Source organism: Amycolatopsis sp. NPDC021455 (assembly GCF_040640995.1).
Taxonomy (GTDB): Bacteria; Actinomycetota; Actinomycetes; order Mycobacteriales; family Pseudonocardiaceae; genus Amycolatopsis.
Window position 1 is genome coordinate 1 of sequence record NZ_JBFACT010000023.1, and the last position, 114,513, is coordinate 114,513.

Annotated in this window: 97 protein-coding genes, 2 tRNA genes and 1 pseudogene (1 of these 100 only partly in view); 51 read left to right on the top strand and 49 right to left on the bottom strand. The window is 72.1% G+C overall.

The genetic code is table 11. The features are described from left to right. The first annotated feature begins 71 nt into the window (after positions 1-71). A complete protein-coding gene (locus AB0G28_RS24600; RefSeq protein WP_361093205.1) occupies positions 72-1,172 on the top strand; it encodes an aromatic acid exporter family protein in 1,101 nt (366 codons plus the stop codon). A 2-nt stretch (positions 1,173-1,174) separates the two neighbouring features. Here the strand turns inward: AB0G28_RS24600 and AB0G28_RS24605 are convergent, their stop codons facing one another. The 9 genes from AB0G28_RS24605 to AB0G28_RS24645 form a co-directional block, all read right to left on the bottom strand. Next, positions 1,175-1,354: a hypothetical protein gene (locus AB0G28_RS24605; protein ID WP_361093208.1), complete on the bottom strand. Its 180-nt coding sequence runs from the start codon at positions 1,352-1,354 to the stop codon at positions 1,175-1,177. Positions 1,355-1,452: 98 nt separating this feature from the next. Beyond that, positions 1,453-2,058, bottom strand: a complete 606-nt coding sequence (locus tag AB0G28_RS24610) for an NAD(P)H-dependent oxidoreductase (protein ID WP_361093211.1) — start codon at positions 2,056-2,058, stop codon at positions 1,453-1,455. Further along, the gene (locus tag AB0G28_RS24615; RefSeq protein ID WP_361093214.1) at positions 2,055-3,365 is read right to left on the bottom strand and encodes a UDP-glucose/GDP-mannose dehydrogenase family protein; all 1,311 of its coding nucleotides are present in this window, start codon (positions 3,363-3,365) and stop codon (positions 2,055-2,057) included. The genes AB0G28_RS24610 and AB0G28_RS24615 overlap by 4 nt, the downstream gene beginning before the upstream one ends. Then, complete coding sequence (locus AB0G28_RS24620; RefSeq protein WP_361093217.1) at positions 3,358-4,308, bottom strand: glycosyltransferase family 9 protein; 951 nt, start codon at positions 4,306-4,308, stop codon at positions 3,358-3,360. Before AB0G28_RS24620 ends, AB0G28_RS24615 begins: the two co-directional genes overlap by 8 nt. Continuing rightward, positions 4,299-4,985, bottom strand: a complete 687-nt coding sequence (locus AB0G28_RS24625) for an SDR family oxidoreductase (RefSeq protein WP_361093220.1) — start codon at positions 4,983-4,985, stop codon at positions 4,299-4,301. Before AB0G28_RS24625 ends, AB0G28_RS24620 begins: the two co-directional genes overlap by 10 nt. A 24-nt stretch (positions 4,986-5,009) precedes the next feature. After that, positions 5,010-6,377, bottom strand: coding sequence for a PfkB family carbohydrate kinase (locus AB0G28_RS24630; RefSeq protein ID WP_361093223.1), 1,368 nt, complete (start codon positions 6,375-6,377; stop codon positions 5,010-5,012). Further along, positions 6,374-6,934 (bottom strand): SIS domain-containing protein, encoded by a 561-nt coding sequence (locus tag AB0G28_RS24635; protein ID WP_361093521.1) that lies wholly within the window; start codon positions 6,932-6,934, stop codon positions 6,374-6,376. The genes AB0G28_RS24630 and AB0G28_RS24635 overlap by 4 nt, the downstream gene beginning before the upstream one ends. Then, positions 6,934-8,601 carry a carbamoyltransferase C-terminal domain-containing protein gene (locus AB0G28_RS24640; protein ID WP_361093226.1) on the bottom strand — a complete coding sequence of 556 codons (1,668 nt, stop codon included), beginning with the start codon at positions 8,599-8,601 and terminating at the stop codon, positions 6,934-6,936. The genes AB0G28_RS24635 and AB0G28_RS24640 overlap by 1 nt, the downstream gene beginning before the upstream one ends. A 112-nt stretch (positions 8,602-8,713) precedes the next feature. Further along, a complete protein-coding gene (locus AB0G28_RS24645) occupies positions 8,714-9,664 on the bottom strand; it encodes an NAD-dependent epimerase/dehydratase family protein (protein ID WP_361093229.1) in 951 nt (316 codons plus the stop codon). An 87-nt stretch (positions 9,665-9,751) separates the two neighbouring features. On the opposite strand from AB0G28_RS24645, the gene AB0G28_RS24650 reads away from it, so the two are divergent. Genes AB0G28_RS24650 through AB0G28_RS24660 form a run of 3 tightly spaced genes read left to right on the top strand, consistent with a single transcriptional unit; the run spans position 9,752 to position 12,341 of the window. Further along, positions 9,752-10,609, top strand: coding sequence for a polysaccharide pyruvyl transferase family protein (locus AB0G28_RS24650; RefSeq protein ID WP_361093232.1), 858 nt, complete (start codon positions 9,752-9,754; stop codon positions 10,607-10,609). Next, positions 10,606-11,472 carry a glycosyltransferase gene (locus tag AB0G28_RS24655; RefSeq protein WP_361093235.1) on the top strand — a complete coding sequence of 289 codons (867 nt, stop codon included), beginning with the start codon at positions 10,606-10,608 and terminating at the stop codon, positions 11,470-11,472. The genes AB0G28_RS24650 and AB0G28_RS24655 overlap by 4 nt, the downstream gene beginning before the upstream one ends. Next, entirely contained in the window at positions 11,451-12,341 is an 891-nt protein-coding gene (locus AB0G28_RS24660) for a glycosyltransferase (RefSeq protein WP_361093238.1), read from the top strand. The genes AB0G28_RS24655 and AB0G28_RS24660 overlap by 22 nt, the downstream gene beginning before the upstream one ends. Before the next feature lie 62 nt (positions 12,342-12,403). Here AB0G28_RS24660 and AB0G28_RS24665 read toward each other — a convergent pair whose 3' ends face one another. Together AB0G28_RS24665 and AB0G28_RS24670 are read right to left on the bottom strand one after the other, a co-directional pair. Then, complete coding sequence (locus tag AB0G28_RS24665; RefSeq protein ID WP_361093241.1) at positions 12,404-13,612, bottom strand: glycosyltransferase family 1 protein; 1,209 nt, start codon at positions 13,610-13,612, stop codon at positions 12,404-12,406. 23 nt (positions 13,613-13,635) lie between these two features. Then, complete coding sequence (locus tag AB0G28_RS24670; RefSeq protein ID WP_361093244.1) at positions 13,636-14,577, bottom strand: glycosyltransferase; 942 nt, start codon at positions 14,575-14,577, stop codon at positions 13,636-13,638. A gap of 91 nt (positions 14,578-14,668) precedes the next feature. Here AB0G28_RS24670 and AB0G28_RS24675 point away from each other — a divergent pair, with 91 nt between their 5' ends. From AB0G28_RS24675 to AB0G28_RS24705, 7 genes are all read left to right on the top strand, one after another. Then, positions 14,669-15,283 (top strand): DUF47 family protein, encoded by a 615-nt coding sequence (locus tag AB0G28_RS24675; RefSeq protein ID WP_361093247.1) that lies wholly within the window; start codon positions 14,669-14,671, stop codon positions 15,281-15,283. After that, positions 15,283-16,278: an inorganic phosphate transporter gene (locus AB0G28_RS24680; protein ID WP_361093250.1), complete on the top strand. Its 996-nt coding sequence runs from the start codon at positions 15,283-15,285 to the stop codon at positions 16,276-16,278. The genes AB0G28_RS24675 and AB0G28_RS24680 overlap by 1 nt, the downstream gene beginning before the upstream one ends. A gap of 260 nt (positions 16,279-16,538) precedes the next feature. Then, entirely contained in the window at positions 16,539-17,612 is a 1,074-nt protein-coding gene (locus AB0G28_RS24685) for an IS110 family transposase (protein WP_361093253.1), read from the top strand. 131 nt (positions 17,613-17,743) lie between these two features. Beyond that, positions 17,744-18,928, top strand: coding sequence for a zinc-dependent alcohol dehydrogenase (locus AB0G28_RS24690; RefSeq protein ID WP_361093255.1), 1,185 nt, complete (start codon positions 17,744-17,746; stop codon positions 18,926-18,928). A 20-nt stretch (positions 18,929-18,948) separates the two neighbouring features. Beyond that, positions 18,949-20,973 carry a CocE/NonD family hydrolase gene (locus AB0G28_RS24695; RefSeq protein ID WP_361093258.1) on the top strand — a complete coding sequence of 675 codons (2,025 nt, stop codon included), beginning with the start codon at positions 18,949-18,951 and terminating at the stop codon, positions 20,971-20,973. Between the two features lie 33 nt (positions 20,974-21,006). Next, positions 21,007-22,080 carry an NAD-dependent epimerase/dehydratase family protein gene (locus AB0G28_RS24700; protein WP_361093261.1) on the top strand — a complete coding sequence of 358 codons (1,074 nt, stop codon included), beginning with the start codon at positions 21,007-21,009 and terminating at the stop codon, positions 22,078-22,080. Positions 22,081-22,097: 17 nt separating this feature from the next. Further along, positions 22,098-23,690, top strand: coding sequence for an NAD(P)/FAD-dependent oxidoreductase (locus AB0G28_RS24705; RefSeq protein ID WP_361093264.1), 1,593 nt, complete (start codon positions 22,098-22,100; stop codon positions 23,688-23,690). Positions 23,691-23,779: 89 nt separating this feature from the next. Here the strand turns inward: AB0G28_RS24705 and AB0G28_RS24710 are convergent, their stop codons facing one another. Next, on the bottom strand, positions 23,780-24,247 hold the full coding sequence (locus AB0G28_RS24710) for an SRPBCC family protein (protein WP_361093267.1): 468 nt from the start codon (positions 24,245-24,247) through the stop codon (positions 23,780-23,782). A gap of 53 nt (positions 24,248-24,300) precedes the next feature. Here AB0G28_RS24710 and AB0G28_RS24715 point away from each other — a divergent pair, with 53 nt between their 5' ends. Both AB0G28_RS24715 and AB0G28_RS24720 read left to right on the top strand, forming a co-directional pair. Continuing rightward, positions 24,301-25,308, top strand: coding sequence for a YihY/virulence factor BrkB family protein (locus AB0G28_RS24715; protein WP_361093270.1), 1,008 nt, complete (start codon positions 24,301-24,303; stop codon positions 25,306-25,308). 4 nt (positions 25,309-25,312) lie between these two features. After that, a complete protein-coding gene (locus AB0G28_RS24720; RefSeq protein WP_361093273.1) occupies positions 25,313-25,684 on the top strand; it encodes a VOC family protein in 372 nt (123 codons plus the stop codon). A 4-nt stretch (positions 25,685-25,688) separates the two neighbouring features. Here the strand turns inward: AB0G28_RS24720 and fadD8 are convergent, their stop codons facing one another. Further along, the gene (gene fadD8, locus AB0G28_RS24725; RefSeq protein ID WP_361093276.1) at positions 25,689-27,275 is read right to left on the bottom strand and encodes a fatty-acid--CoA ligase FadD8; all 1,587 of its coding nucleotides are present in this window, start codon (positions 27,273-27,275) and stop codon (positions 25,689-25,691) included. Positions 27,276-27,507: 232 nt separating this feature from the next. Further along, positions 27,508-28,896, bottom strand: a complete 1,389-nt coding sequence (locus AB0G28_RS24730; protein WP_361093279.1) for an alpha/beta hydrolase domain-containing protein — start codon at positions 28,894-28,896, stop codon at positions 27,508-27,510. A gap of 328 nt (positions 28,897-29,224) precedes the next feature. On the opposite strand from AB0G28_RS24730, the gene AB0G28_RS24735 reads away from it, so the two are divergent. Then, on the top strand, positions 29,225-30,550 hold the full coding sequence (locus AB0G28_RS24735) for a sigma-70 family RNA polymerase sigma factor (RefSeq protein ID WP_361093282.1): 1,326 nt from the start codon (positions 29,225-29,227) through the stop codon (positions 30,548-30,550). 34 nt (positions 30,551-30,584) lie between these two features. On the opposite strand, the gene AB0G28_RS24740 is transcribed toward AB0G28_RS24735, so the two are convergent. Next, positions 30,585-32,888: a PQQ-dependent sugar dehydrogenase gene (locus AB0G28_RS24740; RefSeq protein WP_361093284.1), complete on the bottom strand. Its 2,304-nt coding sequence runs from the start codon at positions 32,886-32,888 to the stop codon at positions 30,585-30,587. Between the two features lie 200 nt (positions 32,889-33,088). On the opposite strand from AB0G28_RS24740, the gene AB0G28_RS24745 reads away from it, so the two are divergent. The 3 genes from AB0G28_RS24745 (at position 33,089) to AB0G28_RS24755 (ending at position 36,201) form a co-directional block, all read left to right on the top strand. Then, a complete protein-coding gene (locus tag AB0G28_RS24745; protein WP_361093287.1) occupies positions 33,089-33,949 on the top strand; it encodes an NAD(P)H-binding protein in 861 nt (286 codons plus the stop codon). A gap of 88 nt (positions 33,950-34,037) precedes the next feature. After that, the gene (locus AB0G28_RS24750) at positions 34,038-34,862 is read left to right on the top strand and encodes a hypothetical protein (RefSeq protein WP_361093290.1); all 825 of its coding nucleotides are present in this window, start codon (positions 34,038-34,040) and stop codon (positions 34,860-34,862) included. Between the two features lie 88 nt (positions 34,863-34,950). Next, positions 34,951-36,201, top strand: coding sequence for a hypothetical protein (locus tag AB0G28_RS24755; protein ID WP_361093293.1), 1,251 nt, complete (start codon positions 34,951-34,953; stop codon positions 36,199-36,201). A gap of 11 nt (positions 36,202-36,212) precedes the next feature. Here AB0G28_RS24755 and AB0G28_RS24760 read toward each other — a convergent pair whose 3' ends face one another. Then, the gene (locus AB0G28_RS24760; RefSeq protein WP_361093296.1) at positions 36,213-37,241 is read right to left on the bottom strand and encodes a DUF5937 family protein; all 1,029 of its coding nucleotides are present in this window, start codon (positions 37,239-37,241) and stop codon (positions 36,213-36,215) included. A 65-nt stretch (positions 37,242-37,306) separates the two neighbouring features. On the opposite strand from AB0G28_RS24760, the gene AB0G28_RS24765 reads away from it, so the two are divergent. Then, positions 37,307-38,515: an MFS transporter gene (locus AB0G28_RS24765; RefSeq protein ID WP_361093299.1), complete on the top strand. Its 1,209-nt coding sequence runs from the start codon at positions 37,307-37,309 to the stop codon at positions 38,513-38,515. Here AB0G28_RS24765 and AB0G28_RS24770 read toward each other — a convergent pair. From AB0G28_RS24770 to AB0G28_RS24780, 3 genes are all read right to left on the bottom strand, one after another. Beyond that, on the bottom strand, positions 38,508-40,004 hold the full coding sequence (locus AB0G28_RS24770; RefSeq protein WP_361093302.1) for a hypothetical protein: 1,497 nt from the start codon (positions 40,002-40,004) through the stop codon (positions 38,508-38,510). The two genes, AB0G28_RS24765 and AB0G28_RS24770, sit on opposite strands and share 8 nt — an antisense overlap. Positions 40,005-40,074: 70 nt before the next feature. After that, entirely contained in the window at positions 40,075-40,275 is a 201-nt protein-coding gene (locus AB0G28_RS24775; RefSeq protein WP_361093305.1) for a hypothetical protein, read from the bottom strand. Between the two features lies 1 nt (position 40,276). After that, positions 40,277-40,690, bottom strand: coding sequence for a DUF6010 family protein (locus tag AB0G28_RS24780; protein ID WP_361093308.1), 414 nt, complete (start codon positions 40,688-40,690; stop codon positions 40,277-40,279). A gap of 115 nt (positions 40,691-40,805) precedes the next feature. Here AB0G28_RS24780 and AB0G28_RS24785 point away from each other — a divergent pair, with 115 nt between their 5' ends. From AB0G28_RS24785 to AB0G28_RS24795, 3 genes are read left to right on the top strand one after another with little or no spacing between them, the layout of a single operon-like run. Continuing rightward, on the top strand, positions 40,806-41,822 hold the full coding sequence (locus AB0G28_RS24785; RefSeq protein WP_361093311.1) for an SDR family NAD(P)-dependent oxidoreductase: 1,017 nt from the start codon (positions 40,806-40,808) through the stop codon (positions 41,820-41,822). After that, positions 41,819-42,703 carry an alpha/beta hydrolase gene (locus AB0G28_RS24790; RefSeq protein WP_361093314.1) on the top strand — a complete coding sequence of 295 codons (885 nt, stop codon included), beginning with the start codon at positions 41,819-41,821 and terminating at the stop codon, positions 42,701-42,703. Before AB0G28_RS24785 ends, AB0G28_RS24790 begins: the two co-directional genes overlap by 4 nt. A 53-nt stretch (positions 42,704-42,756) precedes the next feature. Beyond that, positions 42,757-43,398 (top strand): helix-turn-helix domain-containing protein, encoded by a 642-nt coding sequence (locus AB0G28_RS24795; protein ID WP_361093317.1) that lies wholly within the window; start codon positions 42,757-42,759, stop codon positions 43,396-43,398. Between the two features lie 180 nt (positions 43,399-43,578). Here AB0G28_RS24795 and AB0G28_RS24800 read toward each other — a convergent pair whose 3' ends face one another. After that, the gene (locus AB0G28_RS24800; RefSeq protein ID WP_361093321.1) at positions 43,579-45,024 is read right to left on the bottom strand and encodes a DHA2 family efflux MFS transporter permease subunit; all 1,446 of its coding nucleotides are present in this window, start codon (positions 45,022-45,024) and stop codon (positions 43,579-43,581) included. 198 nt (positions 45,025-45,222) lie between these two features. On the opposite strand from AB0G28_RS24800, the gene AB0G28_RS24805 reads away from it, so the two are divergent. Together AB0G28_RS24805 and AB0G28_RS24810 are read left to right on the top strand one after the other, a co-directional pair. Further along, positions 45,223-45,297: transfer RNA gene (locus AB0G28_RS24805), tRNA-Val, on the top strand. Positions 45,298-45,338: 41 nt separating this feature from the next. Then, positions 45,339-45,410, top strand: a tRNA-Val gene (locus AB0G28_RS24810). Positions 45,411-45,572: 162 nt separating this feature from the next. Here AB0G28_RS24810 and AB0G28_RS24815 read toward each other — a convergent pair. Then, positions 45,573-46,172 (bottom strand): TetR family transcriptional regulator, encoded by a 600-nt coding sequence (locus tag AB0G28_RS24815; RefSeq protein ID WP_361093324.1) that lies wholly within the window; start codon positions 46,170-46,172, stop codon positions 45,573-45,575. Positions 46,173-46,279: 107 nt separating this feature from the next. Here AB0G28_RS24815 and AB0G28_RS24820 point away from each other — a divergent pair, with 107 nt between their 5' ends. Then, positions 46,280-47,032: a class I SAM-dependent methyltransferase gene (locus tag AB0G28_RS24820; RefSeq protein WP_361093524.1), complete on the top strand. Its 753-nt coding sequence runs from the start codon at positions 46,280-46,282 to the stop codon at positions 47,030-47,032. A gap of 121 nt (positions 47,033-47,153) precedes the next feature. On the opposite strand, the pseudogene AB0G28_RS24825 reads toward AB0G28_RS24820, so the two are convergent. Together AB0G28_RS24825 and AB0G28_RS24830 are read right to left on the bottom strand one after the other, a co-directional pair. Next, a pseudogene (locus AB0G28_RS24825) lies at positions 47,154-47,910 on the bottom strand (SDR family oxidoreductase). Positions 47,911-48,021: 111 nt separating this feature from the next. Then, complete coding sequence (locus tag AB0G28_RS24830; RefSeq protein WP_361093327.1) at positions 48,022-49,470, bottom strand: MFS transporter; 1,449 nt, start codon at positions 49,468-49,470, stop codon at positions 48,022-48,024. Between the two features lie 100 nt (positions 49,471-49,570). Here AB0G28_RS24830 and AB0G28_RS24835 point away from each other — a divergent pair, with 100 nt between their 5' ends. Beyond that, entirely contained in the window at positions 49,571-50,776 is a 1,206-nt protein-coding gene (locus AB0G28_RS24835) for a cytochrome P450 (protein ID WP_361093330.1), read from the top strand. Between the two features lie 9 nt (positions 50,777-50,785). Here AB0G28_RS24835 and lexA read toward each other — a convergent pair whose 3' ends face one another. Both lexA and AB0G28_RS24845 read right to left on the bottom strand, forming a co-directional pair. Then, a complete protein-coding gene (gene lexA / locus AB0G28_RS24840) occupies positions 50,786-51,439 on the bottom strand; it encodes a transcriptional repressor LexA (protein WP_361093333.1) in 654 nt (217 codons plus the stop codon). Between the two features lie 93 nt (positions 51,440-51,532). Further along, a complete protein-coding gene (locus tag AB0G28_RS24845) occupies positions 51,533-51,658 on the bottom strand; it encodes a hypothetical protein (RefSeq protein ID WP_361093336.1) in 126 nt (41 codons plus the stop codon). Between the two features lie 122 nt (positions 51,659-51,780). Here AB0G28_RS24845 and AB0G28_RS24850 point away from each other — a divergent pair, with 122 nt between their 5' ends. The 3 genes from AB0G28_RS24850 to AB0G28_RS24860 are packed head-to-tail and all read left to right on the top strand — an operon-like array spanning position 51,781 to position 56,219. Next, positions 51,781-54,609: a tetratricopeptide repeat protein gene (locus AB0G28_RS24850; RefSeq protein WP_361093339.1), complete on the top strand. Its 2,829-nt coding sequence runs from the start codon at positions 51,781-51,783 to the stop codon at positions 54,607-54,609. Next, positions 54,606-55,112 (top strand): hypothetical protein, encoded by a 507-nt coding sequence (locus AB0G28_RS24855; protein WP_361093342.1) that lies wholly within the window; start codon positions 54,606-54,608, stop codon positions 55,110-55,112. Before AB0G28_RS24850 ends, AB0G28_RS24855 begins: the two co-directional genes overlap by 4 nt. A 33-nt stretch (positions 55,113-55,145) precedes the next feature. After that, positions 55,146-56,219, top strand: a complete 1,074-nt coding sequence (locus AB0G28_RS24860) for a substrate-binding domain-containing protein (protein ID WP_361093345.1) — start codon at positions 55,146-55,148, stop codon at positions 56,217-56,219. Between the two features lie 9 nt (positions 56,220-56,228). On the opposite strand, the gene AB0G28_RS24865 is transcribed toward AB0G28_RS24860, so the two are convergent. Genes AB0G28_RS24865 through AB0G28_RS24880 form a run of 4 tightly spaced genes read right to left on the bottom strand, consistent with a single transcriptional unit; the run spans position 56,229 to position 59,978 of the window. Then, entirely contained in the window at positions 56,229-57,866 is a 1,638-nt protein-coding gene (locus AB0G28_RS24865) for an AMP-binding protein (RefSeq protein WP_361093348.1), read from the bottom strand. A gap of 6 nt (positions 57,867-57,872) precedes the next feature. Then, positions 57,873-58,739, bottom strand: coding sequence for a crotonase/enoyl-CoA hydratase family protein (locus tag AB0G28_RS24870; protein ID WP_361093351.1), 867 nt, complete (start codon positions 58,737-58,739; stop codon positions 57,873-57,875). Beyond that, positions 58,736-59,344, bottom strand: coding sequence for a TetR/AcrR family transcriptional regulator (locus AB0G28_RS24875; RefSeq protein WP_361093354.1), 609 nt, complete (start codon positions 59,342-59,344; stop codon positions 58,736-58,738). Before AB0G28_RS24875 ends, AB0G28_RS24870 begins: the two co-directional genes overlap by 4 nt. Before the next feature lie 31 nt (positions 59,345-59,375). After that, entirely contained in the window at positions 59,376-59,978 is a 603-nt protein-coding gene (locus AB0G28_RS24880) for a TetR/AcrR family transcriptional regulator (protein ID WP_361093357.1), read from the bottom strand. A 67-nt stretch (positions 59,979-60,045) separates the two neighbouring features. Between AB0G28_RS24880 and AB0G28_RS24885 the strand changes: the two genes are divergently transcribed. Then, positions 60,046-60,858 carry an alpha/beta hydrolase gene (locus AB0G28_RS24885; RefSeq protein ID WP_361093360.1) on the top strand — a complete coding sequence of 271 codons (813 nt, stop codon included), beginning with the start codon at positions 60,046-60,048 and terminating at the stop codon, positions 60,856-60,858. 13 nt (positions 60,859-60,871) lie between these two features. Here AB0G28_RS24885 and AB0G28_RS24890 read toward each other — a convergent pair whose 3' ends face one another. From AB0G28_RS24890 to AB0G28_RS24950, 13 genes are all read right to left on the bottom strand, one after another. Further along, on the bottom strand, positions 60,872-62,233 hold the full coding sequence (locus tag AB0G28_RS24890) for a glycoside hydrolase family 43 protein (protein WP_361093363.1): 1,362 nt from the start codon (positions 62,231-62,233) through the stop codon (positions 60,872-60,874). Between the two features lie 32 nt (positions 62,234-62,265). Continuing rightward, on the bottom strand, positions 62,266-63,657 hold the full coding sequence (locus AB0G28_RS24895; RefSeq protein WP_361093366.1) for an endo-1,4-beta-xylanase: 1,392 nt from the start codon (positions 63,655-63,657) through the stop codon (positions 62,266-62,268). A 34-nt stretch (positions 63,658-63,691) separates the two neighbouring features. After that, positions 63,692-64,702, bottom strand: a complete 1,011-nt coding sequence (locus AB0G28_RS24900; protein WP_361093369.1) for a cellulose binding domain-containing protein — start codon at positions 64,700-64,702, stop codon at positions 63,692-63,694. A gap of 155 nt (positions 64,703-64,857) precedes the next feature. Then, positions 64,858-66,483 carry a ricin-type beta-trefoil lectin domain protein gene (locus AB0G28_RS24905; protein WP_361093372.1) on the bottom strand — a complete coding sequence of 542 codons (1,626 nt, stop codon included), beginning with the start codon at positions 66,481-66,483 and terminating at the stop codon, positions 64,858-64,860. Between the two features lie 76 nt (positions 66,484-66,559). Further along, positions 66,560-67,309 (bottom strand): glycoside hydrolase, encoded by a 750-nt coding sequence (locus AB0G28_RS24910; RefSeq protein WP_361093375.1) that lies wholly within the window; start codon positions 67,307-67,309, stop codon positions 66,560-66,562. Positions 67,310-67,462: 153 nt separating this feature from the next. Beyond that, the gene (locus tag AB0G28_RS24915) at positions 67,463-68,548 is read right to left on the bottom strand and encodes a ricin-type beta-trefoil lectin domain protein (protein ID WP_361093378.1); all 1,086 of its coding nucleotides are present in this window, start codon (positions 68,546-68,548) and stop codon (positions 67,463-67,465) included. 68 nt (positions 68,549-68,616) lie between these two features. Beyond that, positions 68,617-70,590: an alpha-L-fucosidase gene (locus AB0G28_RS24920; RefSeq protein ID WP_361093381.1), complete on the bottom strand. Its 1,974-nt coding sequence runs from the start codon at positions 70,588-70,590 to the stop codon at positions 68,617-68,619. Between the two features lie 11 nt (positions 70,591-70,601). Beyond that, a complete protein-coding gene (locus AB0G28_RS24925) occupies positions 70,602-72,062 on the bottom strand; it encodes an arabinofuranosidase catalytic domain-containing protein (protein WP_361093384.1) in 1,461 nt (486 codons plus the stop codon). A gap of 29 nt (positions 72,063-72,091) precedes the next feature. Beyond that, positions 72,092-74,449, bottom strand: a complete 2,358-nt coding sequence (locus tag AB0G28_RS24930) for an RICIN domain-containing protein (protein WP_361093387.1) — start codon at positions 74,447-74,449, stop codon at positions 72,092-72,094. A gap of 23 nt (positions 74,450-74,472) precedes the next feature. Then, positions 74,473-76,386, bottom strand: coding sequence for a hypothetical protein (locus tag AB0G28_RS24935; RefSeq protein WP_361093390.1), 1,914 nt, complete (start codon positions 76,384-76,386; stop codon positions 74,473-74,475). Positions 76,387-76,417: 31 nt separating this feature from the next. Further along, a complete protein-coding gene (locus AB0G28_RS24940) occupies positions 76,418-77,344 on the bottom strand; it encodes a carbohydrate ABC transporter permease (protein WP_361093393.1) in 927 nt (308 codons plus the stop codon). Then, the gene (locus AB0G28_RS24945) at positions 77,334-78,248 is read right to left on the bottom strand and encodes a sugar ABC transporter permease (RefSeq protein ID WP_361093396.1); all 915 of its coding nucleotides are present in this window, start codon (positions 78,246-78,248) and stop codon (positions 77,334-77,336) included. The genes AB0G28_RS24940 and AB0G28_RS24945 overlap by 11 nt, the downstream gene beginning before the upstream one ends. Then, positions 78,245-79,570, bottom strand: coding sequence for an ABC transporter substrate-binding protein (locus tag AB0G28_RS24950; protein ID WP_361093399.1), 1,326 nt, complete (start codon positions 79,568-79,570; stop codon positions 78,245-78,247). Before AB0G28_RS24950 ends, AB0G28_RS24945 begins: the two co-directional genes overlap by 4 nt. A gap of 326 nt (positions 79,571-79,896) precedes the next feature. Between AB0G28_RS24950 and AB0G28_RS24955 the strand changes: the two genes are divergently transcribed. The 14 genes from AB0G28_RS24955 (at position 79,897) to AB0G28_RS25020 (ending at position 97,665) form a co-directional block, all read left to right on the top strand. Continuing rightward, on the top strand, positions 79,897-80,640 hold the full coding sequence (locus AB0G28_RS24955) for an FCD domain-containing protein (RefSeq protein WP_361093402.1): 744 nt from the start codon (positions 79,897-79,899) through the stop codon (positions 80,638-80,640). A gap of 99 nt (positions 80,641-80,739) precedes the next feature. Then, positions 80,740-82,110, top strand: coding sequence for an RICIN domain-containing protein (locus tag AB0G28_RS24960; protein WP_361093405.1), 1,371 nt, complete (start codon positions 80,740-80,742; stop codon positions 82,108-82,110). Positions 82,111-82,114: 4 nt separating this feature from the next. Beyond that, the gene (locus AB0G28_RS24965; protein ID WP_361093408.1) at positions 82,115-83,146 is read left to right on the top strand and encodes a LacI family DNA-binding transcriptional regulator; all 1,032 of its coding nucleotides are present in this window, start codon (positions 82,115-82,117) and stop codon (positions 83,144-83,146) included. Positions 83,147-83,182: 36 nt separating this feature from the next. Then, on the top strand, positions 83,183-84,631 hold the full coding sequence (locus AB0G28_RS24970; RefSeq protein ID WP_361093411.1) for an arabinofuranosidase catalytic domain-containing protein: 1,449 nt from the start codon (positions 83,183-83,185) through the stop codon (positions 84,629-84,631). 210 nt (positions 84,632-84,841) lie between these two features. Beyond that, a complete protein-coding gene (locus AB0G28_RS24975; protein WP_361093414.1) occupies positions 84,842-86,689 on the top strand; it encodes an RICIN domain-containing protein in 1,848 nt (615 codons plus the stop codon). 185 nt (positions 86,690-86,874) lie between these two features. After that, complete coding sequence (locus tag AB0G28_RS24980; protein ID WP_361093417.1) at positions 86,875-87,033, top strand: hypothetical protein; 159 nt, start codon at positions 86,875-86,877, stop codon at positions 87,031-87,033. A gap of 744 nt (positions 87,034-87,777) precedes the next feature. Beyond that, positions 87,778-88,110 carry a helix-turn-helix domain-containing protein gene (locus AB0G28_RS24985; protein WP_361093420.1) on the top strand — a complete coding sequence of 111 codons (333 nt, stop codon included), beginning with the start codon at positions 87,778-87,780 and terminating at the stop codon, positions 88,108-88,110. 296 nt (positions 88,111-88,406) lie between these two features. Then, positions 88,407-88,757: a UBP-type zinc finger domain-containing protein gene (locus AB0G28_RS24990; RefSeq protein WP_361093423.1), complete on the top strand. Its 351-nt coding sequence runs from the start codon at positions 88,407-88,409 to the stop codon at positions 88,755-88,757. Between the two features lie 90 nt (positions 88,758-88,847). Beyond that, positions 88,848-91,994, top strand: a complete 3,147-nt coding sequence (locus AB0G28_RS24995; RefSeq protein ID WP_361093426.1) for a family 78 glycoside hydrolase catalytic domain — start codon at positions 88,848-88,850, stop codon at positions 91,992-91,994. 16 nt (positions 91,995-92,010) lie between these two features. Beyond that, positions 92,011-93,750, top strand: a complete 1,740-nt coding sequence (locus AB0G28_RS25000; RefSeq protein ID WP_361093430.1) for a GDSL-type esterase/lipase family protein — start codon at positions 92,011-92,013, stop codon at positions 93,748-93,750. A gap of 152 nt (positions 93,751-93,902) precedes the next feature. Then, complete coding sequence (locus tag AB0G28_RS25005) at positions 93,903-94,844, top strand: ATP-binding cassette domain-containing protein (RefSeq protein WP_361093433.1); 942 nt, start codon at positions 93,903-93,905, stop codon at positions 94,842-94,844. Next, the gene (locus AB0G28_RS25010) at positions 94,841-95,680 is read left to right on the top strand and encodes an ABC transporter permease (protein WP_361093436.1); all 840 of its coding nucleotides are present in this window, start codon (positions 94,841-94,843) and stop codon (positions 95,678-95,680) included. Before AB0G28_RS25005 ends, AB0G28_RS25010 begins: the two co-directional genes overlap by 4 nt. A 42-nt stretch (positions 95,681-95,722) precedes the next feature. Beyond that, positions 95,723-96,997 carry a sensor histidine kinase gene (locus AB0G28_RS25015; protein WP_361093439.1) on the top strand — a complete coding sequence of 425 codons (1,275 nt, stop codon included), beginning with the start codon at positions 95,723-95,725 and terminating at the stop codon, positions 96,995-96,997. Continuing rightward, a complete protein-coding gene (locus AB0G28_RS25020; protein WP_361093442.1) occupies positions 96,994-97,665 on the top strand; it encodes a response regulator transcription factor in 672 nt (223 codons plus the stop codon). Before AB0G28_RS25015 ends, AB0G28_RS25020 begins: the two co-directional genes overlap by 4 nt. On the opposite strand, the gene AB0G28_RS25025 is transcribed toward AB0G28_RS25020, so the two are convergent. The 7 genes from AB0G28_RS25025 to AB0G28_RS25055 are packed head-to-tail and all read right to left on the bottom strand — an operon-like array spanning position 97,644 to position 103,691. Next, a complete protein-coding gene (locus AB0G28_RS25025) occupies positions 97,644-98,072 on the bottom strand; it encodes an RbsD/FucU family protein (RefSeq protein WP_361093445.1) in 429 nt (142 codons plus the stop codon). The genes AB0G28_RS25020 and AB0G28_RS25025 overlap by 22 nt on opposite strands. Before the next feature lie 35 nt (positions 98,073-98,107). Next, positions 98,108-98,911, bottom strand: a complete 804-nt coding sequence (gene larE, locus AB0G28_RS25030; RefSeq protein ID WP_361093448.1) for an ATP-dependent sacrificial sulfur transferase LarE — start codon at positions 98,909-98,911, stop codon at positions 98,108-98,110. Then, positions 98,911-100,059, bottom strand: a complete 1,149-nt coding sequence (gene larC, locus AB0G28_RS25035) for a nickel pincer cofactor biosynthesis protein LarC (protein WP_361093451.1) — start codon at positions 100,057-100,059, stop codon at positions 98,911-98,913. The genes larE and larC overlap by 1 nt, the downstream gene beginning before the upstream one ends. Beyond that, positions 100,056-100,727, bottom strand: coding sequence for a nickel pincer cofactor biosynthesis protein LarB (gene larB / locus AB0G28_RS25040; protein ID WP_361093454.1), 672 nt, complete (start codon positions 100,725-100,727; stop codon positions 100,056-100,058). The genes larC and larB overlap by 4 nt, the downstream gene beginning before the upstream one ends. Further along, a complete protein-coding gene (larA, locus tag AB0G28_RS25045; RefSeq protein WP_361093457.1) occupies positions 100,724-102,004 on the bottom strand; it encodes a nickel-dependent lactate racemase in 1,281 nt (426 codons plus the stop codon). Before larA ends, larB begins: the two co-directional genes overlap by 4 nt. Beyond that, positions 102,001-102,843: an amidohydrolase family protein gene (locus AB0G28_RS25050; RefSeq protein ID WP_361093460.1), complete on the bottom strand. Its 843-nt coding sequence runs from the start codon at positions 102,841-102,843 to the stop codon at positions 102,001-102,003. The genes larA and AB0G28_RS25050 overlap by 4 nt, the downstream gene beginning before the upstream one ends. Continuing rightward, positions 102,840-103,691: a fumarylacetoacetate hydrolase family protein gene (locus AB0G28_RS25055; protein ID WP_361093463.1), complete on the bottom strand. Its 852-nt coding sequence runs from the start codon at positions 103,689-103,691 to the stop codon at positions 102,840-102,842. The genes AB0G28_RS25050 and AB0G28_RS25055 overlap by 4 nt, the downstream gene beginning before the upstream one ends. Positions 103,692-103,884: 193 nt before the next feature. On the opposite strand from AB0G28_RS25055, the gene AB0G28_RS25060 reads away from it, so the two are divergent. From AB0G28_RS25060 to AB0G28_RS25095, 8 genes are all read left to right on the top strand, one after another. Further along, positions 103,885-105,198 (top strand): enolase C-terminal domain-like protein, encoded by a 1,314-nt coding sequence (locus AB0G28_RS25060; RefSeq protein ID WP_361093466.1) that lies wholly within the window; start codon positions 103,885-103,887, stop codon positions 105,196-105,198. After that, positions 105,195-105,968, top strand: coding sequence for an SDR family oxidoreductase (locus AB0G28_RS25065; protein ID WP_361093470.1), 774 nt, complete (start codon positions 105,195-105,197; stop codon positions 105,966-105,968). Before AB0G28_RS25060 ends, AB0G28_RS25065 begins: the two co-directional genes overlap by 4 nt. After that, positions 105,965-107,032, top strand: coding sequence for a sugar ABC transporter substrate-binding protein (locus AB0G28_RS25070; protein WP_361093473.1), 1,068 nt, complete (start codon positions 105,965-105,967; stop codon positions 107,030-107,032). The genes AB0G28_RS25065 and AB0G28_RS25070 overlap by 4 nt, the downstream gene beginning before the upstream one ends. Before the next feature lie 37 nt (positions 107,033-107,069). Next, a complete protein-coding gene (locus AB0G28_RS25075) occupies positions 107,070-108,569 on the top strand; it encodes a sugar ABC transporter ATP-binding protein (RefSeq protein ID WP_361093476.1) in 1,500 nt (499 codons plus the stop codon). Next, positions 108,562-109,587: an ABC transporter permease gene (locus AB0G28_RS25080; protein WP_361093479.1), complete on the top strand. Its 1,026-nt coding sequence runs from the start codon at positions 108,562-108,564 to the stop codon at positions 109,585-109,587. Before AB0G28_RS25075 ends, AB0G28_RS25080 begins: the two co-directional genes overlap by 8 nt. Then, positions 109,587-110,444, top strand: a complete 858-nt coding sequence (locus AB0G28_RS25085) for an aldo/keto reductase (protein ID WP_361093482.1) — start codon at positions 109,587-109,589, stop codon at positions 110,442-110,444. The genes AB0G28_RS25080 and AB0G28_RS25085 overlap by 1 nt, the downstream gene beginning before the upstream one ends. 26 nt (positions 110,445-110,470) lie before the next feature. Further along, positions 110,471-112,717: an alpha-L-fucosidase gene (locus AB0G28_RS25090; protein ID WP_361093485.1), complete on the top strand. Its 2,247-nt coding sequence runs from the start codon at positions 110,471-110,473 to the stop codon at positions 112,715-112,717. Between the two features lie 279 nt (positions 112,718-112,996). Next, positions 112,997-114,513 carry the 5' portion of an AMP-binding protein gene (locus AB0G28_RS25095; RefSeq protein ID WP_361093527.1) on the top strand. Its footprint extends 508 nt past the window's final position, so only the first 1,517 of its 2,025 coding nucleotides appear in the window; it begins with the start codon at positions 112,997-112,999; its stop codon lies beyond the right edge, outside the window.

A 114,513-nucleotide genomic window follows, 5' to 3' on the forward strand; every position in this document is an offset into this window, starting at 1 on the left:
GGGTGCGTTCAGCGCACCCAACGCCACATTGGGGCGCATCTCGGACGCGCGACACTGGGAGGCTCGGTGCCGTGTTCGGCAACCCGCCCGACGCCGAGCGGCACGACCGGACCCCGCTCGGCTGGTTCGCCCGCGCCATCCGCGTCCCCGGCCGCGAACGGCGGATCCTCGTCCAGAGCGCCAAAGCCACCCTGGCCGCGACCGCCGCGTGGCTGCTCGCCACCCTCGTCCTCCGGCTGCCCCAGCCCTTCCTCGCGCCCTACGCCGCCGTCTTCCTCGTCGAAGCCACCGTCTACCGGTCGCTGCGAGGCTGGCTGCAGCAGGTCGGCTCGGTGGCCACCGGTGTCCTCCTCGCCGCCGTCGCCGGGCAGCTCATTCCCTGGCAGGCCGTCGCTTTGGGGGGTGTCGTCTTCGTCGGGCTGCTCGCCGGCAGCTGGCGGCGCTTCGGCGACTCCGGCGTCTGGGTCGGCGTCACCGGCATGCTGCTGATCTCCTACGGCACCGCCCGCGAGCCCGTCCTGCTCGGCGACCGCCTCCTCGAGACCGCGCTCGGTGCCGCGATCGGCGTGGCCGTCAACACGCTCATTTTCCCGCCGCTGTACGGCGAACGCGTCGCCGCGGCCGCCGACCGGCTCGCGGCCGCGCTCGCCGCCCTGCTCGAGTCGCTGTCCGATCTCGTCCGCCGTGACGATCCTCCGGAGGACCTCGACGATCTGCTCTCCCAGGCGCAGGACACGCGCAGCCTGGTACTGGCGGCCGAAGAAGCCGTTGGCCTGACGCGGGAGGGGCGGATGCTGAACCTCCGCCGCGGGCGCCCGGCCGACGGGACCCACCACGAACGTCCGCTGCGGACGCTCCTCGGGTTGTGGCCCGCGGTGTCCCAGCTGGTCACCGCCGTGCGCACGACCGCGGGCCGCCGGGATCACCCGTTCGAGTATCCCTGGCCGGACGCGCGGGACGCGCTGGCCGACCTCCTGCACCGGCTGGCCGGTGCCGTTCAAGCGGTCGCGGAGGTGGGGAAGCCGGTCGAACTGGACGAATGCCGCGCCCTGCTCGAAAAGCTGGAACGGCGGCTGGTGACCGCGGAAGAAGACGGCGTCCCGGCCCGGCTCGGCCTGGGCACGATGATCCTCCCCGCCCGGCAGCTGGTGGAAATGCTGCGGAACCGCTGAAGCTACTCGGCCGCGACCGGCTCGGTTTCCGAGCGGTGCCGCCGGCAGGCGGTGCACACCATGGTCTGGCCCAGCAGGGTGCCGTCGCCGGACACCAGGCGGGCGACGTGGAGGGTGGGCAGGCCGCATTCCTCGCACGGGATGGGCTTGCTGTCGCGGCTGATCATGACTCGGTTCGGCACGGTGAAGCCCCCTGACGGGAATCGAAGGTTCCGAACCAGTTACCCACGTGGTCTGCGCCACACTCGTCCGGCTCAGTGATGTCACTCGGATGGACTAATTACGACGCCGGGTACTGCTGCGAGCGGAGCAGGTTCGCGAGGTGGACGGCGTTGCGGACCAGCGTCGCGTTCGTCGACGCCACGGCCTTCGGCGTCTCGTCGAGGTCCTGGTAGTCGCCGCCCTGCATCGCTTCGCCGTTCCAGTACGTGGCGCCCTGCGCGGGCACCGTGAAGCCGACGTCGTTCAACGCCTGGAACAGGTCCGCGATGATCTTGTGGGCGCCGTCCTCGTTCCCGACCACGGCGGCCACCCCCACCTTGCCGAACATCGCCGGGCGGCCCTCGTCGTCGGTTTCGGACAGTTCCGCGTCGAGGCGTTCGAGGACCCGCTGCGCGACGCTCGACATGTGGCCGACCCACGTCGGGGTGGCGACCAGCAGGATGTCCGCGCCGGCGATCTTGCGCCGGATGGCCGGCCACGCGTCACCTTCCCCCATGTCGGCTTCGACGCCCGGGCGGACGTCGTGGTCGACCACGCGGACCGCCTCGCCGGTGACGCCGCGTTCCGCGAACAGCTCGAGCAGCTGCCGTGCGATGAGATCACTGCTCGACTTCGCGGGCGACGGCTTGAGGGTGCAGGTCAGCGCGAGGACGCGCAGGGTCATGACTGCCTCCGTGAGTGGGTGCCGACGCCGAGGTGGGTGAACCCCGCCTCGGCCAGCCGTTCGGGATCGAGCAGGTTGCGGGTGTCGACGACGACCGCCCGGTCGGCCGAGGAGGCCAGCCGGGCCCAGTCGAGGTCGCGGAACTCCGGCCATTCGGTGAGCACGACGAGCGCCGCGGCGTCCTTGGCCACCAGGTACGGGTCGTCGACGACCTGCACCGCGCCCATCCCCGGCACGCACCCGACGGCCGGGTCGTGCGCGGTCAGCTCCGCGCCCGCGCGGGCCAGGTCCGCGGCCACCGCGAGGGCCGGGGAGTCGCGCAGGTCGCCGGTGCCCGCCTTGAAGGCCAAGCCCAGCAACCCGATGCGGGCGTGCGCGAGGGACCCGTCCGTCGAGCCCGTGACGGCCTGCCGGACGGCCCGCACCACCCGCGCGCGCTGCCGGGCGTTGACGCGGACCGCGTCGCGCAGGATGCCGAAGTCGACACCGGCGGAATCGGCCGCGTGCAGCAGGGCCGAGGTGTCCTTCGGCAGGCACGAACCGCCCCAGCCGGGGCCGGGGGCGAGGAACTCGGGGCCGATCCGCGCGTCGAGGCCCATCGTGCGCGAGACCTCGCGGACGTCGGCGCCAAACCGTTCGCACAGCTCGGCGAGGACGTTCACATAGGACAGCTTCACCGCGAGGAACGCGTTGCTCGCGTACTTCGCGAGTTCGGCGCTGGCCGAGTCGGTCGCCACGACCGGGGCACCGGTCGGCTCGTACAGCCGCGCGACCCGCCGCGCCGCGGGCGAATCCGGCGGGTCCGTGCCGACGACCACCCGGTCCGGGTGCAGGAAGTCCTCGACGGCGTGCCCTTCCCGCAGGAACTCGGGATTGCCGACGACCGGCAGGTCGTCGCGGCCCAGCAGGTGCGGCAGCCGCGCCGCGGTGCCGACCGGCACCGTCGACTTGGTGACCACCACGCAGCCGGGCCGCAGCAGCCGCCCGAGCTGGGGCACGACCTTTTCGAGGACGCCGAGGTCGGGCCGGCCGTCTTCGCCGGGCGGGGTGGGCAGGCAGAGCAGGACGATATCGGCGCCGTACAACTCGGCCTGGGCGGTGGTGAAGGTGAGCGTCCCGTCCGCGAGGCCCTGGGTGACCAGCTCGGCCAGGCCGGGCTCGGCGATCGACACGGCGCCGCGGCGCAGGTCGTCCACTTTGGACTCGTCGGCGTCCACGCAGGTCACGCGGTGGCCGAGCCGGGCGAAGCAGGCGGCACTGGTCAGGCCGACGTAGCCCGCGCCGACGATCCCGATGTGCTCAGCCATGCGCCACCCTCGCTTCCAGCGCCGAGCGCGTCGCGGCCAGGACGCGTTCCTCGCCCAGCAGCAGCAATCCGCCGTCGGGTTCCTCGCCGTGCGGGTCGCCGACGTTCCCGGCCCAGAGCACGACGTGCTGCCGCGCGGACGGCGGCGGTCCCCACAGCCGCGGCGGGGTCGGGCCGAACAGCAGCACCGACGGCGTCCCGAACGCGGTCGCGAGGTGCCCGACGCCGGTGTCGCCGCAGACGACGAGCGCGGCCCCGGCCACCAGCGCGGCCAGCTCGGCCAGGCCGGTCCGCCCGGCGAGCACGGCTTCTTCGCCGAGCCCGGCGCGGTCCGCGATGGAACGGCACAGGTCGCGTTCGCCGGGACTGCCGGTGAGCACCACGCGGTGCCCGGCCGCCGCCAGCGCGGCGACGACCGAAGCGAACCGCTCCGGCGGCCAGCGCCGCGCGGGGAAGGCCGCGCCGGGGTGCACCACGACGGCGTCCGGGGCCGGGCTCGGGCCCGGCGGCACCGGCAGCCGCAGCGCCGACCGGTCCGCCTCTAGGTGGGCGTACTCGACGAGCCGGCACCAGCGGTCGACCTCGTGCAGGTCGTCGCGCCAGCCGAGGCCGGGCACGTCGGGGAAGTCGGGGTGCTGGTGGGTCAGCAGCTCGGCGGGGTCGGTGGCGAGCAGGTCGTGCAGGCTCTCCGGGCCGCTGCCGTGCAGGTTGACCGCCAGCTTCGGCGGCGGTCCCGGCCACGCCAGGTCGCCGAGGCCCGCGGCCGGCAGCAGCTCGTCGACCGCGTCGATCAGCTCCACCAGGTCGCGCAGCCCTTCCGGTGCGGCCAGCACCAGCCGGTCGTCCGGGTACGCCGCGCGCAGGGCGCGCACCGCCGGGACGGCGGTCAGCAGATCGCCGATCCCGAGCGCGCGCAGCACGAGCACGGCGGAGCTCACGGCCACGACCCCTCCTCCGAGGCGCACACGACCAGCTCGCGGACCTCGGCGCCCGGCGGCTGCTGCAAGGCGAAGACCACGGTGTCCGCGACGTGCTCCGGCTGGTTGAGCTTGGCGTCCGGCGGCGGCTTGTACTGGTCGGTGCGGCCTTCGAAGAAGTGCGTCCACATCCCGCCGGGGATCAGCAGGGTGACGCCGACCCGGCCGGCCAGCTCCGCGGCCAGCGCACGGGTGAAGCCGACGACGCCGAACTTCGAGGCGCAGTAGGCGGTCGCGTCGCTGACGGCCTTGATGCCCAAAGTGGACGCGACGGTGACCACCGTGCCGTGCGAACGCTCCAGGTGGGGCAGCGCGGCGCGGATCACCGCGACCGTGCCGAGCAGGTTCACCTTGACGACCCGCTCCCAGTCCTCTGTGGACACTTCGCCGAGTGGCCCGCAGGCGTCGGTGCCGGCCGCGGTGAAGACGCCGTCGAGGCCGCCCGCGCGCTCGGCGATCTCCCGCACCGCGGCCTCGGTGGCCGCGGTGTCGGTCAGGTCGGCTTCGACGTACTCGGCCGGGTCGTCGGGGCGGACGCGGTCGAGGATGTACGGGGTGCCGCCCGCCTTGCGGACGGCGGCGGCGGTCGCGGCGCCGAGGCCGGACGCGCCACCGGTGATCAGGACGTTGCCGAGGGGTCGCATCGCTCTCCTTCGGGAGTCGGGGATTCAGGCACTGGCCGCGGCGGCGACCAGCCGGGACGTCGAATAGCCGGGCACGGTCGGGACGAGCACGACCTCCCCGCCGTGCCGTTCGACGACTTCGCGTTCGGGCAGGTCGGCGTCCGCGTAGTCACCGCCCTTGACCCACACGTCGGGCCGCAGCTTCTCCAGCACGGCGGCGGGGGAGGGTTCGTCGAAGACGGCCACGGCGTCCACAAAGGACAAAGCGGTCAGCAGCCGGGCCCGGTCGCGGTCCCGCACGAGCGGCCGGCCGGGGCCCTTGAGGCCGCGGACCGAGGCGTCGGAGTTGAGGCAGACGACGAGCGCGTCGCCGAGCGCGCGGGCCTGCCGCAGCAGGCTGACGTGCCCGGGGTGCAGCAGGTCGAAGCACCCGCCGGTGGCGATGAGCCGGCCGCCGTTCTCGCGCACCCGGGCGGCGAGGCCGAAGGCGTCGGTCGAGGGTTGCGGGTCGGGGACGGGACCGTCGTTCGTGGACAGCGCGGTCGCGCCGCCGGCGGCGACGAACCGGGCGGCCGCTTCGACCGCCGTCACGACGGCTTCGGCCGGGTCGGCGCCGCCGAGCAGGGCCGCGGTGGCCGCGGCGGCGAACCGGTCGCCCGCGCCGCACGTGTCGGGCGCGGTGTGGCCCGGCATCCGCGCCGCGGCGGGGATCGGGACGTTCGTTTCGCCCAGGCCGTCGGCGAGCACGGCGCCGCGGGACCCGGCGGTCACCGCGACCGCGTCGGCGTGCCAGTGGCCGCGCAGCAGCTTGGCGAGCTCGGCCGGTTCCTCGTGCCCGGCGAGCACCGCGCGCGCCTCGGCGAGGTTCGGCGTGACCAGCGTGGTGCCCGGCACCGGCTGCGCGCCGCGCGGGTGCGGGTCCCAGACCACGGGGACTCGCTCGGCCAGCTCCCGCAGGAGCCGCCGGACGTCCGGGTTGCGCGTCAGGCCGCGGCCGTAGTCGGCCACGAGGACCGCGCCGGCGTCCTCCAGGACTTCGCGCACCCGGGCGGGCAGCGGGTCGCCGGTCGCCGTGCCGTCGCCGGAGTCCAGGCGCAGCAACGACTGCCCGCCCGCGCGGACCCGGGTCTTGCACACCGTCGTGCCGCGCAGCGGCAGCGGCAGCACGGTGACGTCCGGTTCGAGCAGCCCGGTGAGCGCGTGGCCGCCTTCGTCGTCGCCGAGCGGCGTCACCAGGACGACTTCGGCCGCCGACCGCGCGGCCAGCAGCGCGGCGAGGCCGGCGCCACCGGGCCGGCGGCGGCGAGCCGTCAGGTCGACCACCGGCACCGGCGCCTCCGGGCACAGCCGCTCGGCGGTGCCTTCGGCGTCGACGTCCAGCAGCGTGTCGCCGAGGACGACCAGCGGCTTCACGCGGTCACTCCGAGCGCGTCGTCGAGCGCCGCGCACAAGCCGTGGACCAGGGCCAGGTGCATCTCCTGGACGGTCGCGACGGTCGGCGCCTCGACCGTCACGGCGTCGTCGCACAAGGCGGCGAGGGGGTTCGGGGCCGGCCCGGTCAGCGCCCACGTCGTGACGCCGAGTTCGTGCGCGGCCTTCGCGGCGGCGACGACGTTCTGGCTGCCGCCGCTGGTGGACAGGCACACCAGCACGTCACCCGGCCGCCCGTGCGCGTGCACCTGGCGGGCGAAGACCTCGTGGTCGCCGTAGTCGTTGACGATGGCCGTGGTCGCGGACGTGTCCGCGTGCAGCGCGATCGCCGAGAGGGGACGGCGTTCGTGGCGGAACCGGCCGACGAGCTCGCCGGTCAGGTGCTGGGCCTCGGCGGCGCTGCCGCCGTTCCCGCAGGCGAGCAGCTTGCCGCCGGCCTCGAAGACGGCGGCGAGGTGCCGGCCCCACGCGGTTATCTTGGGGGCGGATTCACGGGTCCGGCCGGCCGCTTCGGCCAGCGCGGCGAGATGGTCTTCCATCACGGCACCTCCTTCTCCTCCGGCGACGCCGCGCCGGTTCGGGTGGGACGCCGGAGCACGAACGGCCCCAGCGCGAGCAGGTCGACGGGCGCCGAGCCGAAGCACTCGAGCGCGTCGCGGGGCGAGTCGACCATCGGACGGCCCGCGGTGTTGAGGCTGGTGTTGATCACCACGGGCAGGCCGGTCCGCCGTTCGAACGCGGCGAGCATCCGCGCCAGCACGGGGTTTTCGCGCTCTTCGACGGTCTGCACGCGAGCCGTGCCGTCGACGTGCGTGACGGCCGGGATGCGGTCCCGCCAGGCTTCGGCGACGTCGTGCACGAACAGCATGTACGGGCTCGGCAGCGGGCCGCGGGTGAAGATCTCGGCCGCCCGTTCGGCCCGGACCATCGGCGCCACCGGGCGGAACTGCTCGCGGCCCTTGACGTCGTTGAGCCGTTCCAGGTTGGCCTGGCGGCCCGGGTGGGCCAGCAGCGAACGGTGCCCCAGCGCCCGCGGGCCGAACTCGGCGCGGCCTTGGAACCACGCGATGACGTCGTCGTTCGCCAGCGCTTCGGCGACGGTTTCGGCGAGGTCGTCCGGACGCTCGTAGGGCAGCTTCGCCTTGATGAGGATGTCCTCGAGCTCTTCGTCGGTCCACCCGCGACCGAGACCCGCGTCCCCCATGGGAGCGCCGCGTTCCCCGGCGTCGGCGGCCAGCTGCAGGGCCGCGCCGAGCGCGGTGCCCGCGTCCCCGGCGGCGGGCTGCACCCAGATCCGGTCGAACGGGCCTTCGGCGTGCAGCCGCGTGTTGGCGACGCAGTTGAGCGCGATGCCGCCCGCCATCGCCAGGTCGCGCTGGCCGGTGGCTTCGTGCAGCCAGTCCGCCAGTTCCAGCAGGATGTCCTCGAGGACCTTTTGGACACTCGCGGCGAGATCGGCATGACGCGGCGTCAGCTCCTCGCCGGCTTTGCGGCGTGGGGCCAGCGCGGCGAGGTCGACGCCGGACGCGTGGAAGCCGCCATCGCCGGTGACGTGGACGTGCTCGCAGAGTTCGTCGAGGAACTCGGGTTTGCCGTAGGAGGCCAGCGCCATGACCTTGTACTCGTCGCTGGAGCGGGCGAAGCCGAGGTGCTCGGTGAGGTCTTCGTAGAGCAGGCCGAGCGAGTGCGGGAGCCGTTGCGCGGCCAGCTCCTTGAACCGCCCGTCGCGGTACTCACCGGCCAGGTAGGACGTGCTCTCGCCGCGTCCGTCGGCGACGAGCGTGGCGCAGTCGCCGAACGGGGCGGCGAGCGCAGCCGACGCGGCGTGCGCGACGTGGTGCCGGACGAACTTGACGATTCCCGGGTCGAGACCGGGCAAAGCGGACTTCAGGAACTTCGGTGCCCGCTTCGCGAATTCGGTCCGCAGTTCCTCGCCGCTCGGGTCGTGGCCGGGCAGGCCCGGTTCGACCAGCGCGGGGTCGTAGGAGTAGCCGACGGCGTCGAGGTCCTTCGCGGACAGTCCCGCCTGCGCCAGGCACCAGGCGGCGGCCTGGGCGGGCTGCTCCCAAGTGGAGAACGGCACCGCCTGCTTGCCGTGCTTGCGGCGGCTGAACCGCTCCTCTTCCGCCGCGGCGACGATCTCCCCGTCCACGACCAGTGCGGCGGCCGGGTCGTGGAAGACGGCGTTGATCCCGAGTATGCGCATCGACCTGCCTCTGGCGTTCCGGTGCGGACTCCGCTGGCCCGCTCTCGCCTATAGCGCTACCCGGCGAAGTCGTTGATAAACGATCGCGCGCAAAAGCCCTGGGCGTCGCTACTCAGCGCGACGGCGCCCGGCGGAACCACGCCACTGTGCGACGGAGGCCGTCGTCGGCGTCGACCTTCGGTTCCCAGCCGAGGACCTCCCGCGCGAGGGAGATGTCGGGGCAGCGGCGCTTCGGGTCGTCGACGACGGCGTCGATGTGCTCGATCGGCGAACCGGACCCGGTGATCTCCTTGATCAGCTCCGCCACCTGACGGACCGTCAGCTCGTGCGGGTTGCCGATGTTCACCGGGCCCGGGTGGCCCGACCGCGCGAGGGCGAGAAGGCCGCGGGCGGTGTCCTCGACGTAGCAGATGGACCGCGTCTGCTCGCCCGTGCCGGTGACGGTGATCGGCTCGTTCTTCAGCGCCTGGTCGACGAACGCCGGGATCATCCGGCCGTCGTGCGCGCGCATGCCGGGGCCGTAGGTGTTGAAGATCCGCGCGATCGCGGTGTCGGTGCCGTACTCGCGGCGATAGGCCGACGTCAGCGCTTCGGCGTAGCGCTTGGCCTCGTCGTAGACGCTGCGGGGCCCGATCGGGTTGACGTTGCCCCAATACCCTTCGCGCTGCGGGTGTTCCAGCGGGTCGCCGTAGACCTCGCTGGTGGAGGCGAGCACGAACCGGGCGCCGTCGCGGCGGGCGAGCTCGAGCGCGTGCTCGGTGCCGGACGAGCCCGCGCGCAGCGTTTCCAGTGGCAGCGCCAGGTAGTCGCGCGGCGACGCGGCCGAGGCGAGGTGGAACACGACGTCGGCCCGGTCCGCCAGGGGGATCGGGTGGGTGACGTCGTGGCGCACGAACCGGAACCGGTCGTGGCGGCGCAGTTCGTCGAGGGCGTCCGCCGACGACGTCGCGAGGTTGTCCACGGCGATCACTTCGACGTCCTCTTCGAGCAGCAGCGCGCACAGGTGCGCGCCGACGAAGCCGGCACCCCCGGTCACCACCGCACACCCGAACCGCCTGGTCATTCCCGGATCCGTCATGCCGGGGCGGCTACCCGGCGCCCGGGCCGGCGAAACCGTGTAAGGCCGCCGCGAGCGGGTACGCGGGCCACCATGCGAGTTCTGCTCACCGGATGGGCCAGTTTCCTGCACGGCGAAGCGACCGCGGGGGACGTCCTCAGCCTGCGAGCGGCCGGTGCCGCGCTGACCGGAGCGGGGATCGACCACGACGTCGTGTGGAGCCCGGGTTTCCGCCCCGGCGCCCGGCACCTGCCCGACGCATCGCCCGGGGACTACACGCACGTGGTGTTCGCCTGCGGCCCGGCCCACGGGCCGCAGGTACGGGCGCTGCACGAGCGGTACGCCGCCTGCCGCCGGATCGCCGTCGGGGTGAGCGTCGTCGACCCGGAAGACCCGGCGGTGACCGGGTTCCACCGCGTCTTCGCGCGCGACGACGGCGTCACCCCGGACCTCTCCCTGGCCGCGTCCGTCTCGGCGACACCGGTGCTCGGCGTGATCCTCGCGCCGCACCAGCCCGAGTACGGCGGCGCGGGACGGCACGGCGAGGTGCACGACGCCCTGACCGGCTGGCTCGCCGGTCTCGACTGCGCCCGCGTCCCGCTCGACACCCGCCTGGCGCACGAGGACTGGCAGCGGTGCGCCACCCCGGACCAGTTCGTCTCCGCGGTGTCCAAAATGGACGCCGTGGTGACCACCCGGCTGCACGGGCTGGTGCTCGGGCTGAAGGCGGGGGTGCCGGTGCTCGCGGTCGACCCGGTGGCCGGCGGCGGGAAGGTGACCGCGCAGGGGAAGGCGCTGGGCTGGCCGGTCGTCGCGGCCGAAGACGCGGGCGACACCGCGTTGCTCGGCTCCCGGCTGAAGTGGTGCCTTTCGCGCGTAGGAAACGACCCTTTCATAGGAAAAGTTCCCTCGCTGGCCGGGCTGGTCGACGAGCTGGTGGGTTCGCGGTGAGCGCGCGCACGACGGTCGTCATCGCGACCCGCGACCGCGCCCGCGAACTGGAACGGACCTTGACGCAGCTGTCTACTTTGGCCCCGAAGCCACCGGTCGTGGTGCTGGACAACGCTTCCGAGGACGAGACGGCTCAGGTCGCCGGGCGGTACGCGAACGTGCGCGTGATCCGGCTGCCGCAGAACCTCGGGGCCGCCGCCCGCACCCTCGGCGTCATCGTGGCCGACACGCCGTACGTCGCCTTCAGCGACGACGACTCGTGGTGGGCGCCAGACGCGCTGGCCGAGGCGGAGCGGATCTTCGACGAGCACCCGCGGACCGGCCTGCTCGCCGCGCGCACGCTCGTCGGCCCGGAATGCCGGGACGACCCGGTGACGCCGGAAATGGAGCGCAGCCCGCTGGGCCGCCCGGACGGCGCGCCCGGACCGCTGGTCCTGGGCTTCCTCGCCTGCTCGGCGATCGTCCGCCGCACGGCGTACCTGCAGGCCGGCGGGTTCAGTCCGCTGCTGCACTTCGGCGCGGAAGAGCAGCTGCTGGCCTACGACCTGGCCGCGCGCGGCTGGGAGGTCTGCTACGTCGGGCGCCTGCGAGCCCACCACCACCCGTCCCGGTCGCGGCCGCCGTCGTCGTGGCGCCGCCGGGCCGAACTGCGCAACCGGCTGCTCATCGCCGTGCTGCGCCGCCCGCCGCGGGTCTGCCGCCGCGAGGTGGTCAGGACGCTGGTGCGGGCGCCCGGCGCCGTCCTCGGCGCGGTGCCGCGGCTGCCGCGGGCGCTCGGCTCCCGCCGCGTCCTGCCCGACCACGTCGAACACCAGGCCCGGACTCTGGAAAGGACCGCCGAATGGCGCGAATCTCGGTCGTGATCATCACCTGCAACCGGCGCTCGCAGCTGCGCGAGACCTTGGCGCACATGACGTCCCTGCCGGACGAGGCGCCGATCTTCGTCGCGGACAACGGGTCGGGCGACGGCACGGCCGGCATGGTCGCCCGGGAGTTCCCCGGCGTCCGCCTGTTCCGGCTGGCGGAGAACCTCGGCGCGGTGGCCCGCAACGTCGCGGTCGAGGAGGTGACGACGCCGTACGTCGCCTTCTGCGACGACGACACGACGTGGCAGCCCGGGGCGCTCACCCGGGCCGCGGACATCCTGGACGCACACCCCGGGCTCGGGTCGGTGACCGGGCGCTGCCTGGTCGAGCCGGGCCTGGCGGAGGACCCGATCACGCCCGAGCTGCGCGAGTCGCCGGTGCCCGGCCCGGACTGGCTGCCGGGCCCGGCCCTGCTCGGCATCATGGCGGGCCTGACGGCGGTGCGCGTCAGCGCGTTCCGCGAGGTGGGCGGCTTCTCGACGCGGATGTGGCTCGGCGGCGAGGAGGAGCTGTTCGCCCTCGACCTCGCCGCGCGCGGCTGGTGGATGTGCTGGGCCGAGGACGTGGTGATCCACCACGCGCCGTCGAAGCTGCGCGACCCGCGCCACCGCCGTCGCCTGGGGATCCGCAACACGCTGTGGACACTCCTGCTGCGCCGCCCCTGGCCGGCGGTCTTCCGCCGCGCCCGCGAAGTCCTGCGCACGGCCCCGTTCGACGCCGCCACCGCGGCGGCCCTGCTGGACGTCGCCCGCGGCCTCCCGTGGGTCCTCCGCGACCGCCGCGTGGTCCCGGACCACGTCGAGCACGGCCTCCGCCTCCTGGAAGCCCCCCAACGCGCTTCCAAAGCCCGCCGCTACGTGGGGTGAAAGTCCGTGAAGGCCTCCTTACCGGCCATAAGGGCCGGTAAGGAGGCCTTCACGGCTTTACGTCAGCGGGCCTCGGCGGTGGCGGCGGTCTGGGGCACCAGCTTGTGGTACGCGCGGAGCGTGTCCGCGGCGACGCGGTCCCAGGAGTAGCGGGCCACCGCGCGGTCGTGGCCCGCGGTGCCGTAGGCGTGGCACAGCGCCGGGTCGTCGATGAGCCGCCGGACGCGGGTCGCCAGCTCCTTCGGCTGGTGCGGGCGGACCAGCAGGCCCGTGACGCCGTCGACGACGGTGTCGGTCAGCCCGCCCACCGCGGAGGCGACCACCGGGACCCCGCACGCCATCGCTTCCAGGGGCACGATCCCGAACGGCTCGTACCACGGCGTGCACACGACGGCGTCGGCCGAGCGCAGCAGGGCCGGCATGTCCTCCCGGGACACCTGGCCGGGCCAGCCGACGCGGTCGCCGACGCCGAGCCGGTCCGCGAGCTGCCGCAGCCGTCCCGCCTCGGGGTCCTGGGACACCCTGCCCTGCTCGGGGCCGCCCGCGATGACCAGCTCGGTGTCCGGCAGCTGGGCGAGCGCGGTGATCGCGATGTCGAACCCCTTGCGCGGGACCAGCCGGCCCACCGAGACCAGGCGGTGCGGCAGCCGCCGTCGCGCCACCGGCCCGTCGGGGGAGAACCGGCCGAGGTCGACGCCGCACGGGACGATCGAGATCCGCGACCGCGGCACGCCGAGGCGGGACAGCTCGAAGACCTCGTCGGAGCAGGTGGCGATCACGCGCCCGGCCTGGCGGCCGATGATCCGCTCCAGCCGGATCCGGTCCGCGGGGCTGGTGTCCTTGTCGCCCTGGTAGCGCTTCTTGACGACGCCGAGGGCGTGGAAGGTCTGGGCCACCGGCGTCCCGGTCGCGCTCGCGGCCAGGGACGTCGCGAGGCCGGACATCCAGAAGTGCGCGTGCGCCAGGTCCGGCCGGTCCAGGGCCCACCGGTCGCGCAGGAAGCTGCCGAACTCGCCCATGTAGGGCAGGAGGTCGTCCTTGGGCATCTTCCGCGGTGGCCCGGCGGGCACGTGCACGACGCGGTAGCCCTGGGGCGTGCGCACCTCGGGCGGCTCGTCGCGGCTCTCCCGTCGCGTGTAGACGGTGACGTCGTGGCCGGCGCGCGTCAGCGCGGCCGACAGCTCCGCGACGTGCACGTTCTGGCCGCCGGCGTCGGCTTCGCCCAGCGCGGCGAGGGGGTTGGCGTGCTCGGACACCATCGCGATCTTCATCGGTGCGGCGTTCCCTTCACGGTTCAGCGGGCCGTCTCGGCGAGGAGGTGGTCCCAAGCGGTCAGGAAGGCGGCCAGCCCGTAGTGCTTCAGCGCGTGCTCACGGGCGTTCTTTCCGGCGAGGGCGGCGAAGTCGGGCTCGTGGATCAGCTCGCGGAAGCCCCGGGCCAGCACGGAGACGTCGGTGGAGAGCACGCCCGCGTCGTCCGGCACGGCCTCGACCGCCTCGGTGGCGGCGAACACGACGACCGGCATCGCCAGGTGCATCGCCTCCAAAAGGGACAGTCCGAGCGACGTCCACCGGGCGGTGTGCAGGTAGACGCGGCGACGCGCGATCTCGTCGTGCAGCTTCGGCGCCGGGACGTCGCCCAGGCCGCGCAGCGGCGCGCCGAGCTTCTCGGTCCCCATGCCGAACACGTCCACGGGGGCCTCCCCGGCGAGCGTGCCGAGCAGGTCCGCGCCGGTGACCCGCTGCCGTCGCACCGGCTCGTTGATCATCGACACGCCGGCGGCGAGCTCGCCGGTGTAGCGCGGGCCCGGGTCCGGGATCCCGTGCGGCACCACGGTCGTGGGCGCGCGGCCGCAGTCCCACATCGCCGCGTTGAAGTGGGTCACGTGCGCGACGGTGATGTCGGACCGGCCGGCGAGGGGATGCTCGCTGGACGCGGCGTACGGCCGGGGCGCGTTGTGTTCCACGTAGACGGCCGGAACGCCGAGGCGGGCGGCGAAGTCGAGCTCTTCCGGGCGTTGCAGGACGACGACGTCGGGCTCGGCCTCGGCCAGCCGGTCGAGCGGCACTTCGGTCACCGACGGCCAGTCCCGCCCGGCCTTGCCGAGGCCCCAGGGCGGGCCCTCGGGCGAGACCGGCAGGAAGTATTCGTGGCGGCCGCGGACGAAAGCGTCGGTCCACGAGCCGTGCACGTGCCAGAGCAGTACTCTCAGGCGCCGGGATCCGGGATCGGTCATGCTCCCTGATTGCCCGGAGATCGCGCGTTAAACGTGCGCCCGAACGGGGTACCCGGCTCCGGACGGTCGTGCGCCCGACGAAAGGACGTCCATGCGGTTCACCCCACGGGGCACCCGGTTCTTCGACCTGCTGACCGACGCGGCGAGAAACCTCGTCACCGCGACCGGGTTGCTGACGGACCTCGTGGCCGCCGAACCCGCCGAGCGCGAGCCGATCGCGAAGCGCCTGCACGAGGTCGAACACCAGGGCGACGAGCTGACGCACACGATCATGGTGGAACTCAACAGCTCCTTCGTGACGCCGTTCGACCGCGAGGACATCCAGGCGCTGGCGGCCAAGATCGACGACGTCCTCGACTTCATGGACACCGCGGCGGACCTGGCCGTGCTGTACCGCATCGGCGCGTTCCCGCCGGGCACGGACGTCCTGGTCCGGGTGCTCTGCCGCGCGTCCGAGCTGACGGCGTCGTCGATGCCCGGCCTGGCCAAGGTCGGCGACCTCGAGCCGTTCTGGATCGAGATCAACGAGCTGGAGAACGAGGCCGACCGGATCTACCGCCGGATCCTGGCCCACCTGTTCGAGCCCGGCGGCGACGCCCTCGAGGTGCTCAAGACCAAGGAGGTCGTCGAGCAGTTCGAGCTGGCCGCCGACGCCTTCGAGCACATCGGCGACGTGGTGCAGACCATCGCCGTCAAGGAGTCCTAGTGACGGGCACGGCCGCCCTGGTCACCGTGATCGTGCTGACGCTGTTCTTCGACTACACCAACGGCTTCCACGACGCGGCGAACGCGATCGCGAGCGCGGTGTCGACGCGGGCGCTGACCCTGCGCGCGGCGCTCGTGCTGGCGGCGGTGATGAACCTGGCCGGGGCGCTGCTGTCGACCGGCGTCGCCGCGACGGTGGCCAAGGGCATCATCGACGTCCCGGCCGGCCCGGACGCGCTCACGGTCGTGTTCGCCGCGCTGGCCGGTGCCATCACCTGGAACCTCGTGACCTGGTACTTCGGGCTTCCGTCGTCGTCTTCGCACTCGCTGATCGGCGGGATGGTCGGCGCGGCGCTGGCCGCCGCGAGCACCGTGCACTGGGCCGGGATCGGCGAGAAGGTGCTCATCCCGATGGTCGCTTCGCCGCTGCTCGGGCTGTGCCTGGGCTACCTCGCGATGGTCGGCGCGCTGTGGCTGCTGCGCCGCGCCAACCCGCACCGCAGCGGCCGGGTGTTCCGCCGGTTCCAGATCGTCTCGGCCTCGGCGCTCGCGCTCGGCCACGGCCTGCAGGACGCCCAGAAGGGCATGGGCGTGATCGTGCTGGCGCTGGTGGCGGCGGGGGAACAGACGACCTTCGCGGTCCCGCTGTGGGTGACCCTGCTGTGCGCCGGGGCCTTGTCGCTGGGCACCTATTCGGGTGGCCTGCGGATCATGCGGACGCTCGGCCGCCGCGTCTTCCCCCTGGACCCGCCGCACGGTTTCGTCGCGGAGTCGGTGGCGTCGTCGGTGTTGTACGTGACGGCGTTCGCGGTGAAGGCCCCGATCTCGACGACGCACGTGATCACGGCGGCGATCATGGGCGTCGGCGCGACCCGGCGGCTCTCGGCGGTGCGGTGGGGGATCGCGCGGGACATCGTCCTGGGCTGGGTCCTGACCTTCCCGGCCGCCGCCGCGGTGGCCGCGGCCGTGTACTTGGTCGCCGACCTGCTCACCTGACCCTGCCGCGGCCGCCGGGACGTCGCGAATGACAGAGAGGATGTGGGTGAGCACCTCCCGCCGGGGTCTGACCCTGCGAATGACTGACTTCGGGTCTTTGTTGAGATGTGTCGGCCCTGGTCGGGAGGTGCTCATTGCACTCACCGGCGGGGTGTTGGTGACTTCATAGGAGCCTGGCCAGAGGCCCCTTCTCTGTCTTGTCCCGTGTTGCCCGGCTGGTGCGTGCCGCCCTGCCCACGGTCATGCACGACAGGACGACAATGCCCACTATCGCACCCGGCCCGCAGGAGACCTTCGAGGTCATCGGCGGGGTCGACACCCACCTCGATACCCACACCGCCGCCGTGATCGACCCTGTCGGGCGGATCTTGGGCACCGCCCAGTTCCCCGCCGACACCGCCGGATACGCCGCGCTGCTGAGCTGGATGCACCAGTTCGGCCGGCCGGCACGGGTCGGAGTCGAAGGCACCGGAGCCTACGGCGCCGGCCTGGCCCGGCTACTGCACCGGGAACAGGTCACGGTTATCGAGGTCGACCGCCCTGCCCGGAAAACCCGCCGGTTCCAAGGCAAGTCCGACCCGATCGACGCGATCGCCGCGGCCAGGACCGCCCTGGCAGCAGAACACCCCACCATCCCCAAACTCCGGGACGGCCGGATCGAGGCCCTGCGCACCCTGCGGGTCGCCCGCCGCAGCGCGGTCGATCAGCGCGCCGACACCCAGCGCCAGATCAGGGCCCTGATCGTCACCGCCCCCGACCCGCTCCGCAACCAGCTGCGCGGCCTGAAAGCCCCGGCCCTGATCGCCACCTGCGCCGCATGGCACCCCGACCGCACCGACACCGCATCCCCAGCCACCGCCACCCGGCTCGCCCTGCGCTCCCTGGCCCGCCGCCACCAGCAGCTGACCACCGAAATCACCGACCTCGACCAGCTACTGACACCCCTGGTCACCGCGATCAACCCTCGCCTGCTCGCCGTCCCCGGTGTCGGCACCGACACCGCCGGCCAGCTCCTGGTCACCGCCGGGGAAAACCACGACCGACTCAAATCCGAAGCCGCGTTCGCCATGCTCTGCGGCACCGCCCCGATCCCCGCCTCATCCGGCAAAACAACCCGCCACCGCCTCAACCGCGGCGGCGACCGGCAAGCCAACGCAGCCCTCTACCGCGTCGTCCTAAGCCGTCTGCGCTGGGACGACCGCACCCGCGCCTACGCCCAACGACGCACCACCGAAGGCAAAACCAAAAAAGAGATCATCCGCTGCCTCAAACGCTACGTCACCCGCGAACTCCACCACATCATCACCGCACACAACCCCCAACCCACCCCTTGACATCCATAGGAGCATCTCATTCGCGGCCCCGGAGGTCCCGAATGAGTCATTCGCGACCTCCGGGCGCGGGTTTGTCCGCCACCGCCCGCGGGAAGCCGGGGCGGAGACACCCGCACGCGGAAGGGAGAGCCATGAAGGCAGTGACCTGGCACGGCAAACGCGACGTCCGCGTCGAGGAGGTGCCGGACCCGAAGGTCGAGGAGGCCACCGACGCGGTGATCCGCGTGACCTCCAGCGGGATCTGCGGCTCCGACCTGCACCTCTACGAGGTGCTGGGCGCCTTCATGACCGAGGGCGACATCCTGGGCCACGAGCCGATGGGCGTGGTCGAGGAGGTCGGGCCGGAGGTGCCGAACCTCAAGCCCGGCGACCGCGTCGTGATCCCGTTCAACATCTCCTGCGGGCACTGCTGGATGTGCGAACACGGCCTGCAGTCGCAGTGCGAAACGACCCAGGTCAGAGACCAGGGCAAGGGCGCGGCGCTGCTGGGCTACACCAAGCTCTACGGCCAGGTCCCCGGCGGCCAGGCCGAGTACCTGCGCGTCCCGCAGGCGCACTACGGGCCGATCAAGGTCCCGGACGGCCCGCCGGACGAGCGGTTCGTCTACCTCTCCGACGTCGTCCCGACCGCCTGGCAGGCGGTCGAGTACGCGAACGTCCCGGACGGCGGCTCGGTCGTCGTCTTCGGCCTCGGGCCGATCGGGCAGATGTGCTGCCGGATCGCCCGGCACCGCGGGGCCGGCCAGGTGATCGGCGTCGACCTGGTGCCCGAGCGGCTCGCCCGGGCCCGCGAACACGGCGCCACCGCGCTGGACGCGCGTGACCACAAGGAGATCGGCGATTCCATCCGCCAGCTGACGAACGGCCGCGGCGCCGACTCGGTGATCGACGCGGTCGGCATGGAGGCCCACGGTGCCCCGGTCGGCAAGCTGGCGCACACCCTCGTCGGGCTGCTGCCGCAGCCACTCGGCGAGAAGATCACCGAGAAGGCCGGCATCGACCGCCTGAGCGTGCTCTACGCCGCCATCGACAGCGTCCGCCGCGGCGGAACGATCTCGCTGTCGGGCGTCTACGGCGGCATGGTCGACCCGATGCCGATGATGGTCCTGTTCGACAAGCAGGTCCAGCTGCGGATGGGCCAGGCCAACGTGCGGCACTGGCTCGACGACATCATGCCGGTGCTCACCGGCGACGGCGACCCGCTCGGCGTCGAGGGGTTCGCCACGCACCAGCTGCCGCTGCAAGAAGCGCCACGGGCCTACGAGATCTTCCAGAAGAAACTCGACGGCGCCCAGAAGATCCTGCTGCAGCCGTAAACCCCGGGAGGAAGTTGCTCTTGCGAGCCGTCACCTCGCTGCCGTACGAAATCACCGAGGAAGACCACGTCCGGATCCCGATGTCCGACGGGACCGTCCTGTCCGCCCGCATCTGGCGGCCGGTCTCGTCGGACACCGAGCCGGTGCCGGCGATCCTCGAATACATCCCTTACCGCAAGCGGGACCTCACCGCGCCCCGCGACTCCATCCACCACCCCTACCTCGCCGGCCACGGCTACGCCTGCGTGCGCGTGGACATCCGCGGCACCGGCGAGTCCGAGGGCGTCCTGGCCGACGAGTACCTCGAACGCGAGCAGCTCGACGCCGAGGAGGTCCTCGAGTGGATCGCCGCGCAGCCGTGGTGCACCGGCGACACCGGGATGATGGGCATCTCGTGGGGCGCGTTCGCCGCGCTGCAGGTCGCCGCGCGGAAACCGCCGAGCCTGCGGGCGATCGTCATCTCGTCGTTCACCGACGACCGCTTCGCCGACGACATGCACTACATGGGCGGCTGCCTGCTCTCGGACAACGTCGCCGAGTCCGGCACGATGTTCGCCTACGCCACGCTGCCACCGGACCCGGCGGTCGTCGGCGAGCGGTGGCGCGAAATGTGGCTGGAGCGGCTGGAGAACTGCAGCCTGTGGATCGACGACTGGCTCGGCCACCAGCGCCGTGACGACTACTGGCGGCACGCTTCGGTGTCGGAGAACTACAGCGACGTCCAGGTGCCCGTGCTCGCGTCGAGCGGCTGGGCCGACGGCTACTCCAACGCCGTGATCCGGCTCCTGGCCCACCTCGACGTCCCGCGCCGGGGACTGATCGGCCCGTGGTCGCACAAGTACCCGCACCTCGGCGAGCCCGGACCGGCGATCGGCTACCTCCAGGAAGTCGTCAAGTGGTGGGACCACTGGCTGCGCGGCGAAGAGAACGACGCCATGGACGGGCCGATGCTGCGGACCTGGATGCAGGAAAGCGTGCCGCCGTCGACGTCCTACGAAGACCGGCCCGGCCGGTGGGTCGGCGAGGCGACCTGGCCGTCGCCGCACGTCGAGCCGCAGGAGCTGCCGCTGGCCCGGCACCGTCTCGCGCGGCCGGGGGAGACCGTCCCGGATGAGGCGCTGACGGTGTCGTCGCCGTTGTCGGTCGGGCAGTTCTCCGGGAAGTGGGCGTCCTACAGCGCCCCGCCCGACCTGCCCTACGACCAGCGCGAGGAGGACGGCGGTTCGCTCGTCTTCGACACCGACGTGCTCACCGAGCGCTGCGAGATCCTCGGTTCCCCGATCGTGCGGCTGGAGGTCTCGGCCGACCAGCCGGTCGCGATGATCGCCGCGCGGATCTCGGACGTCGCGCCGGACGGACGGGCCACGCGCGTCACCTACGGGCTGCTCAACCTGACCCACCGGGACGGCCACGACGAGCCGTCGCCGATGGAACCGGGCCGGCGGTGCGAAGTCGAGATCGAGCTGAACGCCGTGGCACAGGTCTTCCCGGCCGGGCACCGGATCCGGCTTTCGCTGTCCACGTCGTACTGGCCGCTGGCCTGGCCGCCGCCGACGCCGGTCCTGCTGAGTGTCCACACCGGACACAGCACGCTGGAGCTGCCGGTGCGCCCGGTCGCCGAGCCGGACGAGCTGCCGGCCCGGCCGTTCGGCGAACCCGAAGGCGCGCCGCCGATGCCGGTGACCGCGCTGACGCCGGGGGAGCAGCGCTGGACCGTCTCACGGGACCTCGTCGGCTACCAGTCGGCGCTGGACATCGTGAAGAACGCCGGCACGGTCCGCTACGACGACCTCGACCTGGAGATCACCCGGGACGTCCGCGAGCGCTACAGCTGGGTCGCCGACGACTTCTGCTCGCCGGTGGCGGAAGCCGCGTGGGACGTCACCTTCGCGCGCGGCGACTGGCTGGCGCGCAGCGAGACCCGCACCCGGGTGTCGTGCACCGACACCGAGTTCGTCATCGACGCGCAGCTCGACGGCTACGACGGGGCCCGGCGGATCGTCTCGCGCAACTGGCACAAGCGGATTCCGCGCGATCTCGTCTAGTTTCACCGCCGCGGCAGGGGGTAGACCTTCCGCGTGCGGATCGTGATCACCGGGGCCACCGGAAACGTCGGAACGGCGCTGCTGACCGCCCTCGAGCCCGGCCACGACCTGGCCGGGCTCGCGCGGCGGCCGCCGGACACGACGGCCGAGCCGTACCGCCGGGCGAGCTGGCACGCCCTCGACGTCGGCGTCCCCGGCGCCGAGGAGGAGCTGGCTGCGGTGTTCGCGGGCGCGGACGCCGTCGTGCACCTGGCGTGGGCGATCTCGCCGGCGCGGAGCGACCCGCCGATGGAGCGCACCAACGACCAGGGCACCCGGAACGTGCTCGCTGCGGTGGTGGCCGCCCGCGTGCCGCACGTCGTCGTCGCGTCTTCCGTCGCCGCCTACGGGCCGGCGCCCCGCTGGGAGAAGGTGGCCGAGGACTGGCCGTGCGACGGCATCGCAGGGAGTGCCTACAGCCGGGGCAAGGCCGCGCTGGAAGCCCTGCTCGACCGCTTCGAGGAGCGGCATCCGGGCGTCCGGGTGGCGCGGATCCGGCCGTGCGCGATCCTGCACCGGCACGCGGCCGGGGAGTTCGCGCGCTGGCTGCTCGGCCCGGTGGTGCCCGCCGGTCTCGTCGGCGGGCGGCGGCTGCCGGTTCCGCTGTGGACGGACCTGCGCGCGCAGGTGGTGCACACTTCCGACGTCGCCGAGGCGATCCGGCTCATTCTCGGCAAGGACTTCACCGGCCCGGTCAACCTCGCCGCGCCGGAGGTGCTCGACGCGGACGCGCTGGCCGGTGTCCTCGGGGGAACCCGCGTCCCGGTGCCGAAGCCCGTGGTGCGGCTCGCGACCCGGGCGGCCTGGCTCGGCGGGGTGCTGCCGGTGCATCCCGGGTGGCTCGAGCTGGCCGACCGGGCGGCGCTCGGCGACACCACGCTGGCGGAGACCGCGCTGGGCTGGCAACCTCGGTATGACGCCGCGTCCGCGCTCGCCGACCTCGTCGCCGGGCTCCGGGCGGGCGCGGGGGCGGCGAGCGCGCCCCTGGCCCCGCCGCGCCGCGACGGGGTCCTGGCCCGGTTCCGCTCGCTCACCCGGGCCGGGCCGAGCCACCAGTCGCAAGCCTGACCAGCCGGGAGGCCGGAGTGAGTACGGAAGCCTTCGACGCCGTGGTGATCGGCGCCGGGCACAACGGCCTGGTGGCGGCGAACCTCCTGGCCGACGAGGGCTGGTCGGTGCTGGTGCTGGAGGCGACCGCGCACCCCGGCGGCGCGGTCCGGACCGCCGAGGTCACCGAGCCCGGCTTCCGCAACGACCTGTTCAGCGCCTTCTACCCGATGAGCGCGGTGTCCCCGGCGATCCGCGGGCTGCGGCTGGAGGAGCACGGGCTGCGCTGGCGGCACGCGCCCGACGTGCTGGCCCACGTCCTGCCCGACGACCGCTGTGTGGTGCTGTCGCGGGACATCGACCGCACGGCGGCGTCGGTCGAGGAGTTCGCCCCCGGCGACGGCGACGCGTGGCGCCGGCTGTTCGAGCAGTGGCGGGAAATCCGCGAGCCGTTGCTGGAGGCGTTGTTCACGTCGTTCCCGCCGGTCCGCGGTGGACTGAAACTGCTGCGCCGCACGGGGACCGGCGACGCGCTGCGCCTGGCGCGCATGCTGACGCTGCCGGTGCGCCGGTTCGGCGACGAGCTGTTCGACGGCGAAGGCGCGAAGCTGCTGCTGGCGGGCAACGCCGCGCACAGCGACCTTTCGGTGGACAACGCGGGCAGCGCGGTGTTCGGCTGGCTGATGGCGATGATCGGCCAGGACGAAGGGTTCCCCGTCCCGGCGGGCGGTGCCGGGGAACTGACCGCGGCCTTGGTGCGCCGGTTGGAGTCCCGCGGCGGGAAGGTCCACTGTGGACGTCCGGTGCGCGAGGTGCTCGTCGCGGGCGGGCGGGCGATGGGCGTCCGGGACGCTTCCGGTGCTCCGGTGCGGGCTTACCGGGCGGTGCTCGCGGACGTCCCCGCTCCGCTGCTCTACGGCGAGCTGGTGGCCTCCGAATGGTTGCCGCCACGACTTCTCGAAGACCTGGCGCGGTTCCAGTGGGACAGCGGGACGGTGAAAGTGGACTGGGCACTGTCCGGCCCGATCCCGTGGACGGCCGAAGCCGCGCGCGGGGCGGGCACCCTCCACCTGGGCACGGACCTGGACGGGCTGTCGGCGTTCGGCGGCGAGCTCGGCCGCGGCCGGACCCCGCGCCGCCCGTTCCTGCTGCTGGGCCAGATGACCACGAGCGACCCGGACCGGTCGCCGCCGGGCACGGAGTCGGCGTGGGCGTACACGCACGTGCCGCGCGGCACGATGGAGAACCGGGCCGCGCTCGAACGCCGGGCCCGCCGGATGGAGGAGACGGTCGAGGCCAACGCACCCGGCTTCACCGGCCTGATCAAGGCGCGCTACATCCAGGGCCCGGTCGAGCTGGCCGACCACGACCCGGGCCTGGTCGGCGGCGCGGTCAACGGCGGCACGGCGGCGATCCACCAGCAGCTGTTCTTCCGCCCGGTGGTGGGCACGGGCCGCCCGGACACCCCGGTCGACCGCCTGTTCCTGGCGGGAGCATCGGCCCACCCGGGCGGAGCGGTCCACGGCGGCCCGGGAGCCAACGCGGCCCGCGCGGCCCTGGCCCGCTCCGGCTCCCTCGGCATCGCCTACGCAGCGGTCATCCGCGCCGCCCACCGAGCCCTCTACAGCTGACCCCGGCACCCAGGCCAAGGGCCGTGAAGGCCTCCTTCCCGGCCATAAGAGCCGGTAAGGAGGCCTTCACGGACTTTCGGTGGGGCTCGCTAGGGGCGGGGGTGGCCGCCTCGGGCTCGGGCGTGCTTGCCCGTGGCCAGGTCGGCGAGGCGGGCCAGGGACTCGGTGTTGCGCGGCTTCGCGATGAGCGCCTGCAGGGCTTCCGGCAGCACCTTGCCCGGTCCGCGGATGATGTGCTCCGTCATCCGGACCAGCGTCCGCCCGTCGCCGTGGGGGACCAGGGTGAGGCCGACCGCCGCCGCGCCGAGGGGCCAGCCGCGGGCCTCCAGGGACAGCGACAGGCCCTCCTCCACCGCCCTGACCACCGTCACGTCCTGGATGTGCAGCGGCCACGGGCCCACGCTGTGGTGGATCCGCGAACCCACCGCGGGCCAGTCCTCGTCGACCTCGCGGATGTGCGAGCTGCCGACCACCCAGCCGCCGTAGAGCCAGCCGTCGGCGAGCACGGCGAACACGGCGTCGGGCGGTACGTCGATCACGCGGCTTACCTCGGGCACGGCTTCCTCCTGCTTCTCGGGACGATTCAGGCATACCCACTCCCGCACGGGGTATGCCCGCTGCGACCGAGCAGGAGGCGGCGATGGCGAACGAACCCGAGAGCCCCGGAAAACTCTCAAAACGATCGTGGGGCGCGGTGCTCAAACGGACCTTCAAGCAGTTCAACCGCGACAACCTGACCGACTGGGCCGCGGCGCTCACCTACTACGGCGTGCTGTCGCTCTTCCCGGGCATCATCGTGCTCACCTCGCTGCTCGGCCTGCTCGGCCCGGACAAGATCCAGACCGTGATCGACAACGTCAACCAGGTCGTCCCCGGCCAGGGCAAGGACATCCTCGTCGGCGCGATCCGGGAGCTCGCCGGCTCGCGCGGGCTCGCCGGGCCGCTGGCCATCCTCGGCCTGCTCGGCGCGCTCTGGTCGGCGTCCGGCTACATCGGCGCCTTCATGCGGGCCTCGAACGCCATCTACGGCATGCCGGAAGGCCGGCCGATCTGGAAGGTGCTCCCGCTGCGGGTGGCGCTGACCGTCGGCATCGTGGTGCTGCTGGCCCTGTGCGCCCTCGGCGTGGTGGCGACGGGCTCGGTCGCCCGCCGGCTCGGCGACCTGATCGGGCTCGGGTCGACCGGTGTCCTCGTGTGGGACATCGCGAAGTGGCCCGTGATCGCCCTGCTCGTCAGCCTGGCCTTCGCGCTGCTGTACTGGGTGGGGCCGAACGTCCGGCAGCCGAGCTTCAAGTGGCTGACCCCCGGCGGGCTGCTCGCGGTGGTGCTGTGGGTGCTGGCGTCCGCGGGGTTCGCGCTGTACGTGGCGAACTTCAGCTCGTACAACAAGACCTACGGTTCTCTCGGTGGCGTGATCGCCTTCCTTGTATGGTTGTGGATCTCGAACCTGGCCGTCCTGCTCGGCGCCGAACTGGACGCCGAGCTCGTCCGCGGCCGGACCATCGAGGCGGGGGAGACGGCGGACGGCCAGGAGGAGCCGTTCCTGCCACCGCGGGACACGAAGGCGATGGACGACGACGAGGCCGCGGATGTCGCGCGGGAGACCGAACGGAGCTGAGCGGATGGCGAGCCGGATCACCGAACTCGTGCTGGAGTGCCGGGACCCGGACAAGCTCGCCGAGTTCTGGTGCCCGGTCCTCGGCTACGAGGTGATCGGCCACGAACCCGACGGCCTCGAACTGGGCCTGCCCGGCGTCCCCTTCGGCGAGGGCCCGCCGACGCTGATCCTGGCCAGGACCGACGCCCCGCGCCGCGGCAAGCTGCCCCTGCACCTCGACGTCAGCCCGGCGGGCTGCGACCAGGAGACCGAGCTGGCCCGGCTCCTGGCCCTCGGCGCCCGCCCGGCCGACGTCGGCCAGGACGGCACCGAGTCGTGGGTCGTGCTGCAGGACCCGGAAGGCAACGAGTTCTGCCTGCTGCGCAAGGACGTATAACGCCCTACACGGCCGCGCTGCGCGGCTCGTACCGGGCGCGCAGCGCTTTCTTGTCCGGCTTGCCCAGCCCGGTCATCGGCAGCGACTCGGCCACGATCACCTGCTTCGGCACGTGCACCGGCCCCTTGCGCTCCCGTACCGCGGCCTGGATCTCGGCGGTGAGCCGCTCGAGGTCGCCGTCCGCGTCCTCGCGCAGCACCACGACCGCCGTCACCGCCTCGCCCCACTTGTCGTCGGGCGTGCCGATCACGCCGACCTGCGCGACCGCCGGGTGCTCGGCCACCACGTCCTCCACCTCGCGGGGGAACACGTTGAACCCGCCGGTGACGATCATGTCCTTCACTCGGTCGACGATGAACCAGAAGCCGTCCTCGTCCTCGCGGGCGACGTCGCCGGTGTGCAGCCAGCCGTCGCGGAACGTCTCCGCGGTGACGTCCGGCAGGTTCCAGTACCCGCCCGCCAGCAGCGGCCCGGCCACGCAGATCTCGCCCGGTTCGCCGGGTGGCACCGGCTCGCCGTCCGGGCCGAGCAGGGCCGTGCGCAGGAACGCCGACGGCCGCCCGCAGGAGGCCAGCCGCGCGTCGTCGTGGTCGCCCTTGGCGAGGTAGCTGATCGCCATCGGCGCCTCGGACTGGCCGTAGTACTGCGCGAAGATCGGCCCGAACCGGTCGATGGCCTCGCGCAGGCGCACCGGGTTGATCGACGCGGCCCCGTAGTACACCGTCTGCAGCGACGACAGGTCGCGGGTGCGCGAGTCGGGGTGGTCCATCAGCGCGTAGAGCATGGTCGGCACGAGCATGGTGGCGGTGATCCGCTGCTCTTCGATGATCCGCAGGGTGTCGGCGGGGTCGAACTTCGGCACCACGACCAGCGAGCCGCCCTTGATCAGCGTCGGGGCGAAGAACGCCGCGCCGGCGTGGGACAGCGGGGTGCAGATGAGGAACTTCGGCGCCTCGGGCCACTCCCACTCCGCGAGCTGGATCTGCGTCATCGTGGTCATCGCCTGCGCGGTGCCCATGACGCCCTTGGGCTTGCCGGTCGTCCCGCCGGTGTAGGTGATGGAGACGACCTGGTCCGGCGGCAGGACGGCGGGTGCCAGCGGCTCGGGCTCGAAGCCCGCGGCGGCCGCGGTCAGGTCCTTGCCGACGTGGCTCAGCCGGTCGGGCACCGGCCCGATGGTGAGCACCTGGGTGAGACCGGGGACCTTCTCGAGCAGCCCGAGCGCGCGGTCGACGAAGGCGGGCACCGGGTCGATGATCAGCGTGGTGATGCCGGCGTCGTTCAGGATGTAGGCGTGGTCGTCGAGCGAGCCCAGGGGGTGCAGCGCGGTCCGCCGCGACCCCTGCATCTGGCCGGCGGCGATGATGAGCAGCACCTCGGGACGGTTGAGCGACAGCAGCGCCACCGGCGCGCCCGTGCCGGCCCCGAGCGCCTCGAAGGCCTGGGCGTACTGGCTGACCTGCTCGGCGGTCCCGCCCCCGGTCATCGTGGTGTCGCCCAGCACCATGACCGGCTTGTCCCGGTGGCGCTTCAGGGCGGCGACGACCAGGTGGCCGAGGTGGTTCGGATACCGCATCGCCTGCTCGTCCATCCCGCTCCCTTTCGCGGCCGCGAACTAGAACACGTTACTGTTTTCGACACCATACGCGGGCCGGGGCGAGTTTGTCAGCTCGCAGGGTGGGTGGAACAGGTTCCACGTGCTCCCGTCGGATGCCTTGAACGACTCGTTCAGGACGTCCCACGTCCTGAACGAGTCGTTCATGACATCGCAGCGGCGGTCGGCCACGCACTCCGAGCACGGATTCCCTTGTGGACGGTCGGCGTTACGGCACCGGCGCCGCCTGGGCCCGGGCCACCGCCTCGTCGCGGTCCGGTTGCAGCAGGTAGCCCGCCCGCACCGCGCGGTCCGCCGCCGCGGTGAACTTCGCGACGTACGTGGCGTGGTCCGGGTACAGCTGCCGGATCCGCTCCGGCGTCAACGGCGTCGTCGTGCCCAGCAGCAGGCACGCGCCCGCCACGTTGCCGCCGCTGTTGTTCGGTGCGTACGACGCGACCGGGACGTCGAGGTCGGGCAGCCGGACGCCGCCGAGGGCGTTCTGGTCGCCGTCGCGCAGGATGATGAGGTTGAGCAGCATCGAGATCGGCGTCGCCGTGGGCGGGGCCGCGCCGCCGCGTGCCCAGCGGTCCAGGTAGCGGAACGCCGTGTTCTCCGCGTACCGGAACGTCATGCTGTTGACCGGTTTGTCGCAGGTGGTCGGGGCGCCGTCGTTGATCGACCGGTCGCGGGCGTTGGCCGCGTTGTACAGGTTCAGGCCGTACTGGTCGGCGTGGGCCGTGCCGGCGACCTCCCAGGTGCGCACGAGCGGGGTGTCCTGCCGGACCGAGGCCGACGCGATGACGTCGGTCTCCGACTGCAGGACGAATACCGGGACGCCGAGGTCGGTGCGGATGCGGGCCGACAGCGCCCCGATCACGCCGTCGCCGATCGGGGCGGCGAGCGCGGCGCGGCCGTGGATCATGAAGCCGTCGTAGCCGCGGCGCACCGGCTGGACGGCGTTCGCGTAGGTGGTCAGCCGCAGGGCCGACTGCGAGTGCCCGGTGCCCAGCACGACGGCCGGGCTCCGGCCGCCCAGCAGCCGCGGGTTCGCCCGGACCGCCTGCGCGGCCTGGGCGAAGATGTCGTAGGAAAGCGCGTCACCGCTGAGGTTCACCGCGCCGTACCGCGCGGGGTCGAGGCTTTTGAGCTTGTCCGCACCGGCTTTCTGGGTCGTCACGCCGACGTAGGCGTAGCCCTCGCGGATGAAGTGCTCGTAGGACTGCGAGAAGTCGACCGGGATGTCGACGCCGAAACTGACGTTGAGCCATTCGACGACGACCGTGCCGGTGAACCGGGCGGCGTCGCGCGGCCGCACCACGACCATCCGGGTGGTGTAGGGATTGCCGGTGGTGTCGACGCGCGTGGCCCAGCGGCCGTCGTCGGTCCACAGGCCCACCTGGGCGAACGTGTCGGCGTGGCCGGAGAGCAGGTATTCCTCTTCGACGTACCCGCGGGAGGCGAGGTCGAGGACGCCTTGGGCGCCGCTGACCGGCCACCCCCTCCCCGCGCCGGCGGGCACCGCCGTGACGGTCGGGTCGCCGGCGGCCGCGGCGACTCCGGGGATCACGAGTGCGGGCAGGAGCACGGTCAGCAGGACGAGCAGGGCTCTGCGCATGGGAAAACCCTCCTGGTGGCGGGCGGTGCGCGCGAGCGGCTCCAGGTCTCCGCACCGTCCACATCGGACATCGGATGCGGTCGCCGGACCGGCCGGCGACCGCCCTTTTCTTTACTCGCCGGTATAGGAGCTGGGCAACGACGATCGCGGGTCAGGGGGAGAACCCACCGGGCAACGCTCAGGGAAGTGACAAGTCCACGCACCCGGCGCTCGTGACCGGAGAAAACCCGGGGAAGCCCTTTCGGCGACGCAACCTTGCGCGGGTGTCACTCGTTGCGCGACTATCGCGGGACGTTCTGCACGTGCACGCGCACGACGAGGGGGTGTGGTGACCGAGGTGGCGCCGGCGGTGGCCGGGACGGCGGACGGCCCGAGCGACGCGGTCCTGATCGAAGCGGTACGCGGCGGGGACATCGCGGCGTACGGCGAGCTCTACGACCGGCACCTCGTCGCCGCCCGGCGGGTGGCGGCCGCGATCGCGGCCGACGCGGCGGAACGGGAAGACCTGATCGCCGAAGGATTCACGCGCGTCCTACGGATTTTGCGTGCCGGCGAAGGCCCCGACGAGGATTTCCGGCCCTATCTGCTGACGACCATCCGGAACACGATGATCAGCTGGCGGCGGCGCGACTCGGCGGTCTCCCTGGTCGCCGAAGTGCCGGACGTCCTGCCGGGCGAAGGCAGCGACGAGCCGGTCGGCAGCCGCCTGCACGCCACCGTCGCCGTGGACGCGTTCGCGAGCCTGCCCGAGCGGTGGCGGACGGTGCTGTGGCGCACCGAGATCGACGGCGACACGCCCGCGCGGATCGCCCAGGACCTCGGGATGACCCCGAACGGCGTCGCCGCGCTGGCCTACCGCGCCCGCGAGGGCCTGCGCCAGGCCTACCTGGACCAGCACGTCCCCGCCGTGAAGCGGCGGGCCTGCCAGGCCGTCTCCGGCCAGCTGGCCAAGTGGGTGCGCGACGGCATCGGCGACCAGAAAGCGCACCGCATCACGACCCACCTCGACCGCTGCGCGGACTGCCGGGAGCTGGCCGCCGGTCTCCGGCAGCTCAACGAGGAACTGCCCGCCGGGATCGCCCCGCTCATCCTCGGTGTCCCGATCGTCTCGCAGTGGCTGTCCACGACCGGTTCGCTCGCCTCGTCCGGCGCCGCGGCCGGCGCCACCGGCGCGGGCACGTCGGCCCTGTCGTGGGCGACGGCGGCGAAGGTGGCCGCAGCGGGCGCGGTACTGGTCACGACGGTGACGATCGGTGCGAGCAGCCCCTCCGACGCGCCGCCGCCGCTCTCCGACGAGGGCACGACGACCCAGCCCGTGCGGACCGGGCCGCAGGCCGGTTCCCGGGCCGGCGACCCGCCGGGTGGCGTCCAGCCGACGCCGGGCGCGCAGGTCACGACCGATCCCGCGGCTCCGGGCGTGGAAACGACCGGCGCACAGCCCGCCGGGGAGTCGTCCGGTGCCACGAACCCGGGAAGCACGGGTGCGGCCGGCAACAACGGCAACGGGAACGGGAACGGCAACGGCAACAACGGCATCGGAAACGACCCGGCGGCCAAGGAGTCCAAGAAGGCGGCCAAGGAGTCGTCGAAGGCAGCGAAGGAATCCTCGAAAGAGTCGAAGAAGGCCGAGAAGACGAAGAACCCCGGGGAATGACCCGGCGGCGCCCCGCGACGCCGGGTCGTCCCGCTCAGCAGGGGTTCAGCAGCCAGCAGAGCCGGTAGTTCGCCTGGTAGGTCGCCGACGTCGAGGGTGCGACGATGTTCTGCGCCCGCGGCCCGCCGTGCGCCCAGCTGGAGAAGGCGTACTTGAGGTTGAGCGGCGGCAGGTTCTGCGGGCTGTCCGCGCTGATCGAGTTCGTCGACCCGGCGATCACCGTCCGGGAGAACGGCGTGCGCTGCTGGGTCCCGCCGACGGTGAGCATCGCCTGGCTCGGGTTGGACGTGAAGCTCAGCGTCACCGTCTTCGGCTGGAGGTCGATCGTCTTCGTCCCGGTGCGGCCGGACGAGTCCGTCGCCGTCAGCGTCAGCTGCAGGTACGACGGGTACTCGTGGTCCGGCGCGACGAACGAGCCCGCGGCGACGCCGGGGAAGTCCTGGACGTTGTGGGTGTGGCAGGTGCCGTTGGCCGCGCAGTGCCGGATGGCGAGCCGCCAGGACAGCGCCGACGGCGGCAGGGCGCCGTCCTGGGCGTCGATCGCGCGGCCGGAGAACGGCACGGTCTGGCCCACCGACCAGGTCAGCGCGGGGCTCGGGGTGTCGATGACCGGCACCGGGTCGAGCCCGGCCGGGTTCCCGACGGTGACGCGGACCGTCGTGGTCCCCGTCGCGCCGTGGGAGTCCGTCACCCGCAGCCCGGCGTCGACCGCCGCCGCGGTCGTGTACGTCCAGGTCGGCCGCGCGGCCGTGGAATCGTCGTACGCGCCGTCCGCGTCGAGGTCCCACGCGTACGACAGCACGTCGCCCGCGTCCGGGTCGGTCGAGCCGGTGCCGTCGAACTGGACGGTCAGCGGCGCGGGCCCGCTCGACGGGGTCGCCGTGGCCACCGCCACCGGCGGCCGGTTGGCGCTGCCCGGGTAGCTCACGCGGTGCAGCTCGCCGCTGCCGAGCGCGACGTAGAAGAGGTCGCCGCCGGGGCCGGTCAGCACCTGGACGGGCGTGCTGACGCCGGTCACGAACGGGACCAGGCGGCTCGGGCTGGGCTGGCCGCCGACCGTCTGCATCGCCCAGATGCAGCCGCGGGAGGAGTCGGCGAAGAACAGCGCGCCGGCGTATTCGGCGGGGTAGGTGCTGCCCGACTCGAACGCGATCCCGCTGATCGAGGAACCCCCGGTGGGACACGGGTCGGTGGCCACGACCTTGGCGTTGTGGTTGTAGGTGTAGTACGGCGCGGTCTGCCCGCCGGCGGTGTACAGGGATTCGCAGACGTCGAGGTTCGCGCCGTCGTAGCCGGCCTGCCGGGCGTTGCCCTCGAAGCAGGGCCAGCCGAAGTTCTCGGCCACCGCGTCCCCGGCGTCGGCGACGCGGTTGATCTCCTCCCAGGTGTTCCAGCCGACGTCACCGGCCCACAGTTCGGCGGTCCCCGGCCGGAAGCCGAACCGGAACTGGTTGCGCGACCCGTAGGCGATGACGCGGCGGGCGTTGGCGTCGGAACTGCTCGCGAAGGGGTTGCCGGGCAGGCCGGCGCCGGTGTCGGGGTCGATGCGCAGCAGCGCGCCGTTGAGCAGCACCGGCTGCCCGGCCGGGCGGCGCGGGGACTGCGAACGCAGGGCGCCGCCTTCGGCCGACGGCGGCGCGAGGTTCGTCCCGGCGGGCGACGGCGGGTCGGCGCAGGGGTTCCCGACCTGGCCGTAGTCGGCGAAGTTGAAGCTGGCGCCGTCGCCGCCGCCCGCGTAGAGGGCGCCGTCCGGGCCGAAGGCCAGTGCGCCGATCGAGTGACTGGGGTACTGCTGGCACCAGCCGGTGACCAGCGGTTTCTCGCTGACGGCCGTCCCGTCCGGGCCCATCGTCAGCTGGGAGACGCGGCCGGTCACGACGCAGCCCTGGTCGGTCGCGCCCGGCGGGGTCGGGCAAGTGTCGCCCCACTGCGGCGCGGTGCCGCCCGGCAGGGCGTCGAGCGTGTAGGAGACGTAGACGTACGGCCGGGTGGGGAAGGCGGGGTCGACGGCGAGCCCGAGCAGGCCGCGGTCCCAGAAGTCCTGGGTCGGCGTGCGCAGGTCGGCGAACACCGTCGCGGTCGGGTCGGCGAGGGAGTCGAAGACCTTGACCAGTCCGCTCTTCTCGGCGACGAAGACCCGCCCGTCGGGCGCGAACGCGGCGGCGGTCGGGGAGGTCAGGCCCCCGATCGCGACCGTGTCGGTGAACCCGGCGGGCACGGCGGCCGCGGGCGTCGCGGCGGCCACGGTCACCGCGAGCGCGCCGGCGAGCGGCACGACCACCGCGGCCGCGAGGGCGCGTCTTGATCTTCGGGGGAGCGGGGAACGGCGAAAACCCATCACGAAACTCCTGATGCGCTGGGGACCGGATCGGCGCGAACGCCGTCCCCTATGGCGCCGGAAGTCCGAAAGTTGTTACGGCGACGCCAAAGATGTCCCCGAACCGCGCAATCCCTTACGTGGTTCCACCGGTATCGCGCTCGTGTTATCGATGATGCTAACGTGGGTGGTATCAGTGATAACAAGCGAGAGGGTGCACCATGATCGTCATCACCGGGGGAACCGGCGGGCTCGGCTCGCAGATCGTCGAGCGGCTGCTGGAGCGGGTGCCGGCGGACCAGATCGGGGTCAGCGTTCGCGAGCCCGGCCGGGCGGCGGGCCTGGCCGAGAGCGGCGTCCGCGTGCGGCGCGGCGACTTCGCCGACCCCGATTCACTCGCCGACGCGTTCGAAGGAGCGACGCAGGTCCTCGTCGTCTCGATCGATGAGACCGGGGAGGCCGCCGTCGCCTACCACGTCGCGGCCGTCGACGCCGCCCGCGAGGCGGGGGCGAAGCGCGTTCTCTACACCAGTCACCAGGCCGCGTCCGCGGACTCGCTGTTCGCCCCGATGCCCGACCACGCCGCGACCGAACGCCACCTCGCGGCTTCGGGTGTCCCGTTCACCGCGCTCCGCAACGGTTTCTACGCCAGTACCGTGCCCATGCTGCTGGGGGAGGCCCTGCGGACCGGCGAGCTGATCGCGCCGGCCGACGGGCCGGTGTCGTGGACGGCGCGCGCCGACCTCGCCGAAGCGGCGGCGATCATCCTCGCCGAGGGCGGGTACGAAGGCCCGACCCCACCGCTGACCGCTCCCGTCGCACTCGACCTGCGGGACGTCGCGGGGATTCTCACCGAACTCACCGGCCGTCCCGTCCGGCGCGTCGTCGCGGACGACGACGAGTGGGCGGCGGGCCTGACCGGGCACGGCGTGCCCGAGGCGCAGGCGGAACTGATACTCGGCATGTTCCACGCCGCCCGCCGCGGCGAGTTCGCCGCCACCGGGCCGGAGCTGGAAAACCTCCTGGGGCGGCCGGCCACGCCGCTGCGGACGATCTTGGCCGAGGCTGTCCGGGCCGGCTGAGCCCGTGGCCGTTCGCCCGGCGGTCCGCCCCAAGGGACGTCCGTGAGGCCGTGGTGGCGCCGCCGCGGCCTCCGCGATGGTGGAGCGCATGCGCATCATGTACGACGCGCTCAACGCGCGGAACATCCTCAGGAAGGAGCGGCGGCCCGTGCTGGTGGCCGGGTACGTCGACCGGATCAGGCTCGCGCCGTGGACCGACGCGGACTGGGCGCTCTTCCCGGACGCGCTCAAGGTGCGGATCGTCAAGAAGGCGTCCACGAACGACGGCCACGTCCTCGACGTGGAACCCGGGGACGCCGCACCCGGGCAGGCACCGGGGTGGGCGGAAATGCGGCGCCGGTCCGGGTTCGCTCACCCGTGCGTCTACTGCAACCGCTCGACGTGGCCGAAGGTGAAGGCGGCGTTCGCCGCCCAGCAGGTCGAACCGCCGCTGTACTGGATCGCCACGGCCACCGGGAAGCCCGAGATCCCGGCGGGCGCGATCGCCGCGCAGTACCTGCTCGACGTCCCGCCCGGCATCGACATCTCCGTCGTCGCCGACTACTGGCCCGGCGTCGACGACGCACCACCGGCACCCCTGTCCGTCGAACCCGGAGTGGAGATCATGGAACGCATCACGGTGACCCCGCCCAACGCGGGCTCGAACACGGTCCGGCTCAACCTGTCCGGCAGCAGCGGAGCCGCCGTCGTCGTCCGCCCGCGGATCGACGGCAGCGGCGTCTCGAAACCGATGTGGGTCGGCAACATCTTCGCCTGGGGCTCGGACCGGACCGGGATCGGCCACAATCCCAAGTCCGAGCCGGGCTACGACGACCGGCTCACCTCGCACCGCCGGTTCGCCCTGCCCGGCGCGGTGTGGGCCGATCTCGAGTACAGCGCCTCCGAGCCGTTCGAAATCGACGTCGTCGGCTGAAGCGCCCGCGTCGGTCCGCCGGGCCGGTACAAAGCCGTACAACCGCCGGTGTACGAATTTTGGATTCCGGCCTGGCGTACTGACGTCCATGCGAATTCGGAAAGCAATCGTGCTCGCGCTGGCCATGGCGGCCGGCGTGCTGGCGCTGCCGGGGACGGCGAGCGCCGCTTACAGCGACCCGCTGACGACGACGACCAAGCAGAACCTGGTGTGGCACGCGACGCCGGCCGCCGCGCTCACCGCGCTGGACAACGCGTTGCCGAACGTCAGCCTCAACACCGTGGTCAACGACCCCAGCTACGACATGACCGGCTGTACCAGCGCGGAAAAGGCCTCGCTGCCCAAGGCGCCGGTGGCCACCAAGTCGATGTGCTGGGACGCCGACCGCGCCGGGACGACGACGTGGAGCCCGCAGGGCATCACGACCTCCGGTGACGCCGACAACGACGGCATGTGGGGCGCGGACAAGATCATCCTGTCCGGCTGGCACGGCACCGACGCGCTCGGCCGGTACAACGACGCGCGGATCCAGGCGATCAACTACAACAACCCGGCCTCGCCGTCGTACCGGATGTTCTACCTGGCCGTGCCGAACAGCACCGGCAGCAGCTTCACCGCCGCGCAGGCCCACATGGGCGGGATGGCCTGGTACGGCGACAAGATCTACGTGACGGCCGAGGGCAGCACCTCGACCGCGATCCGGGTGTTCAGCACCAAGCACATCCTGCAGATGACCGACACGACGTCGAACGCGATCGGCAAGACGTCGGGCGGGTACGCCGCCTACACGTACAAGTACGCGATGATGCAGATCGGCTACTACACCTACGCGAGCGGCACGTGCAGCATGGCGTCCGACACCGGCGTGCCGTGCTTCTCGTCGATGTCGCTGGACCGCAGCACGAGCCCGGCCAGCGTGGTGACGACCGAGTACTTCTCCGACCAGAGCCTCCACGGCCGCCTCTACCGCTACCCAATGGGCGAGGACTACCTGCTGGCGGCCTCGTCGTCCGGCACGGTGGCCGCGACCGAGGCGCTGCGCAGCTCGGTGGGCAACATGCAGGGCGTGCTGTCCAACGGCGGCAAGTGGTACGTCGCCCACAGCTCGGCGACGATCAACGGCCAGCTCTGGACCCAGACGACGGCGAAGAGCACCTCGGCGACGTGCGATTCCGGGACGACGGCCTGCTGGGCGGTCCACCCGGAGGCGTTGACCTACGACTCGTCGACGGGCCTGGTGTGGTCCCAGTCGGAGTGGTCGACGGCCGACTGCACGGCGAAGAGCCAGGTCTGCGGCCGCGCGGTGTTCGCGGTGCCGCTGTCGTCGCTGGTGGGCTGATTCAGGCTGATTCAACGAGACAGCAGGGACGCTCCGAGCGCCGTGATCAGGTAGATCACCTGGCGCCCGGAGCGTTCCCGCGTCACCAGCCCGTTCTCGTGCAGCACCCGCAGGTGCTGCGAGACGGCGCTGGGCGTGACCCCGAGCGCCCGCGCCAGGTCGGTCGTGGTCGCGGGGGAGCGCAGGGCTTCGAGGAGCCCGGCCCGCGCCCGGCCGAGCAGCCGGACCGTGCCGCCGGGCGGCGGCCGGGTCCCGGCCGTCCACAACGCGCCGCGCCCGCGGGCCGGGTAGCGGACCGTGGTCTGCGTGGACGTGTTCTTCTTGATCATCACGTACGGCGAACCGAGCACGACGGGGATGAGGACCAGGCCACCGGGACCCCGGTTCACGGCCCGGCAGTCGTCACCGGCCAGCAGCAGCCGGCCGTCGCGCCAGCGCAGGTCCGGGTGCAGGCCGTCGAACAGCTTCGCACTGCCGCCCGCGGCGAGGACCCGCGCCCGGTGTGCGACGTCGGCGTCGAGCACGGCCCGGATCCGCGGCCAGTGCGGCGCGACCAGCCGGTCGTGCGCCGTCCGCAGTTCGGTCGCGATGGCCCGCAGCCCGGCCGCCGGCCGCTCGGCGAGCTCGGCGGCGGCCTCGGGAAGCCGGTCGGTATGCGGTGCAGAGGGGCGAGGAGGGGCACTTTCACGTGAAAGTGCCCCGTCGCCGAACACGCGGTGCAGGCTGGCCCGGACCTGCCGGGCGGTGGTCCGCAGCAGCGCGGCCAGATCGTCCTCAATGGACGGACCGGTGTTCCGCGGGGCGGGCACGAGGAACTCGGGCCAGTTGGGCCGGTCGCTGACGAGCAGCGGCCAGGTCCACGGCAGTTCGAGCGGCGCGCGGGCGAGTTCGTCCTGCGCCCAGCGCAGCCAGGGCAGGGTGCTCGCCTGCCGGTCGCGGCCGGCCAGCTGCTGCAGGCACGCGACGGTTTCCGAGAGCGGCGAGATCGCGAACCGGGTCGCCGCCAGCTCGGCCACGCCGAGCTCGATCGTCAGGGTCACCCCTCGAGTATGTAGCGCTGGGCTAAAAACTGTCCCGATGTCGCGCCGGGTCCGAAGATCGCGGAATGACCCGGACCGACGGGAAACCCCGGCTCGCCAAGGCATACCTGCGGCTGTGGTGGGCGACCGGCATCGACCACTTCGGCACCGGGGCGTTCACCGCGGCGGTGCCGCTGCTGACCGTCACGGTCACCCGCGACCCGCGGCTGGTGTCGCTGGTCGCGACCGCGGAGTACCTGCCGTGGCTGCTGCTGTCCCTGCCCGCCGGCTCGCTGGCCGACCGGTACGACCGGGCCGGCCTGATGTGGCGGGCCCAGGCGGTCCAGGCCGCGCTCGCCGGCACGACCGCCGTCCTGGTCGCCTGCGGCGGGGCGAGTATTCCGCTGCTCGTCGTCACGGCGTTCGGGATCGGCGCCGGCGACGTCGTCTTCGGCACCGCGGCGCAGGCGATCCTGCCGGACCTCGTCGCGAAGCCGTTGCTGCCGCGCGCCAACGGCCGTCAGCAGGCGATCACCACGTTCACCGTGCAGTTCGCGGGACCACCGGCCGGCAGCCTGCTTTTCGGCGTGGCCGCGGCTCTCCCGTTCGGGCTCGACGCCGTCTCGTTCGCGGTGTCCGCCGCGCTGGTGGCGACGTTGCCCCGGCGGGCCCGCGGTGTCCGTCCGCGGGCCGGGCTCCGGGAAGGGGTGGCCTGGCTCGCGCGGCACCGGCTGTTGCGCACGGTCGCGCTCCTGCTCGGGGTCAACACCTTCGGCGGCCAGCTCGCCAACGTCACGCTCGTCCTGCTCGCGACCGAGGTCCTGCACGTGGACGCGCGCGGTTATGGCGTGCTGCTCGCCGGGGCCGCGCTCGGCAGTGTGCTCGGGGGTCTCGTCAGCGCCCGCGTCGTGGGGCGGATCGGGAACCTGCCGGCGCTCCTGACGGCGCTGACCGTCAACGTGGGCGCGTTCGCGGGGATCGGCCTGAGCTCCGGCGCCGTGGTGCTCGGCGCGTTCCTCGCGCTGAACGGCTTCGTCACGACGTTGTGGAACGTCGTGACCGCCGGTCTCCGCCAGGAGTTCGTGCCGTCGGCGCTGCTCGGCCGGGTCACCAGCGCGTACCGGCTGGCCGGCTGGGGCCTGATCCCGGTGGGCACGCTGACCGGTGGGCTGGTGGCGCACGGGCTCGGGCTGCGGGCGCCGTACCTCGTCGCCGCGGCCGTGCGGGGGATTGCGCTGGTGGTGGCGCTGCCGGTGCTGATCCGCGCGTTGCGGACCGACCGCGGGTTCAGTTGACCGCCGGCTCCGGTTCGGCCGGCTCCGGCGGCCCGGCCGCGGGCCGGCGACGGCGGTTCCACAGCTCGCGGCCCCGCCGCAGCAGGATCGGCGCCACCATGACGCCCAGCGCCAGGGTCGCGACGTCGAGCAGGTACGCGGCCAGCCACACGTGCTTGGCGATCTCGAAGTACCCGTCGCCGACCACCGCCATCGCGGCGATGCCGAGTGCGGCCAGCGCGGCCACTCCGGCGACGATGCCGTAGCGGGTCGTCGAGCGGCGGCGTCGCAGCAGTGCCACCACCGCGGCGGCCAGGCTGAGCAGGACGAGCACCGCCGGCAACCACGGGATGCCCATGCCGTCGAGCCACTGCTGGAACGTGGTCGAGTCGCCGCCCATGTCGCCGCTGACCGGGGCCGAGTTGTCCGGGGGACGGCTCGCCGCCGTCCACGGCTCGTCCGGCAGGTACGGCAGGCTCCGCCCGAGCGTCGCCTGCAGGCCGGTCCCGATCGCGCCCGCCAGCACGCCCGGGTGCTCCAGCAGGAGGTCCCAGGCCTTGTGCTTGACCGTGCCCGGGTCCTCCAGCAGGACGTCGGAACCGGAGAGGGCCTCCGGGCCGTCCGGGTAGTACGCGTGCCCCGCGCTCTGCTGCGCGTCCTCGGGCAGGCCGAGCCGGCGCGCCGAACCGGGCAGGTCGGCCAGGACAAACGTGTAGACGACGTTGACCGCGTTGACGTCGGCGTAGTTGCGGTCCTGCCACGCGAGGTTCGCGCGGATCGGGGCGATGATCTCGAGCACGAGCAAGACGGCGATCGCCGGTCCGACGATCCGGCCGGACCACCACCGCCCGCCGCCCGGCCGGGCGGCGGTGACCGCGCAGACGAGCACGGCCAGCACGAACAACGGCAGGAAGCCGATCTTCGCCAGCCCGCCCACGACACCGCCGACGGCGACGAGGAGCAGCGCCGACAGCCGTGCGAAGCCGTCCTCGGCCTTCGTCGCGGCGATGACCGCGAGCCCGCACAACAGCGTGTACGCGCCGAACAGCCCGGCCGGCTCGGCGAACGTCGAAACGAACAGCCGCGCGAAAGCCGGTTCGAGCAGGGGCAGCAAAGGTGGCAGCAGGAAGAGCAGGCGCAGCGGCCCGCGGGCCTGCACCGCCCAGGCCGCGAGCAGGGTGACCAGGAAGACCAGCAGCACGTAGAGCCAGCCGAGTTCGACCAGGCTGAACGAGCCGTGCCCGTTCGCGACGGACCCGAAGAGCACGGCGGCGCTGGACGGCTGCGGGTCCGGGCACGGCGTGCCGCGTCCGAAGTCGAGGACCACGCCGCCCAGCCAGCTCGCCTTGTGGTTCGGCGTCGCCGGGGTGAGCCCGGGCCCGCAGAACAACCGGTAGCCGTCCCCGTTGTCCCCGGCGCCGGTCGGTGTGCCGCCCAGCAAGCCGAGGACCAGCGCCACGGCGAGCGCGGCGACCGCCGCGGTCGCCGTGGCGATCCCCACCCTCTTCATGCCGATCAGCCTATGTGGTCGGTTCGCCGGGTGGTTCCGGAACACCCGAATCCTTGCGCGGGGCGGGTGGTCAGGCGCCGGGGTGCCCGCAGGCGTAGACGTTGGCGGAAGCCAGCGTCACGCAGGCGGGGCAGGTGTTGACCGGCCGGTCGCGGCGGCCGTAGTAGGGGTGGCGGGCGCCGCACAGCGCCGTGATCACGTCCCCGGGCCGCGGGTCCGGGTGACAACGGGGGCAGAAGGCGTGCGCGGCGCGTTCGACCTCGGCGCTCATGTCATCCGGGTACCCCCGGCCGCGGCGAGCCAACCCGCCGCCACGCCCACACGGACCGGCCGCCGGTGAAGCACCAGATCGCGATGACCGGGTCGCAGATCGCGCAGCCGAAGGACGAGTCGTGGGCGAACGGCAGGATCGGCTGGCCCTTCAGGTGGTGGACGACGTCCCAGGCGGTGTGCAGCAGCCAGCCGGCACCGATGAACGCCCACGAGTCGAGCCCGCGGAACGCGACGTAGGCCAGCACCGCGCAGAACACGACCTCCCACGGCCCGAGCGCGCCGCCGGAGAGGTAGGCCGCGCCCGCGCCGCCCACCATCACGGCGTTGAACTTCCGCCGGTGCGGCTCGCGGATCAGGGAGTTCAGCAGGACGTAGAGCACGCCGATCAGAATCGGCGCCAGCACTTCGATCATGGCGTTCACGCTAGGAAGCCGGGTGCGGACCGGCCAGTGGCTCTCCTGCCAGGCGTCACCGGATTCTCGCCAAGATAAGTCAAGCAGTTGACTTAAATTGAGGTATGCTCCGCTCATGACGACAACCGAATCGCTCACGGCGGACACCCCGATCGGCGACTGGGTCGCGCACCCCGACGGCGGCCCGCTCATCCGCTCCCTGCTCGCCGAGGCCGGGGTCGACGAGACCGTCCTCGCGCCGGTCCGCCTGCTGCCGCTGCGGCAGCTGGTCGCCCTCAGCCAGGGCCGGCTCGCCCAGGAGGTCGTCGACGACCTGGTGACGCGCGCCAACGACGGGGTGACCCCGGCGCCCGGGGCCGTCCAGGCGGGGTGGCGCGAGCGGATCGTGCCCGGCCGGTTCGAGGGCCGGACGGTCGTGGTGACCGGTGCGGCGTCCGGGATCGGCCGGGCGACGGCGTCGCGCATCGCCCGCGAAGGCGGCCGGGTCGTCGCGGTCGACGTCTCGGCGGGCCGGCTGGACGAGTTCGCCGCCGAGCTCGGGTCTTCGGAGCTGGTCGCCGTGCCCGCCGACATCACCGACGAGAGCGGTGTCGCGCGGATCCTCGCCGCGGCGGGCCCGCGCATCGACGGGCTGGCCAACGTCGCGGGCATCGTCGACGACTTCTCGCCGGCCCACGAGGTGAGTGACGAGCTGTGGCGGCGCGTCTTCGCCGTGAACGTCGACGGGACGTTCCGGCTGATCCGCGCGGTCGTCCCGGCGATGCTGGAGGCGGGCTCCGGCGCCATCGTGAACGTCGCTTCCGAAGCGGCGCTGCGCGGCTCGGCCGCCGGAATCGCCTACACCGCTTCGAAACACGCCGTCGTCGGCATCACCCGCAGCTGCGCCTTCATGTACGGGCCGCACGGCATCCGCGTCAACGCCGTCGCCCCCGGCGGCGTCGCGACCGGCATCGCGATGCCCGCGCAGCCGTCGGAGTTCGGGCAGGGCCGGGTCGGGGCCTTCCTCGGGCTGATCCCGCCGATCGCCACGGCCGAGCAGCTGGCCGCGTCGATCACCTTCCTGCTCGCCGACGACGGGGTGAACGTCAACGGCGCCCTGCTGCCGTCCGACGGCGGCTGGTCGGTGCAGTGAACCTGGCCGCGGTGGCGCCCGAGCTGCGCGGCCGGGTCCGGCGGATGCCGCGCCTGCCGCTGGAGCGGGCTTGGGTGCGGCGCCTGGTGCGGGCGGCGACGGCGTGGATGCGCCCGCCGTCGGTACCCGGTGTCGCCGTCGAGCTGCACCCCGGCCTGCGGGTGTACCGGCCGGACACACCGCAGTCGGATCTCACGCTGCTGTGGATCCACGGCGGCGGGCTGGTCATCGGCGGCGCGGCCCAGGACGACCGGTTCTGCGCGGAGACGGCGCGCGAGCTCGGCATCACCGTGGTGTCCGCCGAGTACCGCCTCGCCCCGGAACACCCCTACCCGGCGGCGCTCGACGACGCCCACGCCGCCTGGACGTGGCTGCGCGGCCACGTCGCGGCGGACCGGATCGTCGTCGGCGGCCAGAGCGCGGGCGGCGGGCTCGCGGCGGCGCTCGGGCAGCGCCTGCACGACGAGGGCGAGCGGCCGCGCGCGCAGTGGCTGTTCTGCCCGATGCTCGACGACCGCACCGCGGCCCGGCGCGGCCTCGACGACGCCGGGCACCGGGTCTGGGACAACCGCCTCAACCGCTTCGGCTGGCGCGCCTACCTCGGGACCGAGCCGGGTGCGCCGGTCGTGCCGCACTACGCCGTGCCCGCCCGCCGCGACGACGTCGCCGGGCTGCCGGACACCTGGATCGGCGTCGGGGACATCGACCTGTTCCACGACGAAGCCGCCGAATACGCCCGCCGGCTGCGCGCGGCCGGCGTGGACACGACGTTCCACGTCGTGGCCGGCGGGCCGCACGGGTTCGAGGCCTGGGCGCCCGCCACCGAGTTCAGCCGCCGCTACCTGGCCACGGCCCGGGCGTGGCTGGGACGGCTCCGGTGACGGGCTCCGTAAGGTGGGGACCGGCAGATCGTCGGGGTGACCGGGTGGGATGGATGAACGTCAAGACGGACCGCGCGAGCGCCACGCGGGAGAGCATCCTCGTCACGGCGGAGCGGCTGTTCGCCGAGCACGGGGTGCACGCGGTGTCCAACCGGCACATCAGCGAGGCGGCCGGGCAGGGCAACAACGCCGCGGTCAACTACCACTTCGGCACCAAGGTCGACCTGGTCCGCGCGATCGCCCGCAAGCACTTCGGGCGGATCGAAGCGCTGCGGGCCGAGCTCGTCGAGGCGGTCGACGGCGACGGCGACCTCCGCGACTGGGTGGCGTGCCTGGTCCTCCCGTCCACGACCTACCTGGGGGAGCTGGGCTCGCCGACGTGGTTCGCGCGGTTCAGCGCCCAGGTCATGACCGACCCGGTGCTGCGGCCGATCGTCGTGGAGGAGTCGCTGTCCTCGCCGGCGCTCGCCCGCGCGGTCGACGGGCTGAACCGGTGCCTGGACGGCCTGCCGCCCGAGGTCCGGGCCGAGCGGGGCGACATGGCGCGCCAGCTGATGATCCACATGACGGCCGAGCGCGAGCGGGCACTGGCGGAGGGCACGGCGACGCCCCGGGCGAGCTGGGACGACGCGGGAACCGGCCTGATCGACGCGATCACGGGGCTGCTGCTGGCCCCGGTGACCCCCGCCGCCTGACCCGCGCCGTCCCTTGTGGACGGTGCGCCGGTCGCGTCACTCCGGGCCAAGCGCCCCAATGTGGCGTTGGTTGCGTCAGACGCACCCAATGTGGCGTTGGGGGGGGGGGGGGGCCCCCCCCCCCCCCCGCCACATTGGGGCGCATCCGGGCCGGTGCCGGCGAACCTCGGACGCGCGGGATCAGCTGTCCGAAGTGGACGCCTCGGCGGGGGTGCGGCGGCGGATCAGCCAGGTGCCGGCGAAGGCGAGCGTGCCGAAGACCCCGGCGACGATGAACGCGGCCCGCAGCCCCGAACCGTCCGGGCTGCTCGCCGTGGTGTCCTGGCTGCCGAGCGTCGCCACGCTGACGAACACCGCCGTGCCGAGTGCCCCGGCCACCTGCTGCAGCGTCGAGAGGATCGCGCTGCCGTGCGGGTAGAGGTGATCGGGCAGCGAGCCGAGCGACTCGGTGAACAACGGCGTCATCATCAGCCCCAGCCCGGCCATCAGCAGCACGTGGATCCCGATCACCGCGATCAGCGGCGACGTCGGCCCCAGGATGGTGAACAGCCACAGCGAAACGGCCATCGCCGCCGCCCCGGGGATGACGAGCGGCCGCGCGCCGATCTTGTCGAACAGCGCGCCCACCGGGCGGCCCAGCAGGCCCAGCACCAGCCCGCCGGGCAGCACGGCCAGACCGCTGACGAACGTGCTCGTGTGCAGCACGGTCTGCAGGTACAACGGCAGCAGGATCGCCGCCCCGCCGATCAGGCAGACGAACAGCAGCGCGGTCAGCACCAGCGCGACCACGAAGCTGCGGTGCGTGAACGGCCGCAGGTCGAGCAGGGCGCGGTCGCGGCGCTGCAGCCGCAGCTGGCGCCAGACGAACACCGCCAGCGCGACGACACCGGCGACGATCGGGACCCACGGCGGCACCGGCGGCTCCGCCCCGGCCTGCTCGCCGGTCGAGGAAAGGCCGTACAGCAGGCCGCCGAACCCGATCGCGGACAGCAGCACCGACGGCACGTCCAGCGGCACCCGGCGGCGCTCGCCGTCCAGCCGCAGCAGCACCCCGCCCGCCACCAGCGCGGCGACCGCCAGCGGCAGCACGATCCAGAACATCCAGCGCCAGCCCAGCGAAAGCACGCCACCGCCGATGGTCGGCCCGATCGCCGGCGCGACCGCGATGACGATCGTGATCGTGCCCATCGTCGCGCCGCGCCGCTCCGGCGGCACCAGCCGCATCACCGTCGTCATCAGCAGCGGCAGCATCACCGCCGTGCCGCACGCCTGCACCACGCGCCCGGCCATCAGCATCCCGAACCCGGGCGCGAGCCCGCACAGGAGCGTGCCCAGGCTGAACGCCGAGAGCGAGAAGAGGAACACCTGCCGCGGCGAGAACCGCTCCAGCATGAACCCGGTCGTCGGGATGACGACGGCCATGGTCAGCAGGAACCCGCTGGTCAGCCACTGCACCGTCGTCGTCGGCACACGGAGGTCGACGGTCAGCTCGCGCAACGCGACACTGAGGATCGTCTCGTTCAGGATCATCACGAACGCCGACAGCACGAGGACCCCGATGAGGAGTCCCGAACGCGCGGGAGCGCGGTGCACGTCGGCGGACGGGGTGGACACGGTTTCGGTCATCGAGGTCGGGAGCTCCCCAGGTCGGCCGCGCCGGCGGATGGCCGCCTTCGGCGCCGGCGACGGTCGGGATGAAGGCGGATGTCCTTCGCAGTCTGCCCGTTTCCGCAGGTTCGTGTCACGGCGTTTTCCCACCCCCACCCCCTGTGTGGACCCCGCGAAGGCGTCCGATATGCTTCCGCCAGTACGAAGTTCCGCAGCGCGCGATTAGCTCAGCGGGAGAGCGCTTCCCTGACACGGAAGAGGTCACTGGTTCAATCCCAGTATCGCGCACCACGAGTCCGGCCCCCTTCGGACCTCGTGGAAGTTCGTACGACGGGCGATTAGCTCAGGGGGAGAGCGCTTCGTTCACACCGAAGAGGTCACTGGTTCGATCCCAGTATCGCCCACGAGACGGTTGAGAGGGTCATGTTCGCGGAAAGCGCGAACATGACCCTCTCGTCGTGTCTTGTGGGGGCCGAGCCCCCACATCCCCGCCGGGGGCAAGCCTCCGGACCCCTGCCCGTGGTCCCGTTGGGTTGTGGGCGTACGGGTTTGTCCACTTCGGACTTCTACAGCAGTCGGCGTTGCACCACGTCGGCGATTATCGTGTCGACCACTTTCCTCAGCTCGGCGTCTTCGGGGAGCGTTCCTTTGCGGCGGCCTGCGAACAGGAGGTGACCCGCGCCGATCAATGACAGTGCCAGTGCGCTCACCTCCGCGTCCGCTGCTATGCGGCCCTGTTCGCGTTCGGCTTTCAGGTAGGCCGTGAGCATGTCTCGGGCTTCGGCCAAAAGGGGGAGGCCCTCACCTGGTCGGCGTAGGCGGTTGCGGAGCTCGTCGCGGGCGAACAGCAGGCTTACCAGGGCCAGTGAGATCGGGTCGAACAGCTCTGTCACGGCGGCTGTGAGGTTGTCCGCCACTGTTCGTGTTCCCGCGCTCGCCTGCAGGAGTGCTTCCTGGTCCTTCAATCGGGTGATGCGGTGGGTGACCAGCTCGGCCAGGAAGGCGTCGAAGTCCGTGAAGTGGCGGTGCAGCACGCCTTTGGCGACGTCCGCCTCCGCCGTGACCGCTCTGCTCGTCAGGGCATTGGGGCCGTCCCGGAGCAGGACCCGGTCCGCCGCGTCGAACAGCTGCTTGCGTACGTCTCGCAAGTGGACTCCGGTCGGCATGGCGTCATTCTCCGCTACGCCCTCGGCGAACGCTCGGGTGGTTGTCTTAGTGGGCATGCGCCCACTAAGGTGGGCGCATGCCCACTTTGCCTCATGAAGCTCGCTCGATGGCCGAGTCCTTCGGCGTCGACGTCGATCGCTACGACCGTGCCCGGCCCGAGTATCCCGCTGAACTGGTTGCCCGGGTCGTCGCCGAGAGCCCTGGTGCCGACCTTCTCGACGTCGGATGCGGCACCGGGATCGAGGCGCGGCAGTTCCGCGCGGCGGGGTGCCGGGTGCTCGGTGTCGATCCCGATGCGCGGATGGCCGCCTTCGCGCGCGGTTCCGGGATCGACGTCGAGGTCGCGACCTTCGAGGACTGGGAACCGGCCGGGCGGACCTTCGATGCCGTCGTCTCGGGTCAGGCTTGGCACTGGGTCGATCCCGTCGCCGGTCCGGCCAAGGCTGCCGGGGTGCTGCGGCCCGGCGGGCTGCTCGCCGTGTTCGCGCACGTGTTCCAGCCGCCGGCCGTGGTGGCGGACGCCCTCGCCGACGGCTTGCGGCGGGTTCTGCCCGGCTCCCCGTTCGCGGGGGAGTCGCGGAGTGCCGCCGAGATCTATGACGTCATGTTCGCGAAGTTCGCCGACGGGATTCGGGACGCCGGTGGGTTCGATGAGCCCGAGCGGTGGCGGTTCGAGTGGGAGCGGTCCTACAGCCGCGATGAATGGCTCGACTTCCTGCCGACGACCGGCGGGCTGACCCGGCTGGCTCCGGAAGCGCTGGCCGACGTGCTCGACGGTGTCGGTGCCGCCATCGACGGGCTCGGTGGTGGGTTCGTGCTGCCGTACGCGACGCTCGCTGTCGTCGCGCGGAAGGCTTGACAAGAAGAAGTTGGGGACACCCCAGCCGCACGAGGGCCGGGTTCGTCGCCCGGCACCACGGTGAAGGCGAGATCCACCTCGACGGCCTGGCCGCCCGGGCGTGCCCGGGCGGCCACCCCGCTCAGGCGGGCGCGATCGGGCCGAGGAACGTGCCGCCGGAGACGTCGAGCGTGCGGCCGGTGATCCAGCGGCCGTCCGGGCCGGGCCAGGAACCCGACCACGTCCGCGACGTCCTCCGGCTCGCCGATCCGGCCGAGTGCCGTCATCGCGGTGAGGCCGGCCGCCGCTTCCGGGATCGACAGCATCGGCTCCGTCATGTCCGTCCGGATCGGCCCCGGCGCGACGGTGTTCACCGTGATCCCGCGGTGGCCGAGCTCGTTGGCCAGCGTCGGCGCGAGTGCCTCGACCGCGGCTTTGCTGACCGTGTAGCCGATCTGGCTCTGCACGGCGATCCGCGAGGCCATCGAGCCGACGAGGACGATCCGGCCGCCTTCGTTCAACGCCGGCAGCAGGCGCCGGATCAGCAACGCCGGCGTCTTGACGTTGATGTCCAGCAGCCGGTCCAGTTCCGCTTCGGTCAGCTCGCCGATCGTGCTGTGCGAGCTGATGCCCGCGTTGCCGACCAGGATGTCCAGGCCGCCGCCGAAGGCGTCGATGGCCGCATCGGCCAGCCGGTCGACCGCGCCGGCTTCCCCGAAGCGGGCGTACACCGTGAAGGCGCGGCCGCCCGCTTCCTCGATCAGCGCGACGGTCTCCTTGGCCGCGACCTCGTTGCCGCCGTGGTGCACGGCGACCACCGCGCCGTCGGCGGCCAGGCGCCGGGCGATCGCCCGGCCGATGCCCCGCGAAGCTCCCGTCACCAAAGCGTTCCTCGTCATTTCCGGCTCCTCCGGGTCCGTGCGGGCCGTGGCGGCCCGGCGCTGACCGAAGGTTTCCGCCCGGCGCTGACCGGCCGCGCACCACACGCGCACCGCCGCGCGGACCCCCGGTCAGCGGCCCGCGACGGCCGCCGGTTCGGGCGTCGCGGGAGCCGGAGCCGCCGGGGAACGCCGAGGCAGGAACGCGGCGACCGCCAGCGCGACGAGGGCCGCCGCCGAGCCCATGCCCAGCACGAGCCGGAAACCGTTCTGCGAAGGCAAAGTCACGGGTCCGAAGTGGATCGTCAGCCGGGCGAGCACCAATCCCGCCGTGGCGCTGGACACCGACGTGCCGATCGAGCGCATCAGCGTGTTGAGGCTGTTGGCGGCCGCGGTCTCGGAGACCGGCACGGCCCCCATCACCAGCGCGGGCATGGCGCCGTAGGCGAGCCCGATGCCGGCGCCGATGATGCTCGAAATCAGCACGAGGTGCCAGGTCGCGCTCATCAGCACGATGCCGAGGGCGTACCCGGCGGCGACCACCACCGCGCCGAGCATCAGCGTCGTCTTCGGCCCGCGCGTGGCCGTGATGCGCGCGGACACCGGGGCGAGCGCCATCATCACCAGCCCGGACGGGGCCATCACCAGGCCGACCACCAGCATCGACTTGCCGAGGCCGTAGCCGGTGGCCGACGGCAGCTGCAGCAGCTGCGGCAGGACCAGCGACATCGCGAACATCGCGAAGCCGAACACCGCGGACGCGATGTTCGTCAGCAGCACCTGGCGCCGCGCGGTCGTCCGCAGGTCCACCAGCGGCTGCGCGGTCCGCAGTTCCCAACGGCCCCAGAGCAGGAGGACGACGACCGCGCCGGCGAACAGCCCCAGTGTCGCCACGCTGCCCCAGCCCCAGTCGGCGCCCTTCGAGATCGCCAGCAGCAGGCACACCAGCGCGATCGAGAGACCGGCCGCGCCGGGTACGTCGAAGCGGCCGCCGGTGCGCACCGGCGACTCCGGCACGAGCGCCACGACGAGCACGGTCACGACCAGGCCGAGCCCGGCCGCGGTCCAGAAGAGCGCGTGCCAGTCGGCGTTCTCGGCCAGCAGGGCCGCCGCGGGCAGGCCCAGTGCGCCGCCGACGCCGAGCGACGCGCTCATCAGCGCCGTGGCGGAGCCGAGCCGCTCGGCGGGCAGCTCGTCGCGCATGATGCTGATCCCGAGCGGGATGACTCCGGCGGCGAGGCCCTGCAGCGTCCGGCCGGCGACCATCGGCACCAGGCTGTCGGACAGCGCGCCGATCGCCGAGCCCGCGACGAGTGCGCCGAGGCTGATGAGCAGCATGCGGCGCTTGCCGTACATGTCGCCGAGCCGGCCCATGGTCGGCGTCGCCACCGCGCCCGCGAGCAGGGTGGCGGTGATGGCCCAGGTGGCGTCGGCGGCGGAGGCGTGCAGCAGCCGGGGCAGGGCCGGGATCAGCGGGATGACCAGCGTCTGCATCAGCGAGACGGTGATGCCCGCGAGGGCGAGGACCGCCACGACGACGTTCGCACGCGTCTCCCGGGCGGGTCTGGATGAGTCGGGCACGGGCGGGTCCTCCGTCGAATAGCATTTAAATCAGTCGCTTGACTTAGCGTAGCAGTCTTCGGTTGACTGATCACGAACCGACGGCCACCGCGGAGGAACCATGACGAGTACCGCCGAGATCCCCGCCTTCCCGATGACCCGCGCCGCGGGCTGCCCGTTCGACCCGCCGCCCGCGGCCCGCGCGCTGCAGGAGGAGGCGCCGCTCGCGCGCGTCAAGCTGTGGGACGGCAGCACCCCGTGGCTGGTGACCCGCTACGCCGAACAACGGGCGCTGCTGGCCGACCCGCGGGTCAGTGCCGACGTCACCCGGCCCGGCTACCCGAGCCCGGCGCCGCTGCCGAAGGGCGGCCCGGGGATCGGCTTCATCCTGATGGACAACCCGGAGCACGCGCGGCTGCGCAAGATGGTGACGGCGCCGTTCACGATCCGCCGGGTCGCCGCGATGCGCCCGGCCGTGCAGAAGATCGTCGACGAGCTGATCGACGAGCTGCTGGCCGGCCCGAACCCCGTCGACCTCGTCGAGGCGTTCGCGCTGCCGGTGCCGTCACTGGTGATCTGCGAACTGCTCGGCGTGCCGTACGCCGACCACGACTTCTTCCAGGAGAACAGCAAGGTCATCATCCGCCGGGACGCGACACCCGAGGAGCGGGGCGCCGGGCACCAGGCACTCGCCGGCTACCTCGATCGGCTGATGGGGGAGAAGCTCGCCTCGCCCGCCGACGACCTGCTGTCCGGCCTGGCCGCCCGCGTGCACGCGGGCGAGCTGACCCGGACGGAGGCGGCGCAGATGGGCGTGCTCCTGCTCATCGCCGGCCACGAAACGACGGCGAACATGATCGCGCTCGGCACCCTCGCCCTGCTGGAGCACCCGGACCAGCTGGCGCTGCTGCGCGAAGGCGACGACCCGGCGCTGGTCGCGTCGGCGGTCGAAGAACTATTGCGCTACCTGAACATCACGCACAACGGCCGCCGCCGCGTCGCGCTCGAGGACATCGAGATCGCCGGCCGGGTGATCCGCGCGGGCGAGGGCATGATCATGGCCAACGACGTCGCCAACCGCGACCCGGCGGCGTTCCCGGACGGCGACCGCCTCGACCTCACCCGCGACGCGCACCGGCACGTCGCTTTCGGCTTCGGCGTCCACCAGTGCCTCGGGCAGCCGCTGGCCCGGCTCGAGCTGCAGGTCGTCTACAGCACGCTGTACCGGCGGATCCCGACGCTCGCGCTCGCCACCGCCGTCGAGCAGATCCCCTTCAAGCACGACGGATCGGTGTACGGCGTCTACGAGCTGCCGGTCACCTGGTGACCGGGCGGCTCAGACGCTGCGCAGCACGGAGACGACCGCGCCGAGGATCACCGCGCGGTCGCCGTCGATGACGTCGTAGGCCGGGTTGCGGGGCTCGAGGTACACGTGCCCGTCGCGGCGGCGGTACACCTTCACCGTCGCCTCCTCGTCGATCATCGCCGCGACGATCTGCCCCGAGTGCGCTTCGGACTGCTGCTTCACCACGACGATGTCGCCGTCGCAGATGGCCGCGTCGATCATCGAGTCGCCGCGGACGCGCAGGCCGAAGACGGTGCCGCGGCCGGTCAGGTCGCGCGGCAGCTTGAGGACGTCGTCGACGTGCTCGACCGCCGAGATCGGCGTGCCGGCGGCGATGTCGCCGACCACGGGCACCGGGACCGAGTCGCCGTCTTCGGCGGCGGCGCTGCCGTGCAGGAACGCGCGCACGTCCATCGGACGCGACACGGTCGCGCCGCGGCGGAGGAAGCCCTTCTCCTCGAGGGCGGCCAGGTGCTTCGAGACCGAAGACGTCGACTGCAGGCCGACGGCCTCGCCGATTTCGCGCGTGCTGGGGGAGTAGCCGTGCTGGACCACCCAGTCCCGGATCGCGACGAGGATCCGCTGCTGCCGCGGCGGCAGGGCCGAAGGGTCGAGGTGCTCGAACGTGTCGTCGTAGGTGGTCACCGGCGGAATCCTAGAGGCAGCGGCCCGCCCGCCCGACCTTCACCCGTCCGGGGACGTGCCCACCCCTCGAGGGCACGTCCCCGGACGGGCGGGTTACCCGGTGTCCCGCTTGCGGATGCGGTCCACCAGGCGCTTCAGCCGCCGTCGCCAGCGCCGGGCCGCCGCATACTCGCGCTGGACCTCGGCGATGCGGGTCCGGGCGTAGGTCTCGTTGATCATCACAGCTCCTTCGGTTGCCGTCCGGTGTCCCACGGTGCGCGGGAGCCCTTCGGAAAACCTTGAACAGGTCTTGTCCGGGCGCCGCCGATCCGCTAGGCCTGGAAGCAGGGAGGGGGTCAGTGGTGGCAGACCTGCGGGTGCTGGGCGCCGTCGAGGTCGTGGCCGGGGGCACCCGGCTCGACGTCGGGCACGCGCGCCAGCGTGACGTCCTGGCCGTGCTGCTCCTCGACGTCGGCCGGGTCGTGCCGGTCGACCGGCTCGTCGACCGCGTGTGGGGGGAGCGGCCGCCCCGGCAGCCGAGGAACACCCTCTACGGGTACGTGTCCCGCCTGCGCGGGGTCCTGGCCGCGCTGGACGGTGTGACGATCGAGCGTGACCGCGGCGGCTACGTCCTCGCCGCCGACCCGCTGACCGTGGACGTCCACCGGTTCGAAAGCCTCCTGGCGCGGGCCCGGACGACGGCGGACGACCACGCGGCCCTCGCGCTGTACGACGAAGCCTTGGCGCTGTGGCGGGGAACGCCGCTGCGCGAACTGGACTCGCCGTGGGTGGACGGCGTCCGCGGCGAGCTGGAGCGCAAGCACGAAGCGGCCGTCCTGGACCGCGACGACCTGCGGCTGCGCACCGGCGCGCACGCCGCCGTGCTCGCCCGGTCCGGGCCGGACGGCGTGACCGGCGAACGGGCGGCGGCGCAGCGGATCGAGGCGCTGTTCCTCGACGGCCGCCCGGCGGACGCGCTGCGCGAGTACGAACGGGTCCGCTCGCGCCTGGCGGACGAGCTCGGCGCCGACCCGGGGCCGCGGCTGCGCGGCCTGCACGAACGCATCCTGGCCGGCGGCGGGCCGGACGCCGGGCGGCCGGTGCCCCGGCAGCTCCCGGCCGCGCCATCGTCGTTCACCGGCCGCACCGCGGAACTGGCGGCGCTCGACCGGATGCTCGCCCCCGAAGGCGCGGTGGCGGTCATCTCCGGCGCGGGTGGCCTCGGGAAGACCTGGCTGGCCGTGCGGTGGGCGGCCGGCCACGCGGACCGCTTCCCCGACGGGCAGCTCCACGTCGACCTCCGCGGCTTCGACCCGGCCCACGAACCGGTGCCCGCCGAGCGCGCCGTCCGCGGGTTCCTCGGCGCGCTCGGCGTCGCCCCGGCGTCGATCCCGCCGGAACCGGACGCGCAGGCCGCGCTGTACCGGACCCTCACGGCCCAGCGACGGCTGCTCGTGGTGCTCGACAACGCGCGCGACACCGCCCACGCCGCCCCGCTGCTGCCCGGCGGATCCGCTTGTTCGGTCCTGATCACCAGCCGGCACGAGCTCGGCGGCCTGCTCACCACCCACGGCGCGAGCGCGCTGCCGCTGCGCACCCTCGACGACCACCAGGCGCGGGAACTGCTCGCCCACAAGCTGGGCGCGGCCCGGCTGGCCGCGGAACCCGAGGCGGGCCGGGAAATCCTGCGCCAGTGCGGGGGAATGGCACTGGCCCTGGCGATCGTCGCCGCCCGGGTGGCCGCCCAGCCGGGCCGGCGGCTGGCCGCGCTGGCCGCCGAACTGCGCGAAAGCCGGCTGGACGCCCTGGACACCGGCGAACTGACCGCGAGCCTGCGTGCGGTGTTCGACGCCTCCTACCACTCCCTCGACCCGGGTTCGGCGGCCGCGTTCCGCTTGCTGGGGCTGGTGCCCACCGGGGACGTGGAGCGCGCGGCCGCGATCGCCCTGCTCGGGGACGCCCGGCCACTACGCGTGCTGTGCGCCGCCAACCTCCTGGAAGAGAACCCGCCGGGCCGGTACCGGATGCACGACCTCGTCAAGCTCTACGCCGCCGAGCTCGCGGTCCGGACCGACGGCCCCGATACCCGGCTCGCCGCGTCGACCCGGCTGTTCGACCACTACCTGTGCTGGGCGTCGGCGGCGATGGAGCTCTACTCGCCCCACGAGCCGTATGTGCGGCCGCCGGCCGGGCGGTCGGCCGGGCCGCAACCGCGTTTCGCGGACAGCCACGCCGCGCGGGTCTGGCTGGACGCGGAACGGGCCACCATGCTGACGCTGGCCACGAGCGCCCCGGAAGCCCTGGCGGGGCACGTGGTCCGGCTGGCGGCCACGCTGTGGCGGTACCTGGACGTCGGGGCGCACTACCACGAGGCAGTCACCCTCCACACGGCCGCGCTCGCGGCGGCCCGCCCCGGCACGCCGGAACAGGGTTTCGCCGGCCAGGGCGTCGGCATGGCCTTGATCCGGCTCGGCCGCTACGACGAAGCCGCCGGTCACCTCGAGCGGGCCCTGTCGATCGCGCTGGACCAGCGGAACGACCTGCTCGAAAGCATGACTCACAATGGCCTCGGCTCGATCGACGACATGCGCGGCCGGCGCCCGGCCGCCCGGGAGAAGTACGGGCTCGCGCTCGCCGCCGCGCGCCGGACCGGCCACGCGCTGCTGGAAGGGATCGCGCTGTGCAACCTCGGCCAGCACTACGACTGGTGCGGAGACCACCGGACCGCGATCGGCCACCTGAACCGCAGCGGCGCGATCGCGCGGGAGCTGGGGTCGGCCGGACTCGGCGGGCCCGTGCTCGCCGCGCTGGGCAGCGCCTACGTCGGCCTGGGACAGCTCGACGAAGCCGGTGACCACTTCCGCCGCGCCCTGGACTTCGCCACGACCGGCGGGAACACGAACCTCGAAGTCTCGGTGCTCAACGACATCGCCGCCACGAAGACCGGCACCGAGGCGACCGAGTGGTACGAGGCGGCGCTCGAGCTGGCCCGGCGAACCGGGCACCTGCACGAGCGCGCCCGGGCCCACCACGGCCTGGGCCGGGTGTACCTGGCGGACGGCAACGACACTGACGCGAAGGCTCACCTCGAAGCGGCGTTGGCCGCCTTCACGGCGCTCGGCACCCCCGAGGCCGGCGACGTGCGCGCCCTGCTCGGCTCGTCTCCGGAAAAGGGCGGTGCGACGCCATGACATCCGACTTGGTCATCCGGCTCCGGCCGCCTGGCGCCGCCGGGCCGCTGCGCATCGGCGCCACCGGCGAAGAAACGCTGGAGACGCTCCGGCGGCTCGGCGAACCCGTGGTGCTGTGCGGGTTCCGGGGCGGCCGCCCGGGCTGGGGCGTCGAGCGGCCGTCGGGCATGTCGATCGACTGCCACTTCGACGAGTCCGGCCGCGTCGAGGCGATCCGGCTCGGCAGCCCCGACGAGACCGACGCGGTGATCTACGAAGGACTGGACCTCTTCCGGACACCGGCCGACGAAGTCGTGGCGGCGCTACGCGCGAGAACGGCGGTCACCGAGGAGGAGAACGGGCACACCTACCGCGCACCCGGCCTGCGCCTGGCCCTCTGGCGGCCCGTGACACCGGACGAGCCGGGCGAGGACGGCGAAGACTGGGACGGGCGCTTCTTCGCCACCGTGCTGCTCGCGCGGCCCGGGTACGGTGACGAGCCGTCGGCCCAGGAGGCGTGCTGACCGGCGAGGAAATCGTGCGCGGAGGAGGCCTGGATGGCTCGGCTGGGCCGGGACCGGACGCCGGTGCTGTTCGCGGTGACCACGTCCGTCCTGAGTGGTGTGGTCCTGGCCGTCCTCACGAAAGGACTGCAACTCGGCATTTCGGCCGGTGCCACCCTCGGCTGGGCCGCGCTGGTTTCCGCCGTCGTCGCCGTCGCCTTCTGGGCCGCGTTCGCGGTGAAGACGCGGAAAGGACCGAAGGCGGCTTTCCTGATGACCTCGGCGTTCGAGCAGAAATACTATGTGGCGGCACTGGTGCAGCAGGTGCACCGCGCGCTCGATCGGGAAGACATCGACCTCGTCCTCAAAGTGCCGGACCGGGACTACGACGCCGGCGCGCAAGCACATCACCTGCGCCGCATCGCGAGCAAGAAGCACTGCTACCTCGGCGGCATCGTCGTCGCCGGTGAGGTGGCCCGGCTGCGCGAAGACCTGGCGGCGTTCTGCCGTGCCTCGCGCCTGCCGGTGGTGTTCTCCGATCTCGAACCCTTTCCCACCGAATCCGAATACCCGGACCACACCGCGTTCATCGGGTACGACACGGGCGAACTCGGGGAACTGGCCGGACAGTGGCTGGTCGGGCAGCTGCGCGGCCGGGACCGCCCGGGGGTGCTCATCATCGCCAGCCGGGAACACGACAGCAGGCAGAAACGCTGTGAAAAGGTGCTGCGCTCCGCGTTGCCCGATGTCGACGTCACCACCGATGACCGGTGCGAGTTCGTGCGTTCACGGGCGTGCAGCGCGGTCCGCGCCCACCTCCGGCACTGGGAAGCCGGCCGGCGCCTCGACGCGATCTTCTGCACCAACGACGAGATGGCGCTGGGCGCCCTCGACGCCCTCGCGACAACCGCGTCCGCGGCCACCCGGGACACCGTCGTGATCAGCGTCGACGGGGTGCTGGAAGCCAGAACGCTGATCGACACCGGCGACAGCCCGCTCCGGGCGACCGTCGTCCAGGACGCCCACCGCCTGGCGGTGGGCGCCGTCGACCTGCTCGTCAAGATGCACCGCGGCGACGCCGTGCCCCGGCGCACGATCCTGAACGCGGAACTGTACGAGGGCGGCTGATCTCGCCGGTCAGGTCAGCTCGCGCAGGGCCGCCTGGCCGATCTGCTCCCGGAGCCGGAACTTCTGGATCTTCCCCGAACCCGTCAAGGGCAGCTCGGCGGCGGTGAACCAGCGGGCCGGTGTCTTGTGCGGGGCCAGGTTCGCGCGGCACAGGGCGTGCAGCTCGCCGACCGGCGGGACCTGGCCGGGGTCGGCGGGCACCAGGACGGCGGCGACGATCTCGCCCCAGACGGGATCCGGCAGGCCGAGCACGGTGACGTCCCGGATGCTCGCGTGCGTGAACAGCACCTGCTCGATTTCGGTGGCGTAGATGTTCTCGCCGCCGCGGATGATCATGTCCTTCAGCCGGCCCGTGACGGTCAGGTAGCCGCGGTCGTCCAGGACGCCCAGGTCCCCGGTGTGGAGCCAGCCGTCCGCGTCGAGGGTTTCGGCCGTGCGTTCCGGCATGCCGAAGTAGCCGAGCATGCTCTGGTAACCCCGCGCGCAGACCTCGCCGGGCCGGCCCACCGGCACGATCCGGCCGTCGAGCGGGTCGCGGATCGCCACCTCCAGCTGCGGCAGTGGGCGGCCGGCCGTGGTGGCCTTGTCCTCGGGTGTGTCGTCCGGGCTGGTCTGGGTGACCACCGGGGACAGCTCGGTCTGGCCGTACACCGCGGTGAACCGGGCACCGAACTTCTCCTCGGCCTGGCGCACCAGCGCGGGCGGGATCGGGCTGCCGCCGGAGAGCACCCGCGAGAGCTTCGAGAGGTCGAACGCGGCGAAGCCGGGGTGGTTCAGCATCGCGATCAGCATGGTGGGCACGCCGGCCAGCAGGTCCGCGTGGTGCTCCGCGGCGGCGGTGAGCAGCAGGGCGGGGTCGAACACCTGGCACAGCACGAGGGTGGCGCGCTGGTGCGCGCAGCCCAGGACGCCCATCGCGCAACCGGCGGTGTGGAACAGCGGCATCGCCGAAGCCAGGGCGCCCCGGCGGGGCAGCTGCGTCCGGTCGATCATGAACCGGGCGTTGGTGACCAGGCCGCGGTGGTGCAGCAGCGCGCCCTTGGGAAAGCCCGTGGTGCCCGAGGTGTACTGGATCTGGGCGGCGTCACCGGGCCGGACGTCGGGCAGGACACCGGTTTCGCGATGGGCGCCCACCGTCTCCGGCCAGTCGGCGAAACACAGGGTGGTGCGCAGCTCCGGCAGCCCCGCGCTCGCCTCCCGGGCGATGGCCGTCATGTCGCTGCCGCGGAACGCTGCGGTGTGGACCAGCCCCGCCGAGCGGGACTGCTCCAGGACGTACCGCAGCTCGGCCGCGCGCAGCGCCGGGTTCGCGGTCACCAGGACCAGGCCGGCCAGTGCCGCGCCGTACTGCAGCACTGTCCACTCGGGAATGTTGGGCGCCCAGACGGTGACCCGCTCGCCGGGGGAGAAGCGGCCCAGCAGCCAGTGCGCGCACTGCTCGGCGTCCTCGAGCAGCTGGCGGTAGGTCCACCGCCGGCCGGTCCGGTCGGTGCCGGCCAACGGCGGTGCGTCCGGTGGCGCGACCTCGACCAGGGCGAGCTGGTCCCCGGCGTCGGCGGCGGCCTCGCGCAGCAGGTCGCCGGTGGTCGTCTCCAGTACGGGCCGGCTCGTGTCCGCCGGCCAGTACGACTCCGTCAACGGTTCCATCGCGGTTCACCCTTCGCCGAGTTCGGCGGCGGTGGGGATCGGGCCACCGCCGTCGGGGATCGGCCTGCCGGAGTCCCGCCAGCGCACGGCGGCCGGGAAACCGTGCTGAGCGGCGAACTCCTGGAACCAGCGGCCCTCGGGGGAGTGGCGGGTGATGCCGTCGAACAGGGTCGCCAGGATCTGGGTGCCGTGCAGGCCCATGTTGTCGTACGCCTGGTTGATCATCAGCTTCTGCATGACCAGCTGGTTGACCGGCACCCCGGCGATGCGGTCGGCCAGCGCCTCCACCGCCCGGTCGAGGCCGGCGGCGGGCACCGCCTCGACCACCAGTCCCCACGCGGCGGCGGTGGCGCCGTCGATCGTGTCGCCGGTCAGCAGCATGCGCTTGGCCCGCTCGGCGCCGAGCCGGTAGACCCACATCGCCGTGGTCGGGCACCCCCACACGCGAGACGGCATGTAGCCGATCCGCGCGTCCTCGGCCATCACCACCAGATCGCAGGACAGGGCGATGTCGCTGCCGCCGGCGACCGCGTATCCGTGGACCTTGGCGATGGTCGGTTTCAGCGAGCGCCAGAGGCTGAAGAAGTCGTCGGTGTTGCGCTTCATCCCCTGGTAGTCCTTGATCGGGTCCCAGACCGGGGGTTGGGTCAGGTCGCCCTGCTCGGCGTACTGCTTGAGGTCGTAGCCCGCGCTGAACGCCCGTCCGGCGCCCTGCAGGACGATCACCCGGACCTCCGGGTCTTCGTTGGCCTGTTCGACGAGGTCCTTGAGCCGGCGGGCCAGCTCGGCGGTGATGGCGTTCAAGCGGTCGGGCCGGTTCAAGGTGAGGTACGCCTTGCGGTCCCGTACTTCATAGCCGATGAGGTCACTCACGTCGCGCTCCTGTCCACTTCCAGGAGGTCCCGGGCGACCGCCGCCCAGTCGTCCAGCAGCCGTTCGGTTCGGCCCCGCTCGCCGCGCAGGACGTCGGAGATGGCCAGCCCGCGCAGGAACTGCACGGTCATCGAGGCGACCATCGGGTACCGGCCACGAGCCGCCAGTTCCGGTCCGAACACCTCGTCGACGACCCGGTAGAGGTCGCGCCGGGCCCGCTTTTCCTCGTGGCGCAGCACTTCCCGCAACGCGTGATCGGTGCGGGAGGCGGCCCACAGCTCCAGCTCGGCGGCGAAGGCCGGGCGCACCATGGACGCGCCGAGCACGCGCACCGCCCGCGTCACCTGGTCGAGCCCGGTGGGCATCTCGGCGACCGCTTCCCGCACGGCTGCCTCGTTGCGCTCCATCAGCTCGCGGATGGTCGCGCCCAGCAACGCTTCGCGAGCAGGGAAGTGGTGCAGCAGGGCACCCCGGCTGAACCCGCCGGCCCGCTGTACTTCGGCCGTGGTGGTGGCGGCGGGCCCGCGCTCGATCAGCAGCTCCACCGCGACGTGCACGATGCGCTGCCGGGTGGCTTCCCGCTGCGCGGCTCGCACTCCTGGCATGGCGGCACATTTTCACAGTCAGGTCTGACTGTCAATGTGGCCGGGACGGGAACAGCCGGTCCAGCCGGTAGTCCACGAGCCGCTCGGCCTGCTCGGGCGTGTACGCCCCGACCATGACGCCCGAAACGAGGCCGGCGGCCATCGTCGCGAGCGCGTCGGCCTCGTGCTGGGCGTCGACGTCCGGCGATGCCCGATGCAGTGCTTGCGCCGTCCGGATCTGCTCCGCCACCGCGCGGACCAGGTGGGGCAGCAACGGTTCCTGGTCCTGCTCCCCGCGGGTCACGTCCACCGCGAAGTACGCGATCTGCACCGCGCACAGCATCCGGCCGCGCTCGTCCGAGGGCAGCACTCCGGTCAGGTACGCCCGGACCACCGCGCGCTCGTCGCCGCTCTCCAGTGCCCGGGTGATGCCGCCCGCCGCGCGCTCGGCACTCAGCTCCACGATCCGCTGCCAGCCGAAGCGGAGCATGTCCTCCTTGGCCGGGAAGTAGTACTGGACGAGGTTCATCGAGATGCCCGCCTCCGCGGCCACCGCACGCAGCGTGACTCCTTGCAGGCCCCGGCCGGCCGCGATGCGGAACAGGGCTTCGGCGATCTCCCGCCTGCGCTGCTGGTGGTCGACGCGTTTCGGCACACGGCCACTCTAACCGCCACGCAGTGTTATAGTGCAAGTGCACCATCAAAACCTTTGGGGAGGAACGATGATCGGTGCTTTCACCGGTGAACAGGCCGAAACCCGCTATCTGGCCGCCTACGACGAAGCCGCCCGCCACTGGCCGGTGCCCGTCCGGGACCTCGACGTCCCGACCCGCTTCGGCCCGACCCGGGTGCGCGCCAGCGGCGAATCCGGGCCGGCTCTCGTGCTCCTGCCGGGCATCATGGGGACGTCGCTGTCCTGGTACCCGCACGTCGCCGAACTCGCCGGGCGGCACCGCGTCTACGCCGTCGACACGATCGGTGAGCCCGGGCGCTCGCGGCAGACCGCGCCCGTACTGACCAACGACGACTGCGCGCAGTGGCTCACCGACGTGCTCGACGGCCTCGGCCACGACCAGGTCCGCTTCGCCGGCGTCTCACGCGGCGGCTGGCTCGCGCTGAACCTCGCCATCCGCGCACCCGCCCGCGTCGCCGGGGTGACCGCGATCGAACCGGCCGGGTTCGCGCACATCGGATCCGGCTTCATCCTCTGGAGCTTCGGCGAGATGCTCCGCTGGCTGCGTCCACGCGCTCCGGAAGACGTCCGGCGCGTGCTGCGGCCGCTGCTGTTCGGCGGCCTCCGGTACCGCGCGCACCACCCGCCGCAGTACCTGTTCACCGACGACGAGCTGCGCGCGATCACCGCCCCGACGCGGATCGTGCTCGGCGAGCGCAGCGTCATCCACCGCGCCCGGGAGGTGGCGGCCCGGATCGGGCCGCTCAACCCGCTCGTGGACGTCGAGGTCGTGCGGCACGCCACCCACGCCCTGTCGCTGCAGCGACCGGAGCTGGTCACCCGCCGGATCCTCGACGGGTGACCAGCCGAGCCGGTCAGGCGGAGAACTGCCACCAGTTCACGTTGAACAGGTAGCCGCTGCCGCCGGTGAACCGCAGGACCAGGTCCTGCGTGCCGGTCACTCCGCTGACCGGGCAGGACACCGAGGTCCACGTCTGCCAGCCGCCGGTGCCCGGGACGGTGCAGCGGCCCACCACCGTGCCGGTGGCGCTGCCCAGCCGCACCTCGATCGTCCCGCCGGAGCCGGCGGAGGCGACGCGGGCGGTGAACGACTTCGCCCCGGCGCCGAAGGCGACGTTGCGGACCTTGACGTTGTCGCCGTTCTCGATCCACCCGATGTTCATGCCGCCTTCGGAAGCCGGTTCGGTCTCGATCCCCGTTTCCCCGTTGATCGTCTCCGCTTCCTGCCGGACGAACGGGTCGAGCGTGTCGGCCGGCGGCGGTCCGGCGGTCGTCATGGTGATCGTCGGAATGCTGCCGTCGGCGTTGTAGGCGAACTTCTCCACCGCCACCGAGCGGGTGTATCCGCCCCCGCCCGGCAGTGCGCCATTGTGGTAGAAGAAGTATGAACTTCCCTTGAAGTCCACGATTCCGGGGTGGTTGGTGAAGCTGCTGCCCTGGGTGGGCATCACCGTGCCGCGGTAGGTCCACGGTCCGGTGGGGCCGGGCGAGGTGGAGTAGGCGATGAACTCCGAACAGCACTTGGCCGCGAACACGTTGTAGTACAGGCCGTTGCGCTTGTAGACCCAGGGCCCTTCCTCGAACAGCGTCGGCCGGTTGCCGCCGTTGGGACGCGTGCCGAACCCGGCGGTGGTGAGCGGGATCTGGGTGGGGCCGCCGGAGTAGGAGATCATGTCGGCGTTGAGCCGGACGTACCACAGGTTGGGGTTGCCCCAGTACAGGTACGCCTGGCCGTTGTCGTCGATGAAGACCGTCGGATCGAACTCGCCGTTCTCCACCAGCGGATGGCCGAGCGCGTCGCGGAACGGCCCGGTGGGGCTGTCGGAGACCCCCACCCCGATGGCCATGCGGCCGCTCGAGCGGTTCACCATCGGGGCGTACCAGTAGAACTTGCCGTTGCGCTCGACGGCCTGGCCGGCCCAGGCGTCCTGTTTGGCCCAGCTGAACGTCGACAGGCTCATCGGCGAGCCGTGGTCGGTCCAGTTCACCATGTCCGCGGACGACCAGACCCGCCAGTCCTTCATGGTGAAGTAGGTCGAGCCGTCCTCGTCGTGCCCGGTGTAGAGGTAGACACGTCCATTGTGGACCAGCGGGGCCGGGTCGGCGGTGTAGATGTGCTGGACGATGGGGTTGTCGGCGTGGGCGGTGCCGGTCAGGGCGCCGAGGGCGCACAGCACACCGGTCAGCAAGGCGGGCAGGCGCCCTCGGCGTCGCATGGTTGTCTCCGTTTCGTGGTAGGGAGCGAGGATCAGCTCGCCGAGCAGCTGGCGGTGGTTCCCTCGGCGTTGCCGGTGCCCTGGAAGCCGAACTCGGTCGACTGCCCGGCCGCGACGGTGCCGTTGTAGGAGACGTTCGACCAGGTGACGCTGCCGGTGGTGCCGCTGTTGGTGGCGCTCCAGCCGTTGGTCACGGCCGCGCCGCCGGGCAGGGTCGTCGTCACCTTCCAGCCGGTGAGGCCGGCGCTGCCGGCGGTGACCTTCAGGTTGGCCACGAAGCCGCCGTTCCACTGGTTCAGCGTGACCGAGGCGGTGCAGTCACCCGGCGGCGGCGTGGTCGTGGTGGTCGTCGGGGTGGTCGGCGTCGTCGGGGTCGTGGGCGTGGTCGGGGTCGTCGGCGTGGTGGGGGTGGTCGGCGTGGCGGCGTTCAGCGCGTCGAGGACGGTGTTGTACGCGGCCTTCTTGTTCCCGTTGCCGTCGAACAGAAGCGGGTTCTCGCCGGAGCGCCAGGAGTCGGTGTCGCGGATGCCCCAGGTGGTGATGCCGGCGCAGCGGGCGACGGCCAGGCAGGCACGGGTCACGGCGCCGTAGGCATTGGCCTGGTTGGAGCCGGAGATGTCGAGCTCGGTGATCTGGACCTCGACGCCGAGGTCGGCGAACCGCTGGAGGTTGGCCTGGTAGTCACCGGGCGGGTTGCCGGAGAGGTGGGACTGGAAGCCGACGCAGTCGATCGGGACGCCGCGGGACTTGAAGTCCTTGACCATGTTGTAGATGCCGGTGCTCTTGGCGTTGACGCCGTCGGTGTTGTAGTCGTTGTAGCAGAGCTTCGCGCCCGGGTCGGCGGCCCGCGCGGCGCGGAAGGCGGCTTCGATCCAGTCGTTGCCGGTGCGCTGCAGGTTGGAGTCGCGGCGCCCGCCGCTGCCGCCGTCGGCGAACGCTTCGTTCACGACGTCCCAGGCGTAGATCTTGCCCTTGTAGTGGGTGGCGACCTGGGTGACGTGGTTCATCATGGCCTGGCGCAGGTCGGAGCCTTCCATACGCTGTGCCCAGCCGGGTTCCTGCTGGTACCACAGCAGCGCGTGCCCGCGCACCCGCTTGCCGTTGCTCACGGCCTGGTTGAGGATCCGGTCGCCGCCGCTGTAGTTGAACTGGCCGCGGTTGGGCTCGGTGGCGTCCCACTTCATCTCGTTCTCCGGCGTGACCATGCTGAACTCCCGGTTCAGGATGTTCACGTAGGTGGAGTCGCCGAGCTTGCCGGCCGCGACGGCGGTGCCGAAGTACCGGCCCGTCTGGGCCGCCGCCGCGCCTAGTGTCGAGGCAGCGCCGTCGGCGGATGTGGCGAGCACCAGGGAAACGCCGATCGAGGTCGCGAGGAACGCCGAAGCGAGTGCGGCCCGGGACAGTGACCGCTTTGTCATTGTCATCTTCACACCTTCATTCGGGGGACGGGGTGCGCGGTCACGGGCTGGTGCACGTGGCCGCGCCGAGGCTCGCCGCGCCGGGACCGGACACGAGGAAGCCGAAGGTCGTGGACGCGCCCGCGCCGAGCGCGCCGTTGTAGGCGACGTTCTTCACGGTCACCGTGCCGGTGCCGGTCGCCGTTCCGCCCCAGATCTGGCCGATGGTCTGGCCGCTGGGCAGGGTGAACCGCACGGTCCAGCCGGCGAGGGCGGTGGTGCCGCTGTTGGCGACGGTCACCTCACCCTGGTATCCGCCGTTCCAGGGGGTGCCCACGACCCGCGGCGTCGCGGTGCAGGCGCCGTCACCGGCCGGTGGCTGGGGGTCGCCGCCGATGCTGCCCGGCACCGCCTTGAGCGCGTCGTACCAGGTGGTGGCCATCTTGCTGTAGCCGGCCGCGTTCGGGTGGATGCCGTCGGGCAGGTCCGCGATGGCGACGGACGGGTACATGTCGACCAGGTGCACGCGCTTACCGGCCGCGGCCTTGGCCCGCATGTCGGGCGCGATCGCCGCGTTGAAGGTGCGCACGGTCTGGTCGGCGAAGCTGATCGGGATGATGGTGGCCACGAACAGTTCGGTGTCCGGGACCTGGTTCGTGATCTTGTCGACCAGCGCCGACAGCCGCCGCGGCGCGCCGGCCGGGTCGCTGCCGTACATGTCGTTGGTGCCGATGTGCAGCAGGATCGTGTGCGGGTGGAACCGGGTCAGCCAGCCGGAGATGTTCGCGTCGATCTGGGCGATGGTCCAGCCCGGGTGGCCTTCGTGGTCGCGGTCGGGCATGCTCGCCGGCCCGTCGGCCAGCGAGCCGACGAAGTCGATCGCGTGCCCGTCGGCCCGCAGTTTCGCGCCGAGGTCGAGGCGGTAGCTCCCGATCGACCCGCCCTGGGTGATCGAATCCCCCAGCGGCATGATCGGCACCGCGGCGGCGGCGCCCTCCGCGGCCCCGGGCATGACACTCAGCGCGGCGGCGCAGGCCGCCAGTACACCGGCGATCATCTTCGCGAGTTTCATCGGGGAATCCTTCGTCCTGCGGGGCGGGTATTCCATTTCACGCCGTATTCCGCTCGGTTGAACAGCGTATCCGGATAGCAACGCCGACGGCGGAATCCCGGGTAAGTTACATTTCTCCCGTCTTTCGAAACTTTCGGCGCCGGAAAATCATCGGTTCACGCGCGAGCCCACTTCTGGTTCGGCTGCCCGTTGCAGGTCCAGAGGATGACGTGCGACCCGTTGGCGGTGGCGGCGCGTTCGACGTCGAGGCAGAGCCCGGAGCGGGTGTTGCGGATCGAGCCGTCCTGGCCGAGCGTCCACTTCTGGTTGTCCTGGCCGGTGCACGACCGGCTGAGGACCTGGGCGCCACTGGCGCCGCCGTCGAGGCACTTGTCGCCGAAGACGCGGATTTCGCTGTTGCCCCAGCTGGTCCACAGCTGGTTGGCGGCGGTCTGGCAGTCCCAGATCAGCGTGCCCGCCCCGGAAGCGGTGGAGCCGTTGTCGACGTCGAGGCACCGGCCCGAACCCGTGTCCCGCAGCCGCGACGTCGTGGCGGCCAGCGGAGTACCGCCGGACACCCGGTAGGCGGCGATGCCGTGCGCCGGCACGCTCGCGGCGATCGCGCCGCTCGTGGTGCTGGTCCCGCCGGTCCACAGGTCGGTGAGGGTGAACGAGCTGCCGGAGAGGCCCACCTGGGCCGCGGTGGTGCTGATGGTCGCGGTGCCGCCGCCGCGGTTGAGCAGCCCGACCGCGACCGACCCGTCGGACAGGGGCTTGGCGAAGATCTCGACGTCGCCGTCGTCGCGGACCCGGCGTCCGCCCGCGCCGAGCCGGTCCTGGTCGACGGCCAGCAGGCGCGGGTTGCGGAGGATCGCGCTGATGTCGGCGGACATCGTGCGGATGTCGTTGCCCGCCATCAGGGGCGCGGCCAGCAGCGCCCAGAGCGTGAAGTGGGTGCGGGATTCGGTGAGGGACAGGCCGGGCCGGCCGACGACGAGCATGTCCGGGTCGTTCCAGTGCCCCGGTCCGGCCTGCGCGGCCAGCGGGGCGGTGACGTCGAGGACGTTGCCCACGCCCATCGGGTAGCTGTTGGTGTTGCCGTTCTGCCAGATGTCCAGCAGGTCCTCGGTGGTGCGCCAGAGGTCGGCGACCTGGCCCCAGTCGTACTTGTCGCCGGTGATGGCGTGGTAGCTGTTGGGGTTGATGCTGTAGACGATCGGCCGGCCCGTGGCGCGCAGCGCGTCCCGCATGAGGCCGAACCGGGTGACCTGCTCGTCGCGGGTGCCGGCGGGGGAGCACCAGTCGTACTTGAGGTAGTCCACGCCCCAGGAGGCGAACGTGCGGGCGTCCTGGGTCTCGTGGCCCTGGCTGCCGGTGGAACCGGGGTAGGTGCCACCGCGCTGGGCGCACGTGCGGTCGGTGGGGACCTGGTAGATGCCGAACTTCAGGCCGCGGGCGTGGATGTAGTCGCCCAGGGCCTTCATCCCGCTCGGGAACTTCGACGGGCTGCCCCGCAGGTTGCCCTGGGCGTCGCGTTGCGGGTCGAACCAGCAGTCGTCGACCACGACGTACTGGTAGCCCGCGTCGCGCATGCCGGAGGAGACCATCGCGTCGGCCGCCTGGTGGACGGTGGACTCGCTGACGTTGCAGCCGAAGCTGTTCCAGCTGTTCCACCCCAGGGGAGGCGTGAGCGCCGGGCTGCCGGGAGCTGCGACGGCCGCGGGCGAGACGACGGACAACGAGAGCGCCGCGGCCGCCGCGGCGAGCACGGGCAGGATCCGGTGGCGGGTTCGAGCGGGCATCGTGCCCCTTTCCGGGCAGTGGGTCCACATCGGACGGCGACCGGCCGGGCGCCGCGACGCCCGGCCGGTGCGGGGCCTAGTTCACGCTGGCGGAGAAGGAGTTGACGGCGAGGCCGACGCCACCGCTCCACGGCTCGAACCCGGCCTGGATGCTGGTCAGGTACCAGGAGCGGTCGACGCGCGTGCGGGCGTCGACGTTGTTCACGAAGTCCATGACGTTGAACGAGTAGTTCGCCGTCGGGGACTGGGCCACGTAGGACAGGACGTCGTTGCCGCCGTTGTTGCCCTGCCACACGTCCCAGTTGCGGCCACCGAGGTTGACGGTGCCGACCTTGCCGCCGACCGGCTGGACGTTGCCGGTGTGGTTGAGCCAGATCATCAGTTCCATCTGGTTGACCCCGTTGGTCTTGGGGGTCGGGTCCATCCAGATGTCGTAGGAGGCGTCGAACACCGAGCCGCCGACGTAGTTGTAGGAGATCGACGACGGCGCGCTGCCGATCCGGCTGAGCTGCCGCGGCAGGTTCGTGCCGGGGGAGCAGTTGTTGTAGTGACACCCGATGTAGATCGCCGGGTAGGACAGCGGCGCCCCGCCGCTGGTCGAGCCCTGCTGGGTCTGGATCCGGAACCCGCTGCCGGTGACGTTGATGCACTGGGTGGCGCTGCTGCCCCAGCGGTTGTTCATGACGACGTACCGGCCGCCGATGGTGGTCGAGCCGTACTGGTCGCAGATCAGCGTGTCCGCGTGCGCGGCCGGCGCGACGGCGACCGGTGCCGCCAGCCCGGCCGCGGCGAGCATCACCGCGGACAAAGCGTGCCTCAGTTTCATGTGCTGCCTCCACCTCGTTGTGGTGTCGTTCTGGGAGCGCTCTCAACCTGAGTGGTTCCGATGAAACCACAGTGAAAGGCCGGAGCAAAGAGCCTGGCGGTGATCAATTTTCAATTTCCGGCCCAACGCTGGGAGCGCTCCCGGCCGGGCGGGTCACGCCGCCGCGCGCAGGGCCCACTTCTGGTTCGCCTGCCCGTTGCAGGTCCACAGGATCAGCTTGGTCCCGCTGGTCGTGCCCTGCCCGGTCGCGTCGAGACAGCGGCCGGACTGCACGCCGGTGATCGTGCCGTCGGCGTTGACGTTCCACTGCTGGTTGGCCTGGCCGCCGCAGTCCCAGATGATCACCGGGGTGCCGTCGGCCGTGCCCTGCCCGGACGCGTCCAGGCACTTCGACCCGAAGGCCGTCAGCTGTTTGCCGGTGGGCGTCCAGGTCGCCCCGGCGCAGTCCTGCAGCTGCACCGCGGTGCCGTTGGCGGAACCCGGGACGTCGGCGCACCGGCCCGACTGCGCGCCGACGATCTGCCGCGCGGTGGACTGGCCGGGGGTGCCGATGCTGCCCGGGACCGCTTTCAGCGCGGTGAACCAGGTCGCGGCCATCTTGTCGTAGCCGCCGGGGGTGGGGTGGACACCGTCGACCAGGTCGGCGGTCGTCAGCGCGGCGTGCATGTCCACCAGGTGCACGTGCTTGCCGGCGTTCTGCTTGCTCTGCACCATTCCGGGGATCGTGGCGTTGAAGGTACGCCCGGCGGCCTCCTGGCCGCTGTTGGCGATCGGGATGATCGTCGCGACGAAGACCTCGGCGTCGGGCACCGTCGCGGTGATGTGGTCGACCAGGGCGGACAGGCGGGCGGGGGCACCCGCGACGTCGTGGTTCTGCAGGACGTCGTTGGTGCCGATGTGCAGCAGGACCGTGTGCGGGGTGGTGGTGCGCAGCCAGGACACGATGTTCGCGTCGATCTGGTCGATGCGCCAGCCCGGGTGGCCCTCGTGGTCGTGGTCGCCGAGGGTGGCGGGTCCGTTGGACTGCGAGCCGACGAAGTCCACCTGGTACCCGCCGGCCGTGACCCGCTGCCAGAGCCCGACGCGGTAGCCGCCGCCCGCCGGAACGCCGTCGGTGATGGAGTCGCCCAGCGGCATGACTCGCACCCCGCCGTTGGATTCGGCGGTGGCGGTGCCCGGCAGCAGGACCCCGGCGAGCAGGGCCGCCGACGCGGCGAGCCACCCGAGTTTCATCCGCATGCTTCTCCTTTCGTCGGACCGCGGGGCCGGGGCACTTTCACATGAGAGTGCCCCGGCCCCGCGGCAGGTCACGCGCCGGTGATGGTCCACTGGTTGTTGGTGCTGGAGTTGGGCGTCCACAGGCCCACGCTCGAGCCGGAGGTGGCATTGCCCATGCCGTCCAGCGCCGTGCCGGTGCCCCGATTGACGATCTGGTAGCGGCCGTTGCCCAGGCTGTTCAGCCGCCACTGCTGGTTGTTGCCGCCGTTCCACGACGCCTGGACGCAGGTGGCGCCGTTGGCGCTGTTGCCCCCGCTGTCGGCGACCATCCCGTTGGTGCGGTTGATGAGCCGGTAGTAGCCGCCGCCCGCGTCGGCGAGCTGCCACTGCAGGTTGGTGCTGCCGTCCCAGTTCCACTGCTTGAGCGGGGAGCCGGCCGCGACGTTGCCGCCGCTGTCGAGCACCAGCCCGGTGGTGACGTTGGCGATCCGGGCCCAGCCGGTCGGCAGCGGGCCGGTGCCGGGGGTGGGGATCTGCCCGGAGAACGTCAGCTTCACCACGTACGCGAGTGCGCTGAACGGCGGGTTCGACGACGGCATGGTGAGGTGCAGGCCCGAGCCGTCCTGGGTGCGGCCGGTCAGGGTCGTGGCGGCGCCGGCGTCCGGGCCGAGCAGCTGGACCGAGGCCAGGTTGGCCAGGTTGATCCGGTTCGAGCCGAGGGTGGTGATGTTGAGGGTGCTTCCCGGCCAGCCCAGCACGGTCGCGTACAGCACGGTGTTGTCCTTGCTGCGGGTGAACCGGATGTCGGTGCTGGTCCCCTCCACCGGGGTGGTGAAGGAGCCGCCGCCCATCTTCGTCGGCCCCTCGCCGTACACCGCCCAGGCGCGGGTGCTGTAGAGCGACTCGCCGAACCGCTTCAGGTGGTCCCCGATGCCGAGCAGGATCGTGCGCTGCCCGGCGGGGATCGTGCCGTCGGCCATCGGGGCGATGTTCAGCAGCATGTTGCCGTTCTTGCTGATCCGGTCGATCAGCGAGTGCAGCATGGCCTTGACCGAGTAGTAGCCGATGCCCACGGTGTAGCACCAGCTGGAGCTGGAGATGCTGTCGTCGGTCAGCCAGTACGGGTTCAGGATGTCGCCCGGGCCGCCGCGTTCGAAGTCGAAGACCTCGCCGCGGTTGTTGAAGCCGTCCTTGTAGCTGGCGACGACGTCCTTGTTCCACGCGACCGCCTGGTTGTAGAAGTGCGCGAGGAAGTTCAGCCGCTGCGACTCGTCGACCAGGTTCAGGTCGAAGTCCTGGTAGACCAGGTCGGGCTGGTAGCCGTCGACGACTTCGCGGAGCTTGTCGTACCACAGCTGGTTTTCCGCCGCGTGGCCGTTCTGGCCGAACAGCCGCCGCAGCGACTCGGTCGGCTGGTTCGGCACGTGGTCGTAGTAGCCGTTGAAGTGGTACGCGTGGTGCAGCGCGGTCACCAGCTTGAGCCCCTTGGCGCGGATCGCGTCCGCGTGCAGCCGCAGCAGGTCCAGCTTCGGGCCGGTCTTGACCGAGTTCCATTCGTTGGCGGAGCTGTTCCACATCGAGTAGCCGTCGTGGTGCTCGGCGACCGGCCCGGCGAACTTCGCGCCGGCGTCGGCGAACAGTTGCGCCCACTCGTTCGGGTCGAAGCTGCCGCCCGCCGACTTGAGCTTCGGCGCGAACTGCACCCAGTTGCCCGCCTTGTCGCGGGCGCCGTTGATGAAGTTCTGGTACGGCCACGCCGACGGGTCGCCGAACACGGCCTTGTGGTGGTTGTTCTCGTTGGACCCGCCGATGTACATGTTGCGCGGGTACCACTCGTTGCCGAACGCGGGGACGCTGAACACGCCCCAGTGGTAGTAGATGCCGAACTTGGCGTCCTGGAACCACTCCGGCGCCGGCGGGTGCTGGTCGACCGACGACCAGGACGGCGTGTAGCTGCTCGGTCCTTCGGTCGCCCACACGGTGCGGACGCGGAACACCCCGGCGGCCGCGGCGACCCCGGCCACCGCGATCAGCTTGCGCCGGGACAGCTCGAACGAAGACATGCGGGAGCCTTTCAGTTCAGGGACCACTTCTGGTTGTTCGCGCCGGTGCACGTGGCCAGCTGCGTCAGGGTGCCGTTCGCGGTCCCGGACCCGGTGACGTCGAGGCACAGTCCGGATTGGACACCGGTGACCGTGCCGTTGGCGTTGAACGTCCACTGCTGGTTGTTCTGCCCGTTGCAGTTCCAGATGATGACCTTGGTGCCGGGGGTGGTGCCCCGGCCGCTGGCGTCGAGGCAGCGCGTGCCGTTGTAGACGGTCAGCTCGCCGGCGCCCGTGCGGGTCCAGGTCTGGTTGGTGCCGCCGTTGCAGTCCCAGATCTGCACGCTCGTGCCGGGGTTGGTGCTGACGCCGCTGACGTCCAGGCACTTGTTCGCGCCCACCGCGTGCACCGCGCCGGTGTTGGTCTGGCCGCCTCCGGTGCTGTAGCCCGCGGCGACGACGCTGGCCTGCACCGCGTTCTCCGTGGCGTCCGTCGGGAAGCCGCTGGTCACCGCGCCCTCGAAGAACTCGCCGACGCCGGAGTTGCTGTTGTCGCCGCCCGTGCCCAGCAGGATCGACGGCTCCAGCTTCATGGGCGAGTAGCCGCGCGGCAGCCCGCCTGAGTACGGGGTGGTGAGGCCGCCGGTGGTGGCGTCGCCGTACTTCAGGGTGAAGTTGCTGGTGCCGTTGTTCTTCTCCCACGCGCTGACGAACGGGTGGTGCACGCCGGGGTTGTTCGGGTCCTTGTTGGATCCGGTTCCGGTGTGGTACATGCCGTTCTCGAGGTCGGCCTCGACCCACGGGCCGGTGCCGGTGCAGCCGTTGAACCAGCAGGCGGTGCCCCAGTAGATGGCGTTCATGGTGGCGTTGCCGGTGTCGTTGTGGGAGATCTCGCCGCTGCCGTAGTCGAAGCAGCACCACTGGTTGACGTAGTTCGACGAGGTGATCATGTAGATCCCCTCCGGCTGCGCCCCGACCGGCACGTTCCTGGCGTTGTCGATCCGGTAGCCGACGCCCTGGGTGACCTTGATCCCGTACACCGGGTGCCCGCCGGCGGTCACCGGCAGCGCCATCGCGTCCGCGCCGATGTCGGACCCGTTCGGGCCCGGTCCCTTCCAGAAGCCGCCCCACGAGATCGGCAGGTCGTTGTGGTTGGCGGTCTGGTCGTAGATCTTCGTGACCGTGCACTTGGTGCCGGCGCAGAACGAGACCTGCGGGGCCGAGTCCGCGTAGCCGCCCGCTTCCAGCAGGCCGATGTCGAGGTACTTCTGGTCGGAGGCCCGCTGGATCTGGTACAGCGGGCCGTTGTACGCCCCGAACAGGGCGCGGGTGGTGCTGTGCGCCGTGACGCAGGGCGTGCCGCCGGCGGCGTAGAGGTCGCACGCCTGCTGCGTGGCGGCCTGGGCCGCGGGAACGGAGGCGGCGACGGCTCCGGTGGTCAGGGCGAGGGCCGCGGCCGCGGTCAGCAGTCTTCTTCTCAACGATGAAATCATGACGAAACCTCTCTCAAAAGGGCACGCGGTCAGCCGAGGGTCCACTTCTGGTTGGCCGCGGCGGTGCAGGTGGCGAGCTGGACCGGGGTGCCGTTGGTGGTGGCGGAGCCGGTCACGTCGAGGCACAGTCCGGATTGGACACCGGTGATGGTGCCGTTGCCGTTGACCTGCCACTGCTGGTTGGCCTGGCCGTTGCAGTTCCAGATGACGATCTTGGTGCCGGGGCTGGTGCCCTGGCCGCTGGCGTCGAGGCACCGCGTTCCGTTGTAGACGGTCAGCTCACCGGCACTGGTCCGGGTCCAGGACTGGTTGGTCCCGCCGTTGCAGTCCCAGATCTGGACCGCGGCGCCGGGGGTCGTGCTGACGCCGCTGACGTCCAGGCACTTGTTCGCGCCCACCGCGTGCACCGGCGTCGCGACCGGGGTGGTGCCGCCGCCCGGACCGGCCGCGGCGATGACCTGCTGGGCGCCCGACGGCCAGTTCGTGCCGCTGACCTGGACGTTCCCGGTCAGGACGTTGTTGTGCGGCGCCCCGGTGGCCACCTGGGTCGCGCCGCCGTTGTACCAGTTGCCGCTGAAGGTGCTGTCGTTGGTGTTGTTGGACCCGTTGGCGTTGGTGAAGGCCCAGACCCCGGAGTCCTGGATCACGTTGGCCGACAGCGTCACGTACCGGGAGCCTTCGTCCAGGTACAGCCCGACCGTGCGGTTGTTGTCGTAGATGTAGTTGTGGTCGATCGAGCTGCCCGGGTTGGCGGAGAGGTTGTAGATGCTGCCGCCGTCGTGCATGAGCTTCTTCGTGCCGTGCACCCGGTTGTAGCTGACGACGGTGTCCCGCAGCGTCGTCGGCGTGCTGTAGACGGGCTGGTAGTCGTACAGGCCGCGGTTGCGGTAGTCCTGGCTGCCGCCCTGGTCGTTGGCGCCCCAGCCCCAGCCGACGTCGATGCCGTCGTAGGTCAGGTTCGAGACTTCGTTGTGCGTGATGACGGTGTGCGTCGCGTAGGTCGACAGGATGCCGGCCATCTCCCGGTAGTCCAGGGCGACCCGGCTCACCGTGTTGTTCGAGATGGTGACGTCCTTGTTCGTCATGGCCGGGTTCGACGGGTGGTGGGCGTCGGGGCGCACGCCGCCGACGATGACGCCGCCGCCGGAGACCTCGGTGAAGGTGTTGTGGTCCACGGTGATCGACGACGCCCCGAGGCCGATGCCGGAGCCGTGGGCGTTCGCGTCGTTGCCGATGCCCAGCGCGACCTGCCCGAGGTGGGTGAAGGTGTTGCCGCTGAAGGTGATTCCCGTGGCGGCCGAGACCTGGACGGCCGCGGGTGCCTGCGCCCAGCCGTTGCGCGCGCCCTCGAACTGCCTGCAGCCCGACTGGCAGGAGGTCAGGAAGTCACCCGGCATCGGGGCCGCGGCCGGGAGGAACGTGCCGGTCTGCTGGTTCGCGTACCCGACCGACGTGCTCGGCGTGAGCCACGTCGTGTGCTCGAAGTGCAGGCCCTTGAAGGCGAGGTTGCGCACCGGGTTGTCGTAGCTGCCGCTGATCTGCACCAGCGACGTCAGCCGCGGCAGCTCGACGTCGTGGCTGCCGGGCACCCACCCCGAGGGTGCCTTGTAGTACAGCTTTCCGGCCTGCGGGTCCAGGTACCACTGGCCGGTGTTCTTGAGGAAGGAGTAGGAGTTCTCCAGGAACAGCTGGCCGCCGCCGAACGGCTTGGCGAGCGTGTCGTAACCCCAGTTGTTGTTGTTCCACGCGGGTTGCTGCATGACGATCGAGGTGCCGCTGATGTGGTCGACGGGGGAGTACCGGTCGGTGAACGAGTTCTGGCTCTCCACCTCGATCCGGTTCTGCTGCGGCAGGGTGGCGAGGTAGTTCAGCGCGGAGTTCGTGATGGTCATGCCGCTCGTGGTGAACTGCACGTCGTTGCGGGAGATCGGGATCGACGCGCGCGGGGCGAGCGCGCCGTCGACGAACAGCTGCCGGGAGTCGGCGCCCTGCGGCACCGACGCCACCCAGATGTTCTGGCCCGCGTCCTGCACCGACCAGCCACCGACCTGCGAACCACCGGAGAGGATCGGCGTCTGGCCGGCCGCGGCCTGCCAGGTGACGGTGTGGCCGTTCTGCCCGGAGTCGGCGCTGGTGAACGCCAGCGGCGCCGACAGCCGGTAGGTGCCCCCGGCGAGCTGCACGACGACGTCGTTGGCGCCCGACTGGGCCCTGGCCAGCTGCTGGGCCTTGGCCGGGGTGGCGACCGGCTGGTCGGGCGTGCCGGGGTTGCTGTCACTGCCGTTCGGCGCGACGGCGATGGTGACGGTGGCGGCTTCGGCGGACGGCGTGGCCAGCACGGTCAGTACTAGTGCGGCGGCGAGCGCGGCGGCGGTGCGCGACGGCATGGCGGGGACCTCTCGGGGACGGGTTACGGGGTGTCGAAGGGGGAGCGGTAGGACGGCGGCCGGGTGCGCAGGTCGAGGCCCAGGGTGAGCCGGACGGTGGTGGAGCGGGGGAGCCGGACGGTCAGCCACGGCCCGTCGGCGCGGGTGGACGCCGACGTCACCCGTGGCGCCGAATGCCCGTAGTCGTAGAGCCCGCCGACCCAGGACGGGTCCTCGCAGACGGTGTGGCACACGGTGCGGATGGTGTCCTGGCCGAACGCCCCGGCCTGCACGATCACCGTGTGGCCGGTCCCGGGGTCGAGGTTGACCAGGTCGACGACGGTGGCCTCGGGCTCGATGCGGGACACCAGCGCCGCCACCGACGGCGGCAGCCCGGGCCGCCCGGCGTCGGCGTCGTGGTAGCGCAGGCGCGCCTGCTGCAGGCCGCCGTTGTAGAGCACCTGCGGGCCGCCCCAGGTCAGCTGCACCAGTGCCTCGGTGACCACCGGGTTGGCCTGCTGCCACAGGTGGATGTCGGCCTCGGCGACGTCCTGGCCGCGGTGGCGTTCCATGCGGGCCAGGCGGTGGCGGACCTGGGCCTGCGCGGCCGCCAGGATGCGTTCCGGGTAGGTGGGGTCGTCGCCGGCCAGGAACGCGAACCAGGGCTCTTCGTGCCCGGCCTCCTCCTTGTTCCGGAACGCGCGCACGGTACGCCAGTCGTACCCGCCGGCCTCGCGCAGCCGCTCGATCCGCTTGCGGTCGCCGGCCGCGGCGGAGTGGTGCCACAGCGCGACCGGCACGGACATCAGCATCGGGTTGTAGTCGAACCAGCCCCGGTCGGAGTACCGGAAGGGCACGTGCAGCGTCGGCGTGCCGACGTCCGGGCCGAGCTGGGGGACCCAGCGGGACCGCAGGCTGGAGTCGGCTTCGGTGAAGGCCATCACCTTGCCCTGGGCGATGACCTCGTCCAGGGCCGGGCGGACCAGGTCGAGGAAGGACTCGTCCCCGGTGGCCGCGACCCCGGCGAGGGCGGCGACGGTGGCGGCCTGCCCGACGCTGTACCAGCCGTGCGGCCAGGACCAGCCGTAGTGGCCGCCGTACCACCGGCCCTCCAGCAGCCCGCCGACCGTGCCGTCCGGGGCGACGTTGTCCGGGACGATCCCGCCGTTGGCGCTCGCGCGGGCGCACCAGGCGCCGGCGTACTCGGCGATCCAGTCGCGGTACCGCGGTTCGCCGGTCAGCATCAGCGCGTTGAGCACGAGCCCGGTCGCGGCCAGGTTGACCGCGGTGTCGCCCACGCCCACCCGGCGGCGCAGCTGCTCGCCCAGCCGCGGGTCCTCGTCGCGCGGGGGCTCGGCGGTCCCCGGCGGCAGGACCCACTCCAGCGGGAAGCCGTACATCCGGGCTTCTTCGGGGAGCCAGGGGTAGGACCGGCCGTCGAACAGGCCTTCCCGGTGCCGGTCGCTGCCGTTGTGCGGCCGCCGGATGATCCGGCGCGCCGGGTCGTAGTTGCCGTGGGCCGGGTCGGCGTAGAGGTCCGCGAACCGCCGCGCCCGCTCGGTCCAGCGCCCGGGCGCGGCCAGGCACAGGAAGTAGAACAGCAGCAGGCTCTCGCCCTGGTGGAACCAGTCGTACCCGCGCTCGTACTCCCGCTCCAGCATCCCGAGCTCGGTGAGCTGGCGGGTGACGCCTTCCCAGTGCCGTTCGGCGGCCGGAAGCAGGTCGTCGGCGCCGCCCAGGAGGTAAAGTTGCGGCCAGTTGAAGAAAGTTTCGTAGAAGTCGTCCACCCCGTCGCGGGTGGAGAGCCGGCCGCCGTAGGCCAGCCGTCCGTCGGGTCCGGTGAAGTCGCGCTCGAACGCGCGCCAGGCCCGGTCGAGCAGGTCGAACAGGCCGCGCTGGGCCACGGCCCAGCCGGGCGGTTCGAGCAACGGCACCGAGGCCGTGATCACGGGGTCCATCCCGGGCGTCCCTCCCGTTCGCTGGGGCGGATCAGTGCTTGGTGGCGCCGGCGAGCATGCCGGCGACGAGAAACCGTTGGGAGAAAAGGAACACGACGAGCACGGGCGTGATCGCCAGCAGGGTGGCCAGTGCCAGCACCGGACGCTGGACGGCCAGCCCGGCGGCGGTCGGGTTGAACTGTGGGACATCGTTGAGCAGGGTGCCGAGGCCGACCTGGACCGGGAACTGGTCGCTTTCGGGCAGCATCACGTACGGCAGGAAGTAGTTGGTCCAGTTGGCCACGAAGCTGAAGAACCCGACCAGCGCGACCACCGGCGTGGCCAGCGGCAGGGCGACGCGGCGGAACGCGCCGAACTCCGAGCAGCCGTCGAGCCGGGCGGCGTCGAGCAGTTCGCCCGGCAGCGCGGTGGTGAAGTAGATGTAGGCCAGGTACACGCCGAAGGGGTAGAACGCGTAGGGCAGGACGATCGACCACATCGTGCCGATCAGGTGCGCGGTGTTGAGCTCGAGGAACAGCGGCACCACGAGGGTGGCGTTCGGCATGAGCATGACGACCAGGGTCGTCACGAGCAGCGCGCGGCGGCCGCGGAACTCGGTCTTGGCCAGCGCGTACCCGGCCGGGACCGCCACGCACAGCGTGATCACGAGGGCGAAAGAAGAATAGAGCGCGGAGTTGCCCAGCCACTCGAAGATCGCGTTGCCCTGGTAGGCGGTCAGCGCGTTCCAGTTGGCCCGCAGGTCCGCCCAGGAGCCGAAGGACAGCGGGTGGCCGTGCACGAGCTGGTCGTCGGTCTTCGTCGCGGCCAGCACCAGCCACAGCACCGGCAGCACGAAGAACAGCGCGAACAACGCCAGCACGACGCCGGGCACGGGGTTCGGCAGCCGGCGTCTCCGGTGGGCGGGGGTCCGCACCGGGACGGGCACCCGCGCGGGTGCGGGCTTGAGGTCAGTCGGCATCGAAGAACCTCGACCGGGTCACGAACACGGCCGCGACGACCAGGCCGACCACCAGCAGCTCGACCGAGATCGCGGCCGCGGTGCCGACGTCGTCGTTCTGGAAGGCGAAGTCGTAGGACAGCTGGTTGAGCGAGTAGTCGCGGCCGGCCACGCCGACGCTGGCCTGGGACAGCAGCTGCGGCTCGACGAACAGCTGGGTGCCGCCGGCGAAGGCGAGGATCACCATGTAGACGATCCACTTGCGCAGCAAGGGGATCTGGATCCGCCAGGCCGTCTGCCAGGCGCCGGCGCCGTCGATCCGGGCCGCTTCGAGGACGTCGGGGGAGATGGTGTTCAACGCCCCGTACAGCACCACGATCCAGCCGCCGGCACCGGTCCAGAACGCGATCAGCGTGAACAGCACGGGCAGGTGCTCGAGCGCGACGACCTGGCCGAACGTGTCGAAACCCAGGCCGCGCACCAGGAATCCGGCCGGGCTGACCGCCGGGTCCAGCATGAACAGCCACACCAGCACGCTCGCGGCACCGGCGAGCGCACCCGGGATGTAGTACAGGAACCGCAGGGCCCGGCCGGTGGTGCGCGCGCCGAGGCGGTGCAGCAGCAGCGCCAGGCCGACCACGAACACCACCAGCGCGGCCAGCCAGCACACCAGGTACAGCGCGACGTGCCCGGCCGCGGCGGCGAACCGGAAGTCCCGCGCCGCGGTCACGAAGTTCGCGAACCCGGTGAAGCCGCCGCCGGAGTCGGTGACCGCGAAGGAGATCGCGTAGCCGGTCGGGACGACCCCGAACGCGACCAGCAGCACCAGGTAGGCGGCGACGAAGCCGTAGCCCGCCCGGCCGGACCGCTGCCGCCCGGACCCCTGCTGCCCGGACCACTGCCGTCCGGGCGCCGGCGCGCTCATCGCTGCTTGACCTCGTAGCCGATGGACCGGGCGTAGTTCTCGATCGCGCTCTGCCAGGCCGGGAGCAGCGACTCGATGGTCTTGCCCGCCGTCAGGCCCGGGGTGACCGTGGCCGCCCAGATGGCTTCCTGGCTGAACTGGCCGTAACCCCAGCCGGGCCAGACCTGGCCGGCCGCGGCCTGCAGCGGCCCGGCGATGTCCCCCGCGTAGTAGCCGGACGACGCCTGGTTCGCCAGCCACGTCTTCGCGGCGGGCTGGTACGCCGGGTAGCCGGGGGCGGTCTTGCCCTGGTAGTCGTCGGACGTGGTCACCCAGGTGAGGAAGTCCGTGGCGGCCTTGAGGTGGTGGCTGTGCGCGGAGACCAGCCACGTCCCGCCGCCGACGTTGCCCACCGAAGGCTCCGGGTCGCCGGGCCACTGCGGCATCGGGGCGACGGCGATCCGGCCCTTCGGAGTCTTGAACGTGCCCTGGAACAACGCACCGCCGTACCAGGACGGGCCGGGCATCATCAAGATCTTGTCGGCGGAGTTCTTGCCGAAGTCGGAGCTGAACACGCTGCTGGTGGACATGCTGCCGGCCTGGACAAGGGAGTCGAGCAGCCGCGCCATCCGGGTGCAGTCCGGGCCGGTGGCGTCCACCGTGACGGCCTTCGGCCCGGTGACCTGGTTGGCGCCGCACTTGCTCGCCCACAGGTAGATCTCCGGGGTGAACGTGTCACCCGCCGCACCGACCAGGTAGCCGGGATGCTCGGTGGCCACTCTCCGGCCCAGCGCCTGGTATTCCGGCCAGGTGGCCGGAACCCGGTAGCCCCACTGCTTCAGCAGCGTCGCGTCGTACCACAGCACGGTCTGGGAGAGGTCGTTGCGCAGGCAGTACACCGTGCCCTCCACGGTGCACGGGTCGTTGGCGCCGGGCGCCCATCCGTCCAAAAGGGACTGCGGCACCAGGCCCTTGTTCAGCGGGGCCGTGAACCCCGCTTGCCTGGCCCACGACACTTCGTTGTTCTGGGAGCTGAACACCACGTCCGGCCAGCCACTTCCGGTCCGGTTGAACAGGCCGACCTTGGTCTGCAGGTAGTTCGATCCGTTCGCGTCCCCGTCGTAGCTGACGATGTCGAGTTTCGCCTCGGGATGCTGCTTCTGGTAAAGCTGCGCGGCGGCCATCCGGGTCGAATCCACCCACACCGTCAGGGTTCCGCCGTCCTGCGGGGCCGGCGTGAAACCGTTCTGAGCCGGTGCCGTGGCGCCGCCGCTCGTGCATCCCGTCGCGAGCGCGAAGGCGAGCGCCCCGGCGAGGACGGCCGCGAGATTCCTGCCCCTCATGAGCTGCTCCACTTCGTCGTGGCACCCGCCGGGGAAGGCGGACCGGTGCAGGATGTGTCGGACTCATTTCGACATTTATTCGACGCGGTACGCCCGGGCCGGTGGTCGAAAGTTTCGAAGCCGGCGGCGGGTTTTCCTTGCGTGGCTCGGTGATCCATGAGAACAGCGAGGCTGCCCGGCGTCAAGCCATGGGCATGCCTATTGCTCCGTCCCAGCGTCCGCGCCATCGCGGGCGATGTAATTTTCAGGGCGGCCCGACAAAGATTGACGAGATGGCGCACCGGCGAGGTAAGGTGCTCGCCGGGCCGCTAAGTCATACTCATAACGTGACCCAGAACAAGGAAGTAGCACCGCCTGTCCCGTACCGCCCCGGCTACGAGGTGGTGGCCGAGCAGATCCTCCGGCTCATCGCCGAGCTGGATCTGCGGCCCGGCGACCGGATGCCGACCGAGAACGAGCTGGCGGCGCGGATGGGAACCAGCCGGACCGTGGTGCGGGAGGCCGTCAAGATCCTCTCGGCGATCGGCCGGGTGCGAGCGCACAAAGGACGTGGGCTGTATGTCTCCGACGACGAGGGCATGCTCGGCGGTTCCCGCTGGGGGAGCTTCTTCCTCCCCGCCGATCTCGACCACGTCTACATGCTCTTCGAGTTCCGCCGGATCCAGGAGACCGCGGCCAGCAGGCTGGCGGCGGCCAACGCCACTCCCGCCGAGCTGCGCGCGATCGAGGCCGCCGCCGAAACCTGCCGGCACGGCCACCTGACCGGTGAGACCGGCCTGTTCGACCGGGGCGACGACGACTTCCACGCCGGGATCGCCGCCGCGTCGCACAACCAGTTCCTCGTCGCGGCCGTGGGCGAGGCCCGCCGCCTCCAACGCCAGTCGAACATCATCGGGATGTCCGGCGCGATCGGCGGGCACGCCGCCGAGGCCATCGACGAGCACAACGCGATCTACCGGGCGATCCGCGACGGCGACCCGGACGCGGCGGCCCACGCCGCCGGCGTCCACCTGGACAACACCCTGGAGGACTACCGCCGGGAGATCCAGCGCCGCCTCTTCGGCCGTTAGCCGCACCCCGAATCCCCCTCCGGTGATCCGGGGTGCGAGTCCACTGTGGACGACACCCCTGCAGGACAACGATGTTCGAACACCAGAGGGAGCCGTGTGATGGTGACTCATAGATCCCTGTTCGCGTCACTCGCGTTGGGAGCCGTGCTCGCCTTGGGCGTGGGCGGTACGGCGCAGGCTGCCGCTCCGGCCGCGGCGTCGCCCGCCGTGGCAGTGTCGGCCGTGGCGACGGCGGGCTGCGGTAAGGCCCCGGGCCTGGCGAGTGGCAACCACACGATTTCGAGCGGCGGCCAGAACCGCAGCTACATCCTGCGGGTGCCGAACAACTACGACAACAACCACCAGTATCGCCTGTTCGTCGGCTTGCACTGGCGTGGCGGGACCATGAACGACGTCGACTCGGGCGGGACCGACGGCTACAACTGGTCCTACTACGGGCTCCGGCGGCTGGCGGACAACTCGGGCAACAACACGATCTTCGTGGCGCCGCAGGGCAACGGCAACGGCTGGGCCAACCCCGGCGGCCAGGACGTCACCTTCATCGACGACCTGCTGAAGCAGCTCGAGGGCGCCCTGTGCGTCGACACCTCGCAGGTCTTCGCCGGCGGGTTCAGCTACGGCGCGGCCATGAGCTACGCGCTCGCCTGCGCCCGGCCGACGGTCTTCCGCGCGGTCGCCGTCTACTCCGGGGCCAACCTCAGCGGGTGCAGCGGCGGTACCCAGCCCGTCGCGTACATCGGCATGCACGGCATCGGCGACAACGTCCTGCCCATCTCGTCCGGGCGCCAGCTGCGCGACCAGTTCGTCCGCAACAACGGCTGCACCCCGCAGAACCCGCCGGAGCCGTCGCCCGGCAGCCGGACCCACATCGTCACCGCCTATTCGGGCTGCCGGGCCGGGTACCCGGTCGTCTGGGCCGCCTTCGACGGCGGGCACGACCCGGGTCCGAAGGACGGCGGCGGCAGCGGCTGGCAGACCTGGACCTCGGGCGAGGTGTGGAAGTTCATCACGCAGTTCGGCCCGTCCACCCCGCCGCCACCGCCGGTCCAGACCGGCGTGAACTACAAGCTGACGGCCCAGCACAGCGGCAAGCTCGTCGAGATCACCGGCTCGTCCACGGCGGCCGGGGCGCTGATCGAGCAGATGTCGGCCAACGGCGGGCTCAACCAGCAGTTCGACTTCGTCGACACCGGTGACGGCTACTACTGGATCCGGGCCCGCCACAGCGGCCTGGTGCTCCAGGTGGCGAACGCGAACAGCGGTGCGGACGTCAGCCAGCAACCCCAGGCGTCGAACTCCGCCCAGCAGTGGCGGGTGGTCGACCAGGGCGACGGCTCGGTGAGCCTGGTGAACCGCCTGAGCGGCCTGGCGCTGGACGTGTGGGGAGTCTCGACCGCCGACGGCGCGCGGATCTCCCAGTGGACGTTCACCGGCAACCCGAACCAGCGGTTCCAGCTCCAGCGAGCCTGAGCCCGTGTCCACGACTGAATCCCCCCGGCTGCTCCGCCCCACGTTGGCCGACGTGGCGCGGGCGGCCGGGGTCTCGACGGCGACCGCTTCCCGCGTGCTCAACGGTTTTCCCCGGGTGAGCCCGCAACGGCGCAAGCAGGTCGAGTCCGCGATGCAGGCGCTGGGCTACGCCCGGCAGCGGGCGGCGCGGGCGAGCACCTCGCGGCAGACCGGTTCGATCGCGCTGGTCGTGTGCGAGGAAGTGCCGCGGTTGTTCACCGATCCCTACTTCCCGCGGATCGCCGCGGGGGTCGGCCGGGAGCTGACCGCGGTGGGCCTGCAGCTCGTGCTGCTCACCGTCCCGGCGACGGACGACTACCAGGAGCCGGTCCTGCGGTTCCTCGACGGCGGGCACGTCGACGGCGCGCTGGTGGTCGGCATGCACGGCAGGCGGCCGCTCGACCTGGGCTGGCTCGGTATTCCGGTGGTGTTCGGCGGGCGGCCGGTCCAGGCGGGCCGCTCGGACCGGCTGTCGTACGTGGACGCCGACAACCAGGGCGGCGCGCGGCTGGCGACCCAGCGGCTGCTCGACGGCGGACGGCAGACCGTGGCGACCATCGCCGGGCCGCAGGACATGACCGCGGGCGTGGACCGCCTGCTCGGGTACCGGCAGGCGGTCGCCCGGGCCGGCCGGTACGACGAAGGCCTCGTCGTCTTCGGTGACTTCGGGCAGGCGTCCGGGGACTACGCCACGTCCCGGCTGCTGAGCCGCCGTCCGGACGTCGACGGGATCTTCGCCGCCTCGGACATGATGGCGGTCGGCGCGTTGCGCGCGCTGCGCCGCGCGGGCCGGAAGGTCCCTGAGGACGTCGCCGTCGTCGGGTTCGACGACCTGCCGATCAGCAGCTGGACGGATCCGCCGCTGACCACCGTGCGCCAGCCGGTGGAGGAGATGGGCGCGCGGATGACCGGCGAGCTGCTCGCGATGATCGACGGCTCGCCCCCGCGCCGGTGCACGGTGCTCGACACCCGGCTGGTACCCCGCAAGTCGGCCTGAGCCGTCCCTTGTGGACGGACAACTCGAGGAGGAGCCTTGACCGTTCGTGTGATCGTCATGGTGGCCGCGATGGTGCTGGCGGTGCTGACCGGGGCGGCGCCGGCCTCGGCGGCGCCCGCCCCGCTGGTGAGCGCGGCGTCGGGCCGCTGCCTGAACGTCCGGGGCGGCACCGACACCGCGGGAACGCCGCTGGAGATCCAGCTCTGCTCCGGCCAGGCCGGGCAGGCGTACGAGTTCACCGCGGCCGGCGAGCTGCGGACGCTGAACGGCACGCGGTGCGTGGACGCCTCCGGCAACAAGACCGCGCCGGGGACGGCCGTGATCATCTGGTCGTGCAACGGCCAGGCGAACCAGCAGTGGCGGCAGAACGCCGACGGGACGATCACCGGCGTCCAGTCGGGGCTCTGCCTGGACGTGACCGGCGGCGGCACGGCCGACGGGACCGCGGTGATCATCTGGACCTGCAACGGCCAGAGCAACCAGCGGTGGAGCGTCGCCACGACCCCGCCACCGCCGTCCGGCACGGCGCCGTGCGACATCTACGCGTCGGGTGGCACGCCGTGCGTCGCCGCGCACAGCACCGTCCGGGCCCTCTACGGCGCTTACGCCGGCAACCTCTACCAGGTCCGGCGCTCGTCCGACAACACGACGAGGAACATCGCCGTGCGGGCGGCGGGCGGGACCGCCGACGCGGCCGCCCAGGACTCCTTCTGCGCTGGGACGAACTGCGTCATCACGGTGGTCTACGACCAGTCCGGGCGCGGGAACGACCTCTGGTACCAGGGATCCAGCGTGGTGCCGGGGTCCAACCAGAGCAGCCCGGCGAAGGCGACGACGGAGTCCCTGACGGTCGGAGGTTCGAAGGCGTACTCGCTGTACATCAACCCCGGCAACAGCTACTGGCGGGACGGTCACCTGACCGGCGTGCCGACCGGCAGCGCGCCGGAGGGCCTGTACATGGTGACCAGCGGGACGCACGTCAACAGCGGCTGCTGCTTCGACTACGGCAACAGCGAGACGACGAGGAAGGCCGACGCGGCCGGCGCGATGGACTCGATCAACTTCGGCACGGAGTGCTGGTTCGGCGGCTGCCAGGGCTCGGGCCCGTGGGTGCAGGCCGACCTCGAGTGGGGCCTGTATCCCGGTGGCAGCCAGCAGTGGAACCCGAACCAGCGGGCGCTGCCGAGCAAGTTCGTCACGGCGATGCTGAAGAACAACGGCACGTCCCGGTTCGCGCTCAAGGGCAGCAACGCCCAGTCGGGCAGCCTCACGACCATGTGGGACGGCGGCCTCCCCGGCGGCTACAGCCCGATGAAGAAGCAGGGGGCGATCGTGCTGGGCAGCGGTGGTGACTGCTGCAAGCCCGGCGGCGGCGCCAACCTGAGCGCGGGGACGTTCTACGAAGGGGCGATCGTCGCGGGCTACCCGTCGGACTCGACCGACAACGCGGTGCAGGCGAACGTCGTCGCCGCCGGCTACCGCTGAGCCGTCGGACCCGCCCGACGTCTTGAACGACTCTTTCCTGTCGTCCGACGACAGGAAAGAGTCGTTCAAGACATGCCAGCCCCGCCGAACCGGTTCGCCTCCATTTGGCCGATTGTCGGTGAATTCCCTGCAGCGTACCTTCTTTGGTGGTCGAACCGGTTCGATGACCGGCCGTCGACCTCCGCACGTCCACCGCCAAAGGAGTCGACTGTGGACCTCTCGCGTCAGCGGCCGCGCGTCCGTCGTGGCCTGGCCGCCCTCCTGATCACCGGAGCACTGACCGGTGCTTCCGCCGTGGCTCTCGCCGAGCCGGCCCGGGCCGCGGACGAGTCGGTCTCGGTCGACTTCTCCGTCGCCGGCGGCTCGCCGTCTTACCGCGCATCCGGCTGGATCTACGGCATGACCGAGGACGCTTCGGCCCCGCCCGACCACTTCTTCCGCGACGTGAAGTTCCAGGCGATGCGGGCCGGTGGCGCGCAGCTGGACAGCCCGGGCGGCTGGGTGTCGGGCCGGTACGACCGGCGGTGGAACGCCACGCGCGCCCAGCTGCTGCGCACCCGCTCGCTCGGTGGCCAGTTCGTCCTGCTCGTGCACGACGTGTGGGGCGCGGACGGCTACCCGATCTCGCGGTTCCCCGGCGACAACGGCGACTGGACCGACTACGACAACTTCCTCACCCGCCTGATCAACGACGTGCGGGCCACCGGCGCCCCGGTGGAGTGGGACATCTGGAACGAGCCCAACATCTCGATCTTCTGGAACCGGCCGCAGAGCCAGTACTTCACCATGTGGCAGCGTGCGTACCAGCGGATCCGGGCGGCGTTCCCGGCGCAGGCGATCGTCGGCCCGAGCCTCGCCGGCGTCCCGTCGACCTCGGCGAGCTGGTGGACGCAGTACCTCGACTTCGTCCGCGGCTCCGCCACGGTGCCGGACATCGTGAGCTGGCACTCCCTGCCGGGCGATCCGGTGGCGAACGCCGCCGCGGCCGACGCGTCCCTCGGCTCGCGCGGGATCCCGCACCCGCGGCCGTACCAGATCAACGAGTACGGGGCGTCGAACGAGCAGAACCCCGGCGACGGCTCGTGGTACATCGCCCGGCTGGAGCGGGCCGGCGCCGACGGCCTGCGCGCCAACTGGGCGAGCGGCGGGAACCTGCACAACGACCTCGCCAACCTGCTCGTCCGCACCTCGGCGGGCCAGTACCAGCCCAAGGGCGAGTGGTGGGTGTACAAGTTCTACGGCTCGCAGACCGGCTCGATCGTGTCCACCACGCCCAGTGGGTCGTACGACGCCTTCGCCACGAAGGCGAGCGGGACCGCGAAGGTCCTGGTCGGCGGCGGCCGCACGACCGGCAACGTCGCGGTGGCCCTGCGGCGCCTGGACAGCACCACGGGGATCGTCCAGAACAACCAGGTCCGGGTGCTCGTCCAGCGGATCCCGTACAACGGCGGTGCCGCGGTTGCCGGCCCGGTGACGGTCCAGAACTCGGTGGTGACGGTCTCCGGCAACGCGGTGACCGTCAACGTCCCGCACACCAACGTCGACGACAGCTACACGATCACGCTGCTCCCGCCCGGGGACGCCGGGTTCCCGTCCGTCGCCGTCGCCCAGCACTCCCAGCAGTGCCTGGACAACACCGACCTGAACACCGCCGACGGCAACCGGCAGCAGCAGTTCCCCTGCGAGGGCGGTGACCAGCAGCAGTGGAACTTCCGCCCGGTGGCCGGCGTCGCGGGCACCTACACGCTGGTCAACCAGCAGTCGGGCAAGTGCCTCGAGGTGGCGGGCGCGTCGACCGCCGACGCGGCGGCCGTCCAGCAGGGGAGCTGTTCGGACGGCGCCCAGAACCAGCAGTTCACCCTGCGCAAGGTGACCTACAGCGGCAACGACGCCCACGACTACCAGCTCGCCGCGCGGCACAGCGGAAAGTGCGTCGACGTGAACGGCGCCTCCACGGCCGCGCGGGCGCAGCTCATCCAGTGGCCGTGCCGGGCGGTCACCCAGGGCAGCCCGCTCAACCAGACCTGGCGCCTGTGGGGGATCGCCCCGGCCGGCTGACGGCGAAGCCGGGGAGTCCCCGGATTCCCAGGCTTCTTCGAGGTCGCGTCCCGGCTGCTCGCAGCTTCGCCTGGCACAGCCGAAACCATGACCGCCACCGCGGCGGCGCGCCGGACCGCGCCGAAGCAGCAGCTGATCCTGGAACGCGCCGGGAAGCCGGTCCTGGTCACGATGGACGAGCACGGATGCGGCAGGTGATCACGAACCTCGTCGGCAACGCCGTGACCCACACCAGCCCGGCACGGCTCGCGCCGTCCGCGTGGGGATGCCCGCCGCACGGCGGGAACCGCCGGTGGCCGCGGCAGGCCACCTCGGCTCGCGGGGCCGCGTCGTACTCGGGGTGATCGACGAAGGGCCGGGCTGCCACCGGACGCCGCGCCGAACGTCCCCGGCCGGTTCTGCCGGGGCCGCCAACCACGGCGCCGGGGTCGGTTCGGTGATCACCGCGGCGATCCTCGAAGCCACCGCGGTTCGGCGGCTCGAGCAGACCTGCGACTGCCGAGGTGGAGTACCTCGATCGGGTCACGTAGTAAATCTATGGCGGCCGGATTAGACATTCGGCACTGGGCGCGTGTAGAGTCCTCCTTGTACCGAGAGAGACAACGTCAATCAGGCGCGGGAGAGGACGTAACTACCCGCGAAGTGTGCCCAGGACCGGTTGTGAAGATGCAGTAAGCGGTAACGGTCCTCTGAAGTGAAGTAGTGCAGGACGCGGGCGGAGTTCAAGCGCCCGCGGAGCAAGGTAGTACGCGGTGTTACGCGTGCTGGGGCCGATCAGTGGAAGGGTTCCGGCCGGTGATCACCGCGAAAGTAGTACCCAGCAAGAAGGAAACACAGGAAAGAAGGGAAAGGGCACATCATTGGATCGCCCGCGGCGGCTGGGCAGTAGTGCCGCGCGGGTACCGCAGTCCCATCGGATTGGCAGGTGGTTCTCGGTTACGAATCAGCGATCCCCGCGTCAGCGGCCTCTGCGCCGGACGCGAGTACAGGAAGCCGGCGGTCGCGTCGGTTGACAATGGTGAAACCCAACCCTCGGGACCCCGGGTGCCGTGCTTGGCACCCGGGGTCCCTTGTGATGTGGAGGTGGAATGATCCCTGACCAAACCGACCCGGCCGCGCCCAGACCGGCCGACAAGTTCGACGATGAGCACTTTCCCGGCTACACCATGGGCCGGGCCGCGGAAATGCTCGGCACCACCCAGAACTTCCTGCGCAGTCTCGACGAAGCCGGCCTGATCACCCCGCAGCGCTCCGCCGGCGGGCACCGCCGCTATTCCCGCCACCAGCTGCGCATCGCCGCGCGGGTACGGCAGCTCGTCGACGAGGGCACGGCCATCGACGCCGCGTGCCGCATCATCTCCCTCGAAGACCAGCTCCACGAAGCCCAACGACGCAACGCCGGGTCCCGGCCCGCCGACTGAACCGCGAGGTGTACCGCCGACGTGCCGGTCAGCGGTTCGTCGGCGACATCGCCTGCCTGACCGAACCGATGGATCACCCGCGCTCGAGCACGACGAGCGGGGCCTGCCCTCCGGCCGCGGCCCTCGAACCCGGCGCACGACGGGACCAGCGTGATCTCCTTTCGCCGAGGGCTGCTCGCCCTCGGCGAACCGGGCCACGGCCGGTACGGTCTCCGTGCGGGCCTCGATGTTGACCCGCGCCCGCTGGGCAGCAGCACCTAAGGTGGGCAGGGAGACCGGTGACCACGGGAGTGCGCATGCAAGGAATCGATCCCTCGGTACCGCCCAGCGGCACGGGCTGCGCGGACTGCGAGGCCGCGGACCCGCCCGGCTGGTGGTTCCACCTCCGGCGCTGCGCGGAATGCGGCCACATCGGGTGCTGTGACTCCTCGCCCAGCCAGCACGCCAGCGCCCACGCCACCGGGACGGGGCACCGGATGGCGCGCAGCTTCGAGCCCGGCGAAGCGTGGTTCTGGGACTACGACGAGCAGGTGCTGTACGAATCCGGGCCCGCGCTCGCCGGGCCGGAGCACCGCCCCCTCACCCAGGCCGCGCCGGGCCCGGCCGGGCGCGTGCCCCGGGACTGGCCGCAGCACCTGCACCAATAGTCCCGGTTCTTGTCTCGTTGACAGCCTGTTCGGGCTGCCGGGTCGGTGCTATTCTGGCTTGAAACGTTTCAACAACGATGTGGAGCGTTCATGCCGGGATATCGCGTGCTGCTCGCCGTCCTGTCCGCCCTCCTCCTGATGTCGTCCGGGAACGTGTCGTCCGGGAACGCCGTCGCGTCCGAATCGACGTTCCGGGCCTTCGACTTGCGCGTCGACAACGTTGTCAACCCCCTGTCCGCGCGCGCGACCCCGTCGCTGAGCTGGAAACTGCGCTCCGCACGACCCGGCGAACGGCAGACGGCGTACCGGATCCTCGTCGCGAGCAGCCCGCGGCTGCTCGCCGAACATCGGGCCGACGTCTGGGACAGCGGCCGCGTCGCGAGCGCGGACTCCGTCGCCGTGCCCTACCGCGGGCCCGCCACGGCCGCCGGGAAGCGGAACTACTGGACCGTCGAAGTGTGGGGCGCCCGCGGGGCTGTTCCGGCCAAGGCCGACCCGGCGTGGTGGGAGACCGGACCCGACTGGGCGGGGGCGAAGTGGATCACGCCGGACACCGGGAACGCCTACGCCTGGCAGGACTTCGTCCTGGACGTCGACTTCACCATCAAGGCCGCGGCCGCCGGCGTGGTCTTCCGGGCCGCCGGGCCCGACGACTTCCTGATGTGGCAGGTGAACGCGGCCGAGGCGACGGGCAAAGTGCTGCTGCGGCCGCACGTGAAGAGCCACGGCTCGTTCGCGCTCCTCGGGGAGACCGACGTCAGCGCGGTCATCACCCCGCAGACCGTCAACGCACCGCACCACCTGCGGATCGAAGCGCGGGGGAGCACCGTCGTCACGAAGATCGACGGCACCGAGGTGGACTCCCGTTCGGTCGACGCGGTCCGCGTGGGCACCATCGGATTTCGCAGCTCGGTCAGCCAAGGCGTGCCCGAAGCCGCCGCCTACGACAACCTGACCGTGCACGGCCTCGACGGCACATCGCTGTTCTCGGACGACTTCTCGTCCACACCGGACTCCCACTTTCCCGCCGCCGCGGTCACGGGCGGGCAGCTCGAACCCCAGGGCGACCCGCTGCTGCTCGCCCAGTCGCCGGACGCGCCGTTGCTGCGCCACGAGTTCGTCCTCGACAAGCCCGTCGCGAGCGCCCGCGCCTACGTCTACGGCCTCGGCTTTTATGAACTCCACCTCAACGGCGGCAAGGTCGGCGACCAGGTGCTGGCCCCGGGGAGCACGCCGTATGACAAACGCACCCTGTACGACTCCTTCGACGTGACAAGTCAGGTCCACAAAGGACGGAACGCCGCCGGGCTGTGGCTGGGCAACGGGTACGGGCCGCGGTTCAGCCAGTACGGGTTCCGCTGGACCGGGCCGAAGCAGGGGATCGTCGCCCTGGTCGTCACGTTCGCGGACGGGACCCGCCGGACGATCACGACCGACGAATCCTGGCGGTGGTCGGACGGTCCGGTGACGGCCAACGACCTCTACGCCGGCGAAAGCTACGACGCCCGGCTCCAGCAGGACGGCTGGGACCGGCCGGGCTTCGACGACTCGGCCTGGCACCCCGTCCGCACCGCGGCCGCCCCCAGCCCGTCGCTCACCGGCTCGACCGCGCCGCCGATCCGGGTCGTCCGCGGTATCCGGCCCGTCGCGATGAAGCAGCCGCGTCCTGGGGTGTACGTCTACGACTTCGGGGAGAACTTCGCGGGCTGGGCACAGCTGCGCGTCGCCGGGCCGTCCGGCACGACTGTCCGCCTGCGGACGGCGGAGGAGCTGACCGCCGACGGGATGCTCGACACGACGACCAACCGCAACGCCGCGTCCACCGACTCCTACACGCTCGGCGCCGCGCCCGGGGTCCAGGTCTACGAGCCCCGGTTCACCTACCACGGCTTCCGCTACCTCGAGCTCACCGGCTATCCCGGTAAGCCGGACCTCGGCAGCGTCCTCGGCCGGGTCGTGCACGCCGACGTCGCCGCCACCGGGCACGTCGAAACCTCCGACCCGCTCTTGAACGCGATCTGGGCGAACAACCGGCGCGCGGTCCTGAACAACTCGATGAGCCTGCCCACCGACAACCCCGTCCGCGACGAGCGGACGCCGCCGGGCATGGACGTGCAGGCCTACCACGACGCGTCCGTCCTCGACTTCGGCATGGATGCCTTCTACGGCAAGTACCTGCTCGACCTGCCGCCCGGGACGGCGTTGCCCAGCGACGACGGGAACGCGCAGCTGCCGGACATGGGCGGCGGCTCGGTCGACCTGGCCTGGTCGCTCTACGAGCAGTACGGCGACCTCTCGCGGCTGGCCGCGGCCTACCCGGGGATGAAGGCGTTCGTGGACACCAACGCCGCCACCTACCCGGGCCTCATCTGGCCGGAGGACCGCGGGTTCGGCGACTGGTGCCCGCCCGACCGGAGCCCGAACGCCAACGGCGGACAGGGAAATCCGTCCGCCGGAGCGTGTTTCAGCGAGCGCTCGCTGGTGAACACCGCGTTGTCCTACCGGCAGGCCGACGACGTCGCGAAAGCCGCGCGGGCACTGGGAAAGCCCGCCGACGCGGCGCACTTCGGGGACCTGGCGGCCGCGATCGCCGCCGCGTTCAACGCGCATTTCCTCGTCGGCGCCACCTACGGCGACGGACGGCAGACGACCAGTATCCTCCCGCTCGCCTTCGGGATCGTGCCGCCGGACCAGGTCGCCGCGGTCGGCGCGAAGCTCGTCGACACGATCCTGACCAAGGACGGCGGGCACCTCGACACCGGCATCTTCGGCACCCGCTACCTGCCCGAGGCGCTCGCCAAGGCAGGCCGGATCGACGTCGCCCTGACCGTGCTCCGGCAGAAGACCTACCCCGGCTTCGGCTACGAGATCGCGCGCGGGGCGACGACGCCGTGGGAGCAGTGGACGTACGAGTCCGGCATGGAAACCCACGACCACGCGATGTTCGCCGGGATCAACGCCGCCTTCTACACGCAGTTCGCCGGGATCACGCCCGCGGCGCCGGGGTACGCGGCGATCTCGATCGCCCCGCAGGTGCCCGCCGGACTCGGGCACGTCGCGGCGTCCATCGACACGGTTCGCGGCCTGGTCGCCTCCGACTGGACGCAGACCGGCTGCCGGTTCGACCTCACCGTGACCGTGCCCGCCAACGCGACGGCCACGGTCACCCTGCCCACCGGGAAGCGGATCCCGGTCGGCGCCGGCACGTCGAAGTTCACCGCCCACCACTGCGCGTGACCCCCTGGAGGACGCCTTGAAACGGATCCTGCTTCCCGCGTTGCTGGCCGCGGGTCTGCTCGTCCCGGCCGGGACGGCGGACGCGGCCGTCACCTACCCGGACCTCGCCGCCGCCTTCGACAACGCGAGCACCAGTCCGGCCGCGTCGCCGGCCGCCGCGGACATCGACGGCTTCGGGCACAGCCTCGTCGCCGAGGACGTCACGGCCGCGGGCTGGGACCGCGGCCGCGTCATCACCGTCGACGGCGCGCAGCTGCGGCTGCCCGCCGCCGCGCCGGGGACGCCGGACAACGTCGTCGCCGACGGCCAGCGCATCCGCGGCCGGTTCACCGGCGCGGCCCTGTCCTTCCTCGTGACGAGCACGGGCGCGTCGACCGAAGGCACCGGGCAGCTCGAGTACGCCGACGGGCACGTCCAGGACTTCCGGCTGGGCGCGCCCGACTGGATCGTCGGCCCGAGCAGCCGGCTGACCGTGGCGTTCCCGCACTGGAACACCCCGGACGGCCCGGGTGCGGTCCCCGCCAAGCTCTACACCGTCTCGGTCCCGCTCGACGCCGGCGTCCCGGTCACCGCCGTCACCCTGCCCAAGATCACCTCGGGCGGCCGCCTGCACGTCTTCTCGATCGGCACCCGGCCGGCGACCGGTCCCTGGACGGCGACCTGGGCGACGGCGACCGACGACGGGCTCGCTCCCTGGCCCTGGACCGAACGCACGCTGCGGATGGTCGAGCACACCAGCCGCGGCGGCACCCAGGTGCGGATCCGCCTGGACAACGCCTACAACCCCGGGCCGCTGACGGTCGGCCACGCGACCATCGCCGTCCGGAGTATCGGCGCGGTTCCGGTTCGCACGCCGGTGACGCTCACCTTCGGCGGCCGGCGCGAAGCCGCGCTGCCCGCGGGCGGCCAGGCGGTCAGCGACCCGCTGCCGTTCTCCGTGCCCGCCGGCGCGGACCTCTTGGTGAGCCTGTACCTGAAGGGCACCGTGACCAACGCGCCCATGCACAGCGTCGCGCTGCAGGAGATGTACACCACGGCCGACGGCACCGGGGACCACACCGGAGACGGTGTCGCGTTCCCGCAGGCGGGCACGTTCGGCTTCTGGACGATCCTGTCCGGCATCGACGTGACCGGGCCGGGCGGCACCGGTGCCGTCGTCGCGTTCGGCGACTCGATCACCGACGGCTGGTCCTCCACCCCGAACACGAACAGCCGCTGGCCGGACTTCCTCGCCCGGCGGATGCCGGGCCGCGCGGTGGTGAACCAGGGCATCTCCGGCAACCGGATCCTGCAGGACGCCTTCAGCGGCCTCCCCGACGGCCGCACAGCCGGCGTCAACGCCCTGGCCCGGCTGAACCGCGACCTGATCAGCCAGACTGGGGTGCGGACCGCGATCGTCCTCGAAGGCATCAACGACATCAACAGCGGCACGAGCGCCGAGGACGTCATCGCCGGGCTGAAGGAGATCGCCGCCGAGCTGCACGCCGCCCACATCCGGGTGCTGGCCGGCACGCTCATCCCGATCAAGGGGTGCAGCTGCAGCAGCGACGCGCACATGGCGGCGCGCAACCAGGTCAACGCCTTCATCCGGGGCAACGGCGGGGTGTTCGACGGCGTCGTCGACTTCGACGCCGCCGTCCGCGACCCGGCGGACCCGGAGGCGATGCGCGCCGTCTACGACTCGGGTGACCACCTCCACCCGGGCGACGCGGGCTACGCCGCGATGGCCGCGGCCGTCCCGCTGGGCAAGCTCTGAACGTCCACTTCGGAGGGTGCGGGTAGTACCGCGGTACTACCCGCACGCCGAAGTTCCTCCGGCGGTACCACGGATGATGCCGGTCTCGCTCCTAGCGTGGGGTTCGAGACGGGCCGGGGATGTCCGGCCCGCGGGACCACAGGGGACGAGCGATGATCGAGGCACACCAGCTCACGAAACGGTACGGGGAGAAAACCGCCGTCGACCACCTGGACTTCACCGTCCGGCCCGGGACCGTCACCGGGTTCCTGGGCCCGAACGGCGCGGGCAAGTCGACCACGATGCGGATGGTCATCGGGCTGGACGCCCCGACCAGCGGCTCGGTGCGCGTCAACGGCCGCCGGTACGCCCGGCACAGCGCCCCGCTGCAGGAGGTCGGGGCGTTGCTGGAGGCCAAGTCGATCCACCCCGGCCGGTCCGCGTTCGACCACCTGCTGGCCCAGGCGTACACGCACGGGATCCCGCGACGGCGGGTCGACGAGGTGATCGAGCTGACCGGGCTGCAGTCGGTGGCGAAGAAGCGGGCCGGCGGGTTCTCCCTCGGCATGGGCCAGCGCCTGGGCATCGCCGCCGCGTTGCTGGGGGACCCGGCGACGGTGATGCTCGACGAGCCCGTCAACGGCCTGGACCCCGAGGGCGTCCTCTGGATCCGGAACCTGCTCACCTCGCTCGCCGCCGACGGGCGCACGGTCTTCGTGTCCTCGCACCTGATGTCCGAGATGGCGCTGGTCGCGGAACACCTCGTCATCGTCGGCCGCGGCCGGCTGCTGGCCGACACCACCGTGGCCGACCTGGTCCGCGAGGCCGGCGGCGACACCGTCAAGGTGGCCACCGCCGACCCGGCCCGGCTGCGCGAGATCCTGGCCGGACCGGGTGTCGAGATCACCGGCCAGGCCGGCTCCGAGGAGCTGCAGGTGACCGGCCTGTCCGCCCGGACCATCGGGATCAAGGCCGCCCAGCACGGCGTCGCGCTGTTCGAACTCACCGCCAGGACCGTTTCGCTGGAGCAGGCGTTCATGGACCTGACCCGCGACGCCGTCGAGTACCACGGCACCACCACCACGAACGTCGAGACGATCCGGAGGGCCGCATGAGCACCGTCATCGAGTCCCCGGCCGGCGTCGAACGGCCCGCGCGCCCGGCCTACCGCGTGACCGGGCCGCGGGTCCTGCGCTCGGAGTGGGCGAAGCTGTGGTCGCTGCGCTCCACCTGGATCACCCTCGGTCTCGGCCTGGTGTTCCTGGTCGCCTTCGGCCTGATCGCCGCCGCGCAGTACACCCCCCGGCCCGCCTCCACCGAAGGCATGGGTGGCGAGCTGGCCAACGCCACCGCCGTCAGCCTGGCGCTGTTCGGGCTGACCTTCGCGCAGCTGGCGCTGGGCGTGCTCGGGGTGCTGGTCACCGCGGGCGAGTACTCCACCGGCATGATCCGCTCGACGCTGGCCGCGGTCCCGCGCCGCCTGCCGGTGCTGTGGGCCAAGTCGGCGGTGTTCGGCCTGGTCGCGGCGGTCATCGGCCTCGTCGGCGTGTTCGTCACCTTCGTGATCGCCGGCGGCATGGTGTCCGGCACGCCCGCGGCGAGGACGCTCGCGGACGCGGGCGTGGTGCGCAGCCTGCTCGGCGCGGCCCTCTACCTCGGCCTGGTCGGCGTCATCGGGGCGGCGCTGGGTGCCCTGCTGCGGTCGGTCGCCGGCGGCATCTCGGTGCTGGTCGCGGTCATGATGCTGATCCCCGGCCTGATGCAGCTGCTGCCCGCGAGCTGGCAGGACAAGATCGGCCCGTACCTGCCCAGCAACGCCGGCCAGTCGATGTACGCCCTGACCCACGACAGCGCCTCCTTGTCACCCACGGCCGGGCTGGTGGTGTTCCTGGGCTGGACGGTGCTGGCGCTGGGCGGGGCCGCCTACCGGCTGAAGCGGACCGACGCCTGACCTGGTGCCCCGCCGGCCGTTTTCGTCCACTATGGACAGGTGATGGATGTGCCGCACACCGACGTCCCGCCGCTGCTCGGGCATCCGCTGCTCGCGCGGATGGCCCGGATCGGCGGGCGGCTGCGGCGGCTCGACCGGGACCACCCGTGGCTGCTGGACACCGCCGTGGTGGCCGTGGTCGTCCTGCTGTTCGGCGCGACGGAGTTCGTGCACCCGGACGACGGCCGCCCCGGCGGCGACCCGGTACCGATCACGTTCGCCGCCCTTCCGGTGGCCGCGACGCTGGCTCTGCAGGCCGGCCTGATCCTGCCGCTGCTGTGGCGGCGGCGGGCGCCGTACGCGACGTTCGCCGTGATCGCGGCGGTGTTCCTGGTGCAGTGGGTGCTGGGGGCGTTCCTGCGGGCCGACGTCGCCCTGCTCGTCGCCCTGTACAGCGTCACGCTGCACGGCCGCGTCCGGTACCTGCCCTGGGCCTGCGCGACCGCGGCTGCCCTGCTCGTCCCGGTGGCGGTGCGCGTCTCCGCCGCGGTCTCCGTGTGGGGAGCGCTGTTCTTCCTGGTGAGCACCGTGATCGCGGCCGTCGCGCTGGGGTTCGCGGTGCGGATCCGGCGGGCCCAGCTCGCCAACCTGCGTGACCGCGCCCTCCGCCTGGAGATCGAACGGGACCAGCGCAGCAAGCTCGCCGCGGCGAGCGAGCGCACCCGCGTGGCCCGCGAGATGCACGACATCATCGGCCACAACCTGTCGGTGATCATCACGCTCGCCGACGGCGGCGCGTACGCGGCCGAGGTGACCCCCGAACGCAGCCGGGAGGCGCTCCGGCTCGTCGGGGAAGCAGGCCGCCAGGCCTTGGGCGAACTGCGGCGCATGCTCGGCGTCCTGCGCGAGCAGCCCGCCACCCCCGAACTCCACCCCCAGCCCCGCATCGCCGACATCGAGGCGTTGTGCGGCCGGGTGGGCGTGGCCGGCCCCGAGGTCGTCTACCGCTCGGGCGGCGAGCTGGAGTCCCTGGACCACGGAGTGCAGCTGATGGCGTACCGCATCGTCCAGGAGGCGCTCACCAACAGCCTCAAGCACGCCGGCTCCGGCACCCGGATCCAGGTCGCGCTCACCGTGGAGGGCCCGCGGCTGCGGATCCACGTCCACGACACCGGACGGCCCGGCGGCACCGTCTCGACGCCGGGCGAAGGACACGGCCTCGCCGGCATGAGGGAACGCGCGGCCCTCTACGGCGGCACGGTCACCGCGGGCCCCGAGCCCGGCGGCGGCTGGAGCGTGCGGGCCGTCCTCGACGTCACCCCTGGCGGCCCGGCATGACCAGCGTGCTCATCGTGGACGACCAGCCCCTGCAGCGGTTCGGCTTCCGGATGCTGCTGGAGGCCACGCCCGACACCGAGGTGGTGGGCGAAGCCGGGCACGGCGCGGAGGCCGTGCGCCGGACGGCCGAACTGCGGCCCGACGTCGTCCTGATGGACATCCGGATGCCGGGGATGGACGGCATCGAGGCCACCCGGCAGATCGTCGCGAGTGGCGGACGTTCCCGGATCCTGGTGCTGACCACCTTCGACCTGGACGAGTACGCGCACGCGGCGCTGCGCGCGGGAGCCAGTGGCTTCCTCCTCAAGGACGCGCACCCGGAGGAACTGCTGGCCGGGATCCGCGCCGTCGCCCGGGGCGACGCCGTCGTCGCGCCCGCGCTCACCCGGCGTCTTCTCGACGCCTACGCCCACCGCCTGCCCGCATCGGGCGGCGAGGGCCGCGCGGATCCGCGCTGGCAGGCCTTGACCGAGCGCGAGCGGGAGATCCTGGTCGCGATCGGGCAGGGCCGGACCAACGGCGAGATCGCCGAGAGCCTGGTGCTGTCGGAGTCCACGGTCAAGACCCACGTCGGCCGGGTGCTGGCGAAGATCGGGGCCCGCGACCGCATCCAGGCCGTGATCATCGCCTACGACCTGGGGCTGACTCAGCCCAACGGGCCGGGGTGATCCCCGGCGGGCAGGAAACCCACGGTCAGCAACAGGTTCGCGTAGAGGCGGTCGTCGCCGGTGGCGACGCACAGGGCCACCTCCGGTTCGCGGCACGTCCGGTAGAACTCGAGCCTTTCCATGGGCCGCAACGGAAGTTCCGGGCCGAGCAGCCGCTCGTAACCACGCCAGCATTCGGGCGGGTTCCCGTCGTCCGGCAGCATCGCCGTCACCGACTCGACCGGCACGGCCGTGAGCAGCGGCGCTAGAACGTCGTCGACGGTCACCAGTCCCCGGCGCAGGTTCAGGTGGATCAGCTCGGCGCCGGGGGAGACGTTGGTGGCGTGCGCGTAGTTGGCGTCGGCGAGCAGGACGCGCGAACCGTGGCCGGTCGCCGCGAGCGCGCGCAGGAGCGGGGGATGGAGCAACGGGTAACGCAGCAACGCGGGTTCTCCGTTCGGGATCAGTCCGGTTCGTGGTTGAGGGCACCGGAGCGGAAGGAGGCGACGGCGACCTCGGCGAACCCGAGGGACCGCACGGCATCGAGCAGCCGCGGGTCGTCGTGGGCTTCGGCGGCCACGGCGGCGTCGAGTTCGATCCGGGCGGTGCCGCCCAGGTCGCGGACCCGCAGGTCGTGGCAGGTGAGGCCGCGGTCGTCGAGGAACCGGCGGACGGCCGATTCGGCCTGTTCGACTCGTGCCAGGGTGGCCGTGGTGATCGGGATGCCGTACCGGACGCGGCTCGCCAGGCAGGGCGCGGCCGGCTTGTCCGCCCAGGCCAGGCCCCAGCCCCGGGCGATGGCCCGCACGTCCCGCTTGGTCAGGCCGAGCGTCCGCAGCGGGGTGTGCACGCCGATTTCGTCCCCCGCGCGGATCCCCGGCCGGAACGGGTCGACGGCGTCGTCGGCGTTCGTGCCGGTGGCCAGCGCCGGGAACCCCTGCGCGACGGCCACTTCGGCGATCGTGGTGAGGACGGTGGTCTTGCAGAAGTAGCAGCGTTGCCTGCCGTTGGCCGCGTACCCGGGCTCGGCCAGCTCGGCGGTCTCCGGAGTGAGGTGGCGGACGCCCAGGCCGGCCGCGATTTGCCGCGCGCAGGCCAGTTCCACCGCGGCCAGGCTGGCGGAGTTCGCCGTCACCGCGAGCACGTCCGCCGGCCCGAGGGCGCGGACGGCCGCCGCGAGGACCAGCGCCGAGTCGGCGCCCCCGGAGAACGCGACGGCGAGCCGTCCGAGACCGGCGAGATGGGTGACGAGCCGGGTGCCGTCCATCAGCTCTCCACCGGTGTCGCGCCTGCGGCGATCGTCGCGACGACCCGCGCCGGCAGGCCGAGTTCGCGTGCGGCGGCCACGACGTCGTCGTGCTCGGGCTTCGCGCCATGTGGCCCGCGTTTGCGGCGCACCGGAATCCCGTGGACGTCGACCGTTTCGGTCTCCCGTGGGAGCGCGGTCCGGCGAACCACGTGTTCACGCAGCCCGAGGCTGCCGGTCTCGGCGAGCACCAGGTTCCCGAGCCGGGCGGCGTGCTCCGGCTCGGCGAGCACGTGCAGGACGTGCGCCGGCCGGCCCTTCTTCATCGTCGCCGGGGTGACCCACGCGTCGAGCGCGCCGGCCGCCAGCAGCTCGCCGACCGCGTGCCCGAGCACCTCGCCGGTGACGTCGTCGAGGTTCGTCTCCAGCACCACCAGCTCGCGGGTCCCGGTGTCCGCGGTTTCGCCGAGGTGCACGACCGCGACGTTCGGCCGGTCCGGCAGCGACCGGGTGCCCGCGCCGTACCCGGTGGCCAGCAGGCGGAACTCCGGCGGCGGCTCGAACCGCGCTTCGGCGGCCTTCACCAGCGCCGCCGCGGTGGGCGTGACCGTCTCGCCGGCGAGGTCGCTCCCGAACGTCCGCGCGCCCCTCAGCAGCGAGGCGGTCGCGGGTGCGGGACAGGGCAGGGTTCCGTGCGCGGTGCGGACCGTGCCGCTCCCGAGCGGCAGCGCCCCGCAGTACACAGTGGACACCTCAAGGGCGTCGAGTGCGGCGAAGACGCCGATGACGTCGACGAGCGTGTCGTGCCCGCCGAGTTCGTGCAGGTGGACGCGCTCGGGCGCCTCCCCGTGCAGCCGCCCTTCCACCTCGGCGATCGCGCGCAGCGCGGCGACCGCCCGTTCGGCCACCGGCGCGGGCCGGACCCGCCCGGCCATGGCGATCAGTTCGGCCGCGGGACGGCTGGTCGCGTCGTCGGTGACGGCCACGTGGGCGCGAGCCGCGGTCAGCCCGTGGGTGAGCAGGGACTCGACGCGCAGTTCCCAGCCCGTCAGCCCGCTGGTGGCGACCGCCGCCTGAATCCGCTCCAGCGGGGCTCCGGCGTCGACGAGCGCCGCCAGCAGCATGTCCCCGGCCAGGCCGGTGAACGGCGAGATGACGCAGATCTTCACCGCGGCCTCCGCAGTACCCAGGAGAGCCGGAAGGCGGCCATGGCCGCGCCGAACCCGGAGTCGATGTTGACGACGGTGATCCCGGCCGCGCAGGACGCGTGCATCGCCAGCAGCGCGGTCACGCCTTCGAGGCCCGCGCCGTACCCGGTGGAGGTGGGGACGGCGATCACCGGACAGGCGACCAGGCCACCCACCGCAGACGCCAACGCACCCTCCATGCCCGCGACGACGATGACCGCGTCGGCTTCGCGCAGCCGATCCGTTTCGGCCAGCAGGCGGTGGATACCGGCCACGCCGACGTCGGTGATCGTTCGCACGTCCAGGCCGAGGGCCGCGGCGACTTCCGCGGCCTCTTCGGCGACGGGCCCGTCGGATGTTCCGGCGGCGGCCACGGCGACCGCGAAGGCCGTCGGAGCGGCCGGCCGCCAGACCAGCAGCCGCGCGCCGGGGGAGTAGCGGCCGCCGGGGACCTCGGCCAGCACCGCACGAGCCGTCTCGCGCTCGACGCGGGTGACCAGCACCGGGCCGGTGTTGTGCGCGAGCAACGTCTGCACGATGGCCGCGATCTGCCCGGGTTGTTTCCCGGGCCCGTAAACGACTTCCGGGAGTCCCTGGCGATGTTCGCGGTCCAGGTCGACGCGCGCGAAGCCGAGGTCGGCGGTACTCATGCCCGCACGTACGGGATCGTGAGCGGGCCTTCCGGGAGCACGCAGGCCCGAGCGTCCGGCCCGGCCCGGTCGAGGGCGTCGGCCACGGTGGCCGCGATGTCGGTGGTCCGGGTCAGGTGTGCCGTCGCGAGGTCGGCGTCGGTCAGGTGATCGCTGTGCAGGACGACCCGGCAGTCGTCCTGGATCTTCGCCTGGATCTGGACCTGCCACTGGTCCGGCACGGTCACCGGCCGGGCCGAGATCTCGGCGAGCAGGGCCGCCGGCGAACTCGCCGAAGCGAGCACCTCCCGGTAGGAACCGTGGTCGGGCAACCCGTCCCGGCACTCCGCCGCGCAGACGATCGTCGCGCCGGGCTTGGCGATCCGGTGGGCCGCCGACATTCCTTTCACGGCCTGGTAAAGGTTCTGGTCCAGGGGATACCCGGAGTTCGTCGTCACGACGACGTCGAAGGGCGCGGGAACCGGCCGCATGGCGACCTCGCGGGCCACGCGGGTCGCGGCCGCGTGCATGTCCAGGAGGTCCCCGCCGAACGCCCCGATGACCGCCTTGTCGCGGTTGAGGATGACGTCGAGGGCGAAGGTGACGCCGGTGGCCGCGGCGATCGCGCGGACGTCGTCGTGCACCGGGTTGCCTTCGGTGATGCCCCAGGTGGCGTTCCGGTGCCCGATCCGGCGGGCGTCGTGGAGCACCAGCACGGTTTCCAGCGCCGCCAGCCCGGGCGCGACGAGCTTGGGGCCGCCCGAAAAGCCCGCGAAGAAATGCGGTTCGACGAAGCCGGTCGTGATCCGCACGTCGGCGTCGACCCACTCGCGGTTCAGCCACACCGGCACGTCGTCGCCGTAGCGGCCCAGCCAGGTGAGGCTCGCGCGGTCGCGGGCGTCGTGGTTGACGATCCGGACGGTGTCGACGACCTCGTCGCCGAACATCGCACGCAGCTCGGCGGGAGAGTTGCCGCGGTGGGTGCCGGTGGCGACCAGGATGACGACGTCCTCGAGGCGGACGAGGCCGTCCAGCTCGGCGAGGATCGCCGGGATCATCAGCTCGCGCGGTTGCGGCCGGGTCCCGTCGCACGCCGAGATCGCGACGGTCTGCCCCGGCCGGACCCGGTCCCGCAGCGGCGGCCCGGCGACCGGTTCCCGCAACGCCCGGCGCAGCAGGACGTCCGCGGGGTCGGTGAACGGGTGGTGCACCGGCGTCACCACCGTGGTCACCCCCGGGTCGATGGTGAGATCGAGGCCGGTGTCGCCGTACGCGAGCCGGACGGTCGACGCGGTCACGGCGCCAGTCCGTAGACGCGGGAGGCGGTGCCGCCGCGGACGGCGTCGCGTTCGGCCGGCGTCAGGCCGTCGATCAGGCTGTCGGCAGCGGCCATCACTTCCGCGTACGTGCCCGCGAGGAGACAGACGGGCCAGTCCGAGCCGAGCATCAGCCGGTCGGGACCGAATGCCTCGAGCGCGGTCTCCGCGTACGGCCGCAGATCCTCGACCCGCCAAGGCCGGCCGGCTTCCGTCACCAGACCGGACAGCTTCGCGACGACGTTGGGTTCCCGGGCCAGGGTGGCCAGGTCGGTCGCCCAGGGTTCGAGCTCGCCGCTCGCGATCGGCGGTTTCCCGAGGTGGTCGAGGACGAAGGTGAGGTCCGGCAGCGCACGGACCGCCGTGATGGCCGCCGGGAACTGGTGGGGCACCACGAGCAGGTCGTACACCAGCCCGGCGTCGCGCACCGCCGCGAGGCCGCCCAGGACGTCGTGGCGTGCCAGCCAGCGCGGGTCGGGCTCGGCCTGGACGAGGTGGCGGATGCCGGACAGCAGTTCGCCGCCCGGCGCCGAGCGCAGCCGTTCGATGTCCCGGGACGGCGAGCCGGTGAGGTCGATCCAGCCGACGACCCCGGCGATGAGCGGCTCCGCGGCGGCGGTCGCGAGGAACTCGACCGACTCCTCCAGGTCCGGCAGGACCTGCACGAGCACCGTCGCGTCGATCCCCGGGGCGGCCGCGCGCAGGTCGGCCGGGGTGTAGTCGCGCCGGATCGCCGCGGTGTCGTCGCCGTCCAGCCACGCGTGGCGGCGGACGGAGGTCTGCCACAGGTGGTGGTGCGCGTCGACGCGCCGGCCCGTCACGCCCGGCCGATCCGGTGGCGCTGGCGGCCGAGGCCGTCGATCTCCACGGTCACTTCGTCCCCTTCGGACAGGTAGGGGAAGTCGTTGGCGCCGAACGCGACCCCCGCCGGGGTGCCGGTGTTCACGACGTCGCCCGGCTCGAGCACCATGAACTGGCTGAGGTACCAGACGATGTGCCGGACGTCGAAGAGCATGTTCTTCGTGGTGCCGTCCTGGCGAGGCTCCCCGTTGACGGCCAGCCGCAGGCCCAGGTGCTGCGGGTCGCCGGCTTCGTCCGGGGTGACCAGCCAGGGGCCCAGCGGGTTGAAGGTCTCGCAGGACTTGCCCTTGGTCCACTGGCCGCCGCGTTCGTGCTGGAATTCGCGCTCGCTGACGTCGTTCGACACGGCGTACCCGGCGATGACCGCGCCGGCGTCCTCCGGTGACGCGAGGTACCGCGCCCGCCGCCCGAGCACCACGGCCAGTTCGACCTCGTAGTCGGTGCGGGTGCTGGTCCGCGGGATGAGCACGGTGTCGTCCGGGCCGATGATCGTGTTGGTGGCCTTGAGGAACACCACCGGTTCCGCGGGCGGCTCGGCGCCGGTCTCGGCGGCGTGGTCGGAGTAGTTCAGCCCGATGCAGACGAGCAGGCCGGGCCGGGCCACCGGGGCGCCGACGCGCAGGCCCGTCGCGTCGAGGACGGGGAGAGTGCCGTCGCGCAGGGCGGCTCCGGTCCGCGCGACGCCGTCGCCGGCGAGGAAGGCCCCGTCGACGTCCGCGGTCAGCGGCCGCAGATCCCGGGCCGCACCGGTCTCGTCGAGGACGACGGGGATCTCGTGGCCGGGGTCGCCCAGGCGTTGGAAGCGCATGGCCGGGGACCGTAGCAGACATATGATGTCTTATTCAAAGGTCTGACCAGTCATCATACGTAAATGTGCGCACAGTAGTCATCGGTGACAATAAGTCCAAGTTATTGCCGTGTTACGCATCGACTCTGGACAATCCCCGGGACACCGCGTAGCCATACATATGTTGTCTGCGCCGAGTGAGAGGTGGCCACCGTTGGCCGAAGTGATCAGCGCCATCGACGCCGTCGACGTTCGCTTCCCGACTTCCCTGAGCCTGGACGGGTCGGACGCGATGAACCCCGAGCCCGACTATTCGGCGGCGTACGTCACCATCCGCACGAGTGCCGGCGAGGAGGGCTACGGGCTCGCCTTCACCGTCGGCCGCGGCAACGACGTCGAGGTCGCCGCCGTCCGGGCGCTCGTGCCCCTGGTCGTGGGCATGCCGGTGGACGACGCGCTCGCCGACCTCGGCGCGTTCTCCCGCCGGCTGACCGGGGACAGCCAGCTGCGGTGGCTGGGCCCGGACAAGGGCGCGATCCACATGGCCGCGGCCGCGATCGTCAACGCGGCGTGGGACCTGCGGGCCCGCCGCGAAGGCAAGCCGGTCTGGCGGCTGCTGGCCGAGATGCCGCCGGCGGAACTGGTCGGCCTCGTCGACTTCCGCTACTTGCAGGACGCCCTGACCCGCGACGAAGCCCTCGACATCCTCCGGCGAGCCGAACCGGGCCGCGCGGCGCGCCAAGCCGAGCTCCTGGAATCCGGTTTCCCCGCCTACACCACGACTCCCGGCTGGCTCGGCTATTCCCCGCAGAAGCTGGCGGCGCTTTCGGCGGAGGCGGTCCGGGACGGCTTCACCCAGATCAAGCTCAAGGTCGGCGCCGACCTCGAGGAAGACGTCCGCCGGCTGCGGCTCGCGCGGGACGTCGTCGGGCCGGACGTCCGGATCGCCATCGACGCCAACCAGGCCTGGGGTGTCGGCCAGGCCATCGAATGGCTGCGCCCCCTCGCCGAGTTCGACCCGTACTGGATCGAGGAGCCGACCTCGCCCGACGACGTCCTCGGCCACGCGGCGATCCGCCGGGCGGTCGCGCCGATCAAGGTGGCCACCGGCGAGCACACCCACAACGCCGTGATGTTCAAGCAGCTGCTGCAGGCGGAGGCGATCGACGTCCTCCAGCTCGACGCGAGCCGCGTCGCCGGCGTCACCGAGAACATCGCGATCCTGTTGCTGGCCGCGAAGTTCGGCGTCCCGGTGTGCCCGCACGCCGGCGGGGTCGGGCTGTGCGAGATGGTGCAGCACCTGTCGATGTTCGACTTCGTCGCGGTCAGCGGCACGCAGCAGGACCGCGTCATCGAGTACGTCGACCACCTGCACGAGCACTTCGTCGACCCGGTGCGGATCGAGCGGGGCCGCTACCTGGCCCCGCGGGAGCCCGGGCTCGGGGCGCGGCTGCACGCGGAATCCGTGGCGCAGTACCGGTTCCCCGACGGGCCGGTCTGGCAGCGGGACGCGGTGGTGGTCGCGTGACCGGCGGGGAGTTCGACGGCGTCCGCGCCATCGTGACCGGCGGCGCGTCCGGGATCGGGCTCGCCACCGCGCTGAGGTTGTCCGCGCGCGGCGCCCGGGTGGTCTGCCTCGACCTGAACGAGAAGGTCGAAGAGCCGTTGACCGGCGTACGGGCCGACGTCTCGGACGACGACTCGGTACGGGCCGCGGTCGCCGCCGCGGTGGAGCACCTCGGCGGGCTGGACGTCCTGGTCAACAACGCCGGGATCGGTGCGCAAGGAACCGTCGAGGACAACGACGACGCGGAGTGGCACCGCGTGTTCGACGTCAACGTCGTGGGCATGGTGCGCGTGACCCGCGCGGCCCTGCCGCACCTGCGCGAGTCCTCGGCCGCGGCCATCGTGAACACCTGCTCGATCGCGGCCACCGCCGGGCTGCCGCAACGGGCGCTCTACAGCGCCACGAAAGGCGCGGTCCTCGCGCTCACCCGCGCGATGGCCGCCGACCACCTGGCCGAAGGCATCCGCGTCTGCTGCGTGAACCCCGGCACCGCGCACACGCCGTGGATCGACCGGCTGCTCTCGAAAGCCGAAGATCCCGAGGCCGAGCTGGCCGCGCTCGCCGCGCGCCAGCCCACCGGCCGGCTCGTCACCGCCGACGAGGTCGCCGCGGCGATCTGCTACCTGGCCGGCCCGGACTCCGGCGCCACCACCGGCACCGATCTCGCCGTGGACGGCGGGATGTCCGGCCTCCGTCTCCGCCCGAAACCTGTCAACGAGGAGAGGTCATGAAGTTCCAGCACCTGCGCGCCACCGCTGTCGTCACAGCCGGTGTCCTGACCGTGGCCGCACTGGCCGGCTGCAGTGGCGGCGGCTCGACCGCGGCTTCGGGCGGCAAAACCGTCGTGGGGGTCGACTATCCCCGCTCCGACACCGACTTCTGGAACGCCTACATCAAGTACGTGCCCCAGTTCGCCGGGCAGTTCGGCCTCGACCTCAAGACCACCAACTCGCAGAACGACGTCGCCAACCTGACGGCCAACGTGCAGACGATGATCAGCCAGGGCGTCAAGGGCGTGGTCATGGCCCCGCAGGACACCGCGGCGATCATCCCGACCCTGCAGCAGCTGGCGAGCAAGAAGATCCCGGTCGTGTCCGTCGACACCCGCCCCGACCAAGGCAACGTCTACATGGTCGTGCGCGCCGACAACCGCGCCTACGGCGAGAAGGCCTGCCAGTTCCTCGGCACCAAGCTCGGCGGCAAGGGCAAGGTCGTCATGCTGCAGGGCGACCTCGCCTCGATCAACGGCCGGGACCGCACCGAAGCCTTCAACGACTGCATGAAGAAGAACTTCCCGGGCATCACGGTCTTCGGCGAAGCCACCAACTGGGACGCCAACACCGCGGCCCAGAAGCTGCAGACCCGGCTGACCGCCAACCCCGACATCAAGGGCGTCTACATGCAGTCCAGCTTCGCCCTCTCCGGCACGCTGCAGCTGCTGAAGCAGCGTGGCCTGGCGGTCCCGGCGAGCGACCCGAAGCACGTGTTCATCGTGTCCAACGACGGCATCCCCGAGGAGCTCGCCAAGATCCGGGCCGGCGAGATGGACGCGACCGTGTCCCAGCCCGCGGACCTCTTCGCCAAGTACGCCCTGCAGTACGTCAAGGACGCCATCGCCGGCAAGACGCCGACGGCGGGCAAGACCGACCACGACAGCACCATCATCCAGGTCCGCGACGGCCTGATGGAGGACCAGCTGGCCGCGCCGCTGGTCACCGCGGACGGCGCCACGTTCGGCCCGGTGAGCAGCGTCAAGGTCGACGACCAGTCCCTGTGGGGCAACAGCAAGAGCTGATCCCCGCAGGCAGTACCGCTTCAGAGAGGAAGCGAACATGAGCACCGTGCCGGTCGTCGAGGCACGCGGCGTGGTCAAGCGCTACGGCGCCACCGTGGCGCTCGACCACGCCGACCTGACCGTCCAACCCGGACAGACGCACGCACTCGTCGGCCGCAACGGGGCCGGCAAGTCGACGCTGGTGTCCGTCCTCACCGGACTGAACGAGCCGGACGCCGGAACCGTGCGGCTGAACGGCGAACCGGCCCCGGCCCTGGCCGACCGGGACGCCTGGCGGTCCCGGGTGGCGTGCGTGTACCAGCGGTCGACGATCATCCCCGACCTGTCGGTGGCGGAGAACCTGTTCCTCAACCGGCAGGAGACCCGCGGCGGGTTCGTCCGCTGGTCCGCGCTGCGCCGCTCGGCCGCCGAGCTCCTGGAGCGCTGGTCGGTGGACGTCGACGTGCACCGGCCGGCCAAGGAGCTGAGCGTCGAGCAGCGGCAGTTCGTCGAGATCGCGCGGGCGCTGTCGTTCGGGGCCCGGTTCGTCATCCTCGACGAGCCGACCGCCCAGCTCGACGGCGCCGCCATCACCCGGCTGTTCGGCCACATCGCCGAGCTGCAGCGCCAGGGTGTCACCTTCCTGTTCATCAGCCACCACCTGCAGGAGGTGTACGAAATCTGCGACACGGTCACGGTCTACCGCGACGCCCGGCACGTCCTCACCGCGCCGGTCGCCGAACTGCCGAAGGCCGACCTCGTCGCGGCGATGACCGGGGAGAACGCCACCGTGGCCGAGGAGCGCGCCTCCTCGGCCCGGCACGGCGCCGAACCTGTGCTCCGGGTCGACGCCCTGACGCTCGAGCCGCACTACCGGGACGTTTCGTTCGACATCGCGCCCGGTGAGATCGTGGGGCTGGCCGGCTCCGGCAGCAGCGGCAAGACCGAGCTCGCCGAGACCCTCACCGGGCTGCGCAAGCCTGCCTCGGGCACGGTGTCCGTCGGCGACCGGCGGCCGCGGCCCGGCGACGTCCCGTCGGCGCTGGCCGCCGGGATCGGGTTCGTCCCGGAAGACCGCCACCACCAGGGTTTCGTGCCGGAGATGTCCATCGCGGACAACACCACGATGAGCGTCATGGACCGGCTCGGCCCCGGCATCTTCGTCTCCTCCGGCCTGCGCGACCGGCTCGCCGGGAAGCTGATCACGCGGCTGGCGGTGAAGACCCCCGGCCCCGAGCTGCCGGTGTCCGCGCTGTCCGGCGGCAACCAGCAGAAGGTCGTCATGGCCCGGGCGCTCGCCGGCGACCCCCGCCTGCTCGTGCTGATCACCCCGACCGCCGGGGTCGACGTGCGGTCGAAGGAGTTCCTCCTGGGCAAGGTCGCGGAGGCCGCCGCGGCGGGCACCGCCGTGCTGATCGCCTCCGACGAACTGGACGACCTGCGCCTGTGCGACCGGCTGCTGGTCATGGTGCACGGGCGGCTCACCACCGCATTGCCCGCAGGCTGGCAGGACCGCGAGGTCGTGGCCGCCATGGAAGGAGTCGACCTCGATGCCTGAAAGCCCCGCCGCGGTGGGCGCCCCGCCGCGGACCGAGCCCGGCGCCCCGCGAGCGCCGCGGCGCATCGCCCTCGCCCGCATGCGCGACTTCGCGCTGGTGCCCGGGATCATCGCGATCGCCGTCGTCGGCCAGCTGGTGAACCCGGTGTTCCTGCAGTACGACAACGTGATCAACATCCTGCAGACGATGTCGGAGATCGCCCTGCTGGTGCTGGCCCAGACGATGGTGCTGGTCGTCGGCAAGATGGACCTGTCACTGGAGTCCACGTTCGGCCTGGCCCCCGGCGTGGCGGCCTGGCTGACCATCGAGGGCGGACATTCCCTCGGGCTGCTGCCGTCCTGGACGGCCGTGCCCGTGGTGCTGCTCGTCGGCGTGGTGGTCGGCGCGGTCAACGCCCTGCTGATCGTCCGGTTCGGGCTGAGCGGGTTCGTCGTCACCCTGGGCATGCTGATCGTGCTGCGCGGCCTGCTGACCGGGATCTCCGGCGGCCAGACGTTCTTCGGCCTGCCCGACTCGATGCTCTACCTCGGCACGACGTTGTGGGCCGGGATCCCGGCGTCGATCTGGATCTGCGTGCTGCTGTTCGCCGGCGGGATCGTCCTGCTCGGCTACACGCGGTTCGGCCGCAGCCTCTACGCGATCGGCGGGAACGAGGACGCGGCGAAGGCCGCGGGCATCCGGACCGACCGCATCGTGTGGATCGTGCTGATCGGCGCCAGCGTGCTGGCCGCGCTCGGCGGGCTGCTGCTGTCGGGTCGCCTCGCCTCCGTGGCCGCGGCGCAGGGCAACGGCTACATCTTCACGGTGTTCGCCGCCGCCGTGATCGGCGGGGTGAGCCTGAACGGCGGCCGAGGCACGCTCTTCGGCGCGTTCACCGGGATCCTGCTGCTGTACATGATCCAGAACGTGCTGACCCTGGCCGGGGTGCCCGCGCAGTGGATCGGCGCGCTCAACGGCGCGATCATCCTCATCGCGCTGGTGATGTCCCGCATCACCAGCGGGAAGCGGCAGACCTGATGGCGGACCTCGGCGTCGGCACCGCGGGCCTGGGCAACGTCTTCGGGGAGGTCGAGGACGAGTCCGCCGCGGAGGTCGTCGCCGCGGCGGCCGGCGCCGGGGTGCGGTACTTCGACACCGCGCCCTACTACGGCTCCGGGCTGGCCGAGCGCCGGCTCGGCCGGGCGCTGGCCGTCCTGCCAGCGGGGTCGTTCGCGGTGTCGACGAAGGTGGGCCGGACGCTCACCGACGGCGGCTGCGTCTTCGACTTCTCGGCGGACGCCGTCCGCCGGGGGATCGAAGGCAGCCTCGACCGGCTGGGCCTCGACCGCGTCGACATCGTCTACCTGCACGACCCCGACGACCACGAGGAGGAAGCCGCGACCCGGGCGTGGCCGGAGCTGTGCCGGCTGCGCGACGAAGGCGTGGTCTCCGCGATCGGCGTCGGGATGAACCAGTGGCAGATGCCCGCCCGGTTCGTCGAGCGGCTCGACGTCGACGTGGTGCTGCTGGCCGGCCGCTACACGCTGCTCGACCGCAGTGGCGAGCGCCTGCTCGACCGGTGCGGCGAGCGCGGGGTGGACGTGGTGCTGGGCGGGGTGTTCAACTCCGGCCTGCTCATCGATCCCCGGCCGGGTGCCTGGTTCGACTACGCCCCCGCGACGGCGGACGTGCTGGACCGCGCCCGGCGCATGCGCGAGGTCGCCGCGTCGGCGGGGTACGACCTGGCCGAGGCCGCGCTCGCGTTCGCCGCCGCGCACCCGGCCGTCACGTCCGTTCTGGTCGGCGTCACGAGCGCTGCCCAGGTGCGGGAGAACCTCGATGCCTTCCACCGCGAGGTGCCGCACGAACTGCTGCACCACTTGATTTCCTGCTAGGTCCCCTCACCCAGGAGAGTGCAACGATGCCCCCTGCCCAGAACCCGTTCTCCCGTCGGCAGTTCGGCGCCCTCGCGGCCGCCGGACTGGCCGCGGCGGCCGTCCCGCCCGCGCTGGCGGGCCCGGCAGCCGCGGCGGCGCAGTGCTACGAGCCGACCTGGCCGTCGGTCGACCGGCACCCGCCCGCGCCGGAGTGGTTCCAGGACGCGAAGTTCGGCATCTACTGGCACTGGGGTGCCTTCACCACGCCGGAGTTCGGCAGCGAGTGGTACGGCCGGAACATGTACATCCCGGACAGCGGTGAGAACAAGCACCACAAGGCGACCTACGGCGACCCCACGGTGTGGGGCTACGACCGGTTCATCGACGGCGGCACCGACGTGGCCGGGAACCCCGTGCAGTTCGCCCCGAAGCTGGTGTCCCGCGGCGGGCAGTTCGATCCGGAGGAATGGGCGCGGGTGGTCAAGGCGTCCGGGGCGAAGTTCGCCGGTCCGGTCGCCGAGCACCACGACGGGTTCTCGATGTGGGACAGCAAGGTCAACGAGTGGAACTCGGTGGCGCGCGGCCCGCGGCTGAACCTGCTCAAGCTGTTCTCCGACGCGATTCGCGGGCAAGGTCTGAAACTGCTCGTGGCGATGCACCACGCGTTCAACTACAACGGCTTCTACGACTTCGCCCCGCCGCAGACCGACCCGAGCCTGCGCAAGCTGTACGGCCAGCTGCCGCGCAGCGAAGAGGACGCCCTCTGGCTGGCCAAGCTCAAGGAAGTGATCGACCGCGCGAAACCGGACATCCTCTGGCAGGACTTCTCGCTGAACTCGCCCGGCTACTGCATCAACAGCGGCCCGTGCGCGGTGGGTGAGCAGCAGCGGCTGGAGTTCCTGGCCTACTACTACAACCAGGCCGAGAAGTGGGGCAAGGACGTCGTCTCGACCTTCAAGCACTTCGACCACGGTTTCAACACCAATGGCGAGGTCGCCGACTACGAGCGCGGCGGCCCGGCCGACATCGTCACGCCGTACTGGCTCACCGACGACGCGATCAGCAGCAGCAGCTGGAGCTACACGCAGGGCATCGGCTACTACTCGAGCACGCAGATGATCCACGCGCTGATCGACCGGGTCAGCAAGGGCGGCAACATGCTGCTCAACATCTCCCCGACGCTGGAGGGCACGATCCCGGCCGAGCAGCGGGCGGTCCTCGCCGACTTCGGCACCTACCTCGGCCGCGTCGGCGAGTCGATCTACGCCACGCGCGTCTGGGACGTCTACGGCGAGGGCCCGACCAAGATGGGTGGCGGCTCGTTCGTGTCGCCGAAGGTCGGCACGGCCAAGGACTTCCGGTTCACCCGCGACAAGGCGGGCCGCGTGCTCTACGCGACCGTGCTGGCCTGGCCCGGCACCACCGCGGACATCACGACCCTGTCGAGCAAGCGGATCGACCTGAGCAGCCTGCGCCGCGTCGAGCTGCTCGGCGCTCCCGGCGCGTTGAAGTACACCCAGGACGCGAGTGCACTGCACGTCACGTTGCCGGCGGCGAAGCCGTACGAGTCGCCCGCCTACGTGCTCAAGCTGACGTTCGCGGGCAAGATCCCGGTGGTGGGGCCCGCGTCCGGCGCGAAGGTGTTCGCCGACCGCGGCTTCCGCGGCGCTAGCGCGACACTGGGGATCGGCGGCTACACCGCGGCCCAGCTGAAGGCCGCGCTGGCGAAGCCCGTTTCCGCGATCTGGCCCGGGGACGGCTACCAGGCCCTCGGCTACCCCGCCGACGACTTCACCGGGACCCCGAGCCGGTTCCTCGTGGCCACGCCGGACGTGTGGCCGTCCGCCATCGTCTCGCTGCGCGTCGCGTTCGACCCCGCCCGGTGGTTCCGCATCGTCAATGTCACGAATGGACTCGCCGTGGACGGCGGCGGCGCGGTCCCGGCGGGCAGCAAGCTGAAGATCTGGACCCCGGACGACAGCACGAACCTCCAGTTCGGGATCGAGGACGCCGGCGACGGGTTCGTCAAGCTGACCAACCGCACCAACGGTCTCGTGATCGACGGGGCCGGCGCCACGACCGCGGGCGGCAATCCCGTGCAGTCGGCCTACACCGGCGCGGCGAGCCAGCAGTGGTCGATCACCGACACCGGTGGCGCCGTCTTCGCCATCGCGAACCGGGCCACCGGCCTGGTCCTCGACAGCGGCGGGAACGTCCCGTCCGGCTCCCCGCTCAAGGTGTGGTCCGACGACGGGAGCCCGAACCTCCGCTGGGTGTTCGCGGTGGTCTGAGCCCCGGAGAAGGCGCCCGGCCGGGTACCCGCCCGGTCCGGCGCGCCGCCGCCCGGGGTGAGGAGGGCGTGAAGGATCCGGCGGTTCGCTTGTTCTCCGTCGCCGTTCCGGATTGAATCCATCGAATCGTGTGAGCGCGTGTTGACACGTCGATGGGGGCAAACGGATGCTCGGCGTATCGGCCGAAGGGCCGAAACGCCGGACCGGCACGGGAGGGCCAGTCATGATCACCGAAGCGAGGGCCGTTCCCGGCCGCCCGGCGCGGGCGGCCGGGTGACGATGGAACCGGAACTCGTCGAAATCAACGTCACCGTGCCGCATTCCCCGGCGCAGCTGTGGACGATCGTGGGAGATCCCCGGCTCTACCCGCGGTTCGTCCGCGGGATCACCTTCTGCGAGCCGGTTTCGGAGACGACCGGCCGGGGCGCCCGCTACCGGTACCGGGCCGGCGGCGAGGGCGAGGCCGAGATCTTCGTCCACCGCCGGGACGAGCACCTGGCCTGGTCCAGCGTGGCGGGCAAGCCGCACCGGATGTCCGTCGTGCTGCGCCCGGCGCCGGAGGGCTCCGCCGTCACCATCCTGCTCACGGTGCTCGACGGCCGTTCGCCGGCGGCCCCGAAGATCCGCCGCCGGATCATGGAGGCGATCGAGGCGATCAGCGATCACCTCGGCGGGGTCCCCGCGGCGGATCCGCCCCCGCGCCGCCCCTCGAAGACCGAGCTGGGGCGGATCCTGGTCCGGGCGGGCGTCCTCACCCCGGCCCACCCCACCGGGACGCTGAAGCAGCTGCGGTCGGTGGGCCGGTGGGGCTCGACCCTGGCCGGTGGCTACGAGGCGGTGGCCCGCCGCGCGCCGGAGTCCCTCGCGCTCTGCGACGAGCGGTCCGAACGGACCTTCGGCGAGGTCGACGACCGCACGAGCAAGCTGGCCGCGGTGCTGAAGCGCTACGACATCACCGAGGGCTCGCGGGTCCTGCTGATGTGCCGCAACCACAACGCGATGGTCGAAACGATGATCGCCTGCAGCAAGCTGGGTGCGGACCTGACCCTGATGAACACCGGGCTGGCCCTGGGCCAGGCCGCCGAGTTCGCCGTGCGGCACCGGTCCCAGCTGGTGCTCGCCGACGCCGAGTTCGCGGCCCTGCGCGGGCAGCTGCCCGCCGAGGTCCCGCAGCTGTGGACGTGGCCGCCCGGCGGCGGGTGGCACGGTTCGACCATCGAAGAGCTGATCGACGCCGAGCCGCCCGCCCGCATCGCCCCGCCCAGCAGGCCCGGCCGGCTCGTCGTGCTCACCTCGGGCACGTCCGGCCCGCCGAAGGGCGCGCGCCGCCCGACGCCCAACAACGTCGCCGACGCCGCCGCGGTGCTGTCGGAGATCCCGCTGCGGGCCGGGGAACCGATCCTGGTCGCCGCCCCGCTGTTCCACACCTGGGGCCTGGCCGCGCTCCAGCTCGGCATGGCCCTGCGGGCCGGCCTGGTGCTGCCCCGGCGCTTCGACGCCGAAGCGACGCTGGCGATGATCGAGCGCAAGCAGTGCACGGCGTTGTTCGCGGTGCCGACCATGCTGCGGCGGCTGCTGGACCTGCCGGAGAAGACGCGGGCCGGCTACGACCTCTCCTCGCTGCGCGTGGTCGCCAGCTCCGGCGCGGGGCTGCCGGGCCGGCTCGGCGAGGAGTTCATGGACGCGTTCGGGGACATCCTCTACAACCTCTACGGTTCGACGGAGGTGTCGTGGGCGGCGATCGCCGGGCCCCGCGACCTCCGGGCGGCCCGCGGCACGGCGGGCCGGCCGCCGAT

Coding starts and splice junctions, on each gene's coding strand:
- AB0G28_RS24610 (WP_361093211.1), bottom strand. CDS start 2,058: ATGACCCTGCGCGTCCTCGCGCTGACCTGCACCCTCAAGCCGTCGCCC.
- AB0G28_RS24615 (WP_361093214.1), bottom strand. CDS start 3,365: ATGGCTGAGCACATCGGGATCGTCGGCGCGGGCTACGTCGGCCTGACC.
- AB0G28_RS24625 (WP_361093220.1), bottom strand. CDS start 4,985: ATGCGACCCCTCGGCAACGTCCTGATCACCGGTGGCGCGTCCGGCCTC.
- AB0G28_RS24635 (WP_361093521.1), bottom strand. CDS start 6,934: ATGGAAGACCATCTCGCCGCGCTGGCCGAAGCGGCCGGCCGGACCCGT.
- AB0G28_RS24640 (WP_361093226.1), bottom strand. CDS start 8,601: ATGCGCATACTCGGGATCAACGCCGTCTTCCACGACCCGGCCGCCGCA.
- AB0G28_RS24645 (WP_361093229.1), bottom strand. CDS start 9,664: ATGACCAGGCGGTTCGGGTGTGCGGTGGTGACCGGGGGTGCCGGCTTC.
- AB0G28_RS24650 (WP_361093232.1), top strand. CDS start 9,752: ATGCGAGTTCTGCTCACCGGATGGGCCAGTTTCCTGCACGGCGAAGCG.
- AB0G28_RS24660 (WP_361093238.1), top strand. CDS start 11,451: ATGGCGCGAATCTCGGTCGTGATCATCACCTGCAACCGGCGCTCGCAG.
- AB0G28_RS24665 (WP_361093241.1), bottom strand. CDS start 13,612: ATGAAGATCGCGATGGTGTCCGAGCACGCCAACCCCCTCGCCGCGCTG.
- AB0G28_RS24670 (WP_361093244.1), bottom strand. CDS start 14,577: ATGACCGATCCCGGATCCCGGCGCCTGAGAGTACTGCTCTGGCACGTG.
- AB0G28_RS24675 (WP_361093247.1), top strand. CDS start 14,669: ATGCGGTTCACCCCACGGGGCACCCGGTTCTTCGACCTGCTGACCGAC.
- AB0G28_RS24685 (WP_361093253.1), top strand. CDS start 16,539: ATGCCCACTATCGCACCCGGCCCGCAGGAGACCTTCGAGGTCATCGGC.
- AB0G28_RS24690 (WP_361093255.1), top strand. CDS start 17,744: ATGAAGGCAGTGACCTGGCACGGCAAACGCGACGTCCGCGTCGAGGAG.
- AB0G28_RS24715 (WP_361093270.1), top strand. CDS start 24,301: ATGCCCGCTGCGACCGAGCAGGAGGCGGCGATGGCGAACGAACCCGAG.
- AB0G28_RS24720 (WP_361093273.1), top strand. CDS start 25,313: ATGGCGAGCCGGATCACCGAACTCGTGCTGGAGTGCCGGGACCCGGAC.
- fadD8 (WP_361093276.1), bottom strand. CDS start 27,275: ATGGACGAGCAGGCGATGCGGTATCCGAACCACCTCGGCCACCTGGTC.
- AB0G28_RS24730 (WP_361093279.1), bottom strand. CDS start 28,896: ATGCGCAGAGCCCTGCTCGTCCTGCTGACCGTGCTCCTGCCCGCACTC.
- AB0G28_RS24740 (WP_361093284.1), bottom strand. CDS start 32,888: ATGGGTTTTCGCCGTTCCCCGCTCCCCCGAAGATCAAGACGCGCCCTC.
- AB0G28_RS24745 (WP_361093287.1), top strand. CDS start 33,089: ATGATCGTCATCACCGGGGGAACCGGCGGGCTCGGCTCGCAGATCGTC.
- AB0G28_RS24750 (WP_361093290.1), top strand. CDS start 34,038: ATGCGCATCATGTACGACGCGCTCAACGCGCGGAACATCCTCAGGAAG.
- AB0G28_RS24755 (WP_361093293.1), top strand. CDS start 34,951: ATGCGAATTCGGAAAGCAATCGTGCTCGCGCTGGCCATGGCGGCCGGC.
- AB0G28_RS24765 (WP_361093299.1), top strand. CDS start 37,307: ATGACCCGGACCGACGGGAAACCCCGGCTCGCCAAGGCATACCTGCGG.
- AB0G28_RS24770 (WP_361093302.1), bottom strand. CDS start 40,004: ATGAAGAGGGTGGGGATCGCCACGGCGACCGCGGCGGTCGCCGCGCTC.
- AB0G28_RS24775 (WP_361093305.1), bottom strand. CDS start 40,275: ATGAGCGCCGAGGTCGAACGCGCCGCGCACGCCTTCTGCCCCCGTTGT.
- AB0G28_RS24780 (WP_361093308.1), bottom strand. CDS start 40,690: ATGATCGAAGTGCTGGCGCCGATTCTGATCGGCGTGCTCTACGTCCTG.
- AB0G28_RS24785 (WP_361093311.1), top strand. CDS start 40,806: ATGACGACAACCGAATCGCTCACGGCGGACACCCCGATCGGCGACTGG.
- AB0G28_RS24795 (WP_361093317.1), top strand. CDS start 42,757: ATGAACGTCAAGACGGACCGCGCGAGCGCCACGCGGGAGAGCATCCTC.
- AB0G28_RS24800 (WP_361093321.1), bottom strand. CDS start 45,024: ATGACCGAAACCGTGTCCACCCCGTCCGCCGACGTGCACCGCGCTCCC.
- AB0G28_RS24815 (WP_361093324.1), bottom strand. CDS start 46,172: ATGCCGACCGGAGTCCACTTGCGAGACGTACGCAAGCAGCTGTTCGAC.
- AB0G28_RS24820 (WP_361093524.1), top strand. CDS start 46,280: ATGGCCGAGTCCTTCGGCGTCGACGTCGATCGCTACGACCGTGCCCGG.
- AB0G28_RS24835 (WP_361093330.1), top strand. CDS start 49,571: ATGACGAGTACCGCCGAGATCCCCGCCTTCCCGATGACCCGCGCCGCG.
- AB0G28_RS24845 (WP_361093336.1), bottom strand. CDS start 51,658: ATGATCAACGAGACCTACGCCCGGACCCGCATCGCCGAGGTCCAGCGC.
- AB0G28_RS24855 (WP_361093342.1), top strand. CDS start 54,606: ATGACATCCGACTTGGTCATCCGGCTCCGGCCGCCTGGCGCCGCCGGG.
- AB0G28_RS24860 (WP_361093345.1), top strand. CDS start 55,146: ATGGCTCGGCTGGGCCGGGACCGGACGCCGGTGCTGTTCGCGGTGACC.
- AB0G28_RS24865 (WP_361093348.1), bottom strand. CDS start 57,866: ATGGAACCGTTGACGGAGTCGTACTGGCCGGCGGACACGAGCCGGCCC.
- AB0G28_RS24875 (WP_361093354.1), bottom strand. CDS start 59,344: ATGCCAGGAGTGCGAGCCGCGCAGCGGGAAGCCACCCGGCAGCGCATC.
- AB0G28_RS24885 (WP_361093360.1), top strand. CDS start 60,046: ATGATCGGTGCTTTCACCGGTGAACAGGCCGAAACCCGCTATCTGGCC.
- AB0G28_RS24890 (WP_361093363.1), bottom strand. CDS start 62,233: ATGCGACGCCGAGGGCGCCTGCCCGCCTTGCTGACCGGTGTGCTGTGC.
- AB0G28_RS24895 (WP_361093366.1), bottom strand. CDS start 63,657: ATGACAATGACAAAGCGGTCACTGTCCCGGGCCGCACTCGCTTCGGCG.
- AB0G28_RS24900 (WP_361093369.1), bottom strand. CDS start 64,702: ATGAAACTCGCGAAGATGATCGCCGGTGTACTGGCGGCCTGCGCCGCC.
- AB0G28_RS24905 (WP_361093372.1), bottom strand. CDS start 66,483: ATGCCCGCTCGAACCCGCCACCGGATCCTGCCCGTGCTCGCCGCGGCG.
- AB0G28_RS24910 (WP_361093375.1), bottom strand. CDS start 67,309: ATGAAACTGAGGCACGCTTTGTCCGCGGTGATGCTCGCCGCGGCCGGG.
- AB0G28_RS24915 (WP_361093378.1), bottom strand. CDS start 68,548: ATGCGGATGAAACTCGGGTGGCTCGCCGCGTCGGCGGCCCTGCTCGCC.
- AB0G28_RS24920 (WP_361093381.1), bottom strand. CDS start 70,590: ATGTCTTCGTTCGAGCTGTCCCGGCGCAAGCTGATCGCGGTGGCCGGG.
- AB0G28_RS24925 (WP_361093384.1), bottom strand. CDS start 72,062: ATGATTTCATCGTTGAGAAGAAGACTGCTGACCGCGGCCGCGGCCCTC.
- AB0G28_RS24930 (WP_361093387.1), bottom strand. CDS start 74,449: ATGCCGTCGCGCACCGCCGCCGCGCTCGCCGCCGCACTAGTACTGACC.
- AB0G28_RS24935 (WP_361093390.1), bottom strand. CDS start 76,386: ATGGACCCCGTGATCACGGCCTCGGTGCCGTTGCTCGAACCGCCCGGC.
- AB0G28_RS24940 (WP_361093393.1), bottom strand. CDS start 77,344: ATGCCGACTGACCTCAAGCCCGCACCCGCGCGGGTGCCCGTCCCGGTG.
- AB0G28_RS24945 (WP_361093396.1), bottom strand. CDS start 78,248: ATGAGCGCGCCGGCGCCCGGACGGCAGTGGTCCGGGCAGCAGGGGTCC.
- AB0G28_RS24950 (WP_361093399.1), bottom strand. CDS start 79,570: ATGAGGGGCAGGAATCTCGCGGCCGTCCTCGCCGGGGCGCTCGCCTTC.
- AB0G28_RS24960 (WP_361093405.1), top strand. CDS start 80,740: ATGGTGACTCATAGATCCCTGTTCGCGTCACTCGCGTTGGGAGCCGTG.
- AB0G28_RS24980 (WP_361093417.1), top strand. CDS start 86,875: ATGCGGCAGGTGATCACGAACCTCGTCGGCAACGCCGTGACCCACACC.
- AB0G28_RS24985 (WP_361093420.1), top strand. CDS start 87,778: ATGATCCCTGACCAAACCGACCCGGCCGCGCCCAGACCGGCCGACAAG.
- AB0G28_RS24990 (WP_361093423.1), top strand. CDS start 88,407: ATGCAAGGAATCGATCCCTCGGTACCGCCCAGCGGCACGGGCTGCGCG.
- AB0G28_RS24995 (WP_361093426.1), top strand. CDS start 88,848: ATGCCGGGATATCGCGTGCTGCTCGCCGTCCTGTCCGCCCTCCTCCTG.
- AB0G28_RS25005 (WP_361093433.1), top strand. CDS start 93,903: ATGATCGAGGCACACCAGCTCACGAAACGGTACGGGGAGAAAACCGCC.
- AB0G28_RS25010 (WP_361093436.1), top strand. CDS start 94,841: ATGAGCACCGTCATCGAGTCCCCGGCCGGCGTCGAACGGCCCGCGCGC.
- AB0G28_RS25015 (WP_361093439.1), top strand. CDS start 95,723: ATGGATGTGCCGCACACCGACGTCCCGCCGCTGCTCGGGCATCCGCTG.
- AB0G28_RS25020 (WP_361093442.1), top strand. CDS start 96,994: ATGACCAGCGTGCTCATCGTGGACGACCAGCCCCTGCAGCGGTTCGGC.
- larE (WP_361093448.1), bottom strand. CDS start 98,911: ATGGACGGCACCCGGCTCGTCACCCATCTCGCCGGTCTCGGACGGCTC.
- larB (WP_361093454.1), bottom strand. CDS start 100,727: ATGAGTACCGCCGACCTCGGCTTCGCGCGCGTCGACCTGGACCGCGAA.
- AB0G28_RS25055 (WP_361093463.1), bottom strand. CDS start 103,691: ATGCGCTTCCAACGCCTGGGCGACCCCGGCCACGAGATCCCCGTCGTC.
- AB0G28_RS25070 (WP_361093473.1), top strand. CDS start 105,965: ATGAAGTTCCAGCACCTGCGCGCCACCGCTGTCGTCACAGCCGGTGTC.
- AB0G28_RS25075 (WP_361093476.1), top strand. CDS start 107,070: ATGAGCACCGTGCCGGTCGTCGAGGCACGCGGCGTGGTCAAGCGCTAC.
- AB0G28_RS25080 (WP_361093479.1), top strand. CDS start 108,562: ATGCCTGAAAGCCCCGCCGCGGTGGGCGCCCCGCCGCGGACCGAGCCC.
- AB0G28_RS25085 (WP_361093482.1), top strand. CDS start 109,587: ATGGCGGACCTCGGCGTCGGCACCGCGGGCCTGGGCAACGTCTTCGGG.
- AB0G28_RS25090 (WP_361093485.1), top strand. CDS start 110,471: ATGCCCCCTGCCCAGAACCCGTTCTCCCGTCGGCAGTTCGGCGCCCTC.